The organism is Niabella sp. ZPM-14, assembly GCF_055693045.2.
Map to the genome: position 1 here is coordinate 975,193 of NZ_CM181148.1, position 115,343 is coordinate 1,090,535.

117 protein-coding genes, 1 tRNA gene and 1 pseudogene (2 of these 119 only partly in view) are annotated in these 115,343 nt (G+C 43.8%); 55 read left to right on the top strand and 64 right to left on the bottom strand.

The window, feature by feature from the left end:
- Positions 1 to 418, top strand: partial view of a hypothetical protein gene (locus ACU37H_RS04085; protein WP_472703084.1) — the final stretch only. It extends 989 nt beyond the left edge of the window; 418 of the gene's 1,407 nt are visible here — the last part of the coding sequence; its start codon lies beyond the left edge, outside the window; the stop codon is at positions 416 to 418.
- A 121-nt stretch (positions 419 to 539) separates the two neighbouring features.
- Positions 540 to 624 (top strand) — tRNA-Ser (locus tag ACU37H_RS04090).
- Between the two features lie 773 nt (positions 625 to 1,397).
- On the opposite strand, the pseudogene ACU37H_RS04095 reads toward ACU37H_RS04090, so the two are convergent.
- The 28 genes and pseudogenes from ACU37H_RS04095 to ACU37H_RS04230 form a co-directional block, all read right to left on the bottom strand.
- Positions 1,398 to 2,138 (bottom strand): annotated as a pseudogene (locus ACU37H_RS04095) (recombinase family protein); the annotation flags it as partial.
- A gap of 187 nt (positions 2,139 to 2,325) precedes the next feature.
- Positions 2,326 to 2,649 (bottom strand): hypothetical protein, encoded by a 324-nt coding sequence (locus ACU37H_RS04100; protein ID WP_472703085.1) that lies wholly within the window; start codon positions 2,647 to 2,649, stop codon positions 2,326 to 2,328.
- A 16-nt stretch (positions 2,650 to 2,665) separates the two neighbouring features.
- A complete protein-coding gene (locus tag ACU37H_RS04105) occupies positions 2,666 to 3,724 on the bottom strand; it encodes a hypothetical protein (protein WP_472703086.1) in 1,059 nt (352 codons plus the stop codon).
- Between the two features lie 34 nt (positions 3,725 to 3,758).
- Positions 3,759 to 4,565, bottom strand: a complete 807-nt coding sequence (locus ACU37H_RS04110; protein WP_472703087.1) for a hypothetical protein — start codon at positions 4,563 to 4,565, stop codon at positions 3,759 to 3,761.
- Between the two features lie 42 nt (positions 4,566 to 4,607).
- A complete protein-coding gene (gene traN / locus ACU37H_RS04115; protein ID WP_472703088.1) occupies positions 4,608 to 5,453 on the bottom strand; it encodes a conjugative transposon protein TraN in 846 nt (281 codons plus the stop codon).
- 82 nt (positions 5,454 to 5,535) lie between these two features.
- Positions 5,536 to 6,834, bottom strand: a complete 1,299-nt coding sequence (gene traM, locus ACU37H_RS04120) for a conjugative transposon protein TraM (RefSeq protein WP_472703089.1) — start codon at positions 6,832 to 6,834, stop codon at positions 5,536 to 5,538.
- A gap of 1 nt (position 6,835) precedes the next feature.
- Positions 6,836 to 7,321: a hypothetical protein gene (locus ACU37H_RS04125; RefSeq protein ID WP_472703090.1), complete on the bottom strand. Its 486-nt coding sequence runs from the start codon at positions 7,319 to 7,321 to the stop codon at positions 6,836 to 6,838.
- 11 nt (positions 7,322 to 7,332) lie between these two features.
- Positions 7,333 to 7,956, bottom strand: a complete 624-nt coding sequence (gene traK, locus ACU37H_RS04130; protein ID WP_472703091.1) for a conjugative transposon protein TraK — start codon at positions 7,954 to 7,956, stop codon at positions 7,333 to 7,335.
- A gap of 16 nt (positions 7,957 to 7,972) precedes the next feature.
- On the bottom strand, positions 7,973 to 9,181 hold the full coding sequence (gene traJ, locus ACU37H_RS04135) for a conjugative transposon protein TraJ (protein WP_472703092.1): 1,209 nt from the start codon (positions 9,179 to 9,181) through the stop codon (positions 7,973 to 7,975).
- Positions 9,182 to 9,192: 11 nt separating this feature from the next.
- Positions 9,193 to 9,831, bottom strand: a complete 639-nt coding sequence (locus tag ACU37H_RS04140) for a TerB family tellurite resistance protein (protein WP_472703093.1) — start codon at positions 9,829 to 9,831, stop codon at positions 9,193 to 9,195.
- The gene (locus ACU37H_RS04145; RefSeq protein ID WP_472703094.1) at positions 9,828 to 10,484 is read right to left on the bottom strand and encodes a hypothetical protein; all 657 of its coding nucleotides are present in this window, start codon (positions 10,482 to 10,484) and stop codon (positions 9,828 to 9,830) included. Before ACU37H_RS04145 ends, ACU37H_RS04140 begins: the two co-directional genes overlap by 4 nt.
- A gap of 11 nt (positions 10,485 to 10,495) precedes the next feature.
- Entirely contained in the window at positions 10,496 to 11,179 is a 684-nt protein-coding gene (locus ACU37H_RS04150) for a conjugal transfer protein TraI (protein ID WP_472703095.1), read from the bottom strand.
- A gap of 11 nt (positions 11,180 to 11,190) precedes the next feature.
- Positions 11,191 to 13,659, bottom strand: a complete 2,469-nt coding sequence (locus tag ACU37H_RS04155) for a TraG family conjugative transposon ATPase (RefSeq protein WP_472703096.1) — start codon at positions 13,657 to 13,659, stop codon at positions 11,191 to 11,193.
- 30 nt (positions 13,660 to 13,689) lie between these two features.
- Positions 13,690 to 14,010: a DUF4133 domain-containing protein gene (locus ACU37H_RS04160; RefSeq protein WP_472703097.1), complete on the bottom strand. Its 321-nt coding sequence runs from the start codon at positions 14,008 to 14,010 to the stop codon at positions 13,690 to 13,692.
- A gap of 56 nt (positions 14,011 to 14,066) precedes the next feature.
- Positions 14,067 to 14,405, bottom strand: coding sequence for a DUF4134 domain-containing protein (locus ACU37H_RS04165; RefSeq protein WP_472703098.1), 339 nt, complete (start codon positions 14,403 to 14,405; stop codon positions 14,067 to 14,069).
- 138 nt (positions 14,406 to 14,543) lie between these two features.
- Positions 14,544 to 15,026: a hypothetical protein gene (locus ACU37H_RS04170; protein ID WP_472703099.1), complete on the bottom strand. Its 483-nt coding sequence runs from the start codon at positions 15,024 to 15,026 to the stop codon at positions 14,544 to 14,546.
- A gap of 238 nt (positions 15,027 to 15,264) precedes the next feature.
- Complete coding sequence (locus ACU37H_RS04175; protein ID WP_472703100.1) at positions 15,265 to 15,807, bottom strand: hypothetical protein; 543 nt, start codon at positions 15,805 to 15,807, stop codon at positions 15,265 to 15,267.
- A gap of 83 nt (positions 15,808 to 15,890) precedes the next feature.
- Positions 15,891 to 16,364 carry a PaaI family thioesterase gene (locus tag ACU37H_RS04180; RefSeq protein WP_472703101.1) on the bottom strand — a complete coding sequence of 158 codons (474 nt, stop codon included), beginning with the start codon at positions 16,362 to 16,364 and terminating at the stop codon, positions 15,891 to 15,893.
- A gap of 41 nt (positions 16,365 to 16,405) precedes the next feature.
- Positions 16,406 to 17,617 carry a hypothetical protein gene (locus tag ACU37H_RS04185; protein WP_472703102.1) on the bottom strand — a complete coding sequence of 404 codons (1,212 nt, stop codon included), beginning with the start codon at positions 17,615 to 17,617 and terminating at the stop codon, positions 16,406 to 16,408.
- A gap of 29 nt (positions 17,618 to 17,646) precedes the next feature.
- Complete coding sequence (locus ACU37H_RS04190) at positions 17,647 to 17,961, bottom strand: cupin domain-containing protein (protein ID WP_472703103.1); 315 nt, start codon at positions 17,959 to 17,961, stop codon at positions 17,647 to 17,649.
- Positions 17,962 to 17,975: 14 nt separating this feature from the next.
- Complete coding sequence (locus tag ACU37H_RS04195) at positions 17,976 to 18,530, bottom strand: DUF1572 family protein (RefSeq protein WP_472703104.1); 555 nt, start codon at positions 18,528 to 18,530, stop codon at positions 17,976 to 17,978.
- Positions 18,531 to 18,567: 37 nt separating this feature from the next.
- Positions 18,568 to 19,263: a class I SAM-dependent methyltransferase gene (locus tag ACU37H_RS04200; protein WP_472703105.1), complete on the bottom strand. Its 696-nt coding sequence runs from the start codon at positions 19,261 to 19,263 to the stop codon at positions 18,568 to 18,570.
- A 26-nt stretch (positions 19,264 to 19,289) separates the two neighbouring features.
- Positions 19,290 to 19,835, bottom strand: a complete 546-nt coding sequence (locus tag ACU37H_RS04205; RefSeq protein ID WP_472703106.1) for a hypothetical protein — start codon at positions 19,833 to 19,835, stop codon at positions 19,290 to 19,292.
- Positions 19,836 to 19,866: 31 nt separating this feature from the next.
- Complete coding sequence (locus ACU37H_RS04210; RefSeq protein WP_472703107.1) at positions 19,867 to 20,610, bottom strand: SDR family oxidoreductase; 744 nt, start codon at positions 20,608 to 20,610, stop codon at positions 19,867 to 19,869.
- A gap of 22 nt (positions 20,611 to 20,632) precedes the next feature.
- Entirely contained in the window at positions 20,633 to 21,064 is a 432-nt protein-coding gene (locus ACU37H_RS04215; protein WP_472703108.1) for a carboxymuconolactone decarboxylase family protein, read from the bottom strand.
- Positions 21,065 to 21,068: 4 nt separating this feature from the next.
- On the bottom strand, positions 21,069 to 21,455 hold the full coding sequence (locus ACU37H_RS04220; RefSeq protein WP_472703109.1) for a VOC family protein: 387 nt from the start codon (positions 21,453 to 21,455) through the stop codon (positions 21,069 to 21,071).
- A gap of 22 nt (positions 21,456 to 21,477) precedes the next feature.
- Positions 21,478 to 22,410 carry a ketopantoate reductase family protein gene (locus tag ACU37H_RS04225; RefSeq protein WP_472703110.1) on the bottom strand — a complete coding sequence of 311 codons (933 nt, stop codon included), beginning with the start codon at positions 22,408 to 22,410 and terminating at the stop codon, positions 21,478 to 21,480.
- A 19-nt stretch (positions 22,411 to 22,429) separates the two neighbouring features.
- Positions 22,430 to 22,855 carry a GNAT family N-acetyltransferase gene (locus ACU37H_RS04230; RefSeq protein WP_472703111.1) on the bottom strand — a complete coding sequence of 142 codons (426 nt, stop codon included), beginning with the start codon at positions 22,853 to 22,855 and terminating at the stop codon, positions 22,430 to 22,432.
- Between the two features lie 89 nt (positions 22,856 to 22,944).
- Between ACU37H_RS04230 and ACU37H_RS04235 the strand changes: the two genes are divergently transcribed.
- Entirely contained in the window at positions 22,945 to 24,384 is a 1,440-nt protein-coding gene (locus ACU37H_RS04235; RefSeq protein WP_472703112.1) for an aminotransferase-like domain-containing protein, read from the top strand.
- A 42-nt stretch (positions 24,385 to 24,426) separates the two neighbouring features.
- On the opposite strand, the gene ACU37H_RS04240 is transcribed toward ACU37H_RS04235, so the two are convergent.
- Positions 24,427 to 24,963: a YfiT family bacillithiol transferase gene (locus tag ACU37H_RS04240; protein WP_472703113.1), complete on the bottom strand. Its 537-nt coding sequence runs from the start codon at positions 24,961 to 24,963 to the stop codon at positions 24,427 to 24,429.
- Between the two features lie 10 nt (positions 24,964 to 24,973).
- The gene (locus ACU37H_RS04245; protein WP_472703114.1) at positions 24,974 to 26,029 is read right to left on the bottom strand and encodes a branched-chain amino acid aminotransferase; all 1,056 of its coding nucleotides are present in this window, start codon (positions 26,027 to 26,029) and stop codon (positions 24,974 to 24,976) included.
- Between the two features lie 433 nt (positions 26,030 to 26,462).
- Between ACU37H_RS04245 and ACU37H_RS04250 the strand changes: the two genes are divergently transcribed.
- Positions 26,463 to 26,672, top strand: a complete 210-nt coding sequence (locus ACU37H_RS04250) for a hypothetical protein (protein WP_472703115.1) — start codon at positions 26,463 to 26,465, stop codon at positions 26,670 to 26,672.
- 14 nt (positions 26,673 to 26,686) lie between these two features.
- Here ACU37H_RS04250 and ACU37H_RS04255 read toward each other — a convergent pair whose 3' ends face one another.
- On the bottom strand, positions 26,687 to 26,977 hold the full coding sequence (locus tag ACU37H_RS04255; protein ID WP_472703116.1) for a hypothetical protein: 291 nt from the start codon (positions 26,975 to 26,977) through the stop codon (positions 26,687 to 26,689).
- Between the two features lie 101 nt (positions 26,978 to 27,078).
- Between ACU37H_RS04255 and ACU37H_RS04260 the strand changes: the two genes are divergently transcribed.
- The 14 genes from ACU37H_RS04260 to ACU37H_RS04325 all read left to right on the top strand — a co-directional run bounded on the left by ACU37H_RS04260 (position 27,079) and on the right by ACU37H_RS04325 (position 49,058).
- Positions 27,079 to 27,630, top strand: a complete 552-nt coding sequence (locus tag ACU37H_RS04260; protein WP_472703117.1) for an AAA family ATPase — start codon at positions 27,079 to 27,081, stop codon at positions 27,628 to 27,630.
- Between the two features lie 101 nt (positions 27,631 to 27,731).
- A complete protein-coding gene (locus ACU37H_RS04265; protein WP_472703118.1) occupies positions 27,732 to 28,634 on the top strand; it encodes a DUF8464 domain-containing protein in 903 nt (300 codons plus the stop codon).
- 241 nt (positions 28,635 to 28,875) lie between these two features.
- Positions 28,876 to 29,265 carry a plasmid mobilization protein gene (locus ACU37H_RS04270; protein WP_472703119.1) on the top strand — a complete coding sequence of 130 codons (390 nt, stop codon included), beginning with the start codon at positions 28,876 to 28,878 and terminating at the stop codon, positions 29,263 to 29,265.
- Positions 29,253 to 30,545 (top strand): relaxase/mobilization nuclease domain-containing protein, encoded by a 1,293-nt coding sequence (locus tag ACU37H_RS04275; protein ID WP_472703120.1) that lies wholly within the window; start codon positions 29,253 to 29,255, stop codon positions 30,543 to 30,545. Before ACU37H_RS04270 ends, ACU37H_RS04275 begins: the two co-directional genes overlap by 13 nt.
- 12 nt (positions 30,546 to 30,557) lie before the next feature.
- A complete protein-coding gene (mobC, locus tag ACU37H_RS04280) occupies positions 30,558 to 32,546 on the top strand; it encodes a conjugal transfer protein MobC (protein WP_472703121.1) in 1,989 nt (662 codons plus the stop codon).
- 100 nt (positions 32,547 to 32,646) lie between these two features.
- On the top strand, positions 32,647 to 33,453 hold the full coding sequence (locus tag ACU37H_RS04285) for a type IV toxin-antitoxin system AbiEi family antitoxin domain-containing protein (RefSeq protein WP_472703122.1): 807 nt from the start codon (positions 32,647 to 32,649) through the stop codon (positions 33,451 to 33,453).
- Positions 33,450 to 34,232 (top strand): nucleotidyl transferase AbiEii/AbiGii toxin family protein, encoded by a 783-nt coding sequence (locus ACU37H_RS04290; protein WP_472703123.1) that lies wholly within the window; start codon positions 33,450 to 33,452, stop codon positions 34,230 to 34,232. The genes ACU37H_RS04285 and ACU37H_RS04290 overlap by 4 nt, the downstream gene beginning before the upstream one ends.
- Before the next feature lie 2 nt (positions 34,233 to 34,234).
- Positions 34,235 to 35,785, top strand: coding sequence for a restriction endonuclease subunit S (locus tag ACU37H_RS04295; RefSeq protein ID WP_472703124.1), 1,551 nt, complete (start codon positions 34,235 to 34,237; stop codon positions 35,783 to 35,785).
- Entirely contained in the window at positions 35,782 to 37,332 is a 1,551-nt protein-coding gene (locus ACU37H_RS04300; RefSeq protein ID WP_472703125.1) for a restriction system-associated AAA family ATPase, read from the top strand. The genes ACU37H_RS04295 and ACU37H_RS04300 overlap by 4 nt, the downstream gene beginning before the upstream one ends.
- 1 nt (position 37,333) lies before the next feature.
- Positions 37,334 to 38,401, top strand: a complete 1,068-nt coding sequence (locus ACU37H_RS04305; protein ID WP_472703126.1) for a hypothetical protein — start codon at positions 37,334 to 37,336, stop codon at positions 38,399 to 38,401.
- Positions 38,398 to 39,867: a type I restriction-modification system subunit M gene (locus ACU37H_RS04310; protein ID WP_472703127.1), complete on the top strand. Its 1,470-nt coding sequence runs from the start codon at positions 38,398 to 38,400 to the stop codon at positions 39,865 to 39,867. Before ACU37H_RS04305 ends, ACU37H_RS04310 begins: the two co-directional genes overlap by 4 nt.
- Before the next feature lie 7 nt (positions 39,868 to 39,874).
- Entirely contained in the window at positions 39,875 to 41,518 is a 1,644-nt protein-coding gene (locus tag ACU37H_RS04315; RefSeq protein WP_472703128.1) for a hypothetical protein, read from the top strand.
- Between the two features lie 46 nt (positions 41,519 to 41,564).
- Positions 41,565 to 48,524 (top strand): AAA domain-containing protein, encoded by a 6,960-nt coding sequence (locus ACU37H_RS04320; protein WP_472703129.1) that lies wholly within the window; start codon positions 41,565 to 41,567, stop codon positions 48,522 to 48,524.
- A gap of 186 nt (positions 48,525 to 48,710) precedes the next feature.
- Complete coding sequence (locus ACU37H_RS04325; protein WP_472703130.1) at positions 48,711 to 49,058, top strand: MmcQ/YjbR family DNA-binding protein; 348 nt, start codon at positions 48,711 to 48,713, stop codon at positions 49,056 to 49,058.
- Between the two features lie 83 nt (positions 49,059 to 49,141).
- On the opposite strand, the gene ACU37H_RS04330 is transcribed toward ACU37H_RS04325, so the two are convergent.
- Positions 49,142 to 49,372, bottom strand: coding sequence for a DUF4287 domain-containing protein (locus ACU37H_RS04330; protein ID WP_472703131.1), 231 nt, complete (start codon positions 49,370 to 49,372; stop codon positions 49,142 to 49,144).
- A 59-nt stretch (positions 49,373 to 49,431) separates the two neighbouring features.
- Here ACU37H_RS04330 and ACU37H_RS04335 point away from each other — a divergent pair, with 59 nt between their 5' ends.
- Entirely contained in the window at positions 49,432 to 49,680 is a 249-nt protein-coding gene (locus ACU37H_RS04335) for a toxin-antitoxin system YwqK family antitoxin (protein ID WP_472703132.1), read from the top strand.
- A 3-nt stretch (positions 49,681 to 49,683) separates the two neighbouring features.
- Here the strand turns inward: ACU37H_RS04335 and ACU37H_RS04340 are convergent, their stop codons facing one another.
- A complete protein-coding gene (locus ACU37H_RS04340; protein ID WP_472703133.1) occupies positions 49,684 to 50,076 on the bottom strand; it encodes a VOC family protein in 393 nt (130 codons plus the stop codon).
- A gap of 731 nt (positions 50,077 to 50,807) precedes the next feature.
- Here ACU37H_RS04340 and ACU37H_RS04345 point away from each other — a divergent pair.
- The 13 genes from ACU37H_RS04345 (at position 50,808) to ACU37H_RS04405 (ending at position 58,497) form a co-directional block, all read left to right on the top strand.
- Positions 50,808 to 51,488: a hypothetical protein gene (locus ACU37H_RS04345; protein ID WP_472703134.1), complete on the top strand. Its 681-nt coding sequence runs from the start codon at positions 50,808 to 50,810 to the stop codon at positions 51,486 to 51,488.
- 95 nt (positions 51,489 to 51,583) lie between these two features.
- Positions 51,584 to 52,138, top strand: coding sequence for a hypothetical protein (locus ACU37H_RS04350; protein ID WP_472703135.1), 555 nt, complete (start codon positions 51,584 to 51,586; stop codon positions 52,136 to 52,138).
- A gap of 111 nt (positions 52,139 to 52,249) precedes the next feature.
- On the top strand, positions 52,250 to 52,498 hold the full coding sequence (locus ACU37H_RS04355) for a type II toxin-antitoxin system ParD family antitoxin (protein ID WP_472703136.1): 249 nt from the start codon (positions 52,250 to 52,252) through the stop codon (positions 52,496 to 52,498).
- A complete protein-coding gene (locus ACU37H_RS04360) occupies positions 52,491 to 52,790 on the top strand; it encodes a type II toxin-antitoxin system RelE/ParE family toxin (protein WP_472703137.1) in 300 nt (99 codons plus the stop codon). The genes ACU37H_RS04355 and ACU37H_RS04360 overlap by 8 nt, the downstream gene beginning before the upstream one ends.
- 44 nt (positions 52,791 to 52,834) lie before the next feature.
- Positions 52,835 to 53,017: a hypothetical protein gene (locus ACU37H_RS04365; RefSeq protein WP_472703138.1), complete on the top strand. Its 183-nt coding sequence runs from the start codon at positions 52,835 to 52,837 to the stop codon at positions 53,015 to 53,017.
- 27 nt (positions 53,018 to 53,044) lie between these two features.
- Entirely contained in the window at positions 53,045 to 53,542 is a 498-nt protein-coding gene (locus tag ACU37H_RS04370; RefSeq protein WP_472703139.1) for a hypothetical protein, read from the top strand.
- A gap of 2 nt (positions 53,543 to 53,544) precedes the next feature.
- Entirely contained in the window at positions 53,545 to 53,796 is a 252-nt protein-coding gene (locus ACU37H_RS04375) for a hypothetical protein (protein ID WP_472703140.1), read from the top strand.
- Positions 53,797 to 53,811: 15 nt separating this feature from the next.
- Complete coding sequence (locus ACU37H_RS04380) at positions 53,812 to 54,327, top strand: hypothetical protein (protein ID WP_472703141.1); 516 nt, start codon at positions 53,812 to 53,814, stop codon at positions 54,325 to 54,327.
- Positions 54,328 to 54,353: 26 nt separating this feature from the next.
- Positions 54,354 to 54,605: a hypothetical protein gene (locus tag ACU37H_RS04385; RefSeq protein WP_472703142.1), complete on the top strand. Its 252-nt coding sequence runs from the start codon at positions 54,354 to 54,356 to the stop codon at positions 54,603 to 54,605.
- Positions 54,606 to 54,721: 116 nt separating this feature from the next.
- Positions 54,722 to 55,849, top strand: coding sequence for a Fic family protein (locus ACU37H_RS04390; RefSeq protein WP_472703143.1), 1,128 nt, complete (start codon positions 54,722 to 54,724; stop codon positions 55,847 to 55,849).
- 146 nt (positions 55,850 to 55,995) lie between these two features.
- Positions 55,996 to 56,904, top strand: a complete 909-nt coding sequence (locus ACU37H_RS04395) for an ankyrin repeat domain-containing protein (protein ID WP_472703144.1) — start codon at positions 55,996 to 55,998, stop codon at positions 56,902 to 56,904.
- A gap of 80 nt (positions 56,905 to 56,984) precedes the next feature.
- Positions 56,985 to 57,830, top strand: a complete 846-nt coding sequence (locus ACU37H_RS04400) for a hypothetical protein (protein WP_472703145.1) — start codon at positions 56,985 to 56,987, stop codon at positions 57,828 to 57,830.
- Positions 57,831 to 58,107: 277 nt separating this feature from the next.
- Entirely contained in the window at positions 58,108 to 58,497 is a 390-nt protein-coding gene (locus tag ACU37H_RS04405; RefSeq protein ID WP_472703146.1) for a tautomerase family protein, read from the top strand.
- Between the two features lie 89 nt (positions 58,498 to 58,586).
- Here the strand turns inward: ACU37H_RS04405 and rnr are convergent, their stop codons facing one another.
- The 7 genes from rnr to ACU37H_RS04440 all read right to left on the bottom strand — a co-directional run bounded on the left by rnr (position 58,587) and on the right by ACU37H_RS04440 (position 67,302).
- Positions 58,587 to 60,560 (bottom strand): ribonuclease R, encoded by a 1,974-nt coding sequence (gene rnr, locus ACU37H_RS04410; RefSeq protein WP_472703147.1) that lies wholly within the window; start codon positions 60,558 to 60,560, stop codon positions 58,587 to 58,589.
- Positions 60,561 to 60,680: 120 nt separating this feature from the next.
- Entirely contained in the window at positions 60,681 to 61,760 is a 1,080-nt protein-coding gene (lpxK, locus tag ACU37H_RS04415; protein WP_472703148.1) for a tetraacyldisaccharide 4'-kinase, read from the bottom strand.
- Entirely contained in the window at positions 61,750 to 62,319 is a 570-nt protein-coding gene (locus ACU37H_RS04420) for a 5-formyltetrahydrofolate cyclo-ligase (protein ID WP_472703149.1), read from the bottom strand. The genes lpxK and ACU37H_RS04420 overlap by 11 nt, the downstream gene beginning before the upstream one ends.
- Positions 62,320 to 62,586: 267 nt before the next feature.
- On the bottom strand, positions 62,587 to 64,425 hold the full coding sequence (locus ACU37H_RS04425) for a hypothetical protein (RefSeq protein ID WP_472703150.1): 1,839 nt from the start codon (positions 64,423 to 64,425) through the stop codon (positions 62,587 to 62,589).
- Between the two features lie 229 nt (positions 64,426 to 64,654).
- Positions 64,655 to 65,137, bottom strand: coding sequence for an RsmD family RNA methyltransferase (locus tag ACU37H_RS04430; RefSeq protein WP_472703151.1), 483 nt, complete (start codon positions 65,135 to 65,137; stop codon positions 64,655 to 64,657).
- A 29-nt stretch (positions 65,138 to 65,166) separates the two neighbouring features.
- Positions 65,167 to 65,985 carry a DUF3822 family protein gene (locus ACU37H_RS04435; RefSeq protein WP_472703152.1) on the bottom strand — a complete coding sequence of 273 codons (819 nt, stop codon included), beginning with the start codon at positions 65,983 to 65,985 and terminating at the stop codon, positions 65,167 to 65,169.
- A gap of 105 nt (positions 65,986 to 66,090) precedes the next feature.
- Positions 66,091 to 67,302 carry an exo-beta-N-acetylmuramidase NamZ family protein gene (locus ACU37H_RS04440; protein ID WP_472703153.1) on the bottom strand — a complete coding sequence of 404 codons (1,212 nt, stop codon included), beginning with the start codon at positions 67,300 to 67,302 and terminating at the stop codon, positions 66,091 to 66,093.
- A 751-nt stretch (positions 67,303 to 68,053) separates the two neighbouring features.
- Here ACU37H_RS04440 and ACU37H_RS04445 point away from each other — a divergent pair.
- From ACU37H_RS04445 to ACU37H_RS04455, 3 genes are all read left to right on the top strand, one after another.
- The gene (locus ACU37H_RS04445; protein WP_472703154.1) at positions 68,054 to 69,238 is read left to right on the top strand and encodes a thiolase family protein; all 1,185 of its coding nucleotides are present in this window, start codon (positions 68,054 to 68,056) and stop codon (positions 69,236 to 69,238) included.
- A gap of 9 nt (positions 69,239 to 69,247) precedes the next feature.
- The gene (locus ACU37H_RS04450; RefSeq protein ID WP_472703155.1) at positions 69,248 to 69,997 is read left to right on the top strand and encodes a class I SAM-dependent methyltransferase; all 750 of its coding nucleotides are present in this window, start codon (positions 69,248 to 69,250) and stop codon (positions 69,995 to 69,997) included.
- A gap of 74 nt (positions 69,998 to 70,071) precedes the next feature.
- Complete coding sequence (locus ACU37H_RS04455; RefSeq protein WP_472703156.1) at positions 70,072 to 71,406, top strand: MATE family efflux transporter; 1,335 nt, start codon at positions 70,072 to 70,074, stop codon at positions 71,404 to 71,406.
- 12 nt (positions 71,407 to 71,418) lie between these two features.
- Here ACU37H_RS04455 and ACU37H_RS04460 read toward each other — a convergent pair whose 3' ends face one another.
- On the bottom strand, positions 71,419 to 71,751 hold the full coding sequence (locus ACU37H_RS04460) for a cupin domain-containing protein (protein WP_472703157.1): 333 nt from the start codon (positions 71,749 to 71,751) through the stop codon (positions 71,419 to 71,421).
- A 168-nt stretch (positions 71,752 to 71,919) separates the two neighbouring features.
- Here ACU37H_RS04460 and htpG point away from each other — a divergent pair, with 168 nt between their 5' ends.
- The 3 genes from htpG (at position 71,920) to ACU37H_RS04475 (ending at position 74,761) form a co-directional block, all read left to right on the top strand.
- Positions 71,920 to 73,806 (top strand): molecular chaperone HtpG, encoded by a 1,887-nt coding sequence (gene htpG / locus ACU37H_RS04465; protein WP_472703158.1) that lies wholly within the window; start codon positions 71,920 to 71,922, stop codon positions 73,804 to 73,806.
- A gap of 378 nt (positions 73,807 to 74,184) precedes the next feature.
- Positions 74,185 to 74,406, top strand: a complete 222-nt coding sequence (locus ACU37H_RS04470) for a hypothetical protein (protein ID WP_472703159.1) — start codon at positions 74,185 to 74,187, stop codon at positions 74,404 to 74,406.
- A gap of 226 nt (positions 74,407 to 74,632) precedes the next feature.
- Entirely contained in the window at positions 74,633 to 74,761 is a 129-nt protein-coding gene (locus tag ACU37H_RS04475; protein WP_472703160.1) for a PIN domain-containing protein, read from the top strand.
- 95 nt (positions 74,762 to 74,856) lie between these two features.
- Here the strand turns inward: ACU37H_RS04475 and ACU37H_RS04480 are convergent, their stop codons facing one another.
- The 14 genes from ACU37H_RS04480 to dxs form a co-directional block, all read right to left on the bottom strand.
- On the bottom strand, positions 74,857 to 76,197 hold the full coding sequence (locus tag ACU37H_RS04480) for a M56 family metallopeptidase (RefSeq protein WP_472703161.1): 1,341 nt from the start codon (positions 76,195 to 76,197) through the stop codon (positions 74,857 to 74,859).
- Positions 76,194 to 76,568, bottom strand: coding sequence for a BlaI/MecI/CopY family transcriptional regulator (locus ACU37H_RS04485; protein ID WP_472703162.1), 375 nt, complete (start codon positions 76,566 to 76,568; stop codon positions 76,194 to 76,196). Before ACU37H_RS04485 ends, ACU37H_RS04480 begins: the two co-directional genes overlap by 4 nt.
- A gap of 159 nt (positions 76,569 to 76,727) precedes the next feature.
- The gene (locus ACU37H_RS04490; RefSeq protein ID WP_472703163.1) at positions 76,728 to 78,563 is read right to left on the bottom strand and encodes a M1 family metallopeptidase; all 1,836 of its coding nucleotides are present in this window, start codon (positions 78,561 to 78,563) and stop codon (positions 76,728 to 76,730) included.
- 86 nt (positions 78,564 to 78,649) lie between these two features.
- The gene (gene rsmI / locus ACU37H_RS04495; protein WP_472703164.1) at positions 78,650 to 79,312 is read right to left on the bottom strand and encodes a 16S rRNA (cytidine(1402)-2'-O)-methyltransferase; all 663 of its coding nucleotides are present in this window, start codon (positions 79,310 to 79,312) and stop codon (positions 78,650 to 78,652) included.
- Positions 79,313 to 79,439: 127 nt separating this feature from the next.
- The gene (gene purS / locus ACU37H_RS04500; RefSeq protein ID WP_472703165.1) at positions 79,440 to 79,688 is read right to left on the bottom strand and encodes a phosphoribosylformylglycinamidine synthase subunit PurS; all 249 of its coding nucleotides are present in this window, start codon (positions 79,686 to 79,688) and stop codon (positions 79,440 to 79,442) included.
- Positions 79,689 to 79,805: 117 nt separating this feature from the next.
- A complete protein-coding gene (locus tag ACU37H_RS04505; protein WP_472703166.1) occupies positions 79,806 to 80,549 on the bottom strand; it encodes a CDP-alcohol phosphatidyltransferase family protein in 744 nt (247 codons plus the stop codon).
- A 43-nt stretch (positions 80,550 to 80,592) separates the two neighbouring features.
- Positions 80,593 to 81,882, bottom strand: coding sequence for an aminopeptidase P N-terminal domain-containing protein (locus ACU37H_RS04510; protein ID WP_472703167.1), 1,290 nt, complete (start codon positions 81,880 to 81,882; stop codon positions 80,593 to 80,595).
- 185 nt (positions 81,883 to 82,067) lie between these two features.
- On the bottom strand, positions 82,068 to 82,943 hold the full coding sequence (locus ACU37H_RS04515; protein ID WP_472703168.1) for a hypothetical protein: 876 nt from the start codon (positions 82,941 to 82,943) through the stop codon (positions 82,068 to 82,070).
- A complete protein-coding gene (locus ACU37H_RS04520) occupies positions 82,943 to 83,716 on the bottom strand; it encodes an LVIVD repeat-containing protein (protein WP_472703169.1) in 774 nt (257 codons plus the stop codon). Before ACU37H_RS04520 ends, ACU37H_RS04515 begins: the two co-directional genes overlap by 1 nt.
- A gap of 10 nt (positions 83,717 to 83,726) precedes the next feature.
- Positions 83,727 to 84,263, bottom strand: coding sequence for a hypothetical protein (locus ACU37H_RS04525; RefSeq protein ID WP_472703170.1), 537 nt, complete (start codon positions 84,261 to 84,263; stop codon positions 83,727 to 83,729).
- A 148-nt stretch (positions 84,264 to 84,411) separates the two neighbouring features.
- Complete coding sequence (locus ACU37H_RS04530) at positions 84,412 to 85,050, bottom strand: deoxynucleoside kinase (RefSeq protein WP_472703171.1); 639 nt, start codon at positions 85,048 to 85,050, stop codon at positions 84,412 to 84,414.
- A gap of 85 nt (positions 85,051 to 85,135) precedes the next feature.
- A complete protein-coding gene (gene trpS / locus ACU37H_RS04535; RefSeq protein WP_472703172.1) occupies positions 85,136 to 86,161 on the bottom strand; it encodes a tryptophan--tRNA ligase in 1,026 nt (341 codons plus the stop codon).
- A 100-nt stretch (positions 86,162 to 86,261) separates the two neighbouring features.
- On the bottom strand, positions 86,262 to 87,536 hold the full coding sequence (locus ACU37H_RS04540; RefSeq protein ID WP_472703173.1) for a Gfo/Idh/MocA family protein: 1,275 nt from the start codon (positions 87,534 to 87,536) through the stop codon (positions 86,262 to 86,264).
- A 250-nt stretch (positions 87,537 to 87,786) separates the two neighbouring features.
- Positions 87,787 to 89,715, bottom strand: coding sequence for a 1-deoxy-D-xylulose-5-phosphate synthase (gene dxs, locus ACU37H_RS04545; protein WP_472703174.1), 1,929 nt, complete (start codon positions 89,713 to 89,715; stop codon positions 87,787 to 87,789).
- 191 nt (positions 89,716 to 89,906) lie between these two features.
- Between dxs and ACU37H_RS04550 the strand changes: the two genes are divergently transcribed.
- The 3 genes from ACU37H_RS04550 to ACU37H_RS04560 are packed head-to-tail and all read left to right on the top strand — an operon-like array spanning position 89,907 to position 93,018.
- A complete protein-coding gene (locus ACU37H_RS04550) occupies positions 89,907 to 90,977 on the top strand; it encodes a sensor histidine kinase (protein WP_472703175.1) in 1,071 nt (356 codons plus the stop codon).
- Between the two features lie 9 nt (positions 90,978 to 90,986).
- A complete protein-coding gene (locus ACU37H_RS04555; protein WP_472703176.1) occupies positions 90,987 to 91,712 on the top strand; it encodes a LytR/AlgR family response regulator transcription factor in 726 nt (241 codons plus the stop codon).
- Positions 91,713 to 91,737: 25 nt separating this feature from the next.
- Positions 91,738 to 93,018, top strand: a complete 1,281-nt coding sequence (locus ACU37H_RS04560; protein ID WP_472703177.1) for a M28 family peptidase — start codon at positions 91,738 to 91,740, stop codon at positions 93,016 to 93,018.
- Here the strand turns inward: ACU37H_RS04560 and ACU37H_RS04565 are convergent, their stop codons facing one another.
- The 4 genes from ACU37H_RS04565 to ACU37H_RS04580 all read right to left on the bottom strand — a co-directional run bounded on the left by ACU37H_RS04565 (position 93,019) and on the right by ACU37H_RS04580 (position 97,147).
- Positions 93,019 to 93,801 (bottom strand): Fic family protein, encoded by a 783-nt coding sequence (locus tag ACU37H_RS04565; RefSeq protein WP_472703178.1) that lies wholly within the window; start codon positions 93,799 to 93,801, stop codon positions 93,019 to 93,021.
- A gap of 163 nt (positions 93,802 to 93,964) precedes the next feature.
- Positions 93,965 to 94,996 (bottom strand): LLM class flavin-dependent oxidoreductase, encoded by a 1,032-nt coding sequence (locus ACU37H_RS04570; protein WP_472703179.1) that lies wholly within the window; start codon positions 94,994 to 94,996, stop codon positions 93,965 to 93,967.
- Positions 94,997 to 95,155: 159 nt separating this feature from the next.
- Positions 95,156 to 95,917, bottom strand: coding sequence for a phosphoglycerol geranylgeranyltransferase (locus ACU37H_RS04575; protein WP_472703180.1), 762 nt, complete (start codon positions 95,915 to 95,917; stop codon positions 95,156 to 95,158).
- Between the two features lie 270 nt (positions 95,918 to 96,187).
- Positions 96,188 to 97,147, bottom strand: coding sequence for a helix-turn-helix domain-containing protein (locus tag ACU37H_RS04580; protein WP_472703181.1), 960 nt, complete (start codon positions 97,145 to 97,147; stop codon positions 96,188 to 96,190).
- 91 nt (positions 97,148 to 97,238) lie between these two features.
- Here ACU37H_RS04580 and ACU37H_RS04585 point away from each other — a divergent pair, with 91 nt between their 5' ends.
- The 3 genes from ACU37H_RS04585 to ACU37H_RS04595 all read left to right on the top strand — a co-directional run bounded on the left by ACU37H_RS04585 (position 97,239) and on the right by ACU37H_RS04595 (position 101,042).
- Complete coding sequence (locus ACU37H_RS04585) at positions 97,239 to 98,396, top strand: FAD-dependent oxidoreductase (RefSeq protein WP_472703182.1); 1,158 nt, start codon at positions 97,239 to 97,241, stop codon at positions 98,394 to 98,396.
- A 277-nt stretch (positions 98,397 to 98,673) separates the two neighbouring features.
- On the top strand, positions 98,674 to 100,353 hold the full coding sequence (ggt, locus tag ACU37H_RS04590; protein WP_472703183.1) for a gamma-glutamyltransferase: 1,680 nt from the start codon (positions 98,674 to 98,676) through the stop codon (positions 100,351 to 100,353).
- A gap of 317 nt (positions 100,354 to 100,670) precedes the next feature.
- A complete protein-coding gene (locus tag ACU37H_RS04595) occupies positions 100,671 to 101,042 on the top strand; it encodes a DMT family protein (RefSeq protein ID WP_472703184.1) in 372 nt (123 codons plus the stop codon).
- A gap of 345 nt (positions 101,043 to 101,387) precedes the next feature.
- Here ACU37H_RS04595 and ACU37H_RS04600 read toward each other — a convergent pair whose 3' ends face one another.
- Positions 101,388 to 102,332: an NAD(P)H-dependent flavin oxidoreductase gene (locus ACU37H_RS04600; RefSeq protein ID WP_472703185.1), complete on the bottom strand. Its 945-nt coding sequence runs from the start codon at positions 102,330 to 102,332 to the stop codon at positions 101,388 to 101,390.
- A 254-nt stretch (positions 102,333 to 102,586) separates the two neighbouring features.
- Here ACU37H_RS04600 and ACU37H_RS04605 point away from each other — a divergent pair, with 254 nt between their 5' ends.
- The 3 genes from ACU37H_RS04605 to ACU37H_RS04615 all read left to right on the top strand — a co-directional run bounded on the left by ACU37H_RS04605 (position 102,587) and on the right by ACU37H_RS04615 (position 104,311).
- Entirely contained in the window at positions 102,587 to 102,991 is a 405-nt protein-coding gene (locus ACU37H_RS04605; protein WP_472703186.1) for a hypothetical protein, read from the top strand.
- A gap of 110 nt (positions 102,992 to 103,101) precedes the next feature.
- Complete coding sequence (locus ACU37H_RS04610) at positions 103,102 to 103,590, top strand: hypothetical protein (RefSeq protein ID WP_472703187.1); 489 nt, start codon at positions 103,102 to 103,104, stop codon at positions 103,588 to 103,590.
- Positions 103,591 to 103,969: 379 nt separating this feature from the next.
- Positions 103,970 to 104,311: a hypothetical protein gene (locus tag ACU37H_RS04615; RefSeq protein WP_472703188.1), complete on the top strand. Its 342-nt coding sequence runs from the start codon at positions 103,970 to 103,972 to the stop codon at positions 104,309 to 104,311.
- Between the two features lie 57 nt (positions 104,312 to 104,368).
- Here ACU37H_RS04615 and ACU37H_RS04620 read toward each other — a convergent pair whose 3' ends face one another.
- On the bottom strand, positions 104,369 to 105,358 hold the full coding sequence (locus ACU37H_RS04620) for a sugar phosphate nucleotidyltransferase (protein ID WP_472703189.1): 990 nt from the start codon (positions 105,356 to 105,358) through the stop codon (positions 104,369 to 104,371).
- 171 nt (positions 105,359 to 105,529) lie between these two features.
- Between ACU37H_RS04620 and ACU37H_RS04625 the strand changes: the two genes are divergently transcribed.
- From ACU37H_RS04625 to ACU37H_RS04660, 8 genes are all read left to right on the top strand, one after another.
- The gene (locus ACU37H_RS04625) at positions 105,530 to 105,778 is read left to right on the top strand and encodes a hypothetical protein (protein WP_472703190.1); all 249 of its coding nucleotides are present in this window, start codon (positions 105,530 to 105,532) and stop codon (positions 105,776 to 105,778) included.
- Between the two features lie 91 nt (positions 105,779 to 105,869).
- Complete coding sequence (locus tag ACU37H_RS04630; RefSeq protein WP_472703191.1) at positions 105,870 to 106,037, top strand: Txe/YoeB family addiction module toxin; 168 nt, start codon at positions 105,870 to 105,872, stop codon at positions 106,035 to 106,037.
- A 111-nt stretch (positions 106,038 to 106,148) separates the two neighbouring features.
- Positions 106,149 to 107,429 carry a serine hydroxymethyltransferase gene (gene glyA, locus ACU37H_RS04635; protein ID WP_472703192.1) on the top strand — a complete coding sequence of 427 codons (1,281 nt, stop codon included), beginning with the start codon at positions 106,149 to 106,151 and terminating at the stop codon, positions 107,427 to 107,429.
- Positions 107,430 to 107,537: 108 nt separating this feature from the next.
- The gene (locus ACU37H_RS04640; protein ID WP_472703193.1) at positions 107,538 to 107,957 is read left to right on the top strand and encodes a DUF4293 domain-containing protein; all 420 of its coding nucleotides are present in this window, start codon (positions 107,538 to 107,540) and stop codon (positions 107,955 to 107,957) included.
- 103 nt (positions 107,958 to 108,060) lie between these two features.
- A complete protein-coding gene (locus ACU37H_RS04645; RefSeq protein ID WP_472703194.1) occupies positions 108,061 to 108,936 on the top strand; it encodes a carbon-nitrogen hydrolase in 876 nt (291 codons plus the stop codon).
- Between the two features lie 110 nt (positions 108,937 to 109,046).
- On the top strand, positions 109,047 to 109,400 hold the full coding sequence (locus ACU37H_RS04650) for a four helix bundle protein (RefSeq protein ID WP_472703195.1): 354 nt from the start codon (positions 109,047 to 109,049) through the stop codon (positions 109,398 to 109,400).
- A 1-nt stretch (position 109,401) separates the two neighbouring features.
- Complete coding sequence (locus ACU37H_RS04655; RefSeq protein ID WP_472703196.1) at positions 109,402 to 110,508, top strand: agmatine deiminase family protein; 1,107 nt, start codon at positions 109,402 to 109,404, stop codon at positions 110,506 to 110,508.
- Positions 110,509 to 110,977: 469 nt separating this feature from the next.
- The gene (locus tag ACU37H_RS04660; protein WP_472703197.1) at positions 110,978 to 112,057 is read left to right on the top strand and encodes a mechanosensitive ion channel family protein; all 1,080 of its coding nucleotides are present in this window, start codon (positions 110,978 to 110,980) and stop codon (positions 112,055 to 112,057) included.
- On the opposite strand, the gene ACU37H_RS04665 is transcribed toward ACU37H_RS04660, so the two are convergent.
- The 3 genes from ACU37H_RS04665 to uvrA all read right to left on the bottom strand — a co-directional run.
- Complete coding sequence (locus tag ACU37H_RS04665; protein WP_472703198.1) at positions 112,054 to 112,638, bottom strand: alpha-ketoglutarate-dependent dioxygenase AlkB family protein; 585 nt, start codon at positions 112,636 to 112,638, stop codon at positions 112,054 to 112,056. The two genes, ACU37H_RS04660 and ACU37H_RS04665, sit on opposite strands and share 4 nt — an antisense overlap.
- Positions 112,625 to 113,677 carry a bifunctional transcriptional activator/DNA repair enzyme AdaA gene (locus tag ACU37H_RS04670; protein ID WP_472703199.1) on the bottom strand — a complete coding sequence of 351 codons (1,053 nt, stop codon included), beginning with the start codon at positions 113,675 to 113,677 and terminating at the stop codon, positions 112,625 to 112,627. The genes ACU37H_RS04665 and ACU37H_RS04670 overlap by 14 nt, the downstream gene beginning before the upstream one ends.
- Before the next feature lie 148 nt (positions 113,678 to 113,825).
- On the bottom strand, positions 113,826 to 115,343 hold the 3' portion of the coding sequence (gene uvrA / locus ACU37H_RS04675; RefSeq protein WP_472703200.1) for an excinuclease ABC subunit UvrA. Its footprint extends 1,338 nt past the window's final position; 1,518 of the gene's 2,856 nt are visible here — the last part of the coding sequence; its start codon lies off the right edge, out of view; it ends in the stop codon at positions 113,826 to 113,828.

A 115,343-nucleotide genomic window follows, 5' to 3' on the forward strand; every position in this document is an offset into this window, starting at 1 on the left:
GGAAGTACAGGGCTCTCTTTCAGGAATTGACATACCGGTAGAGATCAATTATAATATCAACAAGAAATTTTACGCAACCGCGGGTGTTTCTGCGCTGGTAGTTCTTAACGACAATAAAACCTACACTTTTGCTGACAACCGAAACGTACGGATCTCGGTAGAGACGAGCAAGGGCATGCAAAAAGAAGACCGCGTGGTAAAGTTCAGCGAGCAAAACACCACCAACCAATCGCCGAATATTCAAACGGAGACCACGCCGATGCTCGGGTTTTACAATTTCTCCTTTGGTTACCGGCAAAAGATCTCCGATAAAAATGCAGTGTCACTGGAACCGTTTATCAAAGTTCCCATGAAGAACGTGACACGGCAAGACCTGCGGTACATGGGCACTGGGATCCGCCTCAAATTTGATTTGTAACTATTACTGATATGAATGGTGAGCCCGCTTTTTAAGAGCGGGTTTTTTCGTTTTGCAAAAAAATGTGCCCGGAATAAAAATCTATTTTGCTGATTGCGACCACACCCCTAATTTTGCGCCCGGAGAGATGGCAGAGTGGTCGAATGCGGCGGTCTTGAAAACCGTTGACTGTAACAGGTCCGGGGGTTCGAATCCCTCTCTCTCCGCTGGAAGGGATGATTGAAAAATCATCCCTTTTTTTTTCATATATCAAATACCCTTTTTCCTTCATTTGCAATGAGTTATGGCTGAACATATCCATCATTGTAGGTGTTCGATAGATGCCTTCCTGATAGTATAAATTGTTGTCGAACACCATGCTGATGAATTCTCTCTTTTGCATAGTATCTGCCTGAGTATAAACATATTTCATGTCACCCAGGAGGCTAAGGTTCTTTTCAAGTATTTCAAATGCCCTTCCCTGATCATTGCTAAGGCGTTCAATGGCTCCCTTCAGATTAAGGATAGTGTGATTATAGGTCGAATACCATCTGTCGTAAGTATCCCTTGTAATTTCGTTCTTGATCCATTTCTCCTCAACCGAAAACAGCTTCTCCTGTGCTTCTTCCAACTCATGTTTCTTGTCAACAACCTTCTGCCTGTTCGCTTTCATCTCCGTTTCAACCGATGCTTTGCAGCCATTCCGAATTTCGCGAACTCTCGTGTTTGATAGGCTCATCAATTCACATGCACCCAATAACTGATTATGTGCTTTAATCGCACTGATGTTATTATGTTTTGAATGCCTGCATTTGTAGTAGTAGAAATATTTACCGGATTTACCTCGTGACGGAGCGCCTGATAAGGGATTACCGCAATGGCATTTTAATATTCCACGCAAAGGAATTTCGTCATCTAGGACTGTCCTTACTTTTTCAGGCTTTTTCATTTTGCTCTGAACCATTTGCCAAGTTGTAATATCAACGACTGGCTCATGAATAGCAGGAAACAAGCCACCAGGATGCTCTTTGTAAGCTTCCACTTTTAGAAGACCAGCATATACAGGATTAGCCAGCACTCTTTCAATAGCCATGCTGCCTTTTCTGTCAAACCCTAGTTCATATGCCTTTTCCTTGATCTTGTATAAAGGCACTTCTCGTAAATAAGCATCATAAATAAACCTCACTATTTTTGCCTCGGTTTCCTCCACGATTAAACGGCGATCTTTTCGCTCACCTTGTTTCCGATAGCCAAAGGGCGGATTTTTAAATACAAACCTTCCTTCTTTAGCTTTAGCGGTGTATAAGCCTCCCTTTACCTTGATACTTCTGTTGATATTATCTTCTTCAGCAAGCAATAACTGCAACCCAGCTCTAAAGAAACTGCCCGGTGTATCGTAGTCGAAGGTTATGCCTTCGGTAACACTTACCACCTGAATGCTGTATTTCCGCTGAAGCTTCTTGACCATACTCATTGCTTCACCCGCATCACGGCTAAACCTGTCCAACTGATCCACTAATAAGTAATCAACTGTTTTATAATGTTTGGATATGAATTCCTGAAGCTTAATAAAGTCTGGTCTGTCAAACGTTCTTGCACTTTTCCCACGATCAATGAATGTATCGACGAGTTCAATATCGTTGAATTTAATCCATTGATCGGTATATAATTCCTGCCTTTCAATCGAGCCGTTGCTCTGGCCCAACTGACTAAAACGTAGATATCTGATCGCCCTTTTCATAGTACTCTCTTAACGTTGATGAGACAATAATTTCAATGATTAAATTTACGAATTTCCGCTCTTTTTCCTGTTCGAATTGGTCATTACTTTTCAATATTTCATCGTCCATCAGGGTGGTTTTCTCTTTCACATTTTCCATCTCACACCTCCTTGTATTTAGGCAGCAAAAGCCCTTGAACGGGCTTTGCTAAGTTTGTAATCTCATATCTTCTGAATGTTGTTTATGCTTATCAGGAAAGTATATCTTACTTCCCTGGTTACGTTTGAATGAGGGCATATAACTGATATACCCGTACTCACTTAATTCTTTCACGCACTTATGGTACGTTATCGGGGCCGAAACTTTGGCGATACGCATAATCTCATGACTGAATACCTGTATGGGATTTACAAAGCCATTTTCTATACGGTATTGCAACAGCGCAGCATAGATGCCTATGTGCGTGATGCTGATACGGCCATCCTGTTCTATTGCCGAAAAGAAATCCGATAAAGGCTTTGACTTGTCCATTACACCAACCATTTAATCAGCTCACACGCATACCGTTTCGTTTTGATTGGCTTTCATCCTGCCGTTCATTGATCTTATGCGTAAGCTTTACCGCTTCCATTGTTTTATTGCCCAAGGCGGTGGCAAGGGTTATCTTCCTTGAATGCTCGTCATAAATATTCACCGATTTAAACTGTGGATTGGCCTCAATATAATACCGCTGCTCATTGCCATCTTTGATAAAGCTTACTGACTGCCGGCCTCCCTGTTTCAATGCATCCTGTAGTTTGTCCGCTTCGCTTTTGTTGAGCAGCTCTTTTAAGGGAAGTTGCTTCAATACCTTTTCGAGATCATAGCCATATCCTGATTGAAACTCTTTAACGCGGTAGTTTCCCTGTGGATCTTTATCATTGAAATCAAGCTGTACCCAAGTTCCGTCCTTTTGAATGGAACGCCCAGCCAAAAGGTTAAGCGCTTCTATGGTATCAATTCCGTACCCAGCTTTCATACTGAAGTATTGCTGCCTGTTTTCCTCCGGCTTCATTTCATTGTGCAGGGATGTTTTATACCCTTCAAACTGATATTGTCCAGCCTGGTCTTTAGCAAAAGATAACTGGTGATCCAGCCTTTCCTTTTCATTGATGTAATAGGAAACAGGAATGTTGAATTGCCCCTGACCTTGCCTGATTTGCTCATCCAGCTTATTAGAAAGCCCGGTAAAGCCAGCACGCTGCAACTGGTCGTGCAGCGACTGGCTGTTTTGCTCTGCCTGCCTTGCATTCTGCCGTATTACAATTTGTTCTCTTACCGGAGCAACCAGCAACCTGCGCAATAGGCGTATCAATAGATTAGGATAAAGCTGTTTCTCCATTTTGTTTCGTTCCTGCCTTAACACTCGCAAGGCAAACCGCTCGTCAAGATCCTGTGTGCCCTTATATTTAGTGGCTATCCTTTCATAGTATTGCAGCTTTTCTTTGAGCAATGCCCTGTTGGATGAAAGATTGAAAGAGAACAGCTTACTGAAACGATCTTCCCTTGAACGCCATTGGCTCAGTTCCATCTCTACTCTGTTTACGGGAAGCTGATTGCTCATCATACAGCATTTTAAGTTTTACAATTCGTCAGCGTGGTTATACCGATGGCGTTTGCCTTTTCTTTTTTTTGTTCGCAGCCTTCGGTATCTCAGGGCCATCATCTTCAGCAACTCCCTGCCTTTCTTTTTTACCTTCCTGTTTAACCGAATGGCTTTCGCCTTCAGCCTGTTTTTCTGATTTCGACTGTCGGTTGTCCAGCCTCTGCATGCCGCTGTCATAAATATTGATCGTCTTAAATTGAGGATTGGCTTCGATGTACTGCTTTTGTTCAGTGCTGCCGTTTTGAAACGTAGCAGACTGGAGGTTGCCCTTTTTGAGGGAATCTATCAGGTTTGCCTTAAAGTCATCATTGCCCAACTCTTTGATCGGATGTTTACCTAAGACTGCTTCCAGGTCATAGCCATAATTTTCATGGTAGTGCTTCAGCTTAAAGTTGCCATTATCATCGCTTTGCTTAAAGTCGGCCTGTAACCATGCGTTGTAAAGCTGACCTTCCTTATTGGTCAGGTCTTTATTCACCGCCCTGCCCTCCATGAGGTTATAAGCTTCTTTCAAAGTGATATTGCTGCCTTTGTTGATGTAAAAGGTCTGCTGCATTTTCTCTGCGCTGTTTTCCTTTTGCAGGCTGACCTGATAGGAGTTGAAGAAATACATATCGCTTTGTTTCGACTTGCTGAAATTCAGCGTGGCATCCACCTTATCGTTTCCAAATTGTGCCTGATGTTGCAGTTTGAACTCCGGCTGCCCCTGTTCAATCTTTTTCTTCAGGTCGTTTTCCAGCCCTTCGCCAAAACCTGTATATTTTACCTGATCGCTCAGGTATTCTAAATTCTTCTGGTTCATAACAAATGATTTTAAGTTCATAAAAAGCCCTTCCTGCATCAGTTAAAGCGCAGGGAGAACGGTTGCTTTCACAATGGTTTTGTTCTTCACGTGCAGTTCCAGATGCCTGCCGCCATTTTTTTCCATAAGCTGTATCGCGAGGTACTTTTTGTCAGGAATGGTAAACTTCGGCAATGCGAATACCATCGTGTGCTGCGAATTGCCATCGACCTTATCGGCATTATTCTGCACATATACAGGTGTAATCTCGATTTCCTGCGTGGCGGTGCGATTTGCCTTTTTTTGGTCACGGATAAAAAAGCGCAACTGGTCAATATCATAGTTGATGTTCGACTGATTTTTGATCGTGATGCGCAGGTACAGTACATCGTTCTGAATGAACAGTCCGCTCATCTGGAAACGAATTCCATAGTCTTTATCCTTAATGCCCCTTACTTTCTTTTTGGAAGCGGCTGCCGCCTGTGCATAGGATTGTATCTCCGCCTGGTTAACGTTTTCCGTTGAAAGAAAAATGGTATTAGCCTTTGCGCCAACCAGTGAAAGGTTAAGCACAGCTGGCTGTTGGGCATAGTTGACTATAAAGGAATTCAGCCTGCCGTCTGCCGTAACCACAGTCAGGTTGGATTCAGGAAAGCTATCCCTTGCGGCCTTTACCTGAAGGATATTTTCAACCCCTTTGGCTTTTTGGGCAAGAACGTCCTTACTTCCCCTGTCTACGCTGATAATGGCATGCGGGAAAATAATATTCGTCGTTTTGGAGTATCCGATATCCAGTTTATACGGTTCAATGGTTTTCACCTGAACACCGGCTGGCTGCTGCGCATTAGCGCTGAATATTGCAAGAAACAGGAAAAGTCCCATTATCATTACTGCACTGATCGTTTTCATTGTATTTAATTTTTAAGTTTTAAAGGAAATGAAGCTGCCTTCGGCGGTTTCATCTTATTGACTTTTATAGTTATTAAATTATTTAGTTGGATTGGTTCTGCTTTTGCTTCTCATCACGCAACAACACCTGGTAACCAGCCTTCACGGTTACTTTGATGAGCTTCACTTTTTTGCTGAACAGGGTCTTGGCCGCTTCTATTCCGGCACTTGCCGCCTGTGCACCCCATGATGGATCAAGAGAGGTCATGCCGATAGTCTGCATGGAGCGGTCAGCAGATTGTTTTGCCACATCCCTGGTGATAGCTCCCGGAATATAAATCCCGTCCAGCCCATCCATATCATACACGGACAGTTCCACCGGAAACAAGGAGTTGTTATAGCGGATGCTGTTTATTTTAATGCCCAGCCTTTCGCCATTGAGAGATGCAGTACCAAAAAGGAAATTATCTTTTGGTATATGGATGCTATTGATAAAAACATCATTCACCAACCGTAGCTTAACTGTAGAGCCGTTTACGATAGTCTGGGTTTCATGGATGACCGCCTGTATGGCATTCTGATTTTCATCAGTAACCATATTATCGTTCAGGGAATAAAAGCCATTAGTGGTCGTAGTTTCCGTATTGGTTTGCAATAAAGAAATCCTGTCTTCTTTTCCTTTGCCGGAAACAGCGAATACCTGCCCACGTTTGGATTCAGAAGTTTGCTTCAGCTTTTCCTGTACACGGTCGGGATGCTGAATGTCCAATATCTTTTCCAGCATACCATTTAGCTGCTGCATTTCAGGATCTTCACCGTCAGACTGGCTCATGGCCTGCATCATTTGTTCCAACCGGTTTACCTCACCCGTATTTACCGGAGTATTTCCTTTACCAGCAGGATTACTTGCAGGATAAGCCGCAGTTTCATTAGTGATGTCAGTAGGTTTTTTCATCTCCCGGTCGAGTTCAGCCAGTTTGCGATAGATTTTTTCTGCGTTGGGATCATTGGGGCCACCGCCATATAGTGATGTATTCAGTCCTCTTTTGGCGGGCGTATTGGGGAATGTATCTTTGTCCTGATAAGCTATCCCGGAAGAATCAGACAAGTCCATATTCCTGTAATTGGGATCATTTTTTACCAGTTCCTGAAACTTCAGCGAATCGAGTTTTGCCTGGTCATAGTAGCTCATTTTGTCCATTGGCTTTTCATCCTTCAGGTTGGCATCCGGAAGCTTGATATTAAAGCCTGCCTGTTTTGCTGATTGGGCTTCAGCCTTATCCACTTTGCCGCCGCCCAGTGACCAAAACATTAGGGTCATAAAAGGCAGGGCGAGTAAAGGCAGTACCAGCATAAACCTGCGCTGCCTGATCATCTTGGGTGTTTTTACTTGCTTTTCCATCTTATTTATTTTTAAGTTGTTGATAATAATTGTCGATATACCGCACGCTGTCCATCAAGCCGGGACGGCGATACGTAATGCTGTCATAGGTGGCTTTGCCCGAAGGGCTTCTTGCGAGGCTGTCCATATACATTTTGAAATTGTGGATGCGCCTGTATTCCGTTTCTGATACCGGCAGGGCATCTGCTTTTGCATCTCCCGTTTCAGTGAGGTGCCCCGGTTTTCTTATAGGCGTGATTGTAAATGCTTTTCCTGCTTTTGAGGTAAAGCTGCTGACCAGCAGATAGGTACTATACCCACCTGTAAGCATTACAAACAGGATCAGCAACAACGTCCAGTTACCCCTTGAAAAACTTTCAGTGCGTTTTTCCATCCACTTTGCCCAGCGGGTTTGCAGGCGGAGATAAATAGAAGCTGCGCCTTTAGTAATGCTGTTCACCGCAGGCTGAGGTTCTTGTTTCTTCTTTCTTTTAAATAAAAAATTCATAGCGCTCAATTTTATTGGTTCCTGTTCGCTGTTTTCAGATCCCTGTTCTCAATGGTGTTCCACCGCTCGATCAAGAAACCATGAGGGTTGTTGTCGCTTCGTGATACATTGCGCAATGCGCCCTCGGTAACAAGGCTTCGTGTGGTAATGCTCGTAGGACGGGTAATGCTTTGGGTAGCATAGCAGCGGAACCGGTAGGGATATTGATTGATATCAATGGCTACGCTATCCACCATTATAGTCTGGTTGACATTACCGGATATCAATCCTGAGTAATAGCCGTTCTCCTTCAGGTCGTCATAAATCCGTTTGGCACTGCCATCAGCGAGATAAAGTGCTTTGGTAACGTTTACCTGTATGGCCTTATCATCAGGGTCAAGCGTAAAGAACAGCACATGGAAAGTCTTTACATGATCCCTTGCTTCAACAGGAATATTGTCCCGTCTCTCCGAAGAATAAGCTTCCAGTGCCTTGCCGTTTGCCAGTATGTAGATCTTGCCCTGCATCTCTGAAACCAGGCTGAAGCTTTTGTACAGCGCAAAGCCGCAGATCAGCACGCAACATGCTATAATCAGCATGGTAAAGCTTCGTACATGCCTGAATGCGGTGTCTATATTTTTCATTTTACTGAACATGATGCCTCCTTTTTGATTATGAATTGCCTTTTAACTTATCGCCCATGTAGTCTGAGGACGATCCTTTATTGTCATTGAAGTATGGTGATGATGTACCGCTGCTGGACATGCTTTGGGACATACGGCTTGCGGCATTACCCATTGCATCTACAGCCATTCCTGCGCCTGAAGATGCCGTATTGATTATGGTACTGGAAGAACTGCTGAACAGGCTGGTTACTTTTTGACCCAATGCACCGCCGCCACCTGCATGAACTATGTAATTAGCCACGGAAGGAACGGTGAAGTAGCCGATAATACCGATGATCATAAAGACCAGGTAGGCCATATCCGTGCGGCTGAAAAAAGTATCGCCATAATCGTTCACCTGAGAAATATCCAGCTCCAGCATTTTCTCCTGTATCTTGCTGATGATGCTGCCGAAGATGTTGGCAACGGGGAGCCATAAGAAGATGTTGATATATCGGGCTATCCAGACCGTGAGCGTATGCTGGAAGCCATCGAAAACGGCTAGGCCGAAAACCAGCGGCCCCAATATCGCCAGCACGATTAACTGGAAGGTTCGCAAGGTATCAATACACAATGCCGCTGCTTCAAACAAAACCCTCAGTACTTCGCTCATCCATTCCTTGATCGAGTTACGGAAGTTGTAGGATGCTTTTGACATGGCAAACTTGATGTCATTGCCTATCCCTTCAAACATTCCCTCGTCTGAAGGATCAGCATTGTCATGGGTGTACTTATACCAACGGTCACGGTCTCCACTACCGCTTTCACCCACGTACATTTGCCAGGCATCCGTTTTTTTAATTGCTTCCTCTTTCTTTTCCAAAAGCAGGGCAATTGCTTTGTCAGAACCTTCTACCATCGCTGCCGTTGCGGTAACGGTGGGTTTCATCACGCCGTTGATCAGCCCGAGTACAGAGGGAAATATCATCACGCAGAAGCCGATGACAAACGGGCGGAAGAGCGGATAAAAGTCGATTGGCTCCGCATTGGCGATATGCCGCCAAATACGGGAGGCGATATACCAGATAGCCGCAAAGCCTGCTATTCCCTGACCTACGCCGATCAGCTGGCTGCACAGCGGCATCATCTCCTCATATAGCTGATCAAGTACACCATGAAGCCCCTTCATCTCATCTGCCATTCCCTGGGCATGGCTCATAAAAGGCAATATCAATCCCACTGCCACCATCCAGGTGGCCTTTCTACACTTTGCCATAACATTTTATTTTAATTGTTTAATCCGTAGACTTTGCGGATGGTCTCCGCATCGTTTTTCTCTTTCGCCCGTTGGACCGCAAGCACCGTGGTGTTATTATTAAAATGCCTGAGGAATTGCAACTTGTCCTGCATATCCGAATAAATGCGGTCAATCGCCTGTAAGCGCTCATCGTCGCTCATGCGCATTTTTCCGGCAGTGATCACGCCAGTGAGTTCGTCGAGGTTGCGCAGGCTTTCTTTGAATAGGTTGTTATATACACGTCCGAGGTACGCTAGTTCCTGTTCATTGAAATTGTTGTCACGCCTGAACTTATCATAAGCGTTCCGGTATTCCCTGACCAGTATGACCTGGTAGTTGATGATGTCGGCCACGCGTTTGTAATTGCGCACGGTCGGGCTGACCTGCATCAGCCCGTCAAGAAAGGCTTTGTGCAGGCTGAAATTCCCTTCTGAGATATCTTTTATGGTATTATAGCCGCCCTCCAATATCTGGTAGCCTTTTTTCATATCACTGAGGATCTGTTTGAACTGCGCCAATTTCTCCACGTTCAATAGCAGTTGTGCAATTTCATCCGCCTGTGCCGATGCTTTATAAGAGGGCAGCAAGCCCAGTAAGGCAAAGCATATTATTTTCAGTATTTTTTTCATGGCTGTTCGTTTTTAATGCCCTGCAATGCACGGCTGGTTTGTACGTCTGTATTTTCCTTAGCCCTCGCTACCGCAAGCGTTTTAGCATCGTTACTAAAACTCTGCGAGAAAGTGTATTTATCCTGCATGTCGAGATAAAGCTTATCAATCCTGGCCATGCGCTCATCGTCCTTCATTTCCATCTTGTCGTTGGTCGTGACCGCTATAAGTTCATCGAGGGTTTCTTCGCTGTCATCTAACAGCCTGCTAAAAACCCTGCGGATATAATCCAGTTCATCAGCGTTGAAAGCATTACTGCGGGTGATCTGGCCGTAACTGCGATTGTAGTCCTGCAAGATCATTAGCTGCATAGCAATGATGTCCGCTACTTTTGCATACTGCCTTATTTCAGGGTTTACCATTTTCAGTGAGTTGAAATAATCACCGTGCAGGTTGAATTCCCCTTTAGTAAAACCTCCGATGGTGGTAAGCCCTTCTTTGGCTATCTTATATCCTTTTTGAGCGTATTCGATATATATCTGTAGGGCGGCGATCTGCTGTAAGAGGTATTTCTTCTGTGTCTTTTTCTGACGGAACCATTCGGAAAAGGTCTGTGCCTGAACGCTGCCTGCAGCCGATAGAAACAGCAGCAGCATCAAGAGTGTCTTTTTCATAACCGTTTTAATTAAGGAAGTCCGTAAAGTTTTTTTACCATATCCACCTCATGCTTTGTCTTAGCCCGTTGCAGGCTCAATAGCATATTCTGGCGGTTAAAGCGTGTCAGGTCATCATAATTCGTGTCTACCTCGTCGGCTGCATTATTAATCAGTTCAAGCCTTTTGGCATCACTCATCTGTGTCGAGAATGATCGTACGATAAGCGAGATCTGGTCAATATTTTTCAGGCTTTCTTCAAGGATACCCGAATAGACTTTTGCCATGTAGTCCATCTCATCCGATGAAAAATGACTGTCCTGGCGCAGGAGCTGCCATGAACGGTTATATTCATTCACCAGCCTTACCTGCTTCTGGGTAATGTCCCTGATACGCTGGTAATAAGAAATGATCGCTTTTACTTTCGCCAGTTCCTCATAGTATTTCCGGTACTGCTCTTTCTGCTTTTCCGTCCAGTCGGCTATCTCATCCAGTTTCAATTTGGAGAGCGTATTTTCCAATGTCTTCTGCGCATTTTGCAGCCAGATGGTTTTGTTCTGTAGCCGCTGGATTTTCAGGTCAATAGCTATAATGACTTTCTTTACACCCGCTTTGATGATCTCCAGTATCGGGATCTGCGCCTGTGCCCGCTGTGCCGGTATAACCGTAAAGGAAATGCAAAAGGCAAGCAGCATGATTCTTACATACTTTTTCATAATTCCGTGTTTTAAGTTTTACTTCTTATATCTTCCGCCATTGCGGTAATGCCTTTCTGTATATCACCGCCAAACTTTGCGGCGTACTCCATCAGCTTCACCTTTTCGGTTTGCTCTGTGGTGTATGCCAGGTATTCTTCAGGGCTTACTTCCGTGCGGTACACTTTGCTCAGCATACCGCCCAGGCTGATGAATACCTCTTTATATTTTCTGGTGGGATCGTTGGATTTATTTACAGAGAGTACTAATGCTTTTTCCTTTTCGGTAAGTCCCAATAGTTCCTGTATCTGGTCAAACTTGTTCTGGTACTTGCTTTGGTCTAAGAGTATCTTGCAGTCACTGTTATTGATGATTGCCTGCTTTACTACCGGAGAGGAAATAATATCATCTACCTCCTGCGTAACTACTATAGCCTCACCGAAGAATTTTCGTACGGTCTTGAACAGGTATTTGATGTATTCCGCAAAGCCTTCTTTCATCAGTGCCTTCCATGCCTCTTCAATGAGTATCATTTTACGAAGCCCTTTCATTTTCCGCATTTTGTTAATGAAAACCTCCATGATGATAATGGTCACTACCGGAAATAAAATTGGGTGGTCTTTTATGTTGTCCAGTTCAAAAACAATGAATCTTTCTTGCAAGAGGTTCAGGTTTTCGGTAGCATTGAGCAGGTAGTCAAATTCACCGCCTTTATAATATGGGCGCAGCACGTAAAGGAAATTATCAACGTCGAAATCCTTTTCCTTCACCCGGTCGCCTTCAAGGACTTGTATATATTCATCACGCAGGAACGAATAAAAGCTATTGAAGCACGGGAAAATATCAGGGTGTTTTTCCAGATGGGTATAATACCCACTAATGGAATTGGATAAGGCAACATATTCGCTGCGCCTGAAAGCTTCGTCATCTTTTTTCCAGAGTGCTAACAGCAACGTTTTGATGCTCTCTTTCTTTTCGGTGTCCAGACTATCGCCTTCGCCGATGAAGAAAGGATTGAAACGAATAGGATTTTCTTCGCTGTAAGTGAAGTAATAACCTTTCACCATATCACATAACCCTTTGTAACTATGCCCGACATCCACCAGTACGATGTGGGTGCCCTGCTCATAATAGCTGCGCACCATGTGATTGGTAAAAAAGGATTTGCCGCTACCAGAAGGACCAAGTATAAACTTGTTCCTGTTGGTGCAGATGCCCATTTTCATAGGCTCATCACTGATATCCACATGCACCGGCTTTCCGGTCAGGCGGTCGCCCATACGGATGCCTACCGGACTTAGCGAAGAGCGGTATCCTGTTTCCAGATTGAGGAAGCAGGTTGCCTGCTCTGCGAACGTATCAAATGTATCGTTCATCGGGAAGTCGGCGGCATTGCCGGGAATGCCTGCCCAGAAGACCTGAGGGGCACCAACGGTTTCCTGTTTGGCAACGGCATCCATTTGCGCCAGTGCAGAGGATACCATGTTTTTCAGATCCTTCAGTTCTTCCTTATCATCTGTCCACACCAGGACATTAAAATGCGCCTTGACCGGAAGGCGTTGCTGGCTAATGGCTTCATTCAGGAAGTCATTGGTTGCGTCCCTGGCAATCATGTTTTCACGGCTGTATGCAGATAATGATTGCAATCGTAACCTTTTAGTCTCCAGTTTCTGGATAGTCTTCTGCGCATCTTCAATAAAGATGTACTGGTTGTAGATATGATTACAGGACAAAAGCTGTCCGAGTGTCGATGCAAACCCCACACTGAACTTTGTTTTATCAGTGGAATAACGGTCGTAATTGATACGGCTACCGCATAAGGCCGGAAGATCTGCCGCATCGCCCAGCGTATAAAGCTGGCAATGGCGGTCGCCCACCTGTAATCCTTCGTCGAACCTGATGTCATTCATCAGGAAGCTGTCGTTCCGCTCAGACAGATAGCAATACCTTTCGATCAATCCCAGCTTGCGGGCATGGCTGCGCAAGTCATTTTCTTTTAGCCTTGTGAGCGTTATAAATCCGCTGTCTTCCAGTATGCGTTTGAACTGGCCGGCACTATCAAGAAAGTCCTGTAAGATGCCGGGCTTCAGGGCCTCTTCCGGCACTATAGACCTTCGCAGCAGGCTGGAAAATATGGAACTGGCCGTTTTCCTTCCCGCCGGTTTTTTGGTCAGCATGATATAACAGCTATGCGCCAGGAAGGGGCGTTCATTAAAGAACCGCTCACTGCTCCGGCTAAGAAAACTGGTGTCCTCTTTTGTAAAGTCGGGCTTGTAGGTACTGTCTAAGAACCAGTCCTGCTTATGAAAGACACTGAATTTGGGCAACAACTTGAGGGCTTTTACCCACGCCTGGTGAAAGGCTTCGTATTCCTGGTCGGAGAGCGTAAATATCTCCGGCAGTTCCGCTTTAAAGACAATAGTTACGTCTCCCTGTTTGCTCAGGATGCAGTCGTGTTCCACATCCATGATTGGTAAAATTTCATCCAACACTTTTTCCATCACTCACATTTTTTACCTTTTTCATTAATCTTATTTCTCTTTTTTCAGAAACACTTTCCTGCTTCTTGATTTGAGCACTTTGGGCACCTGCATCCGGGCAAGGGCTTTCATCAGTCCATATTCCCCATATTTGTTGCTCATGCCATAAATGCGGATGACCAGTATCGTTCCTGCGATCAGGATAATGCCGATACATAAAAATGAGGGCAACCCGATAATGTACATGGCAGCGAAGATGATCAGCAGGGCGATGACCCCGCCACCGAGATACCAGATGTACTGTGCTTTCAATCCTTTGAACTCTATGCTCTGGTTAATTCCTTTATTGATCTGGTAGACACTGTTTGCCATAATATTTGCTTTAAAAAGAAAGGTTGAAGCAATAACTTCAACCCTTGCTAATATGATTACACCCCGAAGAAGGATTGGATAACGGTGGCCACTACCACCAAAAAAACGCAGCTGCCAAACCAAGCGGCAGCTACCTTGCCAGTGTCCTGGTCACCGGCATTCCATTTCTGGTAAACTTTGACCGCCCCGATCAGGCCCAGCAAAGCACCTACGGCGTACATTAACTGAGTACCCGCTGAGAAATAACTGCGTACTTTCTGATTGGCTTCGTTGATACCGGCTATACCGTCCTGGGCGAACGCCCCATAGTGGATCGCGGTGAGTGCCACTACGGCACAGAGTGTAATAAACTTTTTTCGGTTAAACTTTTTCGTTTTCCTGCTGCACATTTCCATAACACACGTTTATTTAAGTTTGAAATCAATTAAAGTAATAAAAGAAGCGGAGCGGCTTCGCCATCTCATGCCCGTTAATCCTGCTCACAATGCCATACCGCACCGGGACGTATAGGGAAGCACACTCCGCCTGGGCTGTTACATCGCATCCTTCCACAACATATCCACCTCTTCTTCGCTAAGAGTAACAGCGCCATGTTTTTCACACTCCGATACAATCAGTTCATTCACTGATGAGCGGAGCGGTGAGTTTTTTACGGATGGGTATTCTTCTAGTACCAGATGCAGGTATTGTTTGAATTCCTGCGGAATAAGTTTTTTCTGCGAAGCATCGGCAATCACATTTTTCAGGCGTTCGATTAGATGTTCCACTTCGGCAAAGTCATCATCCGTTGTCGTCTCAAAAGCAGCAGCTTCGTTCTGGTAATTTTCTTCAGCAGGATAGGTGTTTTCCTCACCGGTATCCGAAGGCATGGCTGCCCTGAATTTTAGCTTCCGTTTCCCGGAGAGTAGGTCTTTAAGGTCGGCGGAATAATACCGCAAGCCCACAAAAAGATAATAGATTGTCAGTAGTATGGCGACCGCAATAATGTAGTCTGACCATGAAATGTTTGTAAACATACGCTTCTCATTTTTATCATTTTCACAAATTCAATCCGGCGTTAAAGTCGGGTTGTTTACTTCAGGTTTCGATAGCAAAGGAACAATGACTGAGAAGGCGTTACAAGTCCAACTTTTTGTTGGAACCTTTTTGGAACCGCTGGAACCCCTTGCATTTCTCAGGTTTCAACGATTTTATTTTATAAAAAATAAAAAAGCCTCCAAAGAGGAGGCTGGGAAATATTAGGTTGTTTGGTAATTACCGGAGAGATTGCTGTAACATCCATCCATTATCAGACGATGTAAAATGAACGGTATGCTTTTTCGGTTTGTTAAAATCTGTGTTTAATAAGGCCGCAAAAGGTGTGATGTTTTTATATCCAGTAGTATATTCAACCATTGTGTTTTGGCCTTTGTTAGCAAGAATTGTTACATCAGTAATAACCTCATCTGCGATTTTTACTTTTTGAATATCGAGCTTTTTATCCTTATTTGGAGTTAGGAGGAAGTAAGGCTTTGCTTTGTCAGTAAATTCGATTAATGGGTTGCCCATATCTTTTAATTTCTGTGTCTTTTGTATGGTAACCAAACCATTTGCTTCTAGTCCTTCATCGAGTAACTTTTTCGCGTGCGCCGGGTCGCTACAATAGATTTCATAGTCAATCACTTTAGGATAATTGAGTTGATTAGCGATAAGTTTCATCGCTTTGTCCTTCTCTAATTTCGGGTTATTGCTACATCCCGTAAATAGTAAGACTGTTAAAAGTAAACCTAGCTGCCGATTCATAGTGACATGTTTCATAGTGCTTGATTTTTAGTGATTTTTTTTCAGTTTCGATAGCTATCTGCTAATTCATTTCTTTGGGTGATAGGCTGGTCAACATCTTATCTACCAACAGCCTTTTCGCCTCTTAAGGTCATTACAGTGCTTGTCACAAGAGCGGCCACTTTACCATCATCCCGTATTATTTCGCAGATATAATGGCTTATAGTTCTGCCACTTTGTAATGGTTTTGCTTTAGCCAGAAGAACAGATTTAAAAACCGGGCGATAGAAATTGATCTTGAGCTCTATCGTTGTAAAAGATTCGCCCTCAGATATTACAGTCGAGTGAGCAGTGCCAATTGCCGCATCAGCAAGTTCGCATATCAGGCCACCGTGCACGGTTCCCTGCTGGTTGCTGTGCAGCTCTTTTGACGTATTAATTTCTACAGTAGCAGTCCCGAGACCTATTTCGCTGAGTTTAATTCCAAGCGTAGTGGAAATGGGTGTTGGATACTGCATATAAGTGGACATTTCCGGAGTAAGTGTTCCGTTAACCATGTGTGTTAGGAATTCAAGAATCGAAAGTTTTTCCATAATCTATTAAGATTGATTTCCCTAGTTTTATTATAAGGGTATTAGTACTCTTTTATTTTTTTGATGATACGTTCAAGCGTTTCTATAGCGATCTGTTTGTCTCTTTCCTCCGCTACATAAGACTTGCTGCGCATGCCATCATACGATAGGCTATCTTTATAAGGTGTAGAAAGATGTGGAACAATTGTTCGAAATACTTCGCTCATAGATTTTGCAACAAGTATTCTCAACTCGTCGGCAGCCCTCAATATGAGCCCGATCTGATCTGAAGACATAATGCATAGCACTCTTTGAATCTGCTCGGCTGGAAGCTCTTCATTCTTTGGTGTTTCCATATTTCCCTGTAAGGGGATGACGGAAAGGTGTAATTTCTTTTCCAGGTAAAGCAATTCCTGCGAAAACCAGTTTTCTATGATTGCGTTAAGGGCATGGTAATTAGGATTAAGAATAACGTCCGGCTTTTTATGTAATTGATTGAAGGCTTTGAAATAAAACAGTAGCTTATCCATCTTCTCAGGTATAGTGTTGCTGTTATTTATTTGCCTGGCCAGTTGCCCTGTAAGCTCATTTATATATGCTTTGCTGTTAAAATTGAGATAGACAAGAAGCTTGTCAAGCTGTGAAAATATTTCTGTAGATATTTCCTGTGAAACTATTTCTTCCAGGCCCTTTAAAAGTTCTTTCTGATATAATACGTCTTTAAAAGTTACGTCTCTTTCTCTGCACATTCTGGTTGAGAAGTGATTAATTCTCTTGAGTACAATCATGAGGGAGGCTGATTTTGCCTGACCTGCCAATTGTTGTGTTAGTTTTTTTATACGGGTGTCCAATTCTTTGCCAGCAACTATTGCGTAAGTGGCCGGAGCTCTTTCGGATAAGGTCAGGTAATTGGAAAACCTATCCTCTACGAAAGAAAGCAATTCTTCCAGCAGCGATATCAGGTGATTAAAAAGATCATTTACTGTAGATTTTGAAACCGGAACCCGTTTCTGATGAGTAAGCGTCTGATCCAGGAGAACGATCAGTGTATCATGATACTGGCAAATTAATGCCTTGATATGGTCAGCATCATTACATGAAAATACATGGCTCATGATGTTTCTCATGAACGTTTTTCTTTCTAATTCCAGTTGATTGTGGATATGCTTACACTCTTCAGGCTGTACTGTACCAAGCTCATTTATTTTCGGAACAAGCGTAACAGATATAAGCATATCAATCCATTCAAGTAAATAGTGTTGCTGCTCAACCATCTGATTTCTTTTGTCGTTCTCACCTTATGTCATTTACTGATAAAAAAGACCCATGTCACAAAATCATCTGTAAACTCACTAAATCTATGCGCTGCATGGGCTGGGACATACAGGAAATCTCCCGGCTTAAAAGATGTTACCTGTTCAAGCAGGTTAAATTTACCTTCTCCTGAAATGACGAGATAAAATTCATCCCGATCATGCGGCATCTGTTTGTCGGTTATATGCGGCTTGTATATTTCTACAGTTAACTGCCCCTCCTGAAAAAGAGATATGAACTCTTTGCCTGATTGTTCCAGTAATTGTATTGCCTCCCGTTGCCCGATTTTATTCAAAAAATCCATATTCAGCCTGTTCGTTATAAATCGTCAGTAAAATGCCGTCTGACTTTCTCCTGATTAAATTTCCTGTTGTTATAATCGTTAGATCTGTTTCGCGGGATAGAAAGGCTTTTCCATTTCTCATCAGTAGCCATCTTGGCGATATAAATGATCTGTCCGATATGATAAGGGTAATGTGCAAGCTGTCGGTTAATAGCTTCCACAACGGTATGTCCGTCATTACGGATGTAAACAATGCTTTCCAAATCCTCCATACGCAAATTGCTTAACGTGTTAAACAGGCATTCCCATCCCTTTTCCCAATGAGCGAGCAGCGATGATCTGTCGTGAAATTCATTTTCAAATTCGGCATCTCTGTTTCTCCAGGTTTTTTCTCCGTCTGATGTTAGAAAATCCGTGAAGCGGGATTGCATATTTCCCGAAATGTGGTTAACGATGATTGCGATACTGTTGCTTTCATCGTTGTATTGCCAAAACAGGCTGTCATCATCCAGCTGTTCCATAGCTTTTTCCGCAAGCATCCTGTAATACTGAAATTGCTTGACGACACTATTGATATAACTTGTTTCCATATCTTTAAAATAATTATTTTAACGCAGTAGAATCTTCTCATTTAATTGACTTGATGCACAAATAAGAGACTATTAATCCTTTTTCTATTGTTTTCGACTGGATTATAAATCCTGACCTTTCCAGAAGTGAATCCATTACCCAATCAAAAGTGGAATACTCTTCACGAAAATGTTGCTCTGCATCTTCTTTCAGAAATGTGCCTCCTAATTTCTCTTGTTCTGCAATAAAACAATCTATGTTTTCAAAGGGGCTGCTGTCTTCGATAATAACGTCCCTGATGTATAAGACACCTTGGTCTTTTAATAAGCCGTACATCTTTCCCAAAGCCACTTTCTTCCAGAAATCAGGCAGATGATGGAATGAAAAAGTTGATGTAATATAATCGGCAGATTGGGGCGGCAAGTCAAAATTCAAAAAGCCCGAATGAACAAATTCAATATTTTCGACATTGTGAAGTGCTGCCTTATTGCGGGCAAGGCTGAGCATATTCTCAGATATATCTACCGCATATACTTTATTACAAATTTTAGCAGCTTCAATGGCAAATACACCAGATCCGGAACCAAAGTCTACCAATACATCGCTATTTGTTACCTTCAATAGTTCAAGTAAGTCAGTACTTTCCTTCTGAATGTCCCTGAAGCGGGAGTGCGTCTCGTCGTAGACTTTTACCTCTTCTTCGAGAGAATAGTCTTTACCTGTTTGTTGAAATTCGTTATATAACCAGTTCATTTATATGATATTATTGTGTGTATTAATTACTCAATCGGTTTGCCGTAATGACCTGAAAATCCCACTAATAATTTGAATGACATCAACAATATTAATGTTCTGGCGGGGATGGGGATTTCTGGAAAGAAGCCTAACAGTAAGACCACTAACGCAAAGAAAAATACGGAGATTTGCCGTTGCAAAACTGTTTTATGCAATGCTATTGCCACACTTGCGCCAGCCATAGCTGTTACCAGGGTTAGCAAAATTGGAAAATAAAACCCGTCATAAATAATAGCTAATGCAAGTGTTTGTAAAAGATGAAGCCATACAAAAAGATATGGGGAATGTTCCGCCTCTCGATAATAATTAATGGTGCCTCTTGTGAAATTGCTTACGACTCCGCCACCAATATCTATTGAAAGAATAGCCATGATTATCACTTTCCATAATGCCAGATCACTTCCTGTTTTCAAATTCACCAACATTACTATAGCAGCAATAAGGTAAGTTATTATTAGATCCTGTTTGTAAGTTTGCTTACCATGCAACTTCCACAACGGCTTGGGAATGTTTACGAGTTTATTTTCCATAATTTTTAGACTTTTCTGTGATTCGCAAAAGTTAACGTCCACCTGTCACATCGATGAAAATTCCAGTTGAATAGGATGATTTGTCAGAGGCCAGCCACATGATCGCTTCCGCAACTTCTGTTGCAGTACCACCTCTTTTCATTGGAATGTTTTCCTTTATCCGATCTACACGGCCAGGTTCACCACCATCTGCATGAATATCCGTATAAATGAAAGCAGGTCGAACGCCGTTCACCCTGATACCTTCATCCGCTACCTCTTTTGCTAATCCTATGGTAAATGTATCTATGGCACCCTTAGACACTGCGTAATCTATATATTCATTCGGCGCTCCGGTTCTTGCCGCAATGGACGAGACATTGACAATTGTACCTCCCTCACCTCCATTTTTTAAAGACATTCGTTTGATGGCTTCCCTTGCACAAATGAGCTGACCGGTAATATTCGCAGAAAAAATGCGGTTCAGGCGTGATGTATCTATTTCTTCCAAACGCATTTGCTTTTCCAATATACCCGCGTTATTAACCAGCGAGTGCAGATTTCCAAAAAGCCTGTCTGTCTCCGCAAAAAGCCTTAAAATTTCAGGCTCTTTTGAAATATCCGCCTGTATGGCTACTGCTTTACCGCCAGCTGCAATAATATCTGCCACAACTTTTTCGGCAGCAATTTTATTTTTATGATAGTTGACTACCACTGCAAAGCCGTGTTGGGCGGCGAGCACTGCTGTGGCGGCACCTATTCCCCGGCTTGCGCCTGTTATGATCATTGTTTTCATTGCGATTACTGATTTATCAATATTATATTTTCCTGCTACTCACAGCGCTTCTGTTCCAGGCATTCATCATAATGCACGCCATCACCAGTTTGGCTATCATTTCAGTACTGAAGTGCTTTCGAAGTTCAGTGTAGGTCTGGTCTGTAAGCCCCTGAAGATGAATGAATGTAATTTCTTCAGTCAATCGAAGAACTGACTTCTCCTCTTCGGAAAACAGATTTGATTCCTGCCAGGCGTTCAAAGCAAAGATTCTACGGGCACTTCCGCCGTTAGCTATTGCCTCTTTCGTATGTACATCAATGCAATAGGCGCATTTATTTAGTTGGGATGTCCGGATTTTTATCAGCTCCAGGATTTCCCTTTTTATTCCATTGGATGAAATTTCCTTGTCTAAAGCAACCAAGTGTTTATATAAATCCGGTACAACATCCTGCATTTTGAATCTAGCTTTCATTTTATCAGTTTGTGAGTTTGATGATATTTCCTACCCGCCACAACACCCCAGATGGATCCTTAAAAGAAAAATCTCTTAGTCCCCACGCCTGGTCTTGGGGACTGCTCAGAAAAGTATCATAGCCGTTAATTTTAAAAGCCTGATTGATCCTGTCCCACCAGGCATCAGCATTTTCCACCAGCATGTGCATCATCAAGTTTTCAGCAAGTTCTTTTACATAAAAATTTTGCAGAAGAAATCCCTGTCCTGAAGTTTCCAGGTGTGCCATCATATTATCTTCCCGGTATATTTCGAATCCAATGTGATGGTAAAAGGTTTTGGAACGTTCAAAATCCAACGCGGGCACAAACGCTTTTAATGAATAGGCCTTAAGTATGTTTTTATTATCCATCGCTATTTCCTCATCGTTTTAATTACTGCATGTTAATATCAGCTTTGAGTTTAGTAAGTTCACCAAGCAGCCTTGTTTCGCTGACAAGGTTTTCTTTATGAAGGCTTTCGGCAACCCTTACTATTTCGGGATTCAATGTTTCTATTTCTGTTCTTCTTTTGTTTCTGATATCCTGTAAAGTTGATATGTCCTGGCCTTCCGATAACCGGCTTATCTGGATAAGGCTTTTCTCCACCTCGTCCAAATGAAGATCTATTCCTTTGGCTCTGGCAACTTCAATACACTCAGAGATTATTCTCAGGGCAATTTCGTGTGCCGCTGCATTTCTATGGAATATGCCGTTATTCACTTCCAGTAAAGGACAAACAGAGTTGAATACGCAATTGACTATCGCCTTTTTCCAGATCACCGGCTGAATGTCCTGCTCACTTTTAAATGCAAAGTCCGGCGTAGTTAACTGTGCCACGATACTATTGAGATTGTCCGGGTTGCCACTCTCTATGCCAATGGGACAAATGGCAACCGGTTTAAAACGAACAGTATTTGGATCAACCGTCTGGCTGGTGACAAACAAAACGCAACGATAGACTTCTGGATATTTTTGATTGATAAATGGTTGCTCAACACCTAAGCCGTTCTGAAGGAGGACGATTGGAGAACTTTCCGTTTTGCTCTTCAATGAGGCCGCCAGTTGGGCATTGCCAAATGATTTGTTAGCGAGAACAACAATTCCGTGTATAGTTGAGAAATTTTCCAAAGTTGCTATGTCAAGGTCGGCCTGATGTTTAACTCCATCTGCCATCTCGACACTGATACGTTCAGTGCTCATGATACCATCATTTACGCTTCCTCTGATAATGGTTACCTGTCGTCCTGAAAGTTTGAGAAAAACTGCGAGTGCTTTACCAATGGCTCCTGAACCGATAATGTATATGTGATTTTGATCTGACTGCATGATTTTTTATTTCAAGCTGTTAACGATACATATTGATATGCGTGATTTCCATGAATTTCTCCGGATGAGATATTTCCCTAAAGCCATACATAGAATAGAGCTCCTGGGCATCCTCGGTGAACAGCATAAACCTGCGTAACTGTTTAACCCATTTCAGGTTCATGATATGTTCCATCAACATCTTACTTATTCCTTTACCTCTGTATTGCTTCAGAACAAAAACATCGGATAGATACCCGTAAGTTGCCCTGTCTGAAATTATCCTTGCAAAAGCTATCTGCTTTCCTTCCTCATCGAAAACGCCTATGCAAAATGAATTTCTAAGTGATTTCTCGACTATATCATAAGAAACACCCTGCGCCCAATAGCTCTCTTCAGATATGAAGTAATGAACACTTTGTACATCCATCCGGTTAAAACCGGTTTTGATTTTATACTCACCCATCGTAATACTGTTTTCTTATACAAAATTGAGTAAAATATATTTATGATAGCAGATGCAGTTTTATTAATTTTGCATATAGCAGTTTTGAAATGAAAAATAAGGAAAGAAATAAGAACGAGTTTGTTTACTTGCGCATAGCTGGTGTTATTGAGAAGCAAATTCTTAATAACATACTCCGCACAGGTGATAAACTGCCTTCGTTACGAACCATCTGCCGCGAATATGGTGTCAGCCAGAATACGGCGCTGAATGCATACTACCATCTGGAAAGTAAGATGCTGATAGAAACCCGTCCACAGTCAGGCTATTATGTACGGTATTCGCGTACTCGCACACCTTCGATACCCAAAATCACCAATCCGTCGATGATTGCTAGCTATGGCGATGGCGAACTGATGGTCAGCAAGGTGTATGGTAATCTTGGTGAAGACAGCAACCTTGCACTTTCTTTAGGAACTCCTGCTAATGAATTACTGCCGATAGCAAAACTGAATAAGGGACTACTTCAGGCTACCCGTGATCTCAAGGGCAGTGGGGTTACCTCGGATAAGGTGGAAGGCAACGAAAGACTCCGCAGGCAGATTGCCCGATGGTCTTTTGCCATGGAATGTAACTTTACTCATGAAGATATCATTACAACAAATGGTTGTTTAAATGCGCTGTCTTACTGTATGATGGCAGTTACTGAAAAAGGCGATACCGTAGCAATGGAAAGCCCGGTTTCATTTGGCATGCTGCAACTCGCACAGGCACTCGGCGTAAAAGTGCTGGAATTGCCCACCCATCCGCAAACGGGTGTAGACTTAAATGCCTATGAAGATGCCTTGAAGAATAAGCAGGTAAAAGCCAGTCTTCTGATTAGCAATTTCAGTAATCCCTTAGGTTGCTGCATGCCAGATGAGCACAAGAAAATGGCGGTGGAGCTTTCGGAAAAATACAATGTACCTTTAATAGAGAACGATCTTAATGGTGACGTTTATTTCGGGCAGCAACGGCCAAAATCCTGCAAAACCTTCGATAAGAGCGGGATAGTTTTATGGTGTGGTTCGGTGTCTAAAACACTTGCTCCAGGTTATCGGGTGGGCTGGGTTGCACCTGGGAAATTTAAAGAGAAGGTACTCCGAATGAAGCTCTTTCTTACGATTGCATCTACTTCCATTACGCAGGAAGTGATAGCAGGATTTTTGGAAACAGGGAGATATGAAAACCATCTTAGAAAACTAAGGCACACGCTACATGGTAATTTTTTGAAGTATTCGAGAGCTATCGCCGATTATTTTCCTGAAGGTACCCTGGCAAGCAGGCCCCAGGGAGGGTTTGTAGTGTGGGCTGAGCTTCCCGGCAACATAGATACAATTAATCTGTATGAGAAGGCGTTGCGCCAGAAAATAAGCTTTGCGCCGGGACGGATATTCACGCTGCAAAATCAGTATGCTAATTGCCTTCGATTAAACTATGGTTTGTTATGGAATGATCAATTAGAGAAATCCTTACAAGCCTTGGGAAACCTGGCCAAAGCGGAATTATAGGTTGGGCTAGCTATAATTCCGATGGTTTTTTCTATAGAAATATCATGACCAGCCTTTGGCTTTTTTAAGCGTCGTTATATGCGCCAAATGATGTCTGCAATGCCAGGCATACATACCAATTGCCTCTTCCAAACTAATTTCCCTACCATGTTCCGGATGCACGAAAGTTCTTGGCAGGTCTTTTTCCCGAAGGCCTTTTAATAATACCGTCCAGCGATGATGCAGACCTTTCAGGATAGCTAAGGAGGAGTCAACGGAGATTGTTTTACCATCAGGATGTTCTGCCCAGCGTTCTTCAAAATATGGCTTAATGATAGGGTTGTCTTCAGTCAATGCTAACTTAAATCTGCAAAACGCATTCATATGGCTGTCCGCATAGTGATGAACAACCTGACGGACAGTCCAACCACCCTCCCTGTAAGGCGTATCAAGTTGCTGGTCAGATAAAGTCTCTATTTCATTTATCAGATCTTGGGGTAAAGCTGAAATGACATTGATCCATTCTGTTAACAAAAGTTGTGTTATTTCAGTAGGTTTCACAAATTGACCTATCGGGTATTGCTGTGCGTATGTAGTCATTATTATAAATTTATCGGTTAAGAGGGTAATTCCAGTTATGTTTATCTTTCTTTATACCTCTACGAATACCTTCCAGTTCATTTTTCAATTTAAACATTATTGCATCGTTCTCGGTATGCGGATAGTAATCTACACCTTCAATTTGTACGGATGCTATTGGAGATATAATTGCCGCTGTTCCGGCACCGAATAATTCGAGTGGGCCACCATTTTGAAGATGCTCTGCAATCTCTTTATAAGTTATCGGTCTTTCTTCTACCCGAATATTCAAATCTTTTGCTATCTGAAGTATGGAACTCCGCGTAATGCCATCCAATATGGAGCCGCTTAACGGTGGTGTAATTAGTGTGTTATTAATATACATCATAATATTCATGGTTCCTGCTTCTTCAAGGAACTGATGGGTTTGAGCATCTGTCCATATCAACTGATCAAAACCCTCTTCGTGAGCTTTTTGAGTTGGATAAAAAGCTCCACCATAATTTCCTCCACATTTTGCTGAACCGGCACTGCCTTCAGCGGCTCTAACATATTCCGTTTCTATTTTTACCCTTAAAGGTTTATCGTAGTATTCACCTATAGGAGTACATGTGATCGCAAACAGATATTCATTTGATACTTTAACACCTATCCGTGGTTCAGTGGCTATTACAAAAGGGCGTATATACATAGCAATATCTTGCCGGTCTACCGGCAACCAGGCTTCATCTTTATAAAGCAATTCAGTTAATCCGGTTAAGAACATTTGCTTCGACAGTGTGGGCATACACATTCGCTCTAACGACCTGTTTAATCTTTCATAATGTTTGTCAGGTCGGAAGATACTGACAGTCCCGTCGGCCAATCTGAAAGCTTTCATGCCCTCAAACACAGTTTGACCGTAATGGAAGCACAACGAAAAAGGACTTAGAGAAAAATTACTGAAAGGTTGTATTTCACCATTTTCCCATTCACCGTTTTTGAACTTCGCAAGAAATAAATGGTCTGTAGGAACTTCACCAAAAGAAAACTGGTCAAAATTGAATTGATCCAGTCTGTTTGTTGTAGGTAATTCTATTGTATTCATAGCTGTAAATAATATTAGTGCTTAAAGACTGACTTTATCATAGCACAAATTTCATTAAAGAATCGCAATGATAACAGACACAATTATTTCAACTTTGATGGGTGCAGATGGGAGGTGGTTTACCAGGATTTCCTTGAAAGGATGAAACTTGAACTAAAAAAGCTGTAGCAAAGTGCAACTAATTGCGCTTCATATCGCCGCAGTTATTTTTAAAATCTATCTTTGCAGAAAGATATTCTTGAAGCGTTTTTGCTTTGAGTCCCGAACTGAAACTTAGGAACTTTCAATGACAATGGGACAACAAGTAAAGAACGCTCATGCTACGGCGTGGGCGCACTTATTGTTGTCGGGTTTCCTAAGACCTCAGTTCGGTAAGCTGCTGCCTGCGCTATTTTTTTAGGCGGCATTGAAACGGATATTAAAAAGTATTTATATGACAACAGCCGCCGATCATTTTCCAGGGTTTCAATATCGAGCTTCAGAGCTTCTAAAATACCTTTCCATCTCTAACAATTTTACGCTGATGTTGACCTCGGGCGAGTTTATCAAATTTACGCCTTCTGATGAACTTCAGTTTGAACAGTGGCTTGTTGCCAACAACATTCAGAGTATTAGAAAAGAGGAAGGCTGGATAATTGAATAGCCAGCCTGTCAAGTTTATTTGCCTTTCCCCAGCTCATTGAGTTTTTCACTCAATTCTATCAGTCCCGCCTTTTCCAGATATTCGTCTGCTATCGTCTTAAGCTCGTTTAGGTTTTCTTCAGGGACATTCGACAGCAGCCCCGAGCTTTTATCATCATTACTTATCGCTAATCCACGCTCAATCACGTGATTTAGAAGCAGTACATTTTTGCGTGAGATTCTCAAATCAATCTTCACTGTTTCATTCATGCCAGGGATACTCATGATTGTATCAAAAACCTTGGCCACATCATTTGTCGTCAACATAATCACACGTTTTAAATTAAACATTACTCACAACACAAAAGTAATAAGCAATCTTTTACGCATCCTCATCAAAATATGATGAGGATACTAACCCAAAAAATATGAACACACTGATAAATAATAAAGCAATTGTAATAACAGGAGGCCCCGGTATGGGAAAGACCTCAATAATCAATCATTTTAAATTGAAGGGGTATAGCACCCGACAAGAATCTGGCAGAGAAATTATCAGAAATCAACTCGCAACCGGCGGAGATACGCTTCCTTGGGCTGACAGGTCTGCATTTGCCTTTGAAATGTTCAGGCAATCTGTAGAAAATTTCCTGCGTATATATGGAACCTCCCGATATACGTTTTTTGATCGTGGACTTCCTGATGCAATTGGCTACCTGCGCTTATGTGGGCTTCCGGTATCGGATGAAATGGAGCTTGCTGCAAGACAGTACCGATATTTCCCTAAAGTTTTCATTACACCTCCCTGGCCAAAGATCTACATCAATGACAACGAAAGAAAACAATCGTTTGAAGAAGCAATCGATACTTACAAGGTCATGTCCAAATTATATAACGAACTCGGCTACGAGGTAATAGAGCTTCCTAAAACAAGTGTGGCAGACAGAGCAAAGTATATTCTTTCTGTTCTCAGTATCTAAACTTTCATCCTCATCAAAATATGATGAGGATAGGTATAACCCAAACTACCTGTTTAACTTTACGCCAGTGAACTGAATAGTGAGGTTGAAAACGTGTGGTTATGGATTTCAGAAAACAAAGGCTTACCATAGAGGAAGCCAAAGAAATGGACATGGTTAATTACCTGTCTTCATTAGGCCACGAGCCTTTAAAAATCAGGAATAACGATCATTGGTACTTATCCCCGCTAAGGGAAGAAAAAACACCTTCCTTTAAGATCAACCGGAAACTAAACCGATGGTATGATCATGGCTTGGGTAAGGGTGGAAACCTGATTGATTTTGGCATCGAATACCATCATTGTACCGTCGGTGAATTACTGGACAGCCTGAGTGGTAATTTTTCCCTTCAGCAGCCAATTATCCATCACGCTAAAGTAGAAGATGAACCTGAACATAAGATCAAGGTGCTGGGTGATTTCATGCTTACTTCCTTTCCTTTATTGCGCTACCTGGAGCAACGCCGCATACCCATCGAAATTGCCGATAAATACTGCCGGGAAATACGCTATGAACTAAATGATAAAATCTATTACGGCATCGGCTTTAAAAACGACTCCGGCGGCTTTGAAATTCGCAATCCCTACTTCAAGGCAAGCAGCTCACCGAAAGATATCACCACCTTTAGAAATGGTTCTGGTGAGGCTATGGTATTTGAAGGCTTCATGGATTTTTTATCCTTTAAGGCTATTCATAAAAACCGCTCTGAAATCAGCCAGGATTTCGTGGTTCTAAATTCTGTCTCCTTCTTTGAAAGAGCACGCCCCTTTATGGAAGAACACAATGCTATCCGGCTGTATTTGGACAGGGATGCCACCGGACAAAACGTCACCCAGCATGCAATTTCAATAAGTCCTAAATATTCTGATGAAAGCAGGCTTTATAAAAACCATAAAGACCTGAACGATTGGATGGTGAATTTCGGTAAGCCCCAAAAGAAGCATTTAAGTCAGAAACTACGATAAGGCTTTTTGCCTTTGCCGACACTATTCTTAGTGTCCTTTTATTTCAGGAAATCTAAAAAGTGCTTAAAGACTGATTTCAGGTCTGTAGGAAGTTGAAAAGCTGCGTGAGTTTGCTACGTTCCTGCAAACGGCAAGATGAACGGTTGTTAAACAACCGGATCTTGCCGCCCTTTACTCGGAACTCGTGGGCGGGGGATGCTGATAGGCATGAATGAGTTTGAAAACGTGAAAATGATAAGTGATGGAAAGAGAAAATTCAAACAGGACACGCATCATCGGGCTGCGTCTGACACCCGAAGAATATGCGAAGATTGAAAAAAGATGGAAGGCAAGCACCTGCCGTAAACTAAGCGATTACGTGCGCCACAACCTCTTTGAAAAACCGGTAGTAAGCAGCTACAGGAACCAGTCCACCGATGACTTTATGGCAGAGATGGCTCAGCTAAGAACAGAGCTTAATCACATCGGGAACAACTTCAACCAGGCTGTAAAAAGGCTGCATACGCTTAGCCAGATTGCCGAATTTAAAAGCTGGCTGATCGCCTATGAAGTTGAGAAAAAGACCCTTTTCAATAAGGTAGATGAGGTCAAAAAACACATCCAGAAAATCGCGGAAACATGGTTGCAGTAATCAAAACGGGGCATTCGATTCATCGCATTTTCAACTACAATGAGAACAAGGTGAAGGCTGGCGTAGCCGAATGTATCGGTGCGGGAAATTATCCCATCGACCCTGATAAAATGAGCCTCAGCATGAAGCTAAACCGCTTCCTGAAGCAAATGGGACTAAATGAAAATGTGAAGCGTAACAGCGTGCATATTTCCCTGAATTTTGATGTGTCCGAAAGCCATCTTTCACAGGAAAAACTACTTGTTATCGCTGAGGATTATATGGAAAAACTGGGCTTCGGCAAGCAGCCATACCTGGTTTACCAGCACTATGATGCGGGGCATCCGCACATTCATTTGATTACAACAAACATTGAAGCGGACGGCAAACGGATTGACCTGCATCACCTGGGTATTCGTAAGTCCGAACCGGCACGGAAAGCCATTGAAAAAGAGTTCGGTTTAGTCGCCGCCGAAGCGCAAAAAAAACAGGAAAACTATCAGCTAAAACCAGTATCTGCCAGCAAGGCTCTCTATGGTAAATCACAGACAAAAATGGCGATACAGAATGTACTGGAGGCAGTACTAAGCCAATACAAATATTCCAGCCTGCCCGAACTGAATGCAGTGCTCAGGCAGTATAATGTTATTGCCGAACGAGGCACTGGAGATTCAAGGGTTTATCAAACCGGAGGTTTGCTGTACCGTGTTCTGGACGCTACTGGTAATCCTATTGGCGTTCCCATTAAGGCAAGCCTTTTCTATAATAAGCCTACGCTTAAATTTCTGGAACAAAAATTCAGGGAAAATGAGCCGAAACGAATGCCATACAAATCCCGGGTAAGGAATACCATTGATATGGCTTTGCTGGGAAAAACGCCAAGACTCATAGAGTTGATGAAGGCACTGGAAAAGCAGGGCATTCATACCGCCCTGCATACAAACGAAGCAGGCATGGTGTATGGCATTACCTATATTGACCATCAAACCAAATCTGTATTCAATGGAAGCGCATTAGGCAAACAGTACAGTGCAAAAGCTATACAGGAACGTTATGTTTCCGAGCCGGATTTGCTGTTGCATCCCGCTCAAAAACAGATTGGGTTACAGCCACAGGCTACCGCTTCTGCGGCAGAAACCAAAGCCCACCGAAATGATCGGGAGATTGCTGCTACTTCTCAAGGAACCGAAACTGTACTGGATGCTCTGATGCAGCCGGAACAGGCACCGGATTATGTGCCGGGTCAACTTAAAAAGACCAAGAAAAAAAGGAAAAGAAAGAACCTGAATAATAATCAATAAAATTATAAAGCTATGGCTATGCAGACAGGAGAGAATGAACAGGCGCTGAGGAAAATTCTGGATATGACCAGGCTGATCAGCATTGTAATCTTAGTGATCCATTTTTATTATTACTGTTACGCTGCCTTCCGGCAATGGGAACTCGTCAGCGCATTCAGCGACCGCCTCTTAAATAATATTTACAGGACGGGGATATTTAACAACTTTATAAAATCCAAGCTGATTGCGTTAGGCTTTCTGGCTATCTCACTGACTGGTGCGAAAGGTCGGAAAGATGAAAAATTGAACTATAAAATAGCCTTCGCTTACGTTATTACGGGATTGCTCATTTACTTTTTAAGTTACCTAGGCTTACTGGCTAAAATAAAAGCAACGGAACTGGCAGTCGTATATATTGGTGCTACCTCCATCGGATTTCTGCTGGTGCTAACAGGCGGCACTTTATTATCCCGGATTATTAAAAACAGGCTGAACTATAAGGATATTTTTAATAAGGAAAACGAAACGTTCCCACAGGAAGAGCGCCTGCTGGAAAATGAATACTCCATCAACCTGCCAGCCCGCTACCAATTAAAGGACAAAGTGCGCAATAGTTGGATTAACATCATTAATCCGTTCCGTGCGGTAATGGTGTTGGGTACACCTGGTTCAGGAAAATCCTACTTCGTCATTCGCCATGTTATCACACAACATATCCGTAAGGGGTTTACCATGTTCGTGTACGATTTTAAGTATGACGACCTTTCCAAAATAGCTTATAACACCTGGCTGAAAAATAAACACCGATACCCAAAGCCACCAGCTTTTTATGTGATCAACTTTGACGACCTGACCCGCAGTCATAGGTGCAATCCTTTGGAGCCTTCCGCTATGACCGACATTACCGACGCAGCAGAATCTGCCCGTACCATCCTAATGGGACTGAACAGGGAATGGATAAAACGCCAGGGTGACTTCTTCGTGGAATCTCCCATTAACTTTCTGTCTGCTGTCATTTGGTATTTGAGGAGGTATAAAGACGGTGAGTTTTGCACCCTGCCGCACGTTATTGAACTTATGCAAGTGGATTATGATAACCTATTTACCTTGTTGAGAACAGAAAAAGAAATCGAGGTGCTGATCAATCCATTTGTGAACGCATACCTGAACGACGTTATGGAGCAATTGGAAGGTCAAATTGCCTCCGCAAAGGTGGCAATGGCCAGGCTTTCTTCCCCGCAGTTATATTATGTTCTATCAGGCAACGACTTTAACCTGGACGTTAATAATCCCGACGATCCCAAGATTGTCTGTATGGGCAACAATCCTCAGAAGATACAAATTTATGGGGCTGTATTGTCTCTATATGTAACGCGTTTGGTGAAGCTGGTGAACAAAAAAGGCAAACAAAAAAGCAGCCTCATCTTTGATGAATTTCCGACCATTTACCTAAATAATATGGACAGCCTGATTGCCACAGCAAGAAGTAATAAAGTTTCCACCTGTCTGGGAATCCAGGATTTCAGCCAGCTTCGTAAGGACTATGGTCGTGAGCAGGCAGATGTGATCATGAACATCACCGGTAACATCGTTGCCGGGCAGGTTACTGGTGATACTGCTAAACAGTTATCAGAACGCTTTGGCAAGATCATGCAGGACAGGGAAAGCCTTTCCATAAACAGCGGTGATACTTCGATCAGCCGTTCCAAACAACTGGAATCGGCAATACCACCTTCTAAAATTTCGGCGTTAAGCTCCGGTGAGTTTGTAGGTATGGTAGCCGATGATCCAGACAACAAAATAGATTTGAAAGCCTTCCATTGTGAGATACTAAACGACCATGATGCACTTAAAAGAGAACAAGACAGCTATAAGGATATTGAGGTAATTCGTAAACTGGATAATACAATGGTGCAACGAAATTATCTTCAGATAAAACAGGACATTCAGGATATTATCCAGTCGGAAATGGAACGAATGCTGAATGATCCGGCGTTAAGCCATCTAGTAGTGAAAAAATAGCAGAAAGTTGCCTTATAAATTGGTTTCAATCAAAATTATATTTAAGTTTACATTTGCAAAAAGGGACGAAGAGTAACCCTTTTATCAAACAAAGACTTAAATGGTAGGGCAATACGGTTATTTAGAAGACTTTATCGACGAACTCCGTTCCAACGGAAGATACGCATTTTCATTACCAGAGGTACGAGGCCGTTTTGAGCAGTCTGACGAAGCAATAAAAAAAGCATTGCAACGACTCAAAAAGAAGAAAGAAATTGCTTTAATAAGGAATGAGTTCTATGTAGTCGTTACCCCTGAATACAGAAGTAAAGGAATACTTCCACCATCGCTCTTTGTCGCAGATTTGATGAAGTTTTTAGGGAGAGATTATTATGTAGGGCTGTTAAATGCAGCGACCTATTATGGAGCTGCACACCAGCAACCACAATCTTTTTCAGTGATCACAATGAAGCCAAGCTTGCGCAATATTAATAACGACAACTTGAAAGTAAACTTCTATATAAAGAAGGAATGGGACAAAGGTGATACAGTTCAAAAAAAGGTTGATACAGGATATATCAACGTATCATCGCCGGAATTAACTGCGCTAGACTTAGTATATTATTTTGATCAAGCGGGCGGTCTCAACAGGGTGGCTACAGTGTTGGAAGAGCTTAGTGAAAGCATCGATCCCAATAAAATGCTTGACCTAGCTAAACGGTATTCTCCTATAACTGCGGTTCAACGTTTGGGCTTTCTACTTGAAGAGATTTTAAATATGCCAGATTTAAGCGAACCCATAAAAGATTATTTAAAAACAGTGAACTATTTCCCTGTGCTATTAAGACCACAAAAAGAAAAGCCCGAGATGATTACCGGTAATGATTGGAAAGTTGTTCAAAATATAGAAATAGAAACCGATTTATGATTCCTCAGGCATACATAACCGCGTGGCGTAAAAAGGCTCCCTGGCAGGAGGATTTCCAAGTTGAACAGGATCTGGTAATTGAGCGTGCGTTGATGGCAATATATAGTGATGACTATTTAAAAGAGCGATTGGCATTTAGAGGGGGAACGGCATTACATAAATTGTATCTCTCGCCTGCCGCAAGGTATTCTGAAGATATAGATTTAGTGCAAATCACAGCGGAGCCATTTGGGCCAATTATGGATAAATTACGTGAGGTTTTATCCTTTATGGGTGATAAGCCAATACGTAAACAAAAACAGCATAATAATACACTGATATACCGCTTTGATTCAGAAGGTGGAATTCCTTTGAGATTAAAAGTGGAGGTGAATTGCCGAGAGCACCATACGATTTTTGGTATACAGGACGTAAAATATGCTATGCAGTCTGAATGGTATACGGGAGAAGTGGCAATACCATCTTATCAATTAGCAGAATTATTAGGAACCAAAATGCGTGCGCTTTATCAGCGCAGAAAAGGGAGAGATTTATTTGATATGTGGTTTGCGATAACCCAAGGTAATGTTGCCCCAAATAAAATTATTGAAGCATGGAAATTTTATATGGATGAAGAGGATAATAGTGTAACACAGAAAGAGTTTTTGGAAAACATAGAAAAGAAAATACTAGATCGAGATTTCTTGGCCGATATGGAAGGGTTATTAAGGCCTGGGGTTACGTACGATATTGATAATGCATTCAAATTAGTAAAAAGCCACTTGCTGGATAAGATTTGACAATGAGTAAAGATACAAAAGATTATAAATTACCGACTGGTTGGGCTTTGGCTGCGCTCAGTGATATTACCTTCAAAGTGACGGATGGTTCACACAATCCACCTGGTCGGCAGACAAGCGGAATTCCCATGTTAAGTGCAAAGAATATAACAGATAATGATATCGATTTTAATAACGATATCCGGTATATTTCTGAAGAATCATATCGTTACGAGAATGAAAGAACAAATATTGAATCAGGAGATGTATTACTCACTATTGTAGGAAGTATTGGTCGCGCCGCAATCGTACCCGAATATTTAAACCGAAAATTTACAATACAAAGAAGCGTAGCACTTCTAAAACCATGTATAATTCCTGGTAAATACATGATGTATGCTTTTCAAGCACCTTTCTTTCAAAAAATCTTGGAAAATGAGGCAAAAGGAACTGCTCAAAAAGGAGTCTATCTCGGAACGCTCAAGTCCCTCCAAATTCCAATACCTCCTTTAAATGAACAATATTCAATAGTCGAAAAATTAGAAGAAATATTTAGCGAACTGGAGCAATCTAAAATTGGTTTACTTGAGGCTTCGATACAACTAAGAACTTACAGACAAGCTTTTTTGAAAAATGTCTTAGAGAAAAATGGAATATTAGATAGAAATGACAGGATTATTTCTAAAAAATTCAAGGGATTAAAAAAGGTTTTTTTAGGAGACGTTGTAAATAAAATTTCTAAGAAAGTGAATCCATTAGATCATCCAGATTTGAAGTTCATAGGGCTTGATAGTGTAGAGTCAAATAGTCTAAAACCGAATTTGATATACATGTTTAAGGATTATTCCAGTTCGGGTAACTATTTCGAAAAAGACAACATCCTATATGCTAGAATGCGGCCTTATTTAAACAAGGTATTTAAGGCTGAATTTAATGGGGCCGCTTCAGGGGAGTTTATTGTATTAGAGTGCAAAGAACAGATTCTAAATGATTATCTCAAATATATCTTGCACTCCGCAGCCTTTGTGAACTTTGCAAATGAACGGTCAACTGGTGATAGGCCAAGAGTTTCATTTGAAGATATCTCTTTGTTTGAATTTTATTTGTGTGATCTGGAGGAACAGCAACAAATAGTAAATGAGATTGACAATCGTTTTACAATTATCGAAAATCTTGATGATACAATAAGAAGTAATCTACAAAGCATCGACTTCTATCGTCAAAGTATATTGATGAAAGCTTTTAAAGGGGAATTAACTATGCAGGATAATGAGAATGAACCTGCAACTGAACTACTCGAAATAATCCGTAAAGAAATTCTACAATATCGCAATCAGCAAAAAGTCAATGTTCAAAATAATCCTCGCATGAAATTACCAAAAAAGACACTCATTTCTGTGATAAGAGAAAATTTTCCTGATTCAGAATTTAGTTTTACTGAATTAAAAGAACATCTGCATATGTCATATCAAGAAGTTAAAGAACAGCTTTTTGTTTTACTTGATGATGAGAAAGAAATCACCTCAAGATTTAATAAAAAACAAGAACGGATAACATATAAACTGAAGTCATGAAGTTAAAAAGTATAAGAATTTCCGACATAGCTAGTAAACCGTTGCTGGAAGGTTTGGATCTAACTTTTCCTGATAGAACTGCTGATTATTTAAATGCAAATTGTTTAATTGGTGTAAATGGTTCAGGTAAATCCCAGTTTCTAGAAACTATAGCAGAAATATTTATTTACCTCGATGCTATATATCGAAAAGCGAATGTGATGAAAAATGCTTCATCGCCTTTTTCCTTTGAGATTGCTTATAACATAACAAAAGACAACAGAAAATATCTTGTCAATATTACTCAAAAGTCCAAAAGCACTAAATCCCCCATTATTACAATAACCGATTCTGATGAAAATTTAATTTCATTTACGGATAAAGACGTAGATGGTTATCTTCCAGAGAAAGTTATCGGATATACTTCTGGCGAAAACGAAACAATCAGTATTCCTTTCCACGCCTATTATGACGTTTACGCCACCTATACAGCCAGCAGAGCAATCGAAGGGTTGTCTAAGAAAGATTATGAGCCCAGATTCTATTTTATGGATTACAATACTAATCTCGGTATCGTAATCAGCAATTTAGTATTTGAAGAGGTCGAAGGTATTGATTATATCAAGAACGAACTTAAAATCGGTAAGCTTAAAAGCTTTCAGCTCATACTCCAAACTAAACAGGCGGCAGCTCCTAAAATCAAAACTTCTACCGGAGAGAGCGGTGTAATTCTTACACAGGAATTGAAAAAATGGAGAGAAGAGTTGATCGCATCTGCAACCTGTTATGACTATGATGAGAAACATAACAAGTACACCTTAGACTTTTATTTTAATGAAGCAACAAAAGATGCATTGACCCATTTCTTCAAATCGGCTTATAATCTTTATACCGCGTTATACAAGTTTGAGCTGTTAAATAATTTAATGATAGATGCCACAACTAGGAAAAATATCGAGCGGGAGCGGAAACGGAGAAAATTAATTACCAAAATGCCCACAGTGGCTAATAAAGATAAGGTTCTGAACTATTCAGAATTAAAGCTGCAACTCTCAAACGAGCAAGTAATAGATTATCTCAGTTTAAGTGATGGGGAGCATCAATTCTTTAATATTTTCGGGACTATAATCATGGTTAACCATAATAATTCTATTTTTTTACTAGATGAACCTGAAACACATTTTAATCCAAAATGGAGAAGGCTATTTATAAGTCATTTGAGAAATCTTACCAAGGACAGAAAACAAGATCTTTTTCTAACATCGCATTCTCCTTTTATAGTATCGGATACACCAAAGGAATCTGTTTACATATTTGAGCGTGAGTCGAAAGACCATATTTCTGTAAAGCCGCCTGATCAGGAAACTTTTGGGGCCTCGCTGGATCACATATTGCGAATGGCATTCGATATGGATGAAGTGATGTCTGAAGAAGCTTTACAGGCTATTAAAGCGTTAAAAGAAGAAACAGATCCGGCCAAAATAGAAGAAGGAATTGAAAAATTAGGCGAATCCTCTCAATTAATGCCCCTATATCGCCGCATTGAAATGTTAACTAAAAATAAGTAGCATGCTGTACAAGTATGAATTTATAAGTGGCCATTCGTTGGGCCAATTAAGTAAGCACTTAAATTACTTCTTTAGAAAAATCAAGGCAGTACCTACTAATGCGGCCTTTGTCACCGCACGATATTTTCATCCTTCAATTGCCGATGACATAGATAATTCCTCTACGTTAAAGAAAAAATTCGAGGCATTTTTTGAATCATATAAAGTTTTGAGTCAGGATAAAAAGGATGAATTTTATCGGATCGTTTTGAAGTGTCGCTCTATTGAGTTATTCTTTGAGGATGTAAATATTGATTGCTCCGAAATCAACAATAGTGCTATACAAGCAATTATAGGAGATGACACTTTATATGAACTGACAAAGTATCTATTTTCAACCACGCTAAAGGCTAACCGATGGGGTATCAAAGATCATTACCTACAACTTTACAATCGAATGCCTGCTCACAAAGCTTGTCCTTTCTGCGGCGTAGGTGAAATGCATCAAACTTTTAGGGAGGATTATGATCACTTATGTCCCAAGAAACATTACCCGCTTGTGGCTATAAATTTAAAAAATCTGGCCCCAATGTGTAGTGCATGTAATACGAAATTCAAGGGCGAGGTTGATGTTTTTTACGACAACAACATCAGACGACAATTTGCATACCCTTACTCAACACAATTAACAATTAATATCGATTATAACGGTAGCGTTATTCCAGAAACAGATATTAATAATTCAGCCGGTTTTTGGAAAATAAACTTCTTACCCAATGACCCCATGAATGATACATGGTTCAAAGTTTTTCAAATCGAAAAACGCTATAGGGATGATTATTTAGTACCAAAATTTGAGTCATGGGTAAACGATTTTTTGGATGACCTGGTGAGTTACGGAATTAATATTGCCACTTACGATGACCTGAAAAGAGAACTTAAAAATACTGCCGAGAGAATTGGACAGAAAAGATTTATACACTCAAATATCATCAAAGCCCCACTATTCGATTACTTGGCAAGCTGTGAAAATGATATTTTCTATAGCTCAGTACTAAAAATGTATACACAAAAAATAAGCGTTGCATGAAGACAAATACATTAGTTGCAAAGATTTGGTCGTTTTGCGACACCCTTAGAGATGATGGCGTTAGTTATGGCGATTACTTGGAACAAATTACTTATCTGCTTTTCCTAAAGATGGCTGATGAGTACACTGACCCGCAGTATAAGAAAAAATTTAATATACCTTCCGATTGTAATTGGCAGATTTTATTGGATTCAAATGATGATCTGTTAATCAGCACTTATAGTGACAACTTAAAAAAATTAAGCTCATCAGGAGGAATGCTTTCAAAGATATTTGACGGAGCTCAAAATAAAATCAATGACCGGCATAAATTAAGAAGGCTTATTGACCTTATCAATGAGGAAACCTGGATTAATGAATCAGTAGATATTAAAGGGGAAATTTACGAATCGTTACTGCAAAAAAATGCGGAAAGCAGCGGTGCCGGACAATACTTTACGCCACGACCCGTAATTCAAGCGATGGTTGAATGTGTACAGCCACAGCCCGAAGAGAGTATTGCAGACCCATCCTGTGGTACTGGGGGATTTTTCTTGGGAGCCTTAAATTATCTGCACAGCAATAATAAAAAGCTAAATGAAAAACAGAAAGATTATCTAAAGTTCAAAACTTTTCACGGCTGGGAAATTGTTCCATCTACAGCGCGCCTTTGCTTAATGAATCTTTTTCTTCATGGCATCGGCGACCTTCAAAAAACTCCTGAAATAGATGTTGCGGATAGTTTGAAGGAATCTTTAAAAGAAAAGGTTAAAATCGTACTTGCTAACCCTCCATTCGGCAAGACAAGCAGTGATATAGCGACCAACGATGAAAAGAAAGCTAAGCAGGAAGGTTATTATTTAAGAAAGGATTTTTGGGTCACGACAAGTAATAAGCAGTTGGCGTTTTTACAACATATTATTACCATGTTACGTCCTGAAGATGGGCGTGCGGCTGTTGTTTTGCCCGATAACGTATTGTTTGAAGGCGGTGTGGGAGAAACCATCCGAAAAAAAATATTAGACGAAGTAGATCTTCATACGATCCTCCGACTGCCTACAGGTATTTTTTATGCGCAGGGTGTAAACGCAAATGTGCTTTTCTTTGATACGAAAAGGAAAGGTTCAAAACCGGCCACTAAAGATATTTGGTTTTATGACTACAGGACGAATATTCACCATACACCCAAAAAAAATCCACTTACTTATGAAAGCTTAAAAGATTTTGTAAAATGCTATAATCCTCAAGACCGGACTAAGCGAAAGCCGACTTGGACAGAGCAAAATAAAGAAGGACGTTGGAGGAAATACACCTATAATGATATAGTCAATCGCGATAAATGCAACTTGAATATTTTCTGGCTAAAAGATGACAACAGAATTGACTTGGAAAATTTGCCGGAACCGGAAGATCTCATGAATGACATTATAGGAAATATAGAAAGTGCCTTAGCTAATTTCAAAACAATAAGGGATTCTGTGTCCTAGAATCACAATGGATGACGAGCAAAAAATCAGGAAATTTGAATCGGAGATATTAGATAAAGCTCACACTAAGTTGGCCTTTTATCAGTACTCTGAGGACATCGTTATCCCTTACTTGTTGCAGGTCTATGGAGATACCGAAAGACATCGTGATAATTTAATTTCAAATGGGCATAATGCCCACAGTATCTCTATCTATTTGAACAATATGATGCATGGAATTGGTCATTGTATCAGATGGATGTTGAAACAAACACAACCTGTATTCACTAATACCTTTGATAAATCTCCGCGGCAGCTACAGGAAATGGCTGCCGATTTTTTAGGTTGGGGAACAGGCTATCATATGATCGCGCAGGAGTTTGTCACCTGGTCAAGAGGAATTAAAACCGCGATTCTTGATGAAAATAATAAAACCATTACATTTCTCAATCCTAACAGTTACAACTATTCGGGTATCTACAATAAGCAACTGTTATACGCTAAGCAAATCCAAACTATCTATCTCAGCTATCCTCATGAAGAAATGGAGGATGAATTTGAAGAATGGATAAAAGATATAAATTTCTCCGAACCTCCTATCGCTAATCACATTGACTGGCACAAAGGAAAAAATTCGAACTCTTATCCTTTGATGTTTAAGAAAATGTGCGAAATATTGTTCCCTGAATTACAAGAAACAACAGACTTAGGTGGATACAACCTCAAACAGCTTCGGCAATTTTATGCTTTATTTTTTCTTAACTTTTACTTCATCCGCTGGACAGAAGCAGTTTTGGACTCTAAATCAGGACAAAATCTTTCGTTTGGCTCGAATCCATTATATCTAAGCATTACACAATTTCATAAGCTAGCATCCACTATTACAGGACTTACAAAAAACGTAGTTGGTGCTATTATATCGGATCTAACTTTCAATCCTAATAATTTTCATACCAGCGTCACCATTCAGCCATTTGTCCTTTCTTCATCGGGCACATATTATATTTTGCCTAATCTATTCTCTCAGCTAGAGCCATCAAGAATGATTTTAGGGGCTTTAAATAAAGGATCAAAAAAGAAAATCTATGATAAACTGATCAATCTCATCGAAAAGTTTAATCTGAATAAATTATATTCTTCAGTATCAGATTCCAGCAACTGGACTTCCTATTTGGAGAAGGTGATTAAGTTTGAAGGCAAGCAGATACATCCTGACCTTATTATTATTGACACGGCCGAGAAATGCGTCTGCATAATAGACTATAAACATTTTATCGGGCCAATCACTGCGTCAGAGGTTGATTATAAGATGAACGAGCTAAAAAAAGGTGCTACTCAAGTTCAAAACTATATTGAAATACTTAAACAACTCAGCAAAATTGGAGTAACCGATATTGACGGCTTTTCAATAAAGGGGTTGCTAATTACGCATAAGCCTATGCCGGTACCGTTGTCCACTGAAATCGAAGTTTCGATAACAGACATGGACACATTTATAAATAGGGTAACAGGCTTTAAAGCTCAAAGCCGAGGGCTTATTGAATTAATGCAACTTATTACTGCCTATAATATACCTAAGAATGTATTTGAAGCCTTTGATGCAGATATTGAAGTTGATGAATGGAAAGTTATTCGAACTCAACATAAAATTACTAATTACGATGGTATTTAATACATTAACTGTATAACACCATTCGCCAACAGTTAAAGCTTAGCTTATGAAAATAAAGAATATCCAGGAATATCGTAGTTTTTATAAAAATGAAATACGTCGCTTAAAATTAGCAGATCGTAATGAAAATTTTATCGGAAACTTTTTAAGTACGTCAGATTCTAATGAAGTAGAATTTGGTTGGTTTGAAATATATCATGGAGACAAGGAAGGTTACGGAAAAGCTGAAGCCGGAATTGAAAATTTCCTGCAAAGTTTCCTGGATATGGCAAAAGACGGGCAGGCTGTTTATGAGTTTTTGCAAAACGCTGTTGATGCAGGAAGTACTCATTATGCAATGGTTTGGGGACAAGACGAGCTAGACGGAAACCATTATGTGCTTGTTGCTAATAATGGTAAAATGTTTAATCTGGACAGCGTTCGCTCTATTCTCAACGTAGGTTCATCTACCAAAAGTAATGATAGTCAGACAATAGGTAAATTTGGTATTGGTTTTAAACTGGCACACCGTTTAGTAGGCAAAGACAATGGGTTGCAGGAATTAATTAACGAACAATCTGGGCCCATTCTTTTTAGTTGGAAGAATTATGAAATTGAACAACTGGCCAATGGAGAGACAGTTGAACCAGAGCCATTCAGTTACAATGCTAAAGCTAACCGTAATTTTGAAATAGTAGACCACTATCCCTGGTTGTTTAAAATCCTTATTACCTGTTTCCCTTGCCTTCCTGAAAATAACCTTGTTGAAGAGCTACCAAAGATGGCAGATGGTCAACTAGCTAAAGGCAATCCATTCAGTGGTGAGGAATACCATGCCCTTTCTCGTTGGGTTAAAAAGTATCAGCATATTTTAGATAAGGACAACTATAATGAGGGGGCTTTATTCTTTATCAAATTAGGTAAAGGCAAAGAAGAAGAGCTGGCGGAAGTGAATCTGAAAGAAGGCGTGAAATTTTCCATAGCTATTTTAAAGGAAACTGCGGCCGATGAAGAGCAAAAAGAAAAGTTGTTACATACAGTCCAGTTAAATGACAGTGAACCTATAACTTATCCTGAACTCCAATACATCAAACTGAATATTTCAAAAGAAAAAGATAATGATACCTATGCTTATATCAGGTTTGGAATAGAGAGCTATGAGGATTTGAGCAACGAACAACAACGAAAAATGGCAGACGAGGCTGACATTGAGGCACTGTTCGGATTTAGAAAACATTATGAAATTGGTGAGTATTTTAAAGGAGCTCCAAATTTTTATTTATATTTTCCCTTATCGGAAGAAGTTCATAATTTCAATTACATACTTCACTCCAATGCTTTTTATAAAGGCAGTTCAAGAACCTTTTTACATAAAGGCAACACTAAGGAAGATGGGATTAATGAACGCCTGCTAAAGGTTCTCGTTAACAAAATAGATGAGCAACTAAAAGAGCTTTCTCAATCCGAAAATCCAGATGACAAATCGTTGTTTCTGCATTTTTATGCATCGTTATTAACATCAGGGAAAAGCAACAGTCAACCTAGGCAATGGATTGAAACACCATACATAGACCCGGTAAACGACCGATTAAAACAATATATCCCTATATGCAACAATATTACTGATAATAACTATAAAACTGTTTCTGACAATCATGCTGTGTTTATTAAGAAAACAGAAATTGATATTGATCCAGATGTTTGGGGATTACAAGACGTAAACTGGTTTTATTGGAATGAGGAAAGTGTAAACATTATCTTAAAAGGAATTGAGAAACTGGGAATTAAAAACTACACCATTTTTGATTTACTCGAAACTGTAGGAGTTGAAGACCAAATAAACAATTGGCTAAGTGGAAATGAGAATAGAATAAAACTCGTATTAAACGAGCTGTCGTCCATTACACCGGATAAAGCTTTAATTGACCGCATAAAAACACAGTTAGTAGAATTAAAACTACTAAGATTTTCGAATGGTGAATTACTTTCTATTTCTGAATTTTTAGAAATAGAAGGCAATGGTTATTTTCTCTTACATAATACATTAGGTAGTATAAAGGATATTTTACAGAAGGTTGGTTTGATCACAACAGAATTGGATTTGAAAGAATTCGAATTCGTTGAAAAATACCGAACGTTCTTATTACAATCTTCCAAGCATAGTGGATACACTGAGCTCACTAAATTATTCAGCCAGTCGGTAGAAGACCAAAAATTGACCAAAATCCGTAAAGACGAAAAATTAAAAATATTTAATGCCTTTAGATCCTTTAATACTGATAATGTAAATGAACGGATAAGGGAACTTAAATTGTTTGAGAATAATCTAGGGAAACCCATTGTCTTTAAATCATTATTATCACCCCAGCCTGGTAACTGGCTCAACCTCTTCAGCATTTCTATTAAGGAATATGATGAACAGGTTAAAGCATATCTATTGGATGACAGGAAGGTGATATATGAACAAATTGTATACCCCTATTGGGAAGATATATTAAACTGGATAGGGAATAATCGCAAAGAGGTTACCAGTATATTTGAAGATATTACGTCGCTATTTAACGAAAGTAGTTGGTCGGAAAAACAACAGCATTCATTATCGAACCAGGACCTGATACTGTTTAAAGGGCTTGTAGTCAAATCTGATAATATCTTCTATAAAAGCACTCTTGCAACCTTATCTGAGGAGTCCTTTTCAAAGGTGCAAGATATTGCATTCAAAATTTACGGACTTCATATACCAGACAGTATTCTCATAAAGCATTTGGATAATACACCACTTTCTTATTCTAGTATTTTAGCAAACTTATCCATTGATGTTGAAAATATATCAATTAACGACATTAATGATTTATTGCTTTTCTGTATTGTTTGTGATATAGATTTTTTCGAGCACAATACGATATCCTGCGATGGAACCAGCTATTCGATTAACTATGGATCAAAATTAAAACAGTATTATGCTTTGGATAAGCGTATCGTAGATTATATAGGAAGGTATCATTCGGAACAGTTTATATTAATACCTACCACTATCCAAGTTAAAGCCGGGGCAATAAAAATGTCAGGTACCGCCTTGATAGAACGATTAGTTGAGCTGTTTTCGGAAGAAACAATAGATCAAGAACTGAATTTAATTGAACTGGTACTGAATGAGCGAAAAGAAGACAAAAAGCAACTATTAAATTCTTTGACCTATTTGAGATTAGATGCGCTTTGGCAGGAAGAACATCAGAACGAATTGTATTTAAAACTCATAGATGCTGTTATTGAAGAAACCTTAGAAACCGACGTTTTTCAAACCATACAACAAAAACTAATAATATACAATGGTGACCAGGAAGTTAATGTTGGAGAAATAGAAAGTGCGCAAGATGCCATAGAAGTCAAAAGAGGCGATAAGTTCATTTATCTTTCTCAATCTCAAATCTTAGATCTACAAAATTCACAGATTATAAATCTTGTTCAACATTTTCACGATGAAGCATTAAATAGAAGTTTAATTAGCTCTACTAAAGCACATAAATTATTTAAGATTTCAAGCGTTGGCATTACTGACGATCTGATTAATCGATTTGAAAACGTTCTCAAATCATTAAACTTGCTGAAGGACGCATTACCAATTACCAACTCTCATCAGCTAGCTTTTGTATTACTGTCTAATAAGTATGCGTCTTCTGAATTGAAAAAGTTCGCAGTAAAATGTCATGATAACAAATGGTATTTTCTGAAGGGCGAAAGAGTTATATTTTCTACGGAAAATGAAGCGCATATACATGAAAGCCATCTGTTAAATGCACAATACGTCGATTTACAATCTGTATTTTCCTTAGGAGATTTTGAAGTATTCAACTATAGCGAAAATGAAGATGATATTATAGCTTCCAAATTTTTGTTTATTAAAGGAATAGATCCTGACATTTTAAGTTCAGATAGCGAGCTTTTAGATAAGTTGGATTATTTGTATGATGGTTGGAAAGGAATATCCCCTGCAACAAGAGATTATAAAAAAGATGCCGAATGGAAAGATATCCTGGGTATAAATCCATCACACTATGTATTGAATGGAAAACACATTGAAAGTGAAATATTACCAGATGATTTTTTGGAATGGTGCAAGGATGAAAAATCGAAGCAAGAATTTCTAAGAAGTATTGGAGTTTTTGTAAAAGACAGATTTCTCGAACCGCTACGAAACTTTCTTTTGAAAGACACAGAAACGTTTCCAGAGGAAATTGACCCGTTAAAATGTAATGATACTATCTTACTCAATACACTTAAAGGATTATGTGGTGATTTTAATTCGTTGAATAATCAACCAATAATATATGATATTGTTAAAGATAAATTTAGAATTTTGATGCTTGAGCGTATTATAACGCACCTAATTGAAAGCGATGTTGAATGTCCTTTGCTGGTACATAATGATAGTATTTCATTTAAAGTTATAAACTTTTCCGATACCAAAATTTGGCAAATAGAAGACGAGCTACATTCAAAGCTGAAACAAACCGATCAGAATAATTTGAATCACATTTATTCCAGCTACCGCATCATTAAATCAGAATTACTGTCCATACAGAAGCTTAATGACCAAACCGATCAATTTAAGTTTAACCGAGAATTTACTTCAACAAATATAGAGGAACATGATGAGCCCTTTTACCATAATTGGAGCAAACATCATAAAGTTATACTCATAAAGCAGGATCAATTAAAATTTAAACTTTTTGATTCGAATGAAGAAAAAGGAATACACATTGGAACAATTGCAGATGGTAATTTTCATATTGTAGACGATGGTGAACTGACAACAATTTTTTATCCTAAGAGTATTTACCTGGAAGGGTTAAAATCAGCATTAGAGGAATCAGAAAGTTCAATAACTGCCTTAATTGAGGATTTGATTTCTAGAAGAGATGCAATGCTGGCGAGTATTTACAATGCCTATAATGCTGCAAATATAGACGATGTGAATAGCGACCACCTACAAGCATTACAAGAAGCTTTTAGAGCACAGAATTTAAAGCAAGAGCGTAACGATTTAATAGATAACATAAAGCAAAATGCAAAATATTCCTACGATTGGTTTATCTCTTATTTAGATTACCTACTTACTTTTAGTAACAATACGTCAGATAACAATAAGCAGAAAACTATCCGTTTCCAATCCATAAAACGTCAGATTGTAAATCATCTGATCTCCGGTAAATATTTTCTGTTGAGTGGTGCGAGTTCTTATGTCAGCGACTCCATAGAGGAAGCCAGCGACTTTTCATTGTCAATTACAATGAATAACAACAAAAGATTAGACGTAATAGTTGAAGGGGCACAAAAGCAAGGTCAGGATCTGTTGATCTTCTGTCCAAAAGGTATTCCTAATGATATAACAGAAAATCTGAATGCTGTTTTTCAGGCTGAAATAACTTTCGTTCCTCAAATTGATTTATTAAAAGAGCTAAGAAGTGCATTCGCAAATGAGAATAATTTAGAAAGGTGGGACGAAATAAACGAAAGTTTACCTTCGCTACATTTTATCTACGGCCCTCCTGGAACAGGAAAAACTACCACCCTTTGTGAAAGAATAATAGATATAAAAGAAGAACGTCCAAAATCAAAAATACTCTTTTTGACTCCCACAAACAAAGCAGCAGACGTTTTGTCCAAGAAGCTGTTGATGCCATCCGGGGATCCAAGGAATAGAATAGGTGGAAGGTTGAAAACACTGAATGAGTGCAATGAATATTTAACCATTACCCGTATCGGAAGGCCTACTGATCCTGAATTAGAAGCTTTGGATTTAGAAGTTTATCAATCTTCTGTGAATGATTCGGTACTTAGGTCAGCAGATGTTCTTGCAATGACGATTCATCGTTTGCCGTACACTACCGTATTTACGGAGGAGCTAAGTAATGAAATTAAATTATTCAAACTCGAGGAGCACTGGGATTATGTAATATTTGATGAGGCGTCAATGATAAACCTGCCATATTTGGTATTTGCCATAAAGGCAATATCCAGGTTCAGCCCAAAGGCAAAATTCATTATTGCCGGAGATCCTAAACAAATTCCCCCTGTAGTCGATGTAAATGATAAAGACCTTGAAGAGTTGGATATTCAGGATGAAAATGTGTATTCAATGATGAACATCAAAAGTTTTAATAAAGAAGAGCAGTTATTGAGGGACTGTGACTCTATTCAAAACTTGAACACTCAATATAGAAGTATAGGTAAAATTGGCCAGCTATTTAGTGAATTATCATATGGAGGTTTATTACAACATCATAGAGAAAAAATAGAAAGTAAGCCTAAGGAGTTACCATACGGACTGCAAAAATTGATAAGCAATAACGTGCTGTTTATTGATATTCCTTTAAATAACGAAGATTCCGTCTTTAAGATTAGGCAATTATTCTATAGCTCATATCATATATACAGTGCTATCTTAGTAAGTGAAATCATTAAATTCTTTGATGCAGCACTTACAGAGGATAAGTCATGGTCAATTGGCCTTATCGCTCCCTATAAGGCTCAGGCCGTTATGATGAATAAACTCATTGCCTCTTTCGGTATCTCAGAAAAAGTAAAAATTTACGCGGATACCGTCCATGGTTTTCAGGGGGATGAGTGTGATCTAGTATTCTTTATCTCTAATCCTAATAATTATTATTATTCAGGTCATCCAAAAAGTTTATTATCAAAGGAGTATATATACAATGTAGCTATTAGTCGTGCTAGAGACTACTTAGTTGTACTACACCCTTTTTCCGCAATAACTAACAATACATTCATTAATAGAATAAAGAATAGTTATCAGAATAGCTTCGAAACTCCGCTTGTAAAAAAAGCCTCCGACATTGAAGTCATTCTTTTCAAAGAGGATGATTTCATATATAATAATAGCTATATAACTGGTCATGATACCATCAATGTTTTTGGACAATTAGAAAAGAAGTATTTCATAAAAGCTAATCCAGGTGCAGTTGATATTCAATTGAGAAAATTGTTGGATGAAGATCGCCATTAAACAATCTTAGCAAGAATGGGCAAAAAAGTTTTTTAGTCTTTAAACTTGTGATATTAAGCAGCCAATAATTCACTCAGAAGCTTTAAATCTTCCAGCAGATGGTTCGAGTTTTGTACCATAAGGTTCCCGCAATCCTAATAATATCTGATCCCTTTGGTACTCGAACCATTTTTTTTGTAAATTATCATGATGACGCTAGATCAACTGAGAGAAATAGCCTTAGCTTTCCCCGAAGTCACGGAAGAGCCACACTTCGAAAAGATTTCTTTCCGGGTGAAAAAGAAGATATTTGCCACCTACGATGAGCGGCTGAAACAAACCAGCATCAAACTATCTGAGGTTGACCAGAGCGTATTCTGCTCAGGCGACCAGACGGTCATTTTTCCGGTGGGTAATAAGTGGGGCAAGCAGGGATGGACGTTGATCGAAATGGAAAAAGTGCATCAGGATCTGTTTAAAGATGCGCTCACGACAGCCTATTGTACGGTCGCACCGCAGAAATTGGCTGACCTAGTGAGAACAGACAAACTTTGATTCAACTGTTTTTCAAGTATCAGTATAGTGAAACAGCAGGGAGTTACTTTTTTAAAACTTAATAGCGATACTTTAATTGATGGTTATGCACTCTGTTCATCTTTATCGCCTTTAAGTAAAGCAACTATCGCCATGGAATGGCCATGACCCAACTGATAGTCTTCTTTTAACCAGGCGATCACCTGGGCTGCTTTAACTTCTTTCTTCAATTTGCGATCTTCGGTAAATCCCTTTTCTTCGGCAATTCTGCGGAAGTCCTCGGGCTTCAATCCTGTTTTTTCTAAAATAGTTTTGAGGTATCCTTGAAATGACATATATTTTTAACGTTTTTGTTCTTCTTCTCCAATATTATAATATATTTTGGTAATAAAAAATGGCAGGCAAACAAATTAAAGATAAAAAGACGGAAATAATTGACGGAGTCGCCATAAAGTATCATGCTAACGGTAACACCGTCTGGTCAAAAGGTAAAATTGTGGATGGCAAACCAGAGGGATACTGGGAGTGGTTCCGGATCGACGGCACACTCAAACGTTCTGGCAGTTTCGAAAATGGCGAGCCGATTGGTGAATGGATTACTTATGACAATACAGGCAAACCATATAAAACTTCCAAAAGGTGAATACTAATGCTCATTAAGAAGCATCCATGAGGTGCCGAATTTGTCACGGAGCATGGCAAAACGATTCGCAAATGGAGTCTTTTCCAATTTTATAAAAACTTCTCCTTCACTTGAAAGCAAACTGTAAATCTGTTCCGCTTTTTCCGCTGTATCCAGTCTGAGCGTAAGATAAGCACTACGCATAGGTTCAGCATCAGGGACATCTGCGCCTCGCACGATCGTACCTCCGATCTCTACTATTGCATGGAGAATTGGATTTTCCCATTCTTTCGGAAAATTAGAAGGGGGCTGCGTATGGGCTAACATCATATTAATTTTTCCACTTAAATGCTGCTCATAAAACTGGAATGCTTTTTCACAATGTCCCGGATAGTTGATGTAAATGTCAAGTTTCATTGGAGATTCAATAATTATATTTTTATTAATCTGTAAAAATAGTGCTTAACCTTTAAATATTAAAGGTGCGTTTGCGCCAAATAGAAAGGTTATCTGCGTCAATATTGCCCGTAGTTAACGAACTCTAATACTATCAAAAAAGGTAAGAATTGGTATCAGGTGTTCGACTGTAATCCCTTTCAGCCCGCTGAGCGGGTCTTCATCAAGAAGACCCGCTTTTTTTTTATATATCAACAATTCCCTTCTTTCATTTTCGAATAGTTTCAATAGCCCCCTCAGCCCAACTTTATTTTCTTCACTTTATCAACAGGTAAACTCATCAGCTCGCATATACTCAAAAGATGGTCGTGCACTTTAATTGCGCTGATGTTGTTGCGATTTAAATGTTTGTACTTTTAGTAATAGCAATAGTTGCCTGCCTTCGATTCCGCTATTAAAAATACCGGCAATCATTCCTCTTTGAAAGACTTCCAGCCAGCCGCTCCCCTGTTTCTGTTTCAAAAAGCATAGAGAGGAGCAGGAAATATAAACGGACAAGGTGGTAAGTCAGCATACCCCACCAGTTGACCTTAAAAAAAGCTATTTGCCATTTTCCGACTGACTCATTGCGACATATCCATTTTTTATATTGCTGTTATCCTCTAATAAGCTCCACGACTCATCAAATGCGTTTGCTTTTGATACAAATTATTGTAACTTGAATCATTGTAAAGCAGCACAAAACGTTTAGCATGATGAACAACACACTTCTGTTACTGACCTTCGCTTTTTCCCTTTTGGCATCGTGTAGAAACACCGCTCAACAAGGAGATGAGGCGCCGGCAGAAATCACGTCTAAACCCGTCATCACCGATAGCCTACCAGCAGCCGGAAGTGCTTTATCCAATGAACTGCCCGTAAAGAGCTTTCCCATTGTCGACAGCACCAACTTTGACAATTATGAAAAGGCAGGTAGCCTGAACCATCCTTTAATTAAACAATTAGTGCTGGAAAAATGGAAGCCCGATGCAACAGATTTCAGGGTCAACTACCAGGTGGTATTTTCGAAGAGATTTTCCTCGATAGCGGTTAGCTATAAAATGGGAGAACACGAGCTTTTTACGACCCTGATCAATTTTAATACGAAATATAAAATCATCGACAAGCTGGACATTGCCTACGACGAAATTGCGGAGTCTGCGTTTCGCACAATCAGCATCATCAATAAAGACAACATCACGGTGGAGCGCTGGAATTACATGAGCGAGGAGCCTTATAAAGAAACGGATATTTATGCGGTGACCGATGATGGAACATTTACAAAGAATAAGCGCTCTGCGATCAACAAATCTAACCCGGAGCCGCTTAATGCAAATGCGTTAAACAAGATTTACATCTTCAAAGACAGCAGCCTGCACCTGGCTGCGCAATGAGGGCAGACCATCGCATTTTAGGTTATCGTTCCACCCGATAGCCGTCGGATCGACAAGAAAAAATCGCAGCGAAGCTGCAAACAAAAAATATACGAATGAAATTGAGATTGATAACCCCATTAATGGCTTTTTCCGTCCTCACGATGTTGAGTTGTAGGCACACCAGGGCGCAACCGGGAAGTGAACAAACTCCGATACCGAAAAATAGCGATGCACGGCCTGTCATAAACAAAGTAAAAGACAGCATCATCCTGTCTCAAAAGCATCAACCTCATACCATCATCTGCAATCTGGACGGAGACCACTTAACGGATACGGTAAACATGGTACAAAATGTCATCAATAAAAAATATGGTCTGCAAATAATTTTTGGCAATAAAAACGTAGCATATTTAGGAATGGGAAAAGAGGTTTTGGGACAGGGATTTGACGATATGGACTGGGTGGAGCTTTTTGAAAAAGCGCCTAAAAACGGTGTTTATTATAATAATGTAAATGACGAGGGCAACATCATTACTGAAGATGAAGTGAAGGAAGCCGACAAGATCAGGCTGCCTAACGACGGAATTTTTATACACATGGCAGAAGCCTGTGGCGGCGGCATTATCTATATGAAAGACGGAAAATTTGAATGGATACAACAGGAATAAAAAACATGGCTCACACCCTATATCGCAACAAAAACCGGAAAACCTGAAAAGCCAGACGTACCAATTTTCAATTTTACCAAAATTTGGTAACTTTATAAAAACGTTTAAAGAATGAAAAATACATCCATATCACTCGGAACCTATTTCGACCAGTTTGTAAGCAGCCAGGTTGCCGCAGGGCGATATAAAAACGTAAGCGAGGTAATCCGTGCCGGGCTTCGGCTTTTAGAAGATGAAGAAAGTAAAGCTATTGCTTTGAGAAATGCTATTCAGAAAGGATTGGATAGCCCGCGAGTTGAAAATTTTAACTTCAAGGAAAATTTAAAAAAACTGAAAGCCGAAAAAAGAAAAAATGGTTAAGGTTATTTTAAGGCAGGAGGCCATTGATGACTTGAATGATATTTGGGCTTATACTTTTGAAAAATGGTCAGAGAAGCAGGCCGACAAGTATTATTCAACTTTGGAAGAGGCTTGTTTACAAATTGGGGAAAACCCGGAACTTGGAAAAGCGTACGAAGTAATAAACCGCAACTTGCTTGGACAGAAAGCAGGTAAACACATCATATTTTATCAAATCATCACTGAACAAGAAATTGAAATTATCAGAATTTTACACGAACAGATGGACTTGAAAAGCAGGATAGACGAATAAAATTTCCACCTGCAAACCGTTATCAAAACACGGCCTCGCACCGTTTGGCGCCAACACATCAAAACGCTAAGCAAAGCCCTGAGTTAGGGATGTCTATTTCAGAGCCATTTGAAAGCCTACCAGACAAAATACGTTCAGGACAGCAGTTGACGCAATTGGATGAAGCTGGACGCGAAGAAGTGAACGCACACCAAAAGGACAACATGAAAGAAAAATTGATGAAATGAGTATATGGCGATTGAAATCCTAAACAAATGAAAGAACATCTACTGCTTATCCTCTTTGCATTCGTGTTTCTGTCCTGCCACGTGCAGCCGGAGCAGAAGCAAAGCCTTGCCCGTCACCAAGAAGATCAAACCAAAAGCGGCAAACGCATCGCCTTGACAAAAGACTATACCCTTTATTTCAAAGAGTTTGACCCCGAAATGAAGCTTTGGCACCGACCGTGCCTGATAAAAGGCAAAGACACTTTGGAAATCCAATCACTCTCTGACGAAAACGGCAGCGAGCTGCAAATCAGCCTGTCGCCCAACAAAGAATTTGTGGTTTTGGACAACATTATTAAAGAACACGTGTACGAAAGCGAAACCGACAGCGTGCTGCATGAAAACTATACCTGCTGCATCATCCGCATGGCATCGCACCAAGTGATATTCACCATGCAGGAAGGATGCGCAGGCCAATGGAATGAGAGCAACGAGTGGGTATATGGTGGCGAAGTGTTGTTTCGGGGAAACACACCCAACCGTTGAAAATGCGGGAAGAAAGATGCCCCACAACGCCCGATGGCGCTACCATTCAGGGTACTTTTGATGAAATTTCGCTGGAAGTAAAAAACGGGAAAATTATCGTGTTTTTTAAAGTAAGTGCTGTCAATACAAGAGAAGGGCAATCGGCTTCGTGGTCAGAAACCGATTATTTTGAGTGGAATAGAAATGAACTAAAGCTCGTCGATAAAAAAAGATCAGAAATAGAACGCAGCACCTTTAGCGTGAACGGAAATTAATCATCCAACAAAAAAATGTTATCCAACGCACACACAACACGAAAGCCATTTTTACAAAGCCTGTTATTCGCTTTGCTTTGGTTTTTATACATGGCCTTTATCTTTCCGCATGCGGTTACCATTATCGACGAATGTTCGTCAACGCCCGGAAGCGACGGCACTTGGGCCGTAATTATTTTGCCCGCCTACCTGCTGGTTTTTGGCGCCTTGCTATATTACCTGATGCGGCACCTTAAACGCTCGCCGATACGCCTCCTATGCATTATTTTGTTCCTCATCGTTCTGCCCTGTTTGTACATTCTGGCAGGTTTTATCTTCTTTTCCATAGAAAGCATAGAAGCACTTGCCAGCAAGCTGAACGTTTGGAAATACTTTTATTTTTATGGGTGCTACAACGATGTTGAGGTACGCGAAACACCCGCTTTTCTTGTATCAGCGGTGCTTTTGCTTGGTTCCTTATGGCTATTTACAAAGGTAAGCACCCACACTTCCTTAAAACAAACTGAAACATTAAATCCACCACAACAATGAAAAATCCAAAGGGGCTTTGATAAAAATTGCGACCATTACAGCCAAAATGTGGTTTACCTGGAAGGCGGCATGGCTTTTTTCGACTTTCGCTGGCTGTAGCCGTCATCATCCTGTATTTCACCTGGGATTGGCGATCCCGCAAACGACCAAACCGCCAGCAATATCCGCCACAAAAGCTTTTTGAAGGAACACAACTAAAGGCAGCACAAATTATTTTTGATGAAGATGACCCCGCATTGGAGCGTTTTTTAAAAGAACATTCCGGAACAGCAACTTAAATAACGCGTCCCTTATTTAAGAATATATACAAAAAACTTAAATAAAAATTTCACTATTTAAGATTTTTGGTTAAAAACTTAAATAACATTACCTTTGTTTAAGGATTTTTAAAGAAATGGAATCGTTTTACGCAGGTCGGTATCAGAACCAAGGCGCTTATAAAAGCTTTGAACCAGGGTTGATTAACAAAGCCTGGAAAGTCACGGATATGGATGTAATCCACTTGTTAAGCAAAGCGGACAGGCAACTGGGACGATTAGATATGTATTCGCAGTATGTTAACATTGAGTTGTTCACTCGTATGCATATTGCCAAGGAAGCCACGCAATCGTCCAGGATTGAAGGTACACAAACCAGTATGGAGGAGGCTTTTTTGAACAAAGAAGAAATATCGGATGAAAAGCGGGACGACTGGGAGGAAGTGCAAAATTATATTGCTGCAATGAATGAAGCCGTGGAACAGCTCCACCGGCTGCCGTTTTCTTCAAGACTGATCCGGCAAACACACCGTATTCTTCTTCAGGGCGTCAGGGGGGAGCACCGTCTTCCGGGCGAATTCAGAACCAGCCAGAACTGGATTGGCGGCGCAACCATCGGCGATGCCTCCTTTGTTCCACCGGTACACACCTCAATTGGTGCGCTGATGTCGGACCTGGAAAAGTTTGCCAATGATGAGCTCAACCCGCTGCCCGATTTGCTGAAGATTGCGATCATACACTATCAGTTTGAAACCATCCATCCCTTTTTAGATGGCAATGGCCGGGTAGGAAGATTGATGATCACCCTGTACCTGGTAAGTAAGGGCATTTTGAAGCAGCCTATTTTATACCTTTCTGATTTCTTTGAAAAAAACCGGCTTTTATACTATGATAATCTCATGAAGGTCAGGCTGCACCACGATCTCCATCAATGGCTAAAGTTTTTCCTTACCGGAGTGATAGAAACCGCCCAAAAAGGTGTACAGACTTTTGATAGCATTATGCAATTGCAAAAGATTCTGGATAAGAAAATTAAATCGTTGGGTAGCAGAAGCGGCGACGCCAGAAAAGTGGTGGACTACTTGTATACACAGCCCATTATTGAAGTAGACCGGGTAGAGGAAATCATCGGAAAATCGAACGTAACGGCCTATAAAATGTTAACCGACCTGGAAAAACTGGACATCCTGAAGCCAATTTCCGGCGCACAGAGAAACAGACTTTATGTATTTAAGGAATATCTGGACCTTTTCAGCAGCAGATAAAATGATCTGTAAATGGGAAAAGAGGCCGTGCGATCCCATTTTTTGTTGTAGCAGCCCCCTATCGAGCAGATATTGAACTCTTTTAGTCGCATTACTTCTGGTTGTTTTTGGCGTTTATTTTTTAGAATTTGCATGTTGAATAGACTATGATAAGAACCCTATTTTCGATTCTTTTGGCCTTGGCCTTCATCCTGTATTTCACCTGGAACTGGCGGTCGCGAAAGCAGCCCAACCGCCAGCAATATCCGCCGCAGAAGCTTTTTGAGGGACGGCAGCTACAAGCAGCGCAAATCATTTTTGATGAAGATGACGCCGAATTGGAGCGTTTTTTAAAAGCGCACCCCGAAGTCATTGACCAGCTCAGCCCCATCAAAGGCCACACCCTGCTGATGTATGCTTCCATCATTGAAAACATCGATGCCATGGAAATCCTGCTTCAGCAAGGAGCCGATCCCAATATTACCATTCCCTACCATTGGATGACGCCACTATCGCATGCGGTGGGCATTAATAATTACAAAATGCTCAAACTCTTAATCAGGTACAGCGTCAACCTTAATCCCACCATAGGCCGTAGCCCCCTCTATAAAGCGATGTTGCTGGGGGGTGAAAAAAACGAACGTAAGATGATCGATTTCCTGATCGAAAATGGCGCTGATATGAACCACACTTCTTATCTCGGCGATAACATTATGGCCGAGGCCACACGTCTTGATCTGGAAACTGCTAAATATTTTTTGCAGAGAGGAGGCCATCCTAAAATCAGCGGAACAGAACTATCTCCCATGGCCGAATATCTCCAATGGAAAGAAAAAGAAAGAAGTAAGCGTCAAAGTCAAAATCGCAAATACGGTGAAGAATTAAGTAACCTGAAAAAAATCCTGCAGGAAAAATACCATATCCAATTCCCGGTTAAAAAAGATCTGAAAGAAGAAGCCAAACTAAATATAAAACTGTATGAAAATCTCAACGAAAGAGATAAACGTTCGGTCAACTTCCTTGAAAATTACGGCGAAAACCGGTATGAAAAAGATAAAAAGATCCTTGCCGAATAATTATCCGCGTGCTATATGTTATATTTTTATAATGAGGCTTGTCGGGATAAGCCTTTGCATCTTCTGAATAAAACTGATTTATGAAGCCTACTAAAGAAATATACCGTCCTTTGTTTATGAGCATGCTGCTGATTACAATGTTGGCAGCCTGCAATGGAAAACAGCAGAAATCAGCACCTGTAACAAGCACTGCAGACGCGGCCGCCGTTGACACCGTAAAAGCAATGTCAGACACTATACCAGCAGAAAATAACCGCAAGCATAGCGAACGCAGGCTCAGCTACCTGTTTTATGCCAATGGCGGATTGGTCGGTTACTTTAATGATGGTACAGTGGTGGGCTGCCCCCGTTGCGACCCGAATGCCGGAAGCTTAGAGCGTATGTTGACAATGAAGCCAATGGGTACTTATGTGGTTTTGGAAGATGGCGCATTACTGGTAGACGGAAGCCGCAAGGAATTTCCCAAAGAAAAAAAAGAATGGAACGAATGGATCATTTTCAATTCAGATGCCGAATGGCAGAATTTTATGAACGATAAGGACGATATCAGCTCGGCACGCAACCAGCAATGGCTGATGCGCTTTTTAAATGGATATGTTGCCTTATGTAACGCCATGAAAAGCCTGGAAGAACAAAAGAACTGGGTGTTGGCAAACACTAATGTTACCGCTGAATTTAAATCGGCCTACCGGAAATTTTATCAGGAAAACCCCGAACCCGATTTTGACCCGATATTGAATGCACAGGATTGTCCTGAAAAAATGGAGCTTCGTTCTTTTGGCTCAGAAGATTTTTACTTCACATTTCTCACCGGAGACAACAACAAGGATTTGCTGCAAACAAAAATAAAGCGTGTAGGGGATAAATGGTTGGTGGATGGTTGTGGCGTGATTAATATTCCTAAAGAAAAGATAACTGCAGACTGAGTAAGACAGCAAATGAAGATAACCAGGCCAACATGGCAACCTTTCTTTCCATCATCTTTCTATTTGAAACCCACATTGGCAAACAGGACCACGCACCATCTTATGCCTGGCTGAACAACCGATGTTCACGAGAAAGCCGTTGCGCTGGCCCTTGTAATTTCACCGGGGGCGTATGCGCTGTCCGTCGGTTTAAGATCGGATGCTTTCCTATAGTATTCATCTTTGACAGAACAAAATTGTATCTTTTGACCTATTTTAAAATATAGTTATAGACATCATGGGACAAATTAAAATATTTGGAATAAAAGAGCATTTATACCCCATCAGAGAACAGGTATCGGAAATAATACACGAGTGTGTAGTGGCTGCGTTTCAATATCCAAGAGAAAAGAAAGCCCACAGATTTATTTATATCGACCAGGATAGCTTCTTCTACTTTGAAGGCCGTACGGATAAACACACCATTATCGAAATCAGCATCTTTGAAGGCCGGAGTATTGAAGCAAAGAAGAAACTTCACGCACTTCTGTTTGATCAATTTGAAAAAGTGCTGGGCATCTCGCCGATGGACCTGGAGATAACGATTTTCGAAACACCTATGCACAACTGGGGCATTCGCGGAAAAAGTGCTGATGAGCTGGCCTTAAATTATAAAGTGAATATTTAGCGCTTCTATCACCTCTCTTTGAATATAAAAAGGACACAAGTCGACCTTGTATCCTTTGAATTATTTTATGACAATTGAATCAGCCGGTGCTAGTCTTTCACCCACTCGTAATCGAGCTGTCGCTTTTCCTGGTGAGCCGCCACCACACGGATACGGACCTTATCACCCATCGTAAATTTGACACCGGTGCGCTGGCCGATCAACGCGTAATCACTTTCCGAGTGTTTAAAGCTATCGTGTGTCGCCAGGCTGGTAATAGAAACCAATCCTTCGCAAAGATGATCCACCGTTTCGGCCCAGAAGCCAAATTTGGACACGCCGCTCACGATCGCATCGAACTCCTCTCCTACGTACTTACTCATGAACTGCACCTGTTTGTATTTATTGGCCGACCGCTCGCTGTCCATCGCCGCGCGCTCGCGCTCACTGCAATGTTTGCATTTTTCTTCCATGCGCTTGTCCGGCTTCACACGGTCTTCCAGGATCTCCTGTAAAATGCGGTGCACCATAATATCGGGATACCGGCGTATAGGAGAGGTGAAATGACAATAATATTCAAAACCAAGCCCATAGTGCCCTACGTTGCTTTCGGTATACTTGGCCTTGGCCATCGTGCGGATACCTAGTTGCTGCAACACCGCTTCTTCCGGCCTGCCTTTTACATCTTTCAACAGTTTATTGAACGACGCGGCAATCGCCTCCGCACTGGATATATCAAACTTATAACCGAATTTATTGGCAAACGCGATGAAGGGCAACAACTTCTCTTCATCCGGTGTATCGTGGATCCGGTAAGGAAATGGAATAGCTTTGTTATTTACCTTGATCTTGGACACATGTTTGGCCACGTAGCGGTTGGCGAGCAACATCAGCTCTTCAATGAGTTGATGCGCTTCTTTACTTTCTTTGAGAACGATCCCGATAGGCTCTCCGCTCTCGTCAAGTTTGAAACGCACTTCTGTCGAATTGAAATTAATCGCTCCTTCGTCGAAACGATATTTACGCAGCGCCTGTGATATATTATTCACGGTAAGCATCACATCCGCATGATCTCCCTGGCCTGTTTCAATAATCTCCTGCGCTTCCTCGTAGGTATATCTGCGATTAGAATGGATCACCGTTTTGCCGAGCCAGTATTGTTTCACCTCGGCCTTGTCTGTGATCTGAAAGATGGCCGAGAAAGCGAGCTTATCTTCGTTGGGCCTAAGAGAACATAATACATTGGATATATGCTCTGGCAACATGGGATTTACCCGGTCCGGAAGATATACGGAAGTAGCGCGCTGGTACGCTTCATTATCTAAAGCGTTGTCCGGCGTTACATAATGACTCACATCGGCGATGTGCACGCCAATCTCGTGGTTTCCGTTTTTCAGCTTCCGGTAAGAAATTGCATCGTCAAAGTCTTTGGCGTCCGCCGGATCGATCGTGAAGGTCAGAACACTTCTGACATCTTTTCTTACACTGATATCATCCTTCGTAATCACTTCAGGAATCCTGGCAGCGATCTCACTTGCTTCATCAGAAAAGCTTAATGCAAAACCGTTTTCCAGCAGTATATTCTTCATAGCCTCGTCGGCAGCATCGTCACCGCTCATAATCGTGACAATGGTCGCCGATGGCTTTTTGCCATCTCCACCCCAATCCAGAACACGCGCTACGACTGTTTCGCCGTTTTTGGCGCCGTTGAGATGCTCTTCGGCCACATATAGATCAGGTATGTTCTTGTCCTTATCACCCAGGATAAATGCGAAGCCCTTGTTCATCTGGACTTTGCCCATAAATTCTATGCGCTTGCGCTGCACAACTTCAGTCACTTTTCCTTTCGGCCGGCCTTCCTGGTTGCCGCTTAGGGCTACGCGTACCGTATCGCCATCCATTGCGTTTTTCAGACCATCAGGCGGGATCATAACATCTTCCTCCAGTCCTTCCACGATTACGAAACCGCGTCCGGACCGGGTAACTTCCAGGCGACCTTTCAAAGTATTGTCCGGCTGGCGTTTCGTCCTCTTGGCCGGTTTCTGTTCTTTCGTTTTCCTTCTCGGTTTATTGCTTTTGCTCATTCTTGTATTTTAAAGTGGAACGGTTGGACCGCGTTATCCATCACACACAGCGGTCGCAAAACGTTATACATCAACATTCCTGCCATGCTAACGATTGCTATCTTATCAATAAAAAAACTTTCATTGTCCCGACGTTTTTTCCGGCTGCACACCCACCGCTTCCAGGACGGCAGCGTCGAAGCCGGCTTTTTCGTCAAATAAAAAATGGTGCGCGATTGGCAAGGCATATACAGGCAGGGCAGACAGTCTAGCCTGGCCCTTCAATCGCATCGCATCTTTCTCGGTTGTTAAAATACACTTATTTTTGAAAGTCAGCTCCTGATATGTGCCCAAAATATCCCCAATATCTCTCTCACTGAAATGATGGTGATCAGGATAAGCCAGATGAGTTACCGCTCTACGGCCTTTCCCGATATGCTGCAGCAAGGGCGCCGGATTGGCGATCCCCGTGACCACTACCATATGTTCCATCCGTTCTAAAGGGCACTCACTGCCATTGAATAAATGGTAAGGCGTTCCATAGGCAATGCACGTGAAGAATACTTTCTGAAACGGCAACGGCCGCAAGGCGTTCCATATATTTTGCTTGTCAGCGAAGGACATGTCCGGGGCGCATTTGGTCACTACGATGATCTCCGCGCGGCGGTAATTACTTTTCAGATCCCGGAGTGAGCCGGCAGGCAAGTACCAATCGCGCGTAAAAAGATGATGACATTCTGTAAGCAGGATGTTCAGCGTTGGCGTAACGGCCCGGTGCTGAAAAGCGTCATCGAGCAGCAGCACCTCGATGGATGGCTGTTGACGTAACAGCTGCTCAATCGCCGGTGCTCTTTTTTCGCCCACAGCGATGGTCACCTCCGGATACTTCGTATGAAATTGCATTGGCTCGTCGCCGATATCATCTGCCGTTGTCGATGCATCCGCCACTAAAAAGCCTTTTGTCTTTCTGCGGTATCCCCTGCTGATCACCGCCAGGCGGCAGCGGTCTTTCAGCAATCGCATCAGATACTCGACCATCGGCGACTTTCCTGTACCACCTACAGACAAGTTACCGACACAAATGGCAGGTCTCGGCGGTTGGTACGAGCGCAGGATGTTCCGGTCATATAATTGACTGAATATAAAAACCCCTGTTTTGTACAACCATGAAAACGGCAGCAAAAAATAATTCTTCTTCTTGATTATATCCCTAAAACTCATAGACCTTCCCCGGGGTAACACAATAATCTAAAGGTACGTCAAATATATCTCGGTCTTCGATTTTCTCGATGGGATCATAATAACTCAACCCCACTTTGAGCACATCCTCGCGGGCATGCGATAAAAACTTATCATAAAAACCTTTACCGTAGCCTACCCTGTACCCGTTTTGATCAAAGCAGAGCAAGGGGAGAATCACCAGGTCGATATCAACCGGTGAGACGACTGCGGCATCGTCCAGCCGCGGCTCAGGAGTGCCATATTGGTTCAGCACAAACGGCGTGTCCGGTCCGGATAAGATCGCCTGCATAGTAAAGTCTTCGAAGTCACACACGGGATAAGCCACCTGGAGGGCCGGATGTAAAAAATGCAGGTAATCGACAATCGCATCCGTATTGACCTCTGCTTCCATCGCAGCGTACGTAAATACCAGCTTCATATCGGGCAGCGGAAGGCTTTGAAACTGTATAAGGATCAGGTCGTCCCATTTCTGGCGTTGCTGCGGCGTGGTTTCTCTCCGCTGCTGAACAAATAATTTCCGGGCCTCTGACTTACGCATAGTAAACGAATGTTTTGCCTTTGCTTAGCAAAATACATGTTTTATGCCAGATCCCGGCGAAGGGGGCTGTCACAAAAAAGGGAGACTTAAAAAAGTCCCCCCATTGCCCTTGTGTTTTTGCATAGAGTTAGCGTGTGTGTGTGTTGTTTCGATAGGTTCTTTTGCATTTTAACAAATACTAAATTCGATCAAGGTTTAACAGCTTGCGTATATCTTATTTTTTCATAGTTTACTTTTGATTGGATAGCTTGGTGAGCCATCACTTGATTAATATTTTTTTATTAGTTTGATCATATCCGAATCTGTCCTTACTCCATCTTTATCGACATGTACGATCTTAACTACAACCGTTTTTTCCTTTTTTCTCTCGATAGGAGCATCGGTTTTGTTACAGGATAAAGACAGACAAACTACACTGATCAAAGCTGTGAATAACAGACCTGCCTGTCTGGCGCCTTTTCTTTTTACCCTTGCACAGCCTGTCAGCAATAATGCTGCAAAGAGACCCGCAGCTAAAGCCGATCTACCGTTCAGACTTCCGCTAAAAGAATAATTCAATGATGCTTCAGAAATACCGTCTTCTGCTTTTGAATCCACTTTGCCAATGCTGTTAAACGGACCTCCGTCTACGGAAACCTGTACTTCAAAATAATCGCTATTGACCTCGGAAAGCGTCGTCCAGTTCAGGGTCAATATATCGCCCTTGAAAGAAGCCTTCATATTTGGTTCAGAAAAACTCACAGGAGCCGTGTTATGAAAATCGATATGGTAAGTAGCCGGACTGGCATCTGTTGCCCCTGCAGCATCAACCGCCGCAAAGGTGAACGAAGTGTTCGCAGACACGGACGAGCCGGGACGGATCTTCAGTAATTCGGGGTCTAGATTATGGATCACCTGGCCCGCAGTCACGGCCTGCCCTTTGTAGGTCAGTTGAAAATCATTATCAGGTAAATCAACAATCTTAATAGATTTGCCATTGCCTGACCAATCTCCTTTTGCAGGCTGTTGCTCCTCATCACTTACCTGGAACTGCGGAAGGGAAGAAAAATTAAGCTCACGTGCCGCGCTCTTGGTGACTAATTGATCAAAGGTCTGTGGAATGGCATTAACAGCGAACCGGATGAATAGCTGTGTCACAGCATCATTGGTAACGGTCACGGGTATTGTCTGTCCGTCGGCCATCCGGTCTGATGACTGATTGGCGATCGAGTCGCGTGTGTAAACATAACTGGAGGTATTCAGATTCAGCAATCTGATGGTATAGGTTCCCTCGCCTGTGTGCTGAATACTAAAGGTACCGTCGCTTTGTACAGGGGTTGATGTTCCCGCTACCATGGCACCTGCCTGATCAAATAAGGCCACTTGCAAAGGCCGCCCGCCCGTATTGACATTGGATGGTGGCGCATCGGCTTCGATGCTGTTTCCGTTGGCATCTCTTACAACCACACCTGAAAAACGGTGTGTAGCATTACTGGCAGTGCCACTGCATGATTTGAAGGACATCTCATAGACCACAAAGTCATCTGAATTTTCATTAGCGCCCTCGCCTTCCGGATCAAACTCCACTTCGAGCGTTCCTGTATTGGGTATATCTGCAGGAATCCTGAATGCTGTGGTCCGCTGCCCGTTAATATTGATATTGACCGTGCTGGACGCACCATTTTCAAAAGACTGGGTGACATTGTTGGTCCCATCTCCGCCACTGGTGGCTTCGAAGTATTCTCTCCCTGCATAAGAAACCGTAATATCAGCAGGTTTCCCATCTGCCAGCGCAGCATATTTAATAGTCACCACTGCGCCCTGTCCACGCGGATTGGCATCAGTGATAGGTAAGGTAAATGTTTGTGTATGGCTATTGTCAATAAATACAGTGCTGCTGCTGCCGGTATTCACCACTCCGCTTCCTGAACCAGCCCAGCCTGTTCCGTTGCTATTAGCCGCTGTAATCTTATTGATGTCTAAATTATTTGTTTGAGTGGCTCTGAATCCAAAGAGTCCGGTAGGCGTCCTCTCGACTGATCCGCATGAATTTTGCCCACTCACTTTAATAGTGCATAAAAAGAATAGGGTAAATATTGCGAATGATGGTATCAGAGTTTTGTTCATATCAGTGTCTTTTCAGGTTAGAGTCGTCTTCCGGTCTAGTGGACGCGGTTTGGGGGTCAGCTCTTTCAGACACAAATATACGAAATAATTATATAAATAAAAAATTATTTGTAAAATTTTTATTTATAATCTGATAAATATGCTATATATATAGTATAGTATCAAAGGGATCAAAAACCGGTTTCTTGAAAATTACGAACCAGGTTCAGAAACCTTGACGACAGTTATGTTAGTTTTGAAACATAGAAAAAATGGTGGTGCCGTAATTTTTCTCGAAGCTGTATTGATCAAACTGTTTATAATCGTTGCGCGGCGTATGCTCCAGGACAAACAGGCCCCCGGGCTTCAGAAGGCCCTGCGATACCACGATGCGTGGTAAATCGTCAATCTCCTTCAATGCATAAGGTGGTCCTGCGAAAATAAAATCGTATTGCTGGTTATGTCCCTGCAGGAATTTGAACACGTCCATTTTTACCAACCTGATGTTGTCGATCTTCAAAGCAGCTGCGGTCTTCTTGATAAAGTCAAACATCTGATTATCTTTCTCCACGATGGTAAGATCTGCCGCGCCGCGGCTGGCCAGTTCATAGCTGATGCAGCCCGTGCCTCCGAAAAGATCCAGCGTCTTCAACTCGTCAAAGTCAATACGATGCTGCAGCGTGTTGAACAAACCTTCCTTAGCCACATCGGTAGTAGGTCGTGTATACGGCATCTTTGAAGGTGGCTGTATCCTTCGCCCGCCTAGGCTTCCTGAAATAATTCGCATAGCACTAATTCATTGAGCGAAGCAAAATAATGGGGAGGAAGATCGGATGTATCATCAGACCACTTCGCATTGTTTAACGTTACATGTAAAAAATAGTCGTACAGTTCTTTATAGAGTTTCGAACTGGTATCTACCAAACCGGATACCTGCAACTGTACATCCTGTTGGGAAAGACCATAGACCTCACAGATCTTGAGCAGGTAGAACACCACATCGGTCGGCGTTTGATAAGTATAGGTTTTGGCCAGCAACAAACGGCTTCCTGCAAAAACCACTGCTGTAAACCTGTTGAGAGAAAAATCCAGTTTGAGCAATCCTGTATCTTCTCGGGCTGCCACGGAAGCGATCTGCGCCGTGTGGGCGTGCAGGTATACGGAAGATGGAAAATGGTGCACCACCCATGTCAAAATCGGAGGAGGCACCGCATAGATATTATTCATATCGGGGGTAACTGATTCCGTGATCACATGATCTTGCTGATCTGCACTTTCAAGGTACATAAATGGCGTCGGATCGGCCTGGCCCAGTTCGGCCGGCATCAGTGCGCTGTATCCAAAATCAAGAGAGGTAACGATACGCTCAAAATCGCCCTGAAGTATCGGGTTGTCGGAAAGTATTTCATCCAGGGCATCTACCGACAGGAATGGCAGCCGGTATCGCTTCAATTGTACGAGCCGCTGATCGTCAGGACGATAGATACAAAAACTTACATAAGTGGTGCCCAGCTGTAGGGCGAGGTAACTTTCACGAGGAACGATCTCCCCCTCTGTCGAAATAATAAACTGCTCCTGCAAAATAATGACGCTTTTAAATGGATGTTGACGGCAAATATCTGATTAAAAATCGACATGCTCCCCGGCTGGCGATAACCTCGTACCAAGGATGAACCGGTTCCCGACTTATGGGTAGAGCAGGTACTTTTTGCGCATTTCTTTGTAGCGGCTCAGGCCCGGCTCCCAGGATGCGCGTATTTCCGCCTCCGAAGCACCATTGATGATCTGCTGACGAAACTCGCCGGACCCGATCAGCCTTTCGATCGTTCCCATTTCCTTACTCAATTTGGAATCGAAAAATTTTTCTTTATGCGGATGCGCTTTGTACAATTCCATGATCCATTGCAAATTGATCTTGCCGCTTTTACGCAGGCGCTCCACATCGTAATTACGCAGGTCGAGGCCATAGCAACGCTGGTTCATAAAGAGCGGCGTTTCTGCCATTCCTTTTATGGAAACGGGTGTGAACGAAAACGAATACTTTCCTTTCAGTTCGGGGCTGCCTAAAACGGTAAAAGGAAATTGCGTTCCCCGGCCGTGATTGAGGTAGACACCCTCGAACATGCAGGTTGATGGATACAACAAGATTGCCTGTTGCGTGTTAAGGTTGGGAGAAGGCTTCACCGGTAACGTATAAGGCATATCATGTGAATAATTGGCCACTTTGATGATCTTCAATTTGCACTTTACTTTATTGGTAAGCCATCCTTCGCCATTGGCCATTTGCGCAAACTCGGCTACAGTCAAGCCATGCGACATCGGCAGCGGAAACATTCCGATCCCTGATTTATACTTCATGTCGAGAATAGGTCCATCAATGAGATAAGCATTGGGATTAGGCCGGTCGAGGATCAGCATCTCTTTGTCGTTCTCTGCACAGGCTTCCATCAGCCGCGAGAGGGCGTTGATATTAGTATAAAACCGAACGCCCACATCCTGCAAGTCGTAGATCAGGACATCCACATCAGCCATGTCCTGCCTGGTAGGCTTGTTCTTCGCTCCGTATAAAGAGATGATAGGTATGCCCGTTTCAGGATCTTTTTCATCTTTCACCTTGGCGCCTGCACTAACGTTGCCGCGAAAACCATGCTCCGGTCCAAACACCTTTACAATATTGATGCCCAGCGATTGCAGGCTGTCCACCAGGTGCTTTTTGCCGATGATGGTTGTAGGGTTGGCCATCACCGCTACGCGTTTGCCTTTAAGATAGTCTACATACAGATCGGTCTGATCAGCCCCCGTAATAATTTTTGGTGGGGTCTTTTGATCTTTAGCCGTGAAAGCATACAACAGAAAAACCATTGATACCAGGCATAAAGCGTAAAGTTTCATTCGCATATTTTCTTATTTGATTTTAGGTGAACGGGACCTTTGATGATCAGGATACTGTCATACCGGTTCCATCCGCATAACTTTATTTTCTTGTTTGAAAGTCGTCTTTATAATAACCAGACGAAGCAAAATGCGGGATCGTTACACGATCAGGGCTGTTAACGGAGCTCCTCCCGCCAGGGAACACCGGCACCATGTGCTCAAACTTACAGGAAATTTTTTATCCGGACGTTACATTCAGAGCGAACAGGCAGCTTAACAGGGCGAACGCCTAAGTTGTTATACCACCGATGCCTTTCCATCGAATGCACGCCATGCGGCTTATACCAAGGTAAAGCATGAGATTTAATACGCGTCTGACCGTCCCGGTCTGACGCGTTGATAAAACCACAGATACACAAATAAATAGTCCCTTTTTGGTATCTGGATCTTTCACGCGTAACGACATCGCATTATGATCTATTCGGACATGGATTTTAGTCGCAGACAATAAACAAAGAGAAAGATAAAAATGTGCCCCTTGGACAGCTTAACACAGCCATATAAAAAAGACAATTACCTTTGTGGCCTGATGAGACTATATGAAAGGCCTATGTTCAACCGCTTACAGCGGTCATACCGATCCGCCAGCCATTCGTTTTTTGCGGGACGATCTTAAGATCATGTCTGTAATTAAAGGCGGAACAAAAGAAGGCCGAAGCCACATCATCGTTATTTTGAACAGCCTGTACAGTCGAGTCACTTAAAACAAATGCCCATGAATAACAAAGAAGTCTATATCGTGTCCGCCGTGCGCACGCCGATGGGAAGTTTCGGAGGCGCTCTTAAAGATCTCACTGCTACGCAGCTCGGCGCTGCTGCCATCAAGGCGGCCGTTGAGAAAGCGGGCATCCAACCCGACCAGGTACAGGAAGTACTGATGGGCTGTGTGTTGCAGGCCAACCTGGGACAGGCGCCGGCGCGACAGGCTGCTAAATTTGCCGGCCTTCCGAATGAAGTGAATTGTACTACGGTGAATAAGGTATGTGCCAGCGGTATGAAAGCAATCGCTCAGGCAACGCAAAGTATCTTGTTAGGTGACGCGGACATTGTTGTCGCAGGCGGCATGGAGAGCATGAGCAACGTTCCCTTTTATGTAGGCAATTTGAGATGGGGCAATAAATACGGCAACACAGATTTGATCGACGGGCTGGCGAAAGATGGACTGACAGATGTTTACGATCAGAATGCCATGGGCATCGCCGCGGAACTTTGTGCAAGCGAATGTGGCATCAGCCGGGAAGCGCAGGACGCTTTTGCTGTTGAAAGCTACCAGCGCAGTCGTGCGGCATGGGATGAAGGAAAGTTTTATGAAGAAGTGGTGCCTGTTTCCGTTCCTCAAAGAAAAGGCGATCCCGTTGTTTTTGACAAGGATGAAGAACCGTTTAATGTTCAGTTTGAAAAGATACCAGCGTTACGGCCCGCGTTTAAAAAAGACGGCACCGTGACAGCGGCTAATGCCAGCACGATGAACGACGGCGCCGCCGCCTTAGTGCTGATGAGCCGTGAAAAAGCAGAAGCCCTCGGTATAAAGCCCATTGCACAAATCGTTTCATACGCCGATGCCGAACAGGCGCCGGAATGGTTTACCACTACCCCTTCGCTGGCCCTTCCCAAAGCCCTGGCAAAAGCCGGCTTAACGTCGGATCAAATTGATTGCTGGGAGCTCAATGAAGCTTTTAGTGTAGTGGGCATTGAAAATACCCGGCGCCTCGGACTTGACCCTGCCAAAGTGAATGTCAATGGCGGCGCGGTAGCCCTGGGGCATCCGTTAGGAGCCAGTGGCGCCCGGATTATTGTGACACTCATCCACGTGTTACAACAACAAGGTGCAGTGTATGGCGGTGCAGGCATTTGTAACGGTGGCGGAGGGGCCAGCGCTATGATCATTAAAAAATTGTAAAGAACTTGTATGACCAATTCCAAAGAACGCTTTTCAGATCGCGTAAGTAACTATATCAAATACAGACCAAAATATCCGACAGCCATTATAGAAGTGTTGCAGCAGGAAACAGGTTTCACTGCCCGGCACACGGTAGCCGACATAGGCGCCGGTACAGGATTTTTGACGGAGCTGTTCCTGTCGAACGGGAATCCCACTTTTGCGGTGGAACCTAATGAAGCCATGCGCAGTGCCTGCCAGGAACTGTATGGATCCAATAACAACCTGCGCATCATTTGCGGGTCGGCGGAACAAACGATGCTGCCTGACCAAAGCGTTGATATCGTGGTGGCGGGACAGGCTTTTCACTGGTTTGATCAGCGCGCCACGCAAAAAGAGTTTGAACGGATCCTGAAGGATAATGGGCGTGTGGTGCTGATCTGGAACGCCAGGAAAGATGACCAGCCCTTTACCAGGGGGTACGAAAATATATTGATCGACAACCTTCCGGAATACAAAACGCTGGATCACCGCAACGTGGATGACGCTGCGATCGCTTCTTTTTTTGGTCAAAAAAATATGCATAAAAAAATTCTTCCCAATAGCCAGACCTTCGACTGGGAATCGTTCAAAGGACGTGTACTTTCCTCTTCCTATGTGCCCACCACCGGTGATGTGCACGACCGGATCATGATGCAGATCCGAGATCTTTTTGAACGATACCAGACAGAAGGCAAGGCCGAATTCTTTTATGACACGCTGGTGTATTGGAGTGATTAGGTTATCCGCTCCAACTGACCTATTAAAATAGCAACGCCCTTTTCCGATTTGATTTTCACGCATAACATGTAATCATGTACTTCTATAAAACCGAGGCCAGGAACACCCTCAAACTGGCGCTTCCCATCATATTTGGTGAACTGGCACAAATGAGCCTTCACCTCATCGACACGGCCATGATCGGCTACACAGGCTATAAGCAACTCGCCGCGGCGGCGCTGGTATTGAATGTGATTAATATACCCTTCATCTTTGGTATTGGTGTAACAATCTCTGTGGCACAGATGGTATCGCTGGCGCGTGGCCGCTATGACAAACAATTAGTATCTCATTATTTCTATAATGGTTTCTGGCTCTGTGCAGCTTTTGGCGTGTTTATTTCGCTCGGGCTTTTCTTCGGCCGGAATATTTTGCTCCATCTGAAGCAGGACCCTGAAGTGGTGGCGCTGGCCATGCCATTCATGACCCTCATGAGTTTTTCGATCATCCCGATGGTGCTGTTCATGACCTTAAAACAATTTGCAGATGGGCTGGAATATACTAAGACAGCCATGACGCTTTCTATTGTTGCCATTCCTTTAAACGTGTTTTTAAACTGGCTGCTGATCTATGGAAACTGGGGATTTCCACGCCTTGAGCTGATTGGCGCCGGATACGCCACACTCATTACCCGCACGGCGATATTCGTGGCGTTGGGCGTCGTGATACTCAATCACAAAGTGTTCAGAAAATATATGTCTGTCGCAAGGAACCAGTGGAACTTCAAAAAGGACACGCTGGTTCAGCTCTTAAAAATCGGGATTCCCAGCAGCTTACAGATCGGCATGGAAGCCGGTGCTTTTGCCGTGTCAGGTATCCTGGTGGGTACGATTGGCGCAGCTCCTCAGGCTGCCCATCAGATCGCTTTGAGCTGTGCGGCTTTTGCCTTCATGGTATCCCTGGGCCTGTCGCAGGCGGGTTCTATCCGTGTGAGCAACGCATTTGGAAGCAACAATTGGAAACGCATTTCCGTAATAGGCAAAAGCACCGTCGTCATGGCATTGATCTATGGAACGATATGTTTTGTGTTATTTATTGTTTTCAGGCAACAGCTGCCTTTGCTTTTCAATCACGAGACGAAAGTCGTAGGTATTGCTGCGGGGCTATTGCTTTTCGCAGCCGCCTTTCAGATACCCGATGCGATACAGGCTACCAGTGCAGGCCTGTTGCGCGGCATCAAAGATGTCAATGTGCCCACCCTCTTCATTTTCATTGCCTACTGGATCCTGGGTATACCGCTCGGCTACCTGATGGCCTTTCACTTCGGTATGGCCGAAAAAGGCGTCTGGATGGGCTTTATCAGCGGCTTGACCTTCTCGGCACTGTTTCTGACGATCCGGTTCTTGAAAAAAACCCGGCAGCATTTGTAATATGAAACGGGGTTAGAGGAAGTCTTCTCTTAAAGGCGAGAAGGCGTCGACCAGCACACCGGCCTCCAGGCAAACACATCCGTGTAGCACATCCGGTGGCACGAAATAGCCATCGCCTTTATTGAGTATTTTCACTTCGGCGCCGATGGTCAGCTCGAAGCGTCCGCTTTCGACATAACTTACCTGCACGTGAGGGTGTTGGTGCATGGCTCCGACAGCGCCGTCCTGGAATCTGACTTTGACCATCATGATCTGGTCATTATAGCCAAAAAGTTGCCGCTCTACCCCGCCGCCCAGATCCTGCCAGGGCAGCTCTGCGGCGATTTGAAAAAATGGTTGCTCCATGCTCCGAAGATATCAAACAAATCGTTGCTTCCGAAAGATTGGGCCTGATTGAGCCTTGGCATTGCTGGGCAGAAACGTACACGAGTGAAATTTTTTCATTATAGCATGACATTCTGACTTTATTGACGCAGGCGGTATCAATTTTGAGCCACATGAAAAAAAATTTATATGGTTCAGGAAAAAGGTACTATTTCGATTCACACGGAGAATATCTTCCCGATAATTAAAAAGTTTTTATACAGCGATCACGAAATATTCCTCCGGGAACTGGTTTCTAACGCAGTAGATGCGATCCAGAAGGCCAAAAGGCTGGTATCCCTTGGACAGTTCAACGGGGAGTTGGGCGAACCATTGGTTCAGGTGAAGCTGGATGCGGATGCCAAAACGATTACGATCTCAGATAATGGTATTGGTATGACGGCCGGGGAGATCAAGAAATATATCAACCAGGTCGCCTTTTCAGGCGCAAGTGAGTTCCTGGAAAAATTCAAAGAGGCGAAGGACGCGCATGAGATCATCGGTCAGTTTGGTTTAGGATTTTATTCCGCCTTCATGGTAGCCGACAAAGTGGAGATCCAGACGTTAAGCTATCAACCCGGCGCAGAACCTGCCCGGTGGGTGTGCGACGGAAGCACGAGCTTTGAATTAAGCGAAGGCAACCGCACGGAGCGCGGAACGGATATCATTCTTTACATCAACGAAGAGAATAAAGACTTCCTGGAAAACTACAAACTCCAGTCGATCTTAGATAAATATGCTAAGTTCTTACCCGTACCCGTGCAGTTCGGTACCAGGACGACCAGTGAGCCGGACGGCGAAGACGAGGAGGGTAAACCCAAATATAAGGACGTTGAGGTACCCAACATTATCAACACCGTAAAACCTATATGGACGAAGGCGCCTTCAGAACTAAAAGATGAGGATTACCTGAGCTTTTATAAAGAACTCTACCCATTCAGTGAAGACCCCTTATTCTGGATTCACCTGAATGTAGACTATCCGTTCAACCTCACCGGTGTCTTATATTTTCCTAAAATCAAAAACGACGTTGAGATACAGCGCAACAAGATCAAGTTATTCAGCCGCCAGGTGTTTATCACGGATGATGTGAAAGACATTGTGCCTGAATTTCTGATGCTGCTGCATGGCGTGATCGATTCGCCCGATATTCCGCTCAACGTGTCACGATCCTTTTTGCAGGCAGATGGCAATGTAAAAAAGATCAATGCACACATTACTAAAAAAGTAGCGGATAAATTAGCGGAGTTGTTTAAGAACGACAGAAAAAGCTATGAAGAAAAATGGAACGACATCGGCGTGTTTGTAAAATATGGCATCATCAGCGAACCTAAGTTTGCGGAGCGCGCCAAAGACTTCGTGCTGATGACCAATGTAAAAAAGGAATTCTTTACTTTATCTGAATACAAAGACAAGGTGACGGAAGCACAAACAGATAAAGACGGAAATGTGATTTACCTGTATTCTAACAACGCTGACAAGCAACATAGCTATATTAGTGCCGCAGAGAAAAAAGGGTATGATGTCTTGTTGCTGGACGGACCGCTGGACAATCATTTCGTCAGCCACCTGGAACGCGACCTGGAGAAAACGCAGATCAAGCGTGTAGATGCGGATGTGATCGAGAAGTTGATCGACAAAGATGAAAAAGTAGAAAGCGCTTTAAGCGAAGAGCAAAGCAAAGAGCTGGAAACTGTTTTCAAAGAAGCGATCACCAGGCCGGGCATGGAAGTGTCTATCGAAAATCTATCACCTGACGCGATGCCGGTAACGGTGACGATGGATGAATTTATGCGTCGCATGAAAGATATGGCGGCGATGGGCGGCGGTATGAACTTCTACGGATCGATGCCGGATAAATACAAGGTAGCGGTAAACGCCAACCACCCGCTGGCTTCCAGGATCCTCGGCGAAACCAACAGCGAGGCCCGGAAAGCACTGGCACACCAAGCATTTGACCTTGCGCTGCTGGCACAGGGCATGCTGACGGGTGCAGAGCTGACTTCTTTTGTAGAGAGAAGCGTGAAGATGATCTGATAACAATCTTATAAAATGAGTAGTAGAACGCCGGGCTATGCCCGGCGTTCTGATTTTTATGTTAACGTGAACTTTGAGTGCATAACATTTTTATCCCGGGCGTTGTGCCCATAAGAGCGATATTTCATGCCGGTCTTTGTGGCTTCAGCGGCTCCGCACTAATTCCTGGCGCTGGTAGCGCTTTCTCACCCGATGATTGGATGGGTGCTTGCGTAGAGAAACGGTCAGACGGAGACCGTCAGACCGGGTTAGCTGGGATTAACTCCCTACTCTGCGTGCTTTGCCAACAAATCTTTGCGCGCTTCGCGGTAAAAAATCACATAAAAAGAAAAAATGGCATGCACCCTGAACTTTTACCTCTACTTAAAAAATGGAATTATGGAGACTATTTTATTACAAATAAATAATGAAAAAGCCTACAAGTTAATTGAAGATTTGGAGGCTTTGGATATTGTAACAATATTGAAAAAAGAAAATGATCATTCCAAGACCAAGCTTTCCGAAAAATTTTCCGGCGCTTTGAAACTTTCAGAAAAAGAATATTCAGATTTTCAGAATTACGCTACCGAAATTCGCAAAGAGCGGGAAAGAGATTTTTAACAGACACGAATGTAGTGATAGATTATTTAGACAATAAACTTCCTACCTCAGCCATGCATTTTATGCATAACATAATTGATGAAACACCTAACTTATCAGTTATCACTAAGATTGAGTTGTTAAGATTCAATAGTGATGATCGAGTCTACGCGATACTCAGAAATTGTGTTCTTGTATCCAACATTTTCCGCCTGACTGACGACATAGTGGATATAACGATTTCAATATGATCAAGCTCCCGGACGGAATCATCGCCGCTACTGCACTTTGCTTCGACCTCACCCTTTTGTCGAGAAACGAAGCGAACTTTAAGCATATCAAGGATTTGAAGTTATTGAACCCCTGGGAAGCTTAATGGTCCTGAAAATCAGATAGCAAATACGAAAAGGCACTGACATATTGAACTCATAAAAACGCCGGACATATATCCGGCGTTTGCTTTTCCGACCATTATTCTTTTACCTGTGGTGCCTTAAGCTCAACCTTTGGCGGCGGCGGCGGTGGCAGCATCTCCGCCCTGTTGCGCTGCTCATACGTCATTTTTTGATACAGGACCGGTATTTGTTCCGTCTTTCCTTCGAGATACCGGTAACCGGTTTTCCGACCTTCCTTCATTTCTTTGACAATGTTGTTGTATTGCTCCAATTCTTCTTCAGTCACACCCGGCCCTTCCGGCGCAGACTGCACCACTTTAGGCGCCGCAAACTTTTTTACTTCAATTTTCGGAGAGCGCTCAACTTTTGGTGCAGGTGGTAATGGAATCTCTTCTACCTTCGGTGCTGGCGGTGGCGGAACGCTTTCCGGAGTGGGGAACTGAATGGACGCGCTCGTGTCCCGAGCTGCTGCAGCAACGGCGCTATCCGCAGGCACCACTGCCGATCCGTTGGCGGTCGTACCGCTATCGTTGACCGCCAGCGTGTCTCCTGTCCGTTTTTCAATAGTATTACATCCGGCTATAACGGCAATGGCCAACACCGGTGGGACCGCCAGCAAGGCCAGCGCAGCCCGTTTTTTATTGAATGTTTTACTTAACATCGTTAATCGTTTTTTTGTGGTGAAAAAATGAAAACTGCTGACGAAGGCCAGGACCGGTTGCGCAACGGCCCGTTGTAACAAAATAGCCTGATAACCGCGCACGTTATCATACTGTTTTATTACGGCGTCATCTGCCAATAGTTCGTGGTTGAGTTGTATAGATCGCTTGTACAAGTAAAGAAGAGGATTCCACCAGGCGATGACCTGGAGCAGCTCGACACACAGGATATCCCAGCTATGTTTCTGCCTGATGTGTGCCATCTCATGGGCCAGCACTTCTGCTTCCACCCTACCCTGTTCGTGCTCTGCCCTGTTGAGAAATATCGTATTTAAAAAGCTGTGCGGCGTTACCGGTTCGTCAGTAAGCGACAGGAAAATGCCTGGCGCCAAAGTTTGTCCTCCCCTCCCCAGGCGTCGAAGAATTTGGAGCAGGTTTTTAATAAGCCGCGCTAACAGCCCGGCGCTTATTAAGGACGCCGCTGCCAAAAGCAGGTCTTGCCAATGACGCTGCCACCACGGCGCAGCCTCCCGGTCAGCGGGCAGCCAGGTTTCCTGCAACCCGGCAAGTTCTTGTACCGGAGCGACAACCGGTGCGCTGATCTCAAAAGTGATAAGTGGAATAATGAAAGACATTATCAAAGCACAGAGCAGAAATACCCTGTTGAAAATGAACAACTTTTCTTTACTCAAAAAGAAATGATACAATGCATAAAACAGGGCACTGCAGGCAATCGTTTTAAACAGGTAAAGGGTCATTTTTTCTTTTTTTGGATTTCAGAATCGATAATCTTCTTTAGCTCCTCCAGCTGCTCCTTCGTGAGTCTGCTTTCCTTCGTGAAAAAAGAAGCAAATTGAATCACCGAATCGTCGAAATAATCTTTGATCATTGTATTGACGTGTTTAGAGAAGTAATCAGCCTTCTTTATTAAAGGACGATATTCCCTCGAATTTCCACATTGCTTGTAGCCTATCACCCCCTTATCTGTCATGCGCTTTAATAATGTTGCGACGGTCGTGCTGGCAGGTCTGGGATCGGGAAAGCACTCGATCAGGTCTTTCATAAAGGCCTTTTCTTTTTGCCACAAGTACTCCATCAACTGTTCTTCTGATTTAGACAACTTTATCATTCTACAAATATAGATTTTGCTCTACAAATGTAGAACAAATATTGAATAATAAAATTTTTTTTGAATGGACCTTCGCGGATCGGGTAAGCTATCGCTTAAAAAGAAAATCCCCACCGGTTGGGAACCAGTGGGGATCGTTTATTAGTTTATCGAAGGTGATCAGAATATCTGGCTGTTATTGTTCCGGTCTATATCAGCCATACGTTGGGAAGGATCTATTTCCAGCTGCGCGATCTCTGTCAGCGTCAGGTCTGTTTCCACCACATAAGTGGGACTGGTCCAATGCCAGGCGGCATACACTTTTCTACGGGCATTGCCTTCAGCTGGTTTGACGCCGTACATGAGATCCAGTGGAATATAGTGCAGCTCTTTATTGTTGTTCTTTAAAGTAATGACCAGGTCAACCGGCATAGGCATCAATCCGTTATTTCGCAGGCGAACTTTAGTCTTACCGTTTTCCGCCCACACGCTATCGATTGAATAGTCGATCGTCTTCGTACTGTTTACCCAGAACTCCTGGTACCAGTCGAGTTTCATGCCGCTCACTTTTTCAGACAGCCGGATAAGATCGTTGATATTGGGATGCCTGAATCTCCATTTCCTGTCATATTCTAAAAGGATCTGATCCCGCACCTGCCCGCTTACGATATAACCCAACTGCTCCATGAAAATGGACCCCTTGGAATAGCTTGCGACACTGTAAGCGAAATTGGTATTGAAATGATCCGCGTGCGTCGTCAGCGGTTCTTCCAGTCCGCTGCGCACCAGGTAGAAGTAGGAGCTATAACTATCTTTCTGCGGAAAGGTTGCTGTGTCGCCTTTTAACCAGGCATCGGTCCGCTGCTCCGCATAAGTGGTGAAACCCTCATCCATCCAGGGATACATACTTTCGTTGGTCGCGATCACCCCCTGGTACCAGCTATGAAACCATTCATGCAGCCAGGCTCCGGGACTGGCCAGCAAAGTGGCCATCGGGTACTCCATGCCACCGTCGCCACCGGTGATAAACGAATATTGCTGATAAGGATAAGGACCAAATGTGGCCTTCATAAAAGGATACGCTTTTTCGGCCAGCGTCAGGATCTGCTCCCACTCTTCCGGTGCTTTGCCTGCGGGCTTGTACAATAAATGCAGAGTAATACCATCAATTATTTTCCTGGACTGATGAACAAACTCCGGATCAGCGGCCCACATAAAATCATGTACGCTATCAGCCCTGAACTTCCAGGTTAGCTTGTCGGTTGCAGGAGGCTTTACACGTGTTCCGGCTGTTTCGTATCCATAGCCGATCTGGTTGGCATTGCTCAGGTAACCGGTACCTCCAAGAATATATTTTTTATCAATAGTGATGTTTACATCAAAAGACCCGAAAGGACCGTAAAACTCCCGTCCCACGTAGGGTGTCGGATGCCAGCCCTCCTTGTCGTAAGCACAGATGCGGGGATACCATTGGCTCATCGAATAACGCACTTTGGTGCCCGGGTTGTCCCGCCCGCTACGCCTGATCTGCAGCGGCACCTGCGCTTCAAAATCCATATCAAACGTTACTTTTTGTCCCGGAAGGATTGCTTTGGTCAGCGGCACAATCAATATGGTCTCCAACACTTCAAATGGCTGGGCTACACCGTTCATAGTAAGTGACTTTACCTTCTGGTAGCCTATTTCATCGGGCTTCAAATGGGCAATGCGATCCTTCACACGCCCATCCCAATCGGGCCGGCCGCCCACTTTGATCGTCCCCTGCCGTTGGCTCCTCGTATCCATCATACTGCCGGGCTGGAAGGCATTCCAGTACAGATGATAAAAGACCTTTTTCAGCGTGTCGGGTGACTGATTCCAGTATTCGAGCTTTTGTTTTCCCGTAAAACGATTGGTCTGGACATTCATGTCCACGTCCATTACATATTTAACCCGCTGTTGCCAGTAGCCGCTTTGAGCAATAGACAAACCGGATATACATAAGGCAAAAAATAAACCTGCAAACTTTTTCATCATAACTATTATCCTTAATTACTAATGATACAAATATAAGCGGATGAGTTTTTGAGCTTATGGACGATGGGCCATAGATCATTTCTACACTACTTCCCTTCCACTATGATCACGATCTCGCCTTTCACCGTTTTCCGGGAAAAGTATTCCGCCACCTCCTGCAATGTTCCGCGTTTGTTTTCTTCGAATAGCTTTGTGAGTTCACGGCTAACGCTGCAGCGTCTTTCAGGGCTAAAATACTGGGCAAGATCATTCAGTGTTTTCACCAGCCGCATGGGAGATTCGTAGAAGATCATCGTCCGCTCTTCTTCTTTGAGCTTTTCCAGGAGCGTATGACGCCCTTTTTTTAAAGGTAAAAAACCCTCAAAGCAAAAGCTGTTGGTAGGCAACCCGCTGTTGACCAGGGCCGGCACAAAGGCGGTGGCGCCGGGCAATGTCTGCACAGCAATATCACTCTGAACGCAGGCCCGAACCAGTAAGAACGCGGGATCTGAAATCCCCGGAGTACCTGCATCCGTGACCAGGGCTATGGTTTTGCCCGCCGCCAGTTGCTGCACCAGGTGTTCAACGATCTTATGTTCGTTATGTTGATGGTACGGTGAAAGTGGCTTCGAGATACCGTAATGGTTCAGCAGATGCGACGTAGTGCGGGTATCTTCTGCGAGGATAACATCCACCTCTTTTAATACCTCTAAAGCCCTCAGGGTAATATCTTTCAAATTTCCGATGGGTGTGGGAATGAGGTAGAGCATTAAAGGATGTAGGATTTATGATGTAGGATGTATGATGTATGATATAGCAACGCCATTCAGCGATGGGTCAACCAGTGGTCGACTACTTCAGGCTGCCTTATATAAATCAAAGATCATACATCCGACATTATGAAATAACAGTTACTTCGAAATATTCCATAACCGCGTTGGCCAAAAGCTTTTTAGCAGCTTCTTCACCTACTGATTTAGCAGCTTCGGGCGATTCCGCATCCACCTGCAACGTAATGTTCTTACCCACGCGAACGTCGGACACATTGTTCAATCCCAGGTTTTCCAGTCCGCCTTTTACGGCCTTTCCCTGTGGATCTAATAATTCTTTCAACGGCATGATCACCACCTGAACTGTATAAGTCATCTCTGTTTATTTTTTTATCGGATCGATAGTTATGGGATTCGCAATCAAAATTTTGGATCGCTCCGGCTGCCCGTGGTCATCCGTATCTCCGAAAATTTTTATGCTTACTCCTGTTGTTTAAACTTTGTTGGGTCTAAAAATCAAAGATACGAGAACATATGCCACAAATATTACCGGAACGGCCAGCCATTTTAAAAAAATAATGGCCAATACACTGATGAGCAGCAATATGAACTTATCTGTATTTGTTTTGACACTGAAATTTTTAAATTTTAAACTAACCAGCGGCAGATTGGATACCATGAGCAGCGATACGACAACGATGGTAGCGTAAAGCACATACGGATTCTGCAACCATTGAGAAGCCAGCGGATCGCTGTTGAAGATCAATGGCAGCGAGGCAACCGTCAGCCCGGCGGCCGGGCTCGGAACGCCTTTGAAATAAAAGCTTTGCTCTTTATCCAGGTTGAACTTGGCGAGGCGCCACACGGCACAACAAGGCAACAGTAATGCAGGTAACAAGTACCAGATGTTATCTGCGGGCATTTGGTTTTTAGTCAACGACATTTCGAGAAACCGGTACATGATCATGCCCGGAGCTACACCAAAAGTTACCGCGTCTGCCAGGGAATCGAGTTGTGCGCCCATTTCGGAAGTGGCATTGAACAGCCTGGCTACAAATCCATCCAGGAAATCGACCACTGCGGCTAAGAAAATGAAAACACCGCCTATCATCAAACCCATCGAAAAAGCACCGGGCGCTGTGGTAAACAAAAAGCCATCATTCTTAAAAATGTAAATGATCGCGATGCAACCAAAGACCAGGTTGAGTAACGTAAATAGATTCGGGATTTGTTTCATTGTGTGAGAAAGACCATTGCCCATGGTCCATGGTCTATGAACTTTACTTTTTCATCAACCTCTCGATATCATCAGCTTCGATGGGAATATTTTTCATCAGATCAACATTTCCGTTTTTAGTGAGCCAGAAATTATTCTCGATGCGTATACCCATGTTTTCTTCTTCAATATAAATACCCGGCTCTATGGTAAGCAGCATACCGGCTTTTAACGGTGTGCGGAACGGACCCAGATCGTGCACATCCACGCCCAGGTGATGCGAAATGCCATGATAGGTATATTTGCGATAAGCCCTGTTTTGAGGATCTTCATTCTTGACGTCTGCTTTGGTGAGAAGTCCTAATTTGATGTACTGCTTAGTCAGTTCATCGCCCACTTTTTCGTGGTAATCGGCAATGGCAATGCCTGGTTTCAGAATGCTGGCAGCGTAGCGATGTACGGCCAGGCACGCATTATATACCTCCTTTTGTCGTTTGGTAAACCTTCCGTTGACAGGTACTGTCCGCGTCAGATCAGCATTGTAGCCTCCATACTCAGCACCGAAATCCATCAATATCAACTCACCATCTTTACACTGGTTATTATTAAAAATGTAATGCAGCACGCGCGCATTGTCGCCACTGGCAATGATACTGTTGTACCCCTCACCGGTAGCGCGCTGGCTAAGGAAGGAATGAACGATCTCTGCTTCAATTTCATATTCCCACACGCCCGGCCGGATAAATTGCAGCAGGCGTCTGAAAGTCTTATCGGTAATATCCATCGCCTTCTGAGCCACTTCTACTTCGTAAGGCGTCTTTACCGCACGTAATTCATGCAGTATGGGAGCGGCTCTCAGGTAGTGGTGCAGCGGGTATCTTTCCTGGATATGTTTAATGTACCGGGTTTGCGCAGTTTCGAGCCAGGAGCCTTTACGGTCATGCTCGTTAGAGTCCAGGTATACATGTTCCGCTGCGTGCATCCAGGCCTGGAAGAGCGCCGGTAAGGCGTCAAGCCAAACGATGGTCGTAATGCCATTGATCGCGGTAGCTTCTGTAGCCCGCAGGCGACGTCCGTCCCACTTTTCTTTTAATTCGTTAGGCCTTACTAATACGAGCACTTCCCTGTATTTCGGATCCGGGTTGTCGGGAAACAGGATCAGCATGGACTCTTCCTGTCGGATGCCGGTCAGCCAAAAGAGAGAGCTGCTTGGTTTGTATTTGTAAAGCGCATCTGCGTTTTGGGGCGCCTCGTCATTCGCTACAAATATCGCGATCGAGTTGCGCTGCATTTTTTTTACGAAACGTTCCTTGTTGTTGATAAACAATTTAGGGTTGATTGGTAAATACTTCATTGGTAATGGTATTTAAGCCGCTAAAGGTAGGGCAAAAACCATGTCCATCAAAAAAGGAGCCTCCAACCCGGCAGAAAAACGATACCGGCAGAGACGATCCATAAACTCGAACAGGAGTGCCTATCGGCCTGCTTAAGAATTGTTCTTTGTTCCGTTCTCACCTCTGTCATCATTACGCGGCGCCTCTAAAACCGGCGCGTGATGCCCAGGCTAAATTGTCCGGATGGATTGGCGTCTCGCGGAGGTTGCTGGGTCCAGGTAGACGGGAAATTTCCGGGCTTGTTAGCGTGCACTAATCCTCCGATATCAGCGCCGAAAGAAATCAAACATTTCCGGTTAATATGCAACATTGCCGTGCTGGCCAGGCCGACGCCGCCTACGGTGGCTTTCTTATCGGTTACATACACCCGGTTGTTCGTAATGAACGACCCGTTATTTTCGCTGACATAATACTCATGTTGAAATTCCCGCCGCGAGATCGAATAGTAAGCTCCTACCCCGACGCGCAATTGTCCGAAAAATTTAGTGTACACTTTCACATCAAACCGGGAACCGAATTGCTTACGGTTAAACGCTACAAACGGCGCCGCGCCTACACCCACTATTTCATTGGCGAACAGCCTTTCGTATCGTACAAACAAACCATAAGTCGACTTACTTTGATCAGGTCTGCTGTAATAGCGATGGTTAATATCGCCGATAAAATAGCCGGCAGTCAATAAATTATCCGGCAGGCTCCGGGGATACTTTTTCTTATTTTTAATGATCAGCGCTACCCTGTGAGACACCGGCGGCTCAGCCCGTTCATCGAACACTTTACGTCCACGTTTATCGAAGGTTTCCACACTTCCGTTTTCAAATACGATGCGGATAATTTTAGAGATGGCTATTTTGTAATCAGGGCCAGAAAGGTTGTCTGCCTTCTTATAGACAACATGCCCTTCTCCGATTTCGGTCACGTTGGAAAGGATCGATGTTTTGTCTTTGAGATATATCGTATCCTGCGCGCGACCGGCAGTAACAGCCAGCAGCGCCAGAAAAGTTAATAAAAGCGTGCGCATTAGTTGTTGGTATTTTTTATTTGTGAAATAAATATCGGATCCAGCGGATCAGAGATATCGAATAAGGCGATGCCGCCGGCTACGTAAACAAAAAGTGTGTTGTCGAACGGGATCACATCGGTATAATTATTTCCCTCGTTAACAACCTTGACCACTTCAGGCTTATTGCGGTCTGTCACATCCACCACTGCTAATCCTGCTTCTGCGCAGCAGACATAGAGCGTATTGTTGTGGATACCTAATCCATAAGGTTGTGGCAGTCCTGTGGTACTTTTTAATACAGGATTCAGGATCTTACCTCCCGATATATCGTAAATATTGAGCACATTCTGTATGCCACCGCAACGGGAATTATTATTTCGCAGCGTTACATAAGCAAAGTCCCCGTCTGTCACCACCGGATCGCAGGCTCTTACATGATTGACAACTCCCTGTCTCGCCGGCTTTTTGGGATCACTGATGTCATAGATATACATCGCGGAACCCGCACCAATAAAGAGCTTGTCCTTATAAGGAAAGATCGTTTCCACATCAAACCCAACACTTACTGTGTTTTGCAATTTAACATCTGCAGGATTTGAAATATTATACACTTTCAGCTCGCTTTGGTTGACAACATAAAGATGGTCGTTGTTAATGGCCACCCTTGCGATCGAGCCTCCTTTACCGGATTCTGCCGCGGGACCGTTGACATTAATATTATTATTGGCTTTGCGGCATCCCATCCATATGCAGGCGGCTATTAAAAAAAGTAATGGTAATTTCTTTTTCATGGTTAACGTTTTAGAAGAAGCATTTAGGATCGGCTAATTGTGTTTTCACCCAGCCCGTGATCACTTTTCCGGGCAGATCAACGGGGCATTCAAAGTAACCAGGTTCCGGGGGAAGGGTTTGGAAAGCCGCGCTCATAAAGGTTCCCGGTGTGCGGCTAAGTACTTTCAGTCCTGAGGCGTTGAATCGGAGCGATACCAGCTTGTCATAATTGTTGGTAAAGATGACGTCATTTTTGACCGCCACTTCGCTGCAACCCCGGATGGATATAAATCCAATATTGCGGGGGTTCTCTTTTTGCGACACATCGATCAGGTGAATTCCTTGACCCGCCTCTACCTGGAACAGGGTATCACCTAAAAGGTAGATCTTCCCCCCGTTCTCAACCGCTTTCCCCTGAGACTGATAGGAAACGACATACAGCGACGCGGTGTCCTCATAGACCGGTTGATAGCCGGTAACGGTGCCCGGCTTTTTTGTGTAGGATAGAAGCGCTGTGAAGCCGAGCAAGACCACAGCAAACGTAGTAATGGTTTTTACTTTTCTCATAGTTCAATACAGTTTTAAGGTTATAACGAAAATGTTTAATAAGTCGCAACAAGCAATAGTAAAAAAATACCGGCACAACGCGCCGTTAAATTTTTGTAAATTAATTCCTTAAGACTGATAGAAAGTTATAATAAGTTGCCAGGGCGATTTAGAATAGCCCGTACAGCGTGGAATCGATCTTAGCAATGATCTCTCCCAGGTGTTCTTCATTCTCTCCAAATTTGTTTTTATCAACGTCGATCACGAGCAGCGGTCCTTCCTTATAGCTCCCGATCCATTTGTTGTAAAACTCGTTCAGTCGTTTGAGATAGTCAAGCCGAATATTTTCTTCATATTCTCTTCCGCGCTTTTGGATCTGGCCCACGAGCGTCGGTACAGAAGCATTCAGATAAATCAGCAGATCCGGAGGTTTCACCATTTTTTTCAGCGTCTGAAAAAATTCAAAGTAGTTGTCAAAATCGCGCTTGCTCATCAACCCCATCTCGTGAAGGTTCGGTGCAAATATGTTAGCATCTTCATAGATGGTGCGGTCCTGGATAATCGTCTCCGTTCCGTTTTGAATATCCAGCAACTGCTTTAAACGACCATGAAGAAAATAGATCTGCAGGTTGAAGCTCCACCGTGGCATGTCTTCATAGAAATCCATCAGGTAGGGATTGTGATCTACATCTTCAAAGTTGGGAATCCATTTGTAATGCTTGGCCAGCATTTGCGTCAACGTCGTCTTCCCGGCGCCTATGTTGCCGGCAATAGCAATATGTTTAGGTTTCAATTTTGATTTGGCCATGTTGCAGGGATGCTTGACGCTTTAAGCTGTTGGGCTGTAAGCAGGGTATTTAAAAATTGAAAATAGTAACTCTTTCGCTAACGGGCTAAAAATATTTTAACCCCATCGCCCTGCGTACTTCACTGATGGTTTTGTCCGCACTCTCCGCGGCCTTCTGGGCGCCTACTTTCAGAATGATATTCAATTCGGATTCGTTAGCCCTTATGTCGCGGGCTTTCTGGCGGATCGGTGTTATATATTGCACCATGTCTTCAGCCAGCTGCTTCTTCAGATCACCATACCGGATACTGCAGCTGTTGTAATCTGCCTCATATTTTTTGATCACATCTTCCTGGCTCACCAGCTTCATCAGATCGAACACGTTTTCGATATAATCCGGCTTTACACTATTCGGCTCGGTAGGTCCTGCGTCTGTTTTGGCTTTCATGATCTTCTTACGGATCAGGTCATCATCGTCAGACAGGTAAATTGTGGCGTATTGGTTTTCGCTCTTGCTCATTTTGCCCGCGCCGTCGAGGCTGGGTACTTTCAACAATTGTTCTCCGAAGTTGAAAGCTTTCGCTTCCGGGAAAACATCACCATACCTATGGTTGAAACGGTTGGCGAATGTGCGGGTCATTTCCAGGTGTTGTTCCTGGTCTTTACCCACAGGCACCAGTTGTGCGCGGTGGATCATAATATCGGCGGCCATCAGCACGGGATAAGTTAGCAAACCCGCATTCACATTTTCCGGCTGCAACCGCACTTTATCTTTGAAAGTCGTTGTTTTTTCCAGCTCGCCTTTATAGGCCATCATATTGAGGAACAGGTAAAGCTCCGATGTCTGCGGCAGATCGCTCTGGCAATAAAGAATCGCTCTATCAGGGTCGAGGCCACAAGCCAGGTATTCTGATACCACATTCAGCACATTCTCTTTTAACTCTTTCGTATCAGGATGCGTGGTGAGGGAATGCAGATCGGCGATAAAGAAATAACACTGGTATTCCTGCTGCATTTTTACATAATTGCGCAGCGCTCCGAAATAATTACCCAGGTGTAAATTGCCGGTCGGACGTACTCCGCTTACCACTACCTCCCCGCCCGCAGGCAGTTGCTCATTATTATTGCTCATAGGGCGCGAAGATAAATGGTAATTGGAAAATTTTAAAGCAAGGCCGCTTCAAAGTTTGCCACTCATGCCCAAAACCGTGATCCAATGAACGGTTGTTGTTTTAAAATTTAGTAAAGTCCCAGTTACCGCGATACACGCGCGTCCGCATCCGGTTAGCCCCTTCATCATCGAACTTTTCCTTTCTCGGGTTCCATTCTAAGGGACGTTGTAACCAGTACGCGATATTCACCGCATTGCAGACGGTGCAGGTCCTGTGCCCCACTTCCACATCACAAATAGGTTTGCTCCGCTTCCTGATCGCATCGATCCAATCCTGGTAATGGTTATCGCTTTTATATACATGTTGATCGCCCGGCTTAATATCCAGGTTTACGATATGCTCCGGTTTGGATCTTAAGAAACTCCGGCTCACCTCCAGCGTGCTTTCTGTCCCGATAAACTGGATGGCATTGCCCTCTCCCCATTTGGTGTGCGTCACTTTTACCCCGTTGTCATATTCAAAGTAACAACCGGTTGTTGCCGGAGTTGAAGGCGGCACAAAGCGAACCGGACCGGAATCATCTTTATCCAATGCCCATTGAACAATATCAAACATATGCGCGCCCCAATCCGTGATATAACCACCGCCGAAATTGCGGTATTCGCGCCACAGCGCCCATTCAGTCGCACCAATAGGATTGGCCAGCACAGCACTGTAATCATTATAAGCGGAAGGACCGATCCACATATCCCAATCGATATAATCCGGCGGAGCGGTGACCGGAAAATCATTTTCTTTAGGCGGCGGACCTACCGACACATTCACTTCTTTTACCGTTCCGATATAACCATTCCTGATCAGCTCCACGGCCTTTCTGAACGAAGCCCAGGAACGCTGCATGCTGCCCGTTTGAAAGACGCGCTTATGTTTACGCGTAGCATCCACCATCGCCCTGCCTTCGGCAATCGTAAGCGACAAAGGCTTTTCGCAGTAGATATCTTTTCCGGCCTTCGCCGCATCCACTGCAACCTGCGCATGCCAGTGATCTGGCGTTGCAATGATCACCGCATCAATATCTTTGCGGTCGAGGATCTCGCGATACATGCCATACCCTTTAACCGCGGTTTTCACTTTCGCCTCGTTTTCTTTTTCAGCCAGCCCTACAAAGCGGTCCAGCTTTTTCTTATCGACGTCGCAAGCGGCCAGCACCAGCGTTTCTTTACATTTATTGATGCTGGATAATAAGCCCAGACTTTGGCGTCCGAGGCCAATATATCCCAGCGTAATACGGTCGCTCGGTGCTACATAACCATTACCTCCCAATACGTTGCGGGGAAGGATCGTAAACGCAGCCACCCCCATAGCGGTTTGGGATAAAAATTTCTTTCTGTTCATATGCTGATCTGGTTTTAAAGGGTTTGTTTATAATCAATCGTCAGGGAATTCTGGAAAATGCAATCGTTTACAATAATAATAAATATTTCACGTAATTATTTCCCGGCGGAAAATAATACAAGCTTTAGTAACCGCCCGGACGCAGAATCATTATTATCAATCAGGTGAAGGATCCAGCATTGTTGGGTTGGATTGGAGACAAAAAAAATCCCCGTTGCAACAACGGGGATGTAACAGTGAATCAATCTTTTTAATGAACCGAGACGGACACTTTCACATTCATCATGGATCGGATCGTAGCGGCAATGCCTGCTGCATCGTAGCCACATTCGTGGTGCAGCTCGTTAGGTGTGCCATGTTCCACCAGCCGGTCAGGGATACCCAGTATCCTGATCTCGTTTTTATAACCATGCGTAGCCATAAATTCCAGCACCGCTGATCCAAAACCACCGATCACTGTTCCGTCTTCCACCGTAATAATTTTTTCGTATTGACTCAGCGCTTCATGCAGCAAAGCTTCGTCTAAAGGCTTGGCGAAACGCATATCGTAATGTGCCGGGTTGATACCATCTTGTTTCAGATCGCGGATGGCTGCCGCCGCAAAATTTCCCGGATGGCCAAACGACAGAATGGCGATGTTTTGTCCGTCCTTCAGTTTGCGTCCCTTTCCGATCTGCACTTCCTGCATCGGCGTTTGCCATTCAGGCATCATGCCCTGTCCGCGCGGATAGCGGATTACAAAAGGCAGTTGTGTAGATTCCAGCTGAGCGGTATACATCAGGTTGCGCAATTCGCTCTCGTTCATCGGCGAGCTGATGATCATATTAGGAATGCAACGGAAGTAAGCGATGTCGTAGCAGCCGTGATGCGTTGGTCCATCATCCCCTACCAGCCCTGCCCTGTCGAGGCATAGCACTACCGGCAGTTTCTGGATGGCAATATCGTGCACCACCTGGTCGTAGGCGCGTTGCATGAACGAAGAATAGATGTTGCAGAAAACGCGCAGTCCCTGCGTGGCCATACCCGCGCTTAAAGTAGCGGCATGCTGCTCGCAAATGCCCACGTCGAACGCGCGGTCCGGCATCTCTTCCATCATAAACTTTAAAGAAGATCCCGAAGGCATGGCGGGTGTGATGCCGAATATCTTTTCGTTTTGTTTAGCAAGCTCGATGATCGTCTTACCAAACACGTCCTGGTACTTAGGCGCCTGTGGCGTATCAAATTTCTTTTTATAGATTTCTCCGGTCACCTTATCAAAAAGGCCCGGTGCATGCCATTTGGTCTGATCTTTCTCAGCCAGTGCGTAGCCCTTGCCTTTCGTAGTAATGACGTGCAATATTTTCGGACCGGGGATGCTTTTCAGATCATTCAGCGTGTCCACCAGCTTGCTGATGTTGTGGCCGTCAATGGGCCCGAAATAGCGCAGCTTCAGGGCCTCGAACAAATTAGCGCTGCTGCTCACCATGCCCTTGATGCCTTCTGTAAGCTTGTGGGCCATGCTGCGGCTGAACTTTTTACCTACCGGTAATTTGCCGAGCGCATTCCACACATCGTCCTTTAATTTATTATAGGTAGGAGATATCGTAATATCTGTCAGGTACTCTTTTAACGCGCCGACGTTCGGATCGATGCCGATGCCGTTATCATTCAAAATGATCAGCATATCCGTGTTGGCAACACCTGCGTGGTTCATCGCCTCGAAAGCCATGCCCGCCGTCATGGAGCCATCTCCAATCACGGCCACCACTTTCCGGTCCGCCTCTCCTTTGTATTTAGCAGCCATGGCCATACCCAGCGCAGCAGAGATAGAGGTCGAAGAATGCCCTACACCAAAAGTATCGTATTCGCTTTCAGAACGCTTAGGAAATCCGCTGAGACCTTTGTATTTGCGATTCGTTTCGAAGTTATCCCGGCGGCCCGTGATGATCTTGTGTCCGTAAGCCTGGTGGCCAACATCCCAAACCAGTTGATCATAGGGGGTATTGTACACGTAATGCAGGGCCGTCGTCAATTCCACCACGCCCAGGCTGGCGGCAAAATGCCCGCCGTGAACGCTCACTACGTCAATAATGAATTGCCTGAGTTCCTCGCAAAATTCATGCAGCTGCTCCATGGGGATCTTTTTCAGATCCTCGGGCTTATTGACAGTTTGTAGTAGCGGACCGGGTGTGATAGTCATTCAGAGATAAATTATTCCGCAAAAATAAGTATTTATCGCTTGACAAGCAGGGATGTTGAAATGTTGATGTGATGGTTCCCGGCTCCTTTACCACCGTGAAGATTTATCAACAGTACGACCCGTCCATAAATGCTGCCGACCTCTGGTAACTTAGCAGGTCAAACCTGCGGTTGAATACTTAGATTTGTTAGATGATGATTATCGGCAAAAAACATTACTGGCTGTTCCAGATCTTCGGTTGGGGCTGCTTCTTCCTGTGGCATATATTCGGCGCCTGGTCCGTCGACCGGATGAACTCCCCGGAGGAGCGCCTGATCATCATTCAGCGGGCCGGAGGATTTGCGCTGCTGGGCCTGATCATGACGCATTTCCTGCGCATTATTCTATTGAAACTGAATGTGCTGACAAAAAAAGTGTCTGTGCAAATCTGGGTATTTCTCATTCTCACACTCCTGATGTCCTTTGCAGCTGGTATCGTCGAATTTATCATTTACAGGGAGCTGGATCTTTTCATCAAAGCGGAGAAAATGATCTTCAGCAAATCCCTGATCCTGATCTTATTGAATAACGCCCTCGCCTGGTTTACTTATTTCATTATCTGGAGTGCGGTGTACTTCATTTATCATTATGTCAGCGCTGCGCAAAAAGAGCAGATCGATACCCTTAACCTGAAATCACATATCAAGGAGCTGGAACTAAAGACGATCAAGGCCCATATCAACCCGCATTTCATTTTCAACGCGCTGAACGGCATCAGGGCCATGGTGGATGAAAATCCGCAGCGGGCGCGGACCGCGATTACGGAGCTGAGCAATATCCTGCGCAGCAGTATTAATATTGATAAGTCTGAAACGGTGCCGCTGACTGATGAACTCAATATTATAAAAGATTATCTTGCGCTGGAGCAGATGCGCTTCGAGGACCGGCTGGTGGTGCAGTATGACATTGAGGACCGGACCACCGGGCAACCCGTTCCTCCGATGATGTTGCAAATGCTGGTTGAAAATGCGATCAAACACGGTATCAGCCAGGAAGTGGACGGCGGAAGAGTGACGCTTACTTCCGCTGTGGAAGGGAACATGTTGCGATTGACGGTTGAAAATACCGGGCAACTGAAAGAACAGCAAAAAGACGGCGGCTTCGGGATCGAAAGCATCCGCAAACGGCTAAAACTGATGTATGGCGACAAAGCAGCTTTTGACATCAGGCAATCAACTCCGGATGCGGTGACAGCTACCCTGCGGCTTCCGCTGATATTCTAAATCGTTTACATGAGAACAATTATCATCGATGATGAACGCCTGGCACGGGCGGAACTTAACAAATTACTGCAATCGGTTCCTGAGATCGAAGTGGTGGACGAAGCGTCCAACGCCAATGAAGCCATTGAAAAGATCAACAGTCATCAACCCGACCTGATCTTCCTGGATATTCAAATGCCCGGCAAGACCGGTTTCGAGATGTTGTCAGAACTGGATTTTGTGCCAAAAGTGATCTTCACTACTGCATTCGATGAATATGCCTTGAAGGCCTTCGAGGTCAACGCACTCGATTACCTCCTGAAACCGATAGAACCCAAGCGCCTGGAAGCGGCTATTAAAAAGCTGAGCTTCCCCGGTAAGGAAACGAGAACTGAAGAAGGCATTGCAAATAATGACCTGCTTACCGAGCATAGCCAGGTGTTTGTCAAAGACGGCGATCGTTGCTGGTTCATCAAATTGAGCGAAGTAAGGCTGTTTGAAAGCGTGGGCAACTACGCCAAAGTATTCTTCAATGAGCACAAGCCGCTGATCTTAAAGTCCCTCAATGCGCTCGAAGAGCGGCTCGACCCGAAAACATTTTTCAGAGCCAATCGCAAACATATCATCAACCTTCGCATGGTGGAAAAGATCGAACCTTATTTTAACAACGGCCTGCTGGTGGAACTGAAAGGCGGAGAAAAAATTGAGATCAGCCGCCGGCAAACGGTTAAGTTCAAAGAAAAAATGAGTTTTTAATCACAGCTATAACAATATCTACTTCATGAGACTGAACAAACTAACCTTCTACAGCGCGACCCTGTTCCTGACCAGTGCAGTTAATGCGCAGCAAAATATTCCCATCAACGTCAAGAATGTTGAACAAACGATCACCGTACTGGCCGCAGACGACATGAGAGGCAGGAAAACCGGCAGCCCGGAAATCGATAAAGCAGCCGAATTCATTGCGGCCTCCTTTAAAAAAGCCGGCCTGAAACCCATGTCCGGCGATAGCTTCCTGCAATCTTTCGCGATCGCTGGCGCTACGCAAACGGCACTCACCGCTAAAAACGGCGATACGGAAATGGACCCCAAGAATATTGTGTTGCTCACTTCCCAACCAGAGGTCACCATCCAGGGCGCAGGGCTCGCCGTAGAACATATTGCCGCAACCGACAACTTTTTTTCCAAAGCGATCCAGTATACCGGCAGCACCAGGAACCTGTTGATTACCGTTGATGAACATTTTGCCGCCCAGTTTCCGCGCCTGGCCGTGTTAAAGAGAAATTTCTTTAAAACAGACGCCAGCGTGATCTTCGTTTTAGGCGCTGTGGATCCTGAAAAATTTTCACTCACAGCGCAGCATACGATCAAGGAAAGCAAACTGTCCAACGTAGTGGGTGTACTGCCGGGCAAAAAGCTGAAAGAGGAATACGTCATTTTCTCCGGGCATTACGATCATATTGGCGTCGGCCAACCGGAACAGGGCGACAGCATCTACAACGGTGCGAATGACGATGCATCAGGTACTACCGCCGTGATGGAGCTGGCCCAATATTATGCAAGCCAGAAAAACAATGAGCGGACGCTGGTCTTTGCCGCGTTTACAGCAGAGGAAGTTGGGGGCTTCGGTTCGCAATATTTCAGCAAACAATTACCGGCTGACAAAGTGGTTGCCATGTTCAACATCGAAATGATCGGCACCGACAGCAAGTGGGGCAAGAACTCCGCCTACATCACCGGGTTTGAAAAAACGGACATGGGCAATATCCTTCAGAAGAACCTGAAAGGCAGCGCCTTTACTTTTCATCCGGACCCCTACCCTGACCAGCAATTATTTTACCGGTCAGACAATGCTACGCTGGCCCGCCTGGGTGTGCCGGCACATACCATTTCCACGTCGAAAATGGATAATGAACCTAACTACCATAAAGTAAGTGACGAAGTGGGGACGCTTGACCTGAATAATATGACAGAGATCATCAAAGCCATCGGCATCAGCGCTCAAACGATCATATCAGGGAAAGACACGCCCACCCGGGTGGATACAAGCGCTTTGAGATAATCAGAAGATAAAGGACAGACTTCGCGGATATTTGCTTCCTCCTTCGAATCCGGTTCTACCGGCATCAGCGGCGATCTGCGTCATTTCATCAGTCATTCTGGCGATGGAGGTATTGATAAAAAAAGCAGACATAATATCCGGATCGTCGTGTTTGTGGGCTGCTTTCAAGGCCGCGATGTATTCTTCCTTCTGCGAGGCGGTCACGATAATGATCGGGTGCTTTAGCTTAGCCAAAATATAATTGCTGAAAAGTCTCCCCAAGCGGCCATTGCCGTCGGGAAACGGATGCAGGTAAATAAAGTATTTGTGAAACCTGGCGGCTATTTCCACGGGATGCAATTTTTTTTCTTCGATCGCGGCCTGGGTTTGCTGCATCAGCACCGGAACGTTGGCGATGCTGTTTTTATAATCCGGAAAGATAGTGTCCCCGGCTGCCATCTGCGAAGTGGTGTAGGTCCCGGGCTCAACTCCCTTGGTATATTGAATCGTATTTAATGTGAGCATCCTGTGTGTGGCCATCAGAAGCTCTTCCGAGAGCGGCCGATCCGGATCACTCAGAAGGAATTCATAGGCCTTAAAATGATCCAGTATCTCAAAAGCCTCCAACATAGACCTATCCTGTAGCTTTAACTGTAAGCCGTGTTCTCTTAATTCCCGGGTGTCATTTACCGTGAAGCTGTTTCCTTCAATAGCACAGGAATGCGCGGAAAAAAGTATTTCATTGTACTCAAATAAATTGCCTGCAGAAAATTTCTTTTCTACGAGCTCAACATACTTTTCCAAAGTATGGTTGTATACCTTTAATAATGCCGTTAAAGAAGACGGATGATCCATAGGATAAATGTAGCACAGTTATGCTGAACCAGGAAATGATCGCTATTCAGAAAAAAAGCCGGATGACCTTTCGGGCTTCCAGCCTGTCATCCGGCGATCGAAAAACATATAATCATTTCTTCAACGCCGCTCTCACCTTCGGAGCGATCTGCGTACCAAACACTTCAATCGACTTCATCATTCTTTGATGCGACGGCGCTCCCACGTCCATATGAGCGGAGAACCGGGTAAGCCCGAAAAGCTCATGCAATTCCAGGATCTTTTCCACAGATTCATTCACATCGCCGATGATCAGGTGGCCGCCTTTGCCGCGACCACGGTCAAACTGATGCTTCTGATAGGGTGGCCATCCGCGCGAACGCCCGATCCGGTCCATCTGCGCTGAATAGAGTGGGTAGTAATAATCGCTGATCTCCTTACTGTCTTCCCCAAAGAAGGCATGGACATGCACGCCTACCTCAAACTGGTTCATATCGTGACCGGACTGCTGGTAAACGTTTTGATAGTACTCAAACAAGGGTTTGAACTGAGACGGGCTTCCACCTATGATGGCGAACATCACCGGCAGTCCCAAGGTACCAGCCCGCACTACCGACTCCGGCGTTCCGCCTACTGCCACCCATATTTTCAGATGGTTGTTAACAGCGCGTGGCAGCACCGTCTGCTGCTTCAGTTCCGGGCGAAACCGGCCTTTCCAGCTGATCGGATCGTGGTCATTGATCTGCAACAGCAATCTCAACTTCTCATCAAACAAGGCATCGTAATCTTTTAGTTCCATCCCATAGAGCGGGAACGACTCGATAAAACTGCCACGACCGGCCATTAATTCGGCCCGGCCGTTGGAAATCAGGTCGACAGTGGCAAAGCTCTGGTAAAGCTTTACAGGATCGGAAGAGCTCAGCACAGAAACAGCGCTACCGAGCTTGATATTCTTAGTGACCGTAGACGCCGCCGCGAGGACAATCTCGGGCGCGGAGACGGCATAGTCTGGCCGGTGGTGCTCACCAATGCCGTAAAAGTCGAGGCCGACTTCATCCATCAGCTTCACTTCTTCTATAATTTCCTGTAAACGTTGCTGCGCCGGTTGCGGCGTTCCGTTGGCATCTATATGAAGATCGCCGAACATGCCTATGCCTAATTCCATTGTTTAAACTTTAATTGATAGGATTAACAGGAAAGAGCGGGAAAGGTTTAGCAAAGAAGACGGAAGACGGAGGTCAGAAGTCGGAAGAGCTTCACACATGGCTTGGACGAGGCCTTAAATGGGCAGAAAAGCATCGATCAATCGCTACAACCGGCGAAACTACAGGTTGACCTTGGAAGAGGAAGCGTGGATGGCCTGGCTCATTTCCAGCACCAGGGAAGGGTCTTTTTCAATCGCGTTTCCAATTACGATCACATCAGCGCCTGCTTTACAGTTCAGATAGGCTTTTTCGGGATCTGTGATACCACCACCGATGATCAGGGGGGCTTCAACGTTCTGGGCCACGGACTGGATCATGCTTTCCGTGATCGGCGTTTTTGCTCCGCTGCCAGCGTCCATATAAATGAGCTTCATGCCCAGCATTTCACCGGCAAGCGCGGTGCACATAGCGATCTCATTTTTATCGGCAGGAATGGGGGCCGCATTGCTGATGTAGGAAACCGTCGTAGGCGCACCGCCGTCTACCACGATGTACCCCGTCGGCATGATTTCAAGGCCGCTCTTCTTCACAAAAGGAGCTGAAACAACGTGCTGCCCAATGAGCAACTCGGGATTTCTGCCGGAAATCAGGGATAAATACAGCAACGCATCCGCGTATTTGCTGACCTGGGAGGGGCTGCCGGGAAAAAGGATCACGGGAATATCACAACTGGCTTTGATCTGCTGCACAACCTCGTCTAAATGATTGGATATAACGAGGCTACCCCCTACAAAAAAGTAATCAACTTTGGTCTTGAGGGACAACTGAATGAGCTGTTCCAGTGAAGAAGACGTTACCCCATCAGGATCGATTAACACGACAAAGGACTTTTGCGCATGTCTCTTCTTTTCTAAAAGGGAACTATAGATATTCATCTTCATTAGATCAAGGCAGGTTTTTGCAAAAATGCACATTTTTTTTCGAAAAAAGTGAGAAACGACTAAACAAGCTTACAGTTAATAATTTATAAGAGCGGGGAGTTCTACCAGCAACGATTGGGAATGATACTTACTGCGCTCCCTTGTATTAATAACGTGGAAAAATATCCTATCGGGTAAGGACATGCGATTGGTTCATCATAAGAGAATTAGAAGTGATTCTCGATAAATTTAAATCGACACTCATCCAATTAAACGGCAACCAAGACGCATTCACCCATTATCTTTCAGCTTACTATACCGCTTCGGCTTAACTCCGATCACCTGTTCAAAAACTTTTGTGAAGTGACCTAAATTGGAAAACCCCAACTGATAACCCACTTCTGAAACAGATAATCCATCCTTCAACAGGCGTGCAGCTTTCTGCATTCTAAAATTTTGGAAGTATTGAAATATACTTTTACCAAAAACCTGATTAAATAGTCTTTTCAATTTAGTTTCGCTCATGCCGGAAAAGTTCGATAGTTCTGCGATCGTGGGGGCTTTTTCAATGTTTTCAAGTAACTGGTCCTTTACCTTATAAAGGATCTGAATGTCTGCTATGTTTAAACCATATACTTTCTTCTCATCTCTTCTGACAAGTGAAATCAATAATTGACAAATGAGTTCCTGAGCTTTTAGCTTGTAGTAAAAATCCCGCAGCAGCGTCGGCACCTTAACGCTTACAATATCATCAACAACTTTCAATAGCGGAACCGACACAAACTCTTCAAACAACAAAGGCTGCTTATTATCCAAAACAGTATTAATTAAAGGATGATTGATGCGTGCTCCTATAAGTTCCCGCAGGTAACCCGCATCAATACTCAATGATATAGCATTCTGAATGGTGTTTTTTGGAACAAAAAGTTCCACATCTAACCCCTGTGTCGTAATCTGAACCAATGGTTGTAATTTTTTACTCGTTTGCGTTCGGGTTGCGCTGATGATATGCTGGAAACTAAATATGAGCATATTCGCAGGCTGGTTTTTTCGGCTTATGGCAAAATCCTGGTGTAGCTCGTAGTTCAATATCATCATTCGCAAACGCTCATCAAAACTATAGCCCTGTAAAAAGCCTGTTCCAAATTTTTCCGGAACATCTACTCTGCCATTTACAACGCTCCCGCCAACTTTTTCGGCAAAAGCAGCCAGCAGTCCTAATCCGTCTCTTGATTTGATTTCGATTTTCATCGTGTCGTTTACGAGTATTTTTATGCCAAAGTGCGCTATTTTAACCCATTATACAATTATAATTTTGTGTGATCAAAAAAATATGATGTCAATGAAAAATAAAAAAATAGCCATAATCGGTGGAGGTCCCGGAGGATTGACCCTTGCGAGGTTATTACAAATGAAGGGGTATCAGGTAAAAGTATATGAAAGGGATAAAGACCAAAATGCACGTCAGCAGGGTGCCACCTTGGACTTACACGAAGAATCCGGGCTGAAAGCCCTGAATGCTGCTGGCCTGTTGGATGAATTTAAAAAACAATATCGCCCCAATGCGGATAAACTGCGTATCACCGACCATAACACGGTGATACATTTTGATGATCATACTAATGAAACTCCGGTAGCGGAAAGCGGCGCTTCTTTCCGTCCGGAAATTGACAGGGGACCCTTCCGTGATTTGCTTATTGCTTCACTTGAAAAAGAAACCATTGTTTGGAATTCGAAATTTGTATCTCTACAAGCCAGGAATGATGGCTGGGATATCTTCTTCGAAAATGGCAGTACTGTTTACGCCGACCTTGTTATTGCGGCAGACGGCGCAAATTCAAAACTCCGAAAATACCTTACCGATATTGCTCCGGTTTATTCAGGCTTAACCATTATAGAGGGAAATATTTACGATGCAGCAACGAATGCGCCAGAACTCTGGAAACTCGTTAAAGGTGGGAAAACATTTGCGTTGGGACAGGAAAAAAGCATTATCCTGAGTGCCAAAGGCGATGGTTCACTGTCCTTTTACACCGGAACGAGGGAAACAGAAGATTGGGTAACAACTTCTGGCATCAACTTCGAAAACAAACGGGAAATATATGATTGGTTTAAAGAGCGTTTTGCCGATTGGGGTAATGAATGGCACGAACTGTTTGAAAGGGGCGACAGTTATTTTGTTCCTCGTCCGCAATATCATTTTCCGCCCGACCAGCAATGGGAGAGTTTGCCGAGCCTGACCATCTTGGGAGACGCTGCACATCGCATGCCGCCTTACGCCGGCGAAGGGGTAAATATGGCCATGTTAGATGCCCTGGAACTGGCAGAGCAACTAACAGCCAATGATGTCAGCGACACTAAAACTGCTATTTCAAGATACGAAAAGGCGATGTGCCAACGTGCTGCCGAAATCACGGACGTCACCTTACAATCTATGGAGAACATGCATTCCAAAAATGCGCTAACATCTTTACTGGATACATTTCGCCTTATTCATTGATGAAGGCAAATAACAATTCCATCCAGATTTTAAAAATAAAAGGGCTATAACCGATAAAAGACCAGAGAATTTAGCCAGCTACGTTATCATACAGGCGCGGTTTACAGGGATCTAAAAGGTGTATTAATTTTTTTCTGTCGCTATCATTTTTGAAGCAGCTGCAAAAGGATTCTTCAGAACCATACAAAAACAAAATTTTACCCATGGATACCAGTTGTTTTCTATGCTCACATCTATAAAGTGATTATCTTTCTGCAAAAAATCTATGCGCGGCCCGTTGCTTTTTTTCGTTGTTATCATTGCCTGCTCCTGTCATGCCCAGCTTCCCGCTTTCGACTATGCCGTTACCAAACAAGGCACCGGTAAAAATGGCGCGGTAGTGTCAGCTCATCCGCTGGCAAGCCAGGCAGGTAGGCTCATGCTCCAAAAAGGCGGTAACGCTTTCGATGCTGCCATCGCCACACAGTGGGCCCTCGCCGTGGTCTATCCCGGCGCAGGCAATATCGGTGGTGGCGGCTTTATGGTAGCTACGTCTAAAGGCAAAGCGCCGGTTGCATTAGACTATCGCGAAACCGCACCCGCAGCCGCTTTCCGGGATATGTACCTCGACGAAAAAGGTGATCCCGACAGTGAAAAAAGTTTATACGGGCATTTATCATCCGGCGTACCCGGCACCGTTGCCGGTTTATTCGCCACGCACCAGTTTGCCCGTCTTTCGATGAAGGAGCTGATTCAACCGGCCATTGAGCTGGCTGAAAAAGGTTTCGCCATTACGGAAGCGGAAGCCCGGGCGTTGAACTACACCAGCGCTGCCTTTAAAAAATACAATACCGTCATGCCGGTCTTCGTAAAAAGCCAGCCCTGGAAAAAAGGGGACACTTTGATACAGAAAGAACTGGCCGCCACGCTGAAAAGGATCAGCAGCAGGGGACAGAAAGGGTTTTACGAGGGCGAAACGGCCGAGATGATCGTTGCCGAAATGCAGCGGGGCAAAGGACTGATCACCTTGAATGACCTCAAAAGCTACAAAGCCAAATTCAGGACGCCCGTCGTGTCTCAATATAGAGGTTACACCATTATCGGCATGCCGATGCCCAGTAGCGGCGGTCTGCTCGTCCACCAGATGCTGACCATGATAGCCCCTTACCCGCTGAAGAATATGGGCTTTCAAACACCGGCATCCGTACAACTGATGATCGAGGTGGAACGCCGCGCTTACGCCGACCGCGCCAAATACATGGGAGATGCGGATTTTTATCAAGTCCCTGTAAAGGAGTTGTCCGACGCGGCCTATCTTAACAACCGGATGAAAGATTATCAACCGGGGCGAGCGGGCAACAGTAAAGAAACGGTGGAAGGCCGGGTGCCCGGTTACGAAAGCGAAGAAACGACGCACCTGAGCGTGATGGATAAAGAAGGTAATGCGGTGTCTGTTACTACTACGCTCAACAATAATTACGGCAGCAAGACCGTAGTAGCGGGCGCCGGTTTTTTGCTGAATGATGAAATGGACGACTTCAGCGCAAAGCCCGGCTCTCCCAATCTCTTTGGCGCTGTTGGCGGAAAAGCGAATGCAATTGAGCCCGGAAAGCGGATGTTAAGTTCCATGACGCCCACGATCGTACTAAAAGATAACCGGCCTTTCCTGGTCGTAGGCACGCCGGGCGGAACCACGATTCCTACTTCCGTCTTCCAGACGATCGTCAACATTATTGATTTCAACATGACTACCAGCGATGCGGTGAACCGGGCTAAGTTTCATCACCAATGGCTTCCGGACGAAGTGTTCATCGAGAAGGGCTTCTCTGAAACCACGCAACAAGCCTTGTCCAAGATGGGCTATGAGCTCAGGGAGCGCGGACAGATCGGACGGACCGAAGTCATTAAGATAGCTCCCGACGGCAGCCTGGAAGCCGTTGCGGACGGACGCGGCGACGACAGCGCTTCGGTTTGGTAGAAAGGATATTGTTGAAAACGGGGGAAAATAGTTGAAGAGGGTTTAAAATAGTTTAATGTGGTTTAATATAGTTTAACGTGGTTTAAAATAGTTTAACGTGGTTTAAAATAAGTGAACAGTAAGCCTACCTCATCATTCATCCACTCTTCAACAATCGTTCATCCATTATTCAACCACATTCAACAATCACTCAACACTATTCAACCACATTCAACAATCACTCAACCACCATTCAACAATCATTCAACCACCATTCAACAATCATTCAACCACATTCAACCACCATTCAACAATCACTCACCCACCATTTCTCCTCCATGAAAGCGATCAGCACTATAGGATTATTATTCCTCTCCAATTCGTTTATGACCCTGGCCTGGTATGGACATCTAAAGTTCTTTGCCAAAGGCAGCAACCACGCGTCCACCTCTTTGTGGGTTATCATTCTGATCAGCTGGGGCATCGCGTTTTTTGAATATTGTTTCCAGGTGCCCGCCAACAGGATCGGCTCTTCAAACATGGGAGGTCCCTTTTCATTGATCCAGCTAAAAGTGATCCAGGAGGTCATCACGCTCGTCGTCTTCGTGATCTTTTCCAAACTGATGTTCGACAATTTTCAGTTCAGCATCAACCACCTCATCGGGTTTGCGTTCCTGGTAGCCGCCGTCTATTTTATTTTTAAGGGATAGATCGTTTATTCATTCTGAACAGACACAGGCGCGATCAGGGTCCCAAACGCTCCCCTTAAGTCGGTTCAAGGCATCAAATTGCGCCGGAACGGTTAAGGTCAGGATTAGAGATAGTACGGTCAGGAAGGTTGCTTTCAGCATTTGTTACCAAATCGAAAGGTTGGTTAAATTGGAGGGGGCATACCGTTTTTTCACATTCTATACGCCCATACCCGCATACTTTTTTTGATCTTTTGTGTTCTTTGACTGCGTCTGTAAGCGCTTATTTGTTCCAAATCCCGGGTTATTCCTGATCCGCTAAAAAAATGTTATGCCTCCGTTGAGATCATCTTAAATGAAAGATAATCAAAGTTTTTGAAGCGCCAACTTTGCTGCTGAAAATCCGTTCCATACGTCCTGAACAATCGTAGCTGCGGCAGGCAGATCTTCGATCAGGGCGCTCACCTGTCCGATCTCCAGTTCTCCCTGTTCCAGCAATCCTTCAAACATGCCTTTTCGCGCACGACCCTTGCCCAGCAATTGCTGCAGTTCTTCCGCCGAGGCGCCGCGGGCCTCGGCTTCCCGCACTTCCTGCGCAAAATCGTTATCGAGCAATCGCACGGGGGCCAGCTGTTTGAGAGACAACCGCGTATCCCCTTCCCTGGCGGCCAGCACTTTGTTTTTAAAAAGAATATGGGAGGATGCTTCTTTAGACGCTACAAAGCGGCTGCCCATTTGTACGGCTTCGGCGCCTAACGCAAACGCGGCGAGCATTTGCCGGCCGGTAGCGATGCCGCCCGCAGCAATAACCGGGATCGTCACCGCTGCGGTCACCAGCGGCACCAGTACCATCGTGGTCGTCTCCTCGCGTCCGTTATGTCCGCCTGCTTCGAAGCCTTCCGCCACTACTGCATCGCACCCCGCTTCCTGCGCTTTGATAGCAAATCGGCTGCTGCTCACGACATGCACCACTGTTAGGCCCGCATCCTTTAATACCCCTGTCCAGGTTTTGGGATTGCCCGCGCTTGTAAATACGATTGGCACTTTTTCTTCCAGGATGACCTGCACTTGCCGCTCAATATCATGATACAACAAAGGAAGATTGACAGCGAAGGGCTTTGAGGAAGCCGCTTTATACTTTTGGATATGCTCCTGCAAGAGCGCCGGCGTCATGGATCCGGCGCCGATCATACCCAGCCCGCCCGCCTCGCTCACGGCACTGGCCAGCTTCCATCCGCTGGCCCACACCATCCCGGCCTGCACGATCGGGTATTGAATATTGAAAAGCCGCGTGATTCTTGTCTGGATCATAAATGGATAGAGTTGATGAGATAATCAGGTATCAACCTCACAGGTTTCGAAAACCCGTGAGGTTATAAAACTAATATAAGAAAAATAAAGGGTCTGCGGCCTGATAGAGATACAAGTAAGCAAATATGTTGATTTCAGTATCTTTAAACCAAAATAATCTGCTTGATACCTGTAAAATTTACTACAAACCTCTTGTAGAATTATTTTAAGAAAGTATGTTCTAAAATTCAATGATGTTTTAAAAAAAATATAGCATGAAGCGATCATTATTGATAATCACGTCGTATTTAATGCTACTCTTCTCCTGCAAGAAGGAAACAAAAGAGGATGTACTTGATGAATATTATATCAAATATGAAGTAAACAGTACTACTATCTATTCAGGGGGAAAACTAAATGTAAAATTAAACGGAGAGCATAATCAAATAGTAAATATTACTATTAACACCCGTTCGCCATGGGAAACAATCATTGGGCCTGTTAAAAAAGGATTTGCAGCTAACTTAACTGTAACTGAAGCAGGAGACAATTATGGACACTTGAGGTTATACACGCAAATATCGGTAAGTAAAAATGATAGCCCGTTTGCTCTCAAGAAAATAGATGGCAGCGATGTTCCAAGAACTTCCGCCCAAATAAATTATACAATAGACTATTGACAACTCAGCCGACTAATGAAGAATGCTGCGGTATCTTAAATATCAACTGTTAGCAGGAAATAACCTTCTATAACAATGCACTACATTAAATGCGACTTTAACATAACACAATGAGCAAAACAATTATTATCTTGACATTGGGGTTTCAAGTCGCTCTGACATTCATTGTGATTTTCTTCATCTATATGGCTTTAGCTTTTATTGACAACGACTTCGGTTTCGACGGATTTTTGGGACTTGTGATCTTCCAACCATTATTTGCAATTCTATTTTCGAGTTTGACGATTTTCCTTTGTTTAATTGTGGGACTTCCCATTCGTTTGAACAAAAAGCTAAATTACTGGTGGACGACTCACTTCTACATTTCAATCATTGGGGCAGTGATGGGATTGTTTTTCCTTTTATTAGCATTGCTTCCAATTTTTAAGGCGACCGTACCTTCTGATCTTGACGGGAAACCGACCTTAAAACAAATCCCTAACGCAATATTTTCAATTTCAGGTTGGGTACTAACAGCTTTTTCGTTGCTACATATATATCCACCACCAATAATTAAAAAATTGAAAATCATTTTCAGAAGACTTCCAAAACTTCATTGACATAAACTTAGTAACCATATCGGCTTTCGTGCTTCAATTTTCCCACCGAACACAAAGTCAGAAAACGTTAGCAACTATTTTAGATGGACTACACATACAAAGACAAGGAAATAGCATTCGCGCGACATATTAGAGCATATTCTCCTCATAAATCTGGTGGAGCTTTACTGCTTATGTATTTGACTATGGAGACTATTACTTTGAACTTGAATGCGTTTCAGAAACGGCAGACACTCCAAACAAATCTGACGAAGCTATCATTGGACAACTTACCAAACGCTGTAAACCATTTATTTCTGAACAACACACAAAACTTGTATGTCAGAGCAAGACAATCGACGAATTATACATTGTAAGGACATTTCTTTATTTCACAACCTTGAAAAAATATTCTAAAACTAAACAACTTTACAATCAGGCGAAACAAAAAGCAAAAAGCTTTTTAACAGGAAATAAGGATCCCTGGGACGATATCGTCTCAAACGCAACCGGAGGTTGCCTGGAAATCATTTGTCATCCGCAATCTGAAGCAGCTACAAAAATGGGAGAAAAATGTTCCAACCTGGTTGACTGCGGTCTACTTATGAAAATTGATGGAAAATTGTTGAAGGCTTTCGTCGAAAATAACGGGTATGGTTTTCCCATTTGGCATGACAACTACTTTCATGATCTTAACGAAATAAAAGAAATAGCTGGACAATATGAATTCATAGAAGTGTGAGAAAAAATGGGCTAAGGAATTTCTCCACAACTTGAAAGAAGTACGAAGGAATAAAAATCACCCCAGATCAATACTGGTATTGTCCCCGATATTCAGGCTGCGGGATTCGCCTTTGAGGCTGGTGTCGCTACCGATGAGCGAGTCTTCCAATACGATGTCGTACAAATTGCAATAGGCGCCCACGATGGAGTTCTTAACGATGGATTGTTTCATGCTGGTATTCTCGCCCAGCGTCACATTGGGACCAATGATGCTGTTCTCAATAGCGCATCCTTTGCCGATGCTCACGGGTGGGATAATCACCGTATTCCGGTATTGCGAGGCGTCGCTCTCGGCGCCAAATTTCTTCAGCAGGATGGCGTTCGATCTCAAAAGGGTTTCTTTGTTACCCGCATCAAACCAGTTGTCGACGCGGAAAGATTTGAACGTGACACCGCCGTCGATCATGCAGTCAATAGCATCAGTAATGCTGAACTCGCCATGCGTAAGCAGCCCGCTGGCCATGTTTTTTTCCAGGCAGTCGAACAGCATATTGCTTTCAGCAATCTTGTAAATGCCTACCAGCGCCATATTCGATTTAGGTATGTTCGGCTTTTCAATCACCGATTCCACGATACCGTTGGCATCAATTTCGGCCACGCCAAAGTCTTTGGGATTGTCTACCTTACGCACCCCGATCATAGAACCGGGACTGCGCAACACTTCAGTGACATCATACTCACAAATGGTGTCGCCCAGAGTGATCAGGATCTCATCTCCCCTCACGATGTCTTTGGCCAGGCTTACCGCATGCCCCACGCCTCTCCGGTCTTCCTGTCCCACGAAATGCGCAACAATATCGCTGTGTTTATCTTTAATATAATGATAGATCTTATCGCCCAGGTACCCGATGATGAATACAAATTCATCCACTCCGGCGTCCTTCAGCTGGTCTATGATAATGCTCAAAACGGTCTTGCCAGCCAATGGGATAAGCGCCTTTGGCTGCGTATAACTGTGGGGTCTCAACTTAGTTCCGGTACCTGCAACAGGAATAATTGCCTTCATATATAACAATCCCGGGGCGGGATATAGTTTAGAACATGTGATAAAAAGGGGTGAAGGTAAGTAAAAAAAGAAAATCTTGAAACTCGCCCCAACACTACACCCTATTTCTTGATCGCGGCTAAACAACGGCGTGCTTGTCTATAAATATATTAACTTTGAGAAAACAAGAACATGGATGCCGTAATAAAAATTTCCTCATCTGAATTTACTGACGATTTCTTCCAAAAAATGAAGCAGTTGCTAAAAGGACGCAATGTGCAGATCACCATTGCCGTTCAGGACGAAAAGAATGCTTTTTCAGTGAACGATCCTGCGGAAATCTATTGGAATAAGCTTGCTAAGGCTGTCGATGATATTGAATCTGGAAAAGGGACAGTATATTCTATGAAAGATTTAGAATCTATACTAAGCGAAAAATAACATGAGGAAAGTCCAATTTTCTCCGGACGCCATTGCGCAATTTCAAAAATTTAAATCTGGGAATCAAAAGCTGGCCTTTTAAATATTTGAATTGATTTCGGACATTCAGACTACTCCTTTTACCGGCTTAGGAAAACCTGAAGCATTAAAAGGTAATTTCAGCGGATTTTGGTCAAGACGAATCAATGATGAACATCGCCTTATCTATTCCGTTACAGACGATTTGATTACTATTTATTCCTGTTTTGGTCATTATTGAGTTTGCATAAATGTAGATTTGATTCAATACTAATCAGCTTCATACACAATTTTTTCAATTTTTCGATCCAGCTGCATTTCGACTTACGCCTCTGCCCCTTAACTTTGCGCCATGCAAAACGACACGATCCTCTTTCAACTGCTCGATAAAGAATTAGAGCGCCAACGCAACGATATTGAACTGATCGCTTCAGAAAACTTTGTTTCTCTGCAAGTGCTGAAAGCTATGGGCAGTGTGCCCGCCAATAAATACGCCGAAGGGTATCCCGGCCGGAGATATTACGGGGGATGTGAAGTAGTGGACGAGATTGAAAACCTGGCGATTGACCGCCTGAAACAGGTGTTTAACCTGAGCTGGGCCAACGTGCAGCCCCACAGCGGCGCACAGGCCAACGCTGCCGTGTTTATGGCCGTACTGAAACCGGGCGACACGATCATGGGCCTGGACCTGAGCATGGGCGGACACCTGACGCACGGAAGTCCTGCCAATTTCAGCGGCAAACATTATAATGTTATTTCTTACGGAGTTAATAAAGAAACCGGACTGGTAGAATACGACGACCTGGAACAAAAAGCGCTGGCAGAAAAACCGAAAATGATCATCTGCGGTGCATCAGCTTACAGCCGCGACTGGGACTATGCACGCATCCGTGCAGTGGCAGACAAGATAGGCGCCATCGTCATGGCGGATATCGCGCACCCGGCGGGATTGATTGCCAAAGGCCTGCTGAACGATCCGTTTGATCATTGTCATATCATCACCAGCACCACGCACAAAACATTGCGCGGACCCCGCGGCGGCGTTATCATGATCCGTCACGACTTTGAAAACCCATGGGGCATCAAAGACCCGAAAGGCAATACCCGCACCATGAGCCAGCTGCTGGACCTGGCCGTTTTCCCCGGCATCCAGGGCGGACCGCTGGAGCACATCATCGCTGCCAAAGCCGTGGCTTTCGGAGAAATCCTGGATGAGAGCTTTGCAACTTACGCCAAACAAGTGGTGAGCAACGCGCAGGCGATGGCTAAGGCTTTCGTAGCAAAAGACTATAACCTGATCAGCGGCGGAACGGATAACCACCTGATGCTCATCGATCTTCGCAATAAAAATATTACCGGAAAAAAAGCACAGGAAACACTGGACAAAGCATTTATCACGCTGAACAAGAACGCAGTGCCATTTGACGACAAATCTCCGTTTGTAACGTCGGGTATCAGGGTCGGTGTGCCGGCCGTTACCTCGCGCGGATTGAAGGAGCAGGACGTGGTTCAGATCGTAGACCTGATCGACCGCGTGTTGACCAACGCCGACGACGAAAAGCTGATCACCGACGTTCGCGAAGACGTAAAGGCTTTCATGAAACAGTTTCCGCTGTACCCGGAATTGGGATAAGTATGTTCCAGGTTTAAGGTTTATAAGTAGAACAGGTGGTTCCTGCAAAGCGCAAAAACCCGTACATTGAATATCATTAAACCTTAAACAAACATTAAACTCATTAACATGATTCAACGAAAACAAACATTGTGGTTACTGCTGTCAACAATAAGTAGCGGGCTGACTTTCAAGTTCCCTTTCTACAGCGGGCTGGTTACACCCGGTACGAAAGGCGTGGAAGGACCGGAGCTGACAGCCGCCGATAATATTTACCTGATATTATTAACAGTGCTGGTAACCGCGGTCGCGGCTATCACCATTTTCCTGTTCAAGGACCGCAGAAAGCAAATTCAGCTGTCCATACTGGGGCTGCTGGCTTCTATCGGGCTGATTGCTTTGTACTGGATGTATTCGCAGAACTTTTCGACCGGCAATATCGCGCTGACAGCGATCTTTACGCTGCTCACGGTTATCGGTTTCTTTTTTGCCATACAGGGCATCCGGAAAGACCAGAAACTGATCCGCGATCTGAACCGGCTCAGATAACATCAAAAGCTTTTTGATACGAATGCGGCGCAAAATTTGCTCCGCATTTTTGTTTATAACCCTTCCATTTAAAGTACCTTTGCACCTCCGTAAAATGAAAAATATGGCAAAAGTTAAAGTAGGGATGGTTCAGATGAGTTGTACTGATAACAAACAGGACAACTTGCAGAAAGCCATCAATCAAATAAGAGAAGCGGCCGGCAAGGGCGCCCAGATCGTGTGTTTGCAGGAGCTGTTCACTTCCTTGTACTTCTGCGATGTGGAAGATTATGATAATTTCAAACTGGCAGAGCCCATTCCCGGTCCGTCTACCGACGCGTTGCAGGAAGTAGCCAAAGAGCTGGGCGTGGTGATCATCGCGTCACTGTTTGAAAAAAGAACGGAGGGACTATACCATAACACTACGGCGGTGCTGGACGCTGATGGCAGCTACCTGGGCAAGTACCGGAAAATGCATATTCCGGACGATCCGGCTTATTACGAAAAATTTTACTTCACGCCAGGTGACCTGGGATATAAGGTCTTTAAAACAAAATTTGCCACGATCGGCATATTGATCTGCTGGGATCAGTGGTACCCGGAAGCAGCGCGGATCACGACATTGATGGGCGCGGAAATGCTCTTCTACCCTACCGCTATTGGTTGGGCCACGGACCAGGACGAGGCAACGAATAAAGATCAGTACGATGCCTGGCAGACTATCCAGCGCAGCCACGCTGTAGCCAACGGGATCCCCGTGGTGAGCGTGAACCGTGTGGGTTTTGAGCAGGACGGCGCAATGAAATTCTGGGGCGGCAGTTTTGCCACCAACGGTCAGGGCAAGTTGCTCTACCTGGCTTCTCACGACCAGGAAGAAACGCAAGTGGTGGAGCTGGATCTGAAGCAAGCCGACTCGTTCCGTATGCACTGGCCTTTTTTGAGAGACAGAAGAATCGATTCGTATCAGCCGATTACGAAGCGGTTTATTGATGAGGAGTAGGGAAGTCGGAAGACAGAGGTCCGAAGTCAGAGGTTGGAAGTTTGACGTAAAGAAGTTGAGCCACTCTAAGCCATTGTTGCTTTTGTTTTTAACACCTAAAAATAAAACCTATGGCTTTCAAATTTGAAAATTTAAGAGTTTGGCAAAAGGCATTAGACCTGACGGCGCTGGTGCATGACACGACACTAAAATTTCCGAAAGACGAATTATTCATCCTCTCTTCACAGATCAAACGGGCAGCCGATTCCATGGCATTAAATATCGCGGAAGGCTCCACAGGGCAATCTAACCCAGAATTTAAGCGGTTTCTGGGAATTGCGTTACGATCCGACACTGAAGTAGTAGGTTGTATTTATTTAGCAAAAAGGCGGAACATTATTTCTGACGAAGATTTCGAAAGAATATACAGACAATGCGAAGAAATACTGGTTATGATTAACGCCTTAAAAAAAACTTTAAATTAAAATGTTTAATTCTAATATCTCGTCGGAGCCAGCTGATGTCTCATCTTTCGGACTTACTGACTCTCCGTCTTCCCGTCCATTACCCGGCTACTTCTTCCCCGCCGAATGGCATCCCCACGAGGCGACCTGGCTGAGCTGGCCGCATAAAGAAGCTTCCTGGCCGGGGAAACTGAATACCATCTATCCTTACTACGCTCACTTCGTGAAAGAACTGGCCAGGAGCGAGACCGTGCGCATCAACGTGACGGATGAGAAGATGAAGTCTTTCGCGCTGAAACACCTGCAAAAGCAGGGCGCCGACCTGACGAAAATTGAATTTTATTTTAATGAAACCAATGATGCGTGGTGTCGCGATCACGGCCCCGCTTTCCTGATCAACCCCGATGCAGAGCAGCACAAGAAGGTTATTGTTGACTGGGGCTACAATGCCTGGGGCGGGAAATACCCACCTTATGATCTCGACGACGTGGTTCCCACCAGGATTGCGCAGCATTTCGGACTCCCGGTGTTCTACCCTGGCATCGTCATGGAAGGGGGCTCGGTAGAGTTCAATGGCGCCGGCACGATCCTTACCTCGACGGCCTGCCTCCTGAACCCGAACCGCAACCCACATCTGAACCAGGAACAAATTGAAACTTACCTCCACCAATATTATGGCGCGAAGCAGGTATTGTGGGTGGATGACGGCATTGTGGGTGACGATACGGACGGACATATCGACGACACGGTACGGTTTGTAAACGAAGACACCGTCATTACTGTGGTAGAAGAAGATAAAAACGATGATAATTATGAACTGTTGCAGAACAATCTGAAGCAGTTAAAAACGATGCGGCTGCTGAACGGCAAACCGCTCAACATTATTGAAATCCCCATGCCGGATGCAGTGATCTATGAAGATCAGCGCCTGCCGGCCTCCTACGCGAATTTCTACATCGCTAATAAATCGGTCATCGTCCCGACCTACCGATGCAGCAAAGACGACACCGCCCTGAAGATCCTCCAGGAATGCTTTAAAGACCGGACCGTGATCGGTATTGATTCTACTGAGATCATCTGGGGATTGGGTAGTTTCCATTGCCTGAGCCAGCAAGAGCCTGCGGTATAATTAATACACGCTTGCGAGAGCGTTTGGCCGCAGCTCCTTCACTTAGTTATTCGCAAAGCCTTTTTCCATAACGTAAAAGGCCGCTCCCCGTCCGCCCCGGCACGGGTGGGCAGTTGTTTTGTCTGAGGCAAAACTTGGGTCGGAATAACGATCGATAACAGCAGCTCCACAACATCCTGAGTGCGTCGTTCCGACCGAAGCGCAGCGGAGTGCCCGCCCGGATGGTACTGTTCGGACGCAAGGATTCTCGCTCAACGCCTTTGGTACGGTTTTTTAGTGTTTACACACGAACGCGGGAATCCGGCTGGTAGCGGCGACTTGCTGTACACATTTCGTATCAGACAAACACCGGTTGCTCCGGCGACACAACGTCGGTTGCCGCTTCCCGTTTGTATGATTAAGAAAAAATTCTTATCATTCCCGCTTTGGGCGGTATTGCCCCGCAACTATCCATCTTAAATTATCATTTATGAATGATCTTTGGTCCGCCAGCTATTTTGGCAATCCTCTATCAACCTGGCTGTTCGTTATCGGAGGAATTCTCTTAGGTTTTATCGTATTGAAGTTATTGAAGGCGGTGCTTATCCGGCGCCTGAAAAGCTGGTCGCAAAAGACCAAAGCTACTGTAGACGACTTTCTGATCGATATTATCGAACGCTCGGTTCTGCCGGTTTTATATTTCCTGATCTTTTATGCAGGCTTTCACTACCTGAAAATGTCGCCCAAGGCGGAGAGGGTTTTAGAAGTGGCCATGCTGTTCTTCTGTACTTTTTTCGCGCTGCGTTTGATCAATGCCGTAATACAATATGCCATATTGAGCATGCTGAAACAACAGGATGATGGCGATGCCAAGCAGCGCCAGGCCCGCGGCTTGCTCGTGATCGTAAAAGCAATCGTTTGGCTGTTTGGTATTGTGTTCCTGCTGGACAACTTTGGCTACAACGTAACAACGATCGTGGCAGGGATGGGCATTGGAGGTATCGCTATCGCGCTGGCGGCACAGACCGTTCTGGGCGATCTTTTCAGTTATTTCTCCATCCTCTTTGACCGCCCCTTTGAAATAGGCGACTTTATCAGGGTGGATGATAAAATGGGAGTCGTAGAATACATCGGTATTAAAACTACAAGATTGAAAAGCCTGGAGGGCGACCAGTTGGTGTGTTCGAATAAAGACCTTACGGATTCGCGCGTGCACAACTTTAAAAGAATGGAAAAGCGCCGGGTCGTTTTTGCGCTCGGTGTCACCTATCAAACACCAGCGTCCATGCTGGAAGCGATCCCGGAAATGGTAAAACAAATTGTATCGGACAATGACCAGGTAGTGTATGACCGGGGACATTTCTCAGGCTTCGGAGATTTCAGTCTGAATTATGAATTTGTATATTTCATCCTCACTCCAGACTTCAACATTCATATGGATACGCAGCAACGTATCTTCCTGAAGATCTTTAAAGAGTTTGAAAAGAACGGGATCGAATTTGCTTACCCCACTCAAACGCTTTTTGTCAGCAACGAAAACGCAGCTGAGCCTTCCGTTAATAAAAATTAATGAACAATAGTCCTGAACGTAAGGTTGATACGTGGTGTATCAACCTTTTTTGTGGGCGGCAACCGGTGTAGCCAATGTGTCTGGCAAGCGCCTTTCATGACCAGCAGGCTGCCGTGTTCCAGCACTTCGGAAACGACTTCGCCGGTCCGCTTGTGTTTGAAAGCAAACTTCCGTTCCGCGCCCAGGCTTAGCGAAGCAATCGCGCCATTCCGTTTCAGATCTTTTTCAGCATCACTATGCCAGGCCATGCCTTCGCCCCCATTGTGATAAAGGTTTAGCAGGCAGGAGTTGTAGGTCTCTCCCGTCAGCTGCTCCGCGACAGACTTTAAGGCCTTCAGCTCAGATGTCCACAGCATCGCGGTTTTGGTGATGCCGGAATATTTATATTCAAAATGCTGATCGGCATACCAGGCCACTTTCCTTTTAGTGATGATCTTTTTTCCGAAGATGATGGCTTCATCATTCTTCCAGTCGATATGATGCAGCAGCCGTTCGTAAAAGCGGTCCGCCTCTCCTGCCGCCAACACCTTTCCGTAGTACACTGCTTCGCCGTCGAAGGGCAACAAATTATGCGGATTCATTCAATGCTTTTTGCTCCAGTTCCAATAAATATTTTTTTCGCCAAAGCCCGCCTGCATACCCGGTTAGCTGTCCGCCGGAGCCAATCACCCGGTGACAGGGAATGATGATGGCGATCCGGTTCATCCCGTTGGCATTAGCTACTGCCCGCACGCTTTCCGGCCGGTGGATCGCCAGGGCTTGTTGTTTATACGAACGCGTTGCGCCGTAAGGTATGTTTCTCAGCGCTTGCCAAACATCCTGCTGAAACGCAGTTCCATGCAGGTGCAGCGGCACATCGAAATCCTTCCGTTTGCCTTGAAAATAGGATTTCAGCTCCTGTTCCAGCTGATCAAGATGGGGATTGGGCCCGTGCACCACTGTGGCAGAAAGCTGGTTGGCCAGCGAAGTGATCTGCGCCTGCAGGTTCTTCCGTTCGGTAAACTCCAGCAGACAAATGCCGGTTTCGGTAGCCGCTGCGATCATGACGCCGATCGGGGTCTCTATTTTGGTTACGCTGATCAGGCAGCTGCCTTTTCCGTTTTTAGGAGATACACCAAATGTATTTTTAAACGAGTCGGCAAAACCACTCAACGATTCGAAGCCTGATTCAAAAGCCGCGCTGGTCACGGTAGCACCGCTTTGTAGCTGCCTGGCGGCCGCGCTCAGGCGCATCATTCGCTGGTACACCTGGAAGGTCACGCCGTGCTGTTTTAAAAACCAGCGCCGCAGGCGGCTGGGCTCTAAGCCTTCGGCACGCAAGTCGTCGTCTTTTATCTTCTGAAAAGGATCATCAGCAATGCGCTGCAACAGTTGCTTTATCGGCAGCGGCACTTCATACAATCCTGTCAGGGGTTTACACACCAGACAAGGCCGGTAGCCATTGATCATACATTCTTTGGATGTATGAAAAAATTCGACGTTTTCTCTTTTGGGTTTCCGGGCGGTGCAGGACGGACGACAAAAAATGCCGGTGGTCTTTACGGCCACAAAAAACTGTCCTTCGAAGGAACTGTCTTTATCCACCAATGCCTGGTACATGATATCATCGGTTAAAATCATATAGCAAAACTATTGAGCCTGATTTCCTGAAACAACCGAAAATTGAACAACTATTTTTGGAAGTCGGAGGTTGGAGGTCCGAGGTCAGAAGTGTATTAAAAGGACAGTGTCCACGCCCCGGACTTCTGACTTCGGACTTCCGACTTCACTACAAATACTTTCCTGTATAACTTTCTTTTACCTTCTTTATATCCATCGGCTTACCGGCAAAGACGAGCTCGCCGCCACCATCTCCTGCCTCCGGCCCCAGCTCGATCAGCCAGTCGGCGCTTTTGATCACATCTGTATTGTGCTCAATCACCAGGATAGAATGTCCCTGCTCAATCAATGCATTAAAGGAGGCCAATAACTTTTTAATGTCGTGAAAGTGCAGTCCCGTTGTGGGCTCATCGAAGATAAACAGCACCTTGTTGCCCCCGTCCGACCGGGTTGTCCGGGCAGGCTTCCCCAGGAACGAAGCAAGCTTCACCCTTTGCGCTTCACCGCCAGACAACGTATCGGATGACTGGCCGAGCTTCACATAACCGAGGCCCACATCGCTCAGCGGCTGTATCGCGTCGGACAGCTTTCTTTCATCTGCAAAAAAATCAATGGCTTCATCAACGCTCATTTCTAATACATCATAAATGCTTTTGTCTTTGTATTTCACTTCAAGAATTTCTTCCTTGAAGCGCTTACCGCCACAGCTTTCGCAGATCAGGTGCACATCGGCCAGGAACTGCATCTCTACTACTTGTTCGCCTTCACCTTTGCAGGTATCGCAACGACCGCCATCTACATTAAATGAAAAATGCTTGGGCTGAAAGCCGCGCATCTTGCTTAATGGCTGCCTGGCAAACAAATCACGGATCTCATCGTAGGCCTTGATATATGTGACGGGATTGCTGCGCGAGGATTTGCCGATGGGGTTCTGATCGACCATTTCGATCTGCTGAATGCTTTCAATATCGCCGGAGATCGCTTTATGAAAGCCTACCTTCTCACCACTGAATTCGCCTTTGATTTTTTGCAGACCGGGATAAAGGATTTGTTTGACCAATGTTGTTTTTCCGCTGCCGCTGACACCGCTTACGACACATAAAACATTTAAAGGAAATTCGACGGTGATATTTTTAAGGTTATTATGTCGGGCGCCTTCTATTTTGATGGACCGGTTCCACTTTCTAACAGACTTTGGCGGAGCAATAGAAAATTCACCGCTAAGGTATTTGCCCGTCAGGCTATCGGGGTTTTTGATCAGCGTCTTGAAATCGCCTTCCGCCACTACCTCGCCTCCGAGGTGAGAGGCCAGTGGCCCCATATCAATGATATGATCCGCCTCCTGCATCACCATTTCATCGTGCTCTACCACAACCACCGTATTGTTGAGGTCTCTTAACTCTTTGAGCACTTTGATCAGGTTGCTGGTATCGCGCGAATGAAGCCCGATCGATGGTTCATCAAGGATGTATAGAGAGTTCGTCAGATTACTGCCAAGACTGCGCGTGAGCTGTATCCGCTGGCTTTCCCCACCGCTCAAGGTATTGGCGACGCGATTCATCGTCAGATAGCCCAGTCCCACTTTGAGCAAAGTATCCACCCGGTTATTGATCTCGAGCAGCACTCTTTTGGCGACTTCTTTTTTATGTTCAGAAAGCTGTAAACGATCCAACCAAACCTTCAGGTC

Coding starts and splice junctions, on each gene's coding strand:
- ACU37H_RS04100 (WP_472703085.1), bottom strand. CDS start 2,649: ATGGACAAGTCAAAGCCTTTATCGGATTTCTTTTCGGCAATAGAACAG.
- ACU37H_RS04105 (WP_472703086.1), bottom strand. CDS start 3,724: ATGATGAGCAATCAGCTTCCCGTAAACAGAGTAGAGATGGAACTGAGC.
- ACU37H_RS04110 (WP_472703087.1), bottom strand. CDS start 4,565: ATGAACCAGAAGAATTTAGAATACCTGAGCGATCAGGTAAAATATACA.
- traN (WP_472703088.1), bottom strand. CDS start 5,453: ATGAAAACGATCAGTGCAGTAATGATAATGGGACTTTTCCTGTTTCTT.
- traM (WP_472703089.1), bottom strand. CDS start 6,834: ATGGAAAAGCAAGTAAAAACACCCAAGATGATCAGGCAGCGCAGGTTT.
- ACU37H_RS04125 (WP_472703090.1), bottom strand. CDS start 7,321: ATGAATTTTTTATTTAAAAGAAAGAAGAAACAAGAACCTCAGCCTGCG.
- traK (WP_472703091.1), bottom strand. CDS start 7,956: ATGTTCAGTAAAATGAAAAATATAGACACCGCATTCAGGCATGTACGA.
- traJ (WP_472703092.1), bottom strand. CDS start 9,181: ATGGCAAAGTGTAGAAAGGCCACCTGGATGGTGGCAGTGGGATTGATA.
- ACU37H_RS04140 (WP_472703093.1), bottom strand. CDS start 9,831: ATGAAAAAAATACTGAAAATAATATGCTTTGCCTTACTGGGCTTGCTG.
- ACU37H_RS04145 (WP_472703094.1), bottom strand. CDS start 10,484: ATGAAAAAGACACTCTTGATGCTGCTGCTGTTTCTATCGGCTGCAGGC.
- ACU37H_RS04150 (WP_472703095.1), bottom strand. CDS start 11,179: ATGAAAAAGTATGTAAGAATCATGCTGCTTGCCTTTTGCATTTCCTTT.
- ACU37H_RS04155 (WP_472703096.1), bottom strand. CDS start 13,659: ATGGAAAAAGTGTTGGATGAAATTTTACCAATCATGGATGTGGAACAC.
- ACU37H_RS04160 (WP_472703097.1), bottom strand. CDS start 14,010: ATGGCAAACAGTGTCTACCAGATCAATAAAGGAATTAACCAGAGCATA.
- ACU37H_RS04165 (WP_472703098.1), bottom strand. CDS start 14,405: ATGGAAATGTGCAGCAGGAAAACGAAAAAGTTTAACCGAAAAAAGTTT.
- ACU37H_RS04170 (WP_472703099.1), bottom strand. CDS start 15,026: ATGTTTACAAACATTTCATGGTCAGACTACATTATTGCGGTCGCCATA.
- ACU37H_RS04175 (WP_472703100.1), bottom strand. CDS start 15,807: ATGAAACATGTCACTATGAATCGGCAGCTAGGTTTACTTTTAACAGTC.
- ACU37H_RS04180 (WP_472703101.1), bottom strand. CDS start 16,364: ATGGAAAAACTTTCGATTCTTGAATTCCTAACACACATGGTTAACGGA.
- ACU37H_RS04185 (WP_472703102.1), bottom strand. CDS start 17,617: ATGGTTGAGCAGCAACACTATTTACTTGAATGGATTGATATGCTTATA.
- ACU37H_RS04190 (WP_472703103.1), bottom strand. CDS start 17,961: ATGGATTTTTTGAATAAAATCGGGCAACGGGAGGCAATACAATTACTG.
- ACU37H_RS04195 (WP_472703104.1), bottom strand. CDS start 18,530: ATGGAAACAAGTTATATCAATAGTGTCGTCAAGCAATTTCAGTATTAC.
- ACU37H_RS04200 (WP_472703105.1), bottom strand. CDS start 19,263: ATGAACTGGTTATATAACGAATTTCAACAAACAGGTAAAGACTATTCT.
- ACU37H_RS04205 (WP_472703106.1), bottom strand. CDS start 19,835: ATGGAAAATAAACTCGTAAACATTCCCAAGCCGTTGTGGAAGTTGCAT.
- ACU37H_RS04210 (WP_472703107.1), bottom strand. CDS start 20,610: ATGAAAACAATGATCATAACAGGCGCAAGCCGGGGAATAGGTGCCGCC.
- ACU37H_RS04215 (WP_472703108.1), bottom strand. CDS start 21,064: ATGAAAGCTAGATTCAAAATGCAGGATGTTGTACCGGATTTATATAAA.
- ACU37H_RS04220 (WP_472703109.1), bottom strand. CDS start 21,455: ATGGATAATAAAAACATACTTAAGGCCTATTCATTAAAAGCGTTTGTG.
- ACU37H_RS04225 (WP_472703110.1), bottom strand. CDS start 22,410: ATGCAGTCAGATCAAAATCACATATACATTATCGGTTCAGGAGCCATT.
- ACU37H_RS04230 (WP_472703111.1), bottom strand. CDS start 22,855: ATGGGTGAGTATAAAATCAAAACCGGTTTTAACCGGATGGATGTACAA.
- ACU37H_RS04235 (WP_472703112.1), top strand. CDS start 22,945: ATGAAAAATAAGGAAAGAAATAAGAACGAGTTTGTTTACTTGCGCATA.
- ACU37H_RS04240 (WP_472703113.1), bottom strand. CDS start 24,963: ATGACTACATACGCACAGCAATACCCGATAGGTCAATTTGTGAAACCT.
- ACU37H_RS04245 (WP_472703114.1), bottom strand. CDS start 26,029: ATGAATACAATAGAATTACCTACAACAAACAGACTGGATCAATTCAAT.
- ACU37H_RS04250 (WP_472703115.1), top strand. CDS start 26,463: ATGACAACAGCCGCCGATCATTTTCCAGGGTTTCAATATCGAGCTTCA.
- ACU37H_RS04255 (WP_472703116.1), bottom strand. CDS start 26,977: ATGTTGACGACAAATGATGTGGCCAAGGTTTTTGATACAATCATGAGT.
- ACU37H_RS04260 (WP_472703117.1), top strand. CDS start 27,079: ATGAACACACTGATAAATAATAAAGCAATTGTAATAACAGGAGGCCCC.
- ACU37H_RS04265 (WP_472703118.1), top strand. CDS start 27,732: ATGGATTTCAGAAAACAAAGGCTTACCATAGAGGAAGCCAAAGAAATG.
- ACU37H_RS04270 (WP_472703119.1), top strand. CDS start 28,876: ATGGAAAGAGAAAATTCAAACAGGACACGCATCATCGGGCTGCGTCTG.
- ACU37H_RS04275 (WP_472703120.1), top strand. CDS start 29,253: ATGGTTGCAGTAATCAAAACGGGGCATTCGATTCATCGCATTTTCAAC.
- mobC (WP_472703121.1), top strand. CDS start 30,558: ATGGCTATGCAGACAGGAGAGAATGAACAGGCGCTGAGGAAAATTCTG.
- ACU37H_RS04285 (WP_472703122.1), top strand. CDS start 32,647: ATGGTAGGGCAATACGGTTATTTAGAAGACTTTATCGACGAACTCCGT.
- ACU37H_RS04290 (WP_472703123.1), top strand. CDS start 33,450: ATGATTCCTCAGGCATACATAACCGCGTGGCGTAAAAAGGCTCCCTGG.
- ACU37H_RS04295 (WP_472703124.1), top strand. CDS start 34,235: ATGAGTAAAGATACAAAAGATTATAAATTACCGACTGGTTGGGCTTTG.
- ACU37H_RS04300 (WP_472703125.1), top strand. CDS start 35,782: ATGAAGTTAAAAAGTATAAGAATTTCCGACATAGCTAGTAAACCGTTG.
- ACU37H_RS04305 (WP_472703126.1), top strand. CDS start 37,334: ATGCTGTACAAGTATGAATTTATAAGTGGCCATTCGTTGGGCCAATTA.
- ACU37H_RS04310 (WP_472703127.1), top strand. CDS start 38,398: ATGAAGACAAATACATTAGTTGCAAAGATTTGGTCGTTTTGCGACACC.
- ACU37H_RS04315 (WP_472703128.1), top strand. CDS start 39,875: ATGGATGACGAGCAAAAAATCAGGAAATTTGAATCGGAGATATTAGAT.
- ACU37H_RS04320 (WP_472703129.1), top strand. CDS start 41,565: ATGAAAATAAAGAATATCCAGGAATATCGTAGTTTTTATAAAAATGAA.
- ACU37H_RS04325 (WP_472703130.1), top strand. CDS start 48,711: ATGATGACGCTAGATCAACTGAGAGAAATAGCCTTAGCTTTCCCCGAA.
- ACU37H_RS04330 (WP_472703131.1), bottom strand. CDS start 49,372: ATGTCATTTCAAGGATACCTCAAAACTATTTTAGAAAAAACAGGATTG.
- ACU37H_RS04335 (WP_472703132.1), top strand. CDS start 49,432: ATGGCAGGCAAACAAATTAAAGATAAAAAGACGGAAATAATTGACGGA.
- ACU37H_RS04340 (WP_472703133.1), bottom strand. CDS start 50,076: ATGAAACTTGACATTTACATCAACTATCCGGGACATTGTGAAAAAGCA.
- ACU37H_RS04345 (WP_472703134.1), top strand. CDS start 50,808: ATGATGAACAACACACTTCTGTTACTGACCTTCGCTTTTTCCCTTTTG.
- ACU37H_RS04350 (WP_472703135.1), top strand. CDS start 51,584: ATGAAATTGAGATTGATAACCCCATTAATGGCTTTTTCCGTCCTCACG.
- ACU37H_RS04355 (WP_472703136.1), top strand. CDS start 52,250: ATGAAAAATACATCCATATCACTCGGAACCTATTTCGACCAGTTTGTA.
- ACU37H_RS04360 (WP_472703137.1), top strand. CDS start 52,491: ATGGTTAAGGTTATTTTAAGGCAGGAGGCCATTGATGACTTGAATGAT.
- ACU37H_RS04370 (WP_472703139.1), top strand. CDS start 53,045: ATGAAAGAACATCTACTGCTTATCCTCTTTGCATTCGTGTTTCTGTCC.
- ACU37H_RS04375 (WP_472703140.1), top strand. CDS start 53,545: ATGCGGGAAGAAAGATGCCCCACAACGCCCGATGGCGCTACCATTCAG.
- ACU37H_RS04380 (WP_472703141.1), top strand. CDS start 53,812: ATGTTATCCAACGCACACACAACACGAAAGCCATTTTTACAAAGCCTG.
- ACU37H_RS04390 (WP_472703143.1), top strand. CDS start 54,722: ATGGAATCGTTTTACGCAGGTCGGTATCAGAACCAAGGCGCTTATAAA.
- ACU37H_RS04395 (WP_472703144.1), top strand. CDS start 55,996: ATGATAAGAACCCTATTTTCGATTCTTTTGGCCTTGGCCTTCATCCTG.
- ACU37H_RS04400 (WP_472703145.1), top strand. CDS start 56,985: ATGAAGCCTACTAAAGAAATATACCGTCCTTTGTTTATGAGCATGCTG.
- ACU37H_RS04405 (WP_472703146.1), top strand. CDS start 58,108: ATGGGACAAATTAAAATATTTGGAATAAAAGAGCATTTATACCCCATC.
- rnr (WP_472703147.1), bottom strand. CDS start 60,560: ATGAGCAAAAGCAATAAACCGAGAAGGAAAACGAAAGAACAGAAACCG.
- lpxK (WP_472703148.1), bottom strand. CDS start 61,760: ATGAGTTTTAGGGATATAATCAAGAAGAAGAATTATTTTTTGCTGCCG.
- ACU37H_RS04420 (WP_472703149.1), bottom strand. CDS start 62,319: ATGCGTAAGTCAGAGGCCCGGAAATTATTTGTTCAGCAGCGGAGAGAA.
- ACU37H_RS04425 (WP_472703150.1), bottom strand. CDS start 64,425: ATGAACAAAACTCTGATACCATCATTCGCAATATTTACCCTATTCTTT.
- ACU37H_RS04430 (WP_472703151.1), bottom strand. CDS start 65,137: ATGCCGTATACACGACCTACTACCGATGTGGCTAAGGAAGGTTTGTTC.
- ACU37H_RS04440 (WP_472703153.1), bottom strand. CDS start 67,302: ATGCGAATGAAACTTTACGCTTTATGCCTGGTATCAATGGTTTTTCTG.
- ACU37H_RS04445 (WP_472703154.1), top strand. CDS start 68,054: ATGAATAACAAAGAAGTCTATATCGTGTCCGCCGTGCGCACGCCGATG.
- ACU37H_RS04450 (WP_472703155.1), top strand. CDS start 69,248: ATGACCAATTCCAAAGAACGCTTTTCAGATCGCGTAAGTAACTATATC.
- ACU37H_RS04455 (WP_472703156.1), top strand. CDS start 70,072: ATGTACTTCTATAAAACCGAGGCCAGGAACACCCTCAAACTGGCGCTT.
- ACU37H_RS04460 (WP_472703157.1), bottom strand. CDS start 71,751: ATGGAGCAACCATTTTTTCAAATCGCCGCAGAGCTGCCCTGGCAGGAT.
- htpG (WP_472703158.1), top strand. CDS start 71,920: ATGGTTCAGGAAAAAGGTACTATTTCGATTCACACGGAGAATATCTTC.
- ACU37H_RS04470 (WP_472703159.1), top strand. CDS start 74,185: ATGGAGACTATTTTATTACAAATAAATAATGAAAAAGCCTACAAGTTA.
- ACU37H_RS04475 (WP_472703160.1), top strand. CDS start 74,633: ATGATCAAGCTCCCGGACGGAATCATCGCCGCTACTGCACTTTGCTTC.
- ACU37H_RS04480 (WP_472703161.1), bottom strand. CDS start 76,197: ATGACCCTTTACCTGTTTAAAACGATTGCCTGCAGTGCCCTGTTTTAT.
- ACU37H_RS04485 (WP_472703162.1), bottom strand. CDS start 76,568: ATGATAAAGTTGTCTAAATCAGAAGAACAGTTGATGGAGTACTTGTGG.
- ACU37H_RS04490 (WP_472703163.1), bottom strand. CDS start 78,563: ATGATGAAAAAGTTTGCAGGTTTATTTTTTGCCTTATGTATATCCGGT.
- rsmI (WP_472703164.1), bottom strand. CDS start 79,312: ATGCTCTACCTCATTCCCACACCCATCGGAAATTTGAAAGATATTACC.
- purS (WP_472703165.1), bottom strand. CDS start 79,688: ATGACTTATACAGTTCAGGTGGTGATCATGCCGTTGAAAGAATTATTA.
- ACU37H_RS04505 (WP_472703166.1), bottom strand. CDS start 80,549: ATGAAACAAATCCCGAATCTATTTACGTTACTCAACCTGGTCTTTGGT.
- ACU37H_RS04510 (WP_472703167.1), bottom strand. CDS start 81,882: ATGAAGTATTTACCAATCAACCCTAAATTGTTTATCAACAACAAGGAA.
- ACU37H_RS04515 (WP_472703168.1), bottom strand. CDS start 82,943: ATGCGCACGCTTTTATTAACTTTTCTGGCGCTGCTGGCTGTTACTGCC.
- ACU37H_RS04520 (WP_472703169.1), bottom strand. CDS start 83,716: ATGAAAAAGAAATTACCATTACTTTTTTTAATAGCCGCCTGCATATGG.
- ACU37H_RS04525 (WP_472703170.1), bottom strand. CDS start 84,263: ATGAGAAAAGTAAAAACCATTACTACGTTTGCTGTGGTCTTGCTCGGC.
- ACU37H_RS04530 (WP_472703171.1), bottom strand. CDS start 85,050: ATGGCCAAATCAAAATTGAAACCTAAACATATTGCTATTGCCGGCAAC.
- trpS (WP_472703172.1), bottom strand. CDS start 86,161: ATGAGCAATAATAATGAGCAACTGCCTGCGGGCGGGGAGGTAGTGGTA.
- ACU37H_RS04540 (WP_472703173.1), bottom strand. CDS start 87,536: ATGAACAGAAAGAAATTTTTATCCCAAACCGCTATGGGGGTGGCTGCG.
- dxs (WP_472703174.1), bottom strand. CDS start 89,715: ATGACTATCACACCCGGTCCGCTACTACAAACTGTCAATAAGCCCGAG.
- ACU37H_RS04550 (WP_472703175.1), top strand. CDS start 89,907: ATGATGATTATCGGCAAAAAACATTACTGGCTGTTCCAGATCTTCGGT.
- ACU37H_RS04555 (WP_472703176.1), top strand. CDS start 90,987: ATGAGAACAATTATCATCGATGATGAACGCCTGGCACGGGCGGAACTT.
- ACU37H_RS04560 (WP_472703177.1), top strand. CDS start 91,738: ATGAGACTGAACAAACTAACCTTCTACAGCGCGACCCTGTTCCTGACC.
- ACU37H_RS04570 (WP_472703179.1), bottom strand. CDS start 94,996: ATGGAATTAGGCATAGGCATGTTCGGCGATCTTCATATAGATGCCAAC.
- ACU37H_RS04575 (WP_472703180.1), bottom strand. CDS start 95,917: ATGAAGATGAATATCTATAGTTCCCTTTTAGAAAAGAAGAGACATGCG.
- ACU37H_RS04580 (WP_472703181.1), bottom strand. CDS start 97,147: ATGAAAATCGAAATCAAATCAAGAGACGGATTAGGACTGCTGGCTGCT.
- ACU37H_RS04585 (WP_472703182.1), top strand. CDS start 97,239: ATGAAAAATAAAAAAATAGCCATAATCGGTGGAGGTCCCGGAGGATTG.
- ACU37H_RS04595 (WP_472703184.1), top strand. CDS start 100,671: ATGAAAGCGATCAGCACTATAGGATTATTATTCCTCTCCAATTCGTTT.
- ACU37H_RS04600 (WP_472703185.1), bottom strand. CDS start 102,332: ATGATCCAGACAAGAATCACGCGGCTTTTCAATATTCAATACCCGATC.
- ACU37H_RS04605 (WP_472703186.1), top strand. CDS start 102,587: ATGAAGCGATCATTATTGATAATCACGTCGTATTTAATGCTACTCTTC.
- ACU37H_RS04610 (WP_472703187.1), top strand. CDS start 103,102: ATGAGCAAAACAATTATTATCTTGACATTGGGGTTTCAAGTCGCTCTG.
- ACU37H_RS04620 (WP_472703189.1), bottom strand. CDS start 105,358: ATGAAGGCAATTATTCCTGTTGCAGGTACCGGAACTAAGTTGAGACCC.
- ACU37H_RS04625 (WP_472703190.1), top strand. CDS start 105,530: ATGGATGCCGTAATAAAAATTTCCTCATCTGAATTTACTGACGATTTC.
- glyA (WP_472703192.1), top strand. CDS start 106,149: ATGCAAAACGACACGATCCTCTTTCAACTGCTCGATAAAGAATTAGAG.
- ACU37H_RS04640 (WP_472703193.1), top strand. CDS start 107,538: ATGATTCAACGAAAACAAACATTGTGGTTACTGCTGTCAACAATAAGT.
- ACU37H_RS04645 (WP_472703194.1), top strand. CDS start 108,061: ATGGCAAAAGTTAAAGTAGGGATGGTTCAGATGAGTTGTACTGATAAC.
- ACU37H_RS04650 (WP_472703195.1), top strand. CDS start 109,047: ATGGCTTTCAAATTTGAAAATTTAAGAGTTTGGCAAAAGGCATTAGAC.
- ACU37H_RS04655 (WP_472703196.1), top strand. CDS start 109,402: ATGTTTAATTCTAATATCTCGTCGGAGCCAGCTGATGTCTCATCTTTC.
- ACU37H_RS04660 (WP_472703197.1), top strand. CDS start 110,978: ATGAATGATCTTTGGTCCGCCAGCTATTTTGGCAATCCTCTATCAACC.
- ACU37H_RS04665 (WP_472703198.1), bottom strand. CDS start 112,638: ATGAATCCGCATAATTTGTTGCCCTTCGACGGCGAAGCAGTGTACTAC.
- ACU37H_RS04670 (WP_472703199.1), bottom strand. CDS start 113,677: ATGATTTTAACCGATGATATCATGTACCAGGCATTGGTGGATAAAGAC.